The 113,518-nt window shown below is 72.1% G+C and carries 97 protein-coding genes (2 of these 97 only partly in view); 57 read left to right on the top strand and 40 right to left on the bottom strand.

The features are described 5' to 3' along the window. The 3 genes in view from aroB to ACQPZZ_RS27260 are tightly spaced (at most 14 nt apart) and all read left to right on the top strand, a layout consistent with a single transcriptional unit that may run on beyond the window. Window positions 1-539, top strand: the 3' portion of a protein-coding gene (aroB, locus tag ACQPZZ_RS27270) for a 3-dehydroquinate synthase (protein ID WP_432923688.1). The gene continues 538 nt to the left of window position 1, outside the view; only the last 539 of its 1,077 coding nucleotides appear in the window; its start codon lies off the left edge, out of view; it ends in the stop codon at window positions 537-539. Continuing rightward, entirely contained in the window at window positions 536-970 is a 435-nt protein-coding gene (aroQ, locus tag ACQPZZ_RS27265; protein ID WP_363638831.1) for a type II 3-dehydroquinate dehydratase, read from the top strand. Before aroB ends, aroQ begins: the two co-directional genes overlap by 4 nt. Window positions 971-984: 14 nt before the next feature. After that, the gene (locus tag ACQPZZ_RS27260) at window positions 985-1,782 is read left to right on the top strand and encodes an SGNH/GDSL hydrolase family protein (protein WP_432923685.1); all 798 of its coding nucleotides are present in this window, start codon (window positions 985-987) and stop codon (window positions 1,780-1,782) included. 73 nt (window positions 1,783-1,855) lie between these two features. On the opposite strand, the gene ACQPZZ_RS27255 is transcribed toward ACQPZZ_RS27260, so the two are convergent. Continuing rightward, window positions 1,856-2,347, bottom strand: a complete 492-nt coding sequence (locus ACQPZZ_RS27255) for an NUDIX hydrolase (protein ID WP_432923683.1) — start codon at window positions 2,345-2,347, stop codon at window positions 1,856-1,858. A 280-nt stretch (window positions 2,348-2,627) separates the two neighbouring features. Between ACQPZZ_RS27255 and ACQPZZ_RS27250 the strand changes: the two genes are divergently transcribed. Next, window positions 2,628-3,368, top strand: a complete 741-nt coding sequence (locus ACQPZZ_RS27250) for a hypothetical protein (RefSeq protein ID WP_432923681.1) — start codon at window positions 2,628-2,630, stop codon at window positions 3,366-3,368. A 96-nt stretch (window positions 3,369-3,464) separates the two neighbouring features. Here ACQPZZ_RS27250 and ACQPZZ_RS27245 read toward each other — a convergent pair whose 3' ends face one another. Then, window positions 3,465-5,501 carry an ATP-dependent DNA helicase gene (locus ACQPZZ_RS27245; protein ID WP_432923679.1) on the bottom strand — a complete coding sequence of 679 codons (2,037 nt, stop codon included), beginning with the start codon at window positions 5,499-5,501 and terminating at the stop codon, window positions 3,465-3,467. Window positions 5,502-5,726: 225 nt separating this feature from the next. On the opposite strand from ACQPZZ_RS27245, the gene ACQPZZ_RS27240 reads away from it, so the two are divergent. Together ACQPZZ_RS27240 and ACQPZZ_RS27235 are read left to right on the top strand one after the other, a co-directional pair. Continuing rightward, window positions 5,727-6,992, top strand: a complete 1,266-nt coding sequence (locus ACQPZZ_RS27240; RefSeq protein ID WP_432923677.1) for a hypothetical protein — start codon at window positions 5,727-5,729, stop codon at window positions 6,990-6,992. Window positions 6,993-7,037: 45 nt separating this feature from the next. Next, window positions 7,038-8,627, top strand: coding sequence for a Na+/H+ antiporter (locus ACQPZZ_RS27235; RefSeq protein WP_432923675.1), 1,590 nt, complete (start codon window positions 7,038-7,040; stop codon window positions 8,625-8,627). A 76-nt stretch (window positions 8,628-8,703) separates the two neighbouring features. On the opposite strand, the gene ACQPZZ_RS27230 is transcribed toward ACQPZZ_RS27235, so the two are convergent. After that, window positions 8,704-8,973 (bottom strand): ubiquitin carboxyl-terminal hydrolase 14, encoded by a 270-nt coding sequence (locus tag ACQPZZ_RS27230; RefSeq protein WP_363638845.1) that lies wholly within the window; start codon window positions 8,971-8,973, stop codon window positions 8,704-8,706. A gap of 131 nt (window positions 8,974-9,104) precedes the next feature. Here ACQPZZ_RS27230 and ACQPZZ_RS27225 point away from each other — a divergent pair, with 131 nt between their 5' ends. Continuing rightward, window positions 9,105-9,821 carry a ferritin-like domain-containing protein gene (locus ACQPZZ_RS27225; protein ID WP_432923673.1) on the top strand — a complete coding sequence of 239 codons (717 nt, stop codon included), beginning with the start codon at window positions 9,105-9,107 and terminating at the stop codon, window positions 9,819-9,821. A gap of 102 nt (window positions 9,822-9,923) precedes the next feature. Beyond that, window positions 9,924-10,289 carry a hypothetical protein gene (locus ACQPZZ_RS27220; protein ID WP_432923671.1) on the top strand — a complete coding sequence of 122 codons (366 nt, stop codon included), beginning with the start codon at window positions 9,924-9,926 and terminating at the stop codon, window positions 10,287-10,289. 30 nt (window positions 10,290-10,319) lie between these two features. Here ACQPZZ_RS27220 and ACQPZZ_RS27215 read toward each other — a convergent pair whose 3' ends face one another. Beyond that, window positions 10,320-11,747 (bottom strand): MFS transporter, encoded by a 1,428-nt coding sequence (locus tag ACQPZZ_RS27215; RefSeq protein ID WP_432923669.1) that lies wholly within the window; start codon window positions 11,745-11,747, stop codon window positions 10,320-10,322. A 79-nt stretch (window positions 11,748-11,826) separates the two neighbouring features. Here ACQPZZ_RS27215 and ACQPZZ_RS27210 point away from each other — a divergent pair, with 79 nt between their 5' ends. The 3 genes from ACQPZZ_RS27210 (at window position 11,827) to ACQPZZ_RS27200 (ending at window position 13,433) form a co-directional block, all read left to right on the top strand. After that, window positions 11,827-12,684, top strand: coding sequence for a helix-turn-helix domain-containing protein (locus ACQPZZ_RS27210; protein ID WP_432923667.1), 858 nt, complete (start codon window positions 11,827-11,829; stop codon window positions 12,682-12,684). 69 nt (window positions 12,685-12,753) lie between these two features. Beyond that, window positions 12,754-13,089 carry a YidH family protein gene (locus ACQPZZ_RS27205; RefSeq protein ID WP_363638855.1) on the top strand — a complete coding sequence of 112 codons (336 nt, stop codon included), beginning with the start codon at window positions 12,754-12,756 and terminating at the stop codon, window positions 13,087-13,089. Window positions 13,090-13,097: 8 nt separating this feature from the next. Continuing rightward, window positions 13,098-13,433: a DUF202 domain-containing protein gene (locus ACQPZZ_RS27200; RefSeq protein WP_432923665.1), complete on the top strand. Its 336-nt coding sequence runs from the start codon at window positions 13,098-13,100 to the stop codon at window positions 13,431-13,433. Between the two features lie 139 nt (window positions 13,434-13,572). On the opposite strand, the gene ACQPZZ_RS27195 is transcribed toward ACQPZZ_RS27200, so the two are convergent. Then, complete coding sequence (locus ACQPZZ_RS27195; RefSeq protein WP_432923663.1) at window positions 13,573-14,076, bottom strand: lytic transglycosylase domain-containing protein; 504 nt, start codon at window positions 14,074-14,076, stop codon at window positions 13,573-13,575. A 318-nt stretch (window positions 14,077-14,394) separates the two neighbouring features. Between ACQPZZ_RS27195 and ACQPZZ_RS27190 the strand changes: the two genes are divergently transcribed. Then, window positions 14,395-14,883 (top strand): glutathione peroxidase, encoded by a 489-nt coding sequence (locus ACQPZZ_RS27190; protein WP_363638865.1) that lies wholly within the window; start codon window positions 14,395-14,397, stop codon window positions 14,881-14,883. Here ACQPZZ_RS27190 and ACQPZZ_RS27185 read toward each other — a convergent pair. Continuing rightward, window positions 14,873-15,877 (bottom strand): LacI family DNA-binding transcriptional regulator, encoded by a 1,005-nt coding sequence (locus tag ACQPZZ_RS27185; RefSeq protein ID WP_432923661.1) that lies wholly within the window; start codon window positions 15,875-15,877, stop codon window positions 14,873-14,875. The two genes, ACQPZZ_RS27190 and ACQPZZ_RS27185, sit on opposite strands and share 11 nt — an antisense overlap. 124 nt (window positions 15,878-16,001) lie before the next feature. Here ACQPZZ_RS27185 and ACQPZZ_RS27180 point away from each other — a divergent pair, with 124 nt between their 5' ends. After that, the gene (locus ACQPZZ_RS27180; RefSeq protein WP_363638869.1) at window positions 16,002-17,222 is read left to right on the top strand and encodes an ABC transporter ATP-binding protein; all 1,221 of its coding nucleotides are present in this window, start codon (window positions 16,002-16,004) and stop codon (window positions 17,220-17,222) included. Window positions 17,223-17,228: 6 nt separating this feature from the next. Here ACQPZZ_RS27180 and ACQPZZ_RS27175 read toward each other — a convergent pair whose 3' ends face one another. Together ACQPZZ_RS27175 and ACQPZZ_RS27170 are read right to left on the bottom strand one after the other, a co-directional pair. Beyond that, window positions 17,229-18,410, bottom strand: coding sequence for a hypothetical protein (locus ACQPZZ_RS27175; RefSeq protein WP_432923659.1), 1,182 nt, complete (start codon window positions 18,408-18,410; stop codon window positions 17,229-17,231). After that, window positions 18,407-19,576: a glycosyltransferase gene (locus tag ACQPZZ_RS27170; protein ID WP_432923657.1), complete on the bottom strand. Its 1,170-nt coding sequence runs from the start codon at window positions 19,574-19,576 to the stop codon at window positions 18,407-18,409. Before ACQPZZ_RS27170 ends, ACQPZZ_RS27175 begins: the two co-directional genes overlap by 4 nt. A gap of 166 nt (window positions 19,577-19,742) precedes the next feature. Between ACQPZZ_RS27170 and ACQPZZ_RS27165 the strand changes: the two genes are divergently transcribed. Then, the gene (locus tag ACQPZZ_RS27165) at window positions 19,743-20,966 is read left to right on the top strand and encodes a nucleotide sugar dehydrogenase (RefSeq protein WP_432923655.1); all 1,224 of its coding nucleotides are present in this window, start codon (window positions 19,743-19,745) and stop codon (window positions 20,964-20,966) included. Between the two features lies 1 nt (window position 20,967). On the opposite strand, the gene ACQPZZ_RS27160 is transcribed toward ACQPZZ_RS27165, so the two are convergent. Together ACQPZZ_RS27160 and ACQPZZ_RS27155 are read right to left on the bottom strand one after the other, a co-directional pair. Further along, on the bottom strand, window positions 20,968-21,717 hold the full coding sequence (locus tag ACQPZZ_RS27160; protein WP_432923653.1) for an SDR family NAD(P)-dependent oxidoreductase: 750 nt from the start codon (window positions 21,715-21,717) through the stop codon (window positions 20,968-20,970). Window positions 21,718-21,845: 128 nt separating this feature from the next. Continuing rightward, window positions 21,846-22,208 (bottom strand): carboxymuconolactone decarboxylase family protein, encoded by a 363-nt coding sequence (locus tag ACQPZZ_RS27155; RefSeq protein WP_363638892.1) that lies wholly within the window; start codon window positions 22,206-22,208, stop codon window positions 21,846-21,848. Between the two features lie 415 nt (window positions 22,209-22,623). Between ACQPZZ_RS27155 and ACQPZZ_RS27150 the strand changes: the two genes are divergently transcribed. From ACQPZZ_RS27150 to ACQPZZ_RS27130, 5 genes are all read left to right on the top strand, one after another. After that, window positions 22,624-23,295 carry a hypothetical protein gene (locus tag ACQPZZ_RS27150; RefSeq protein WP_432923650.1) on the top strand — a complete coding sequence of 224 codons (672 nt, stop codon included), beginning with the start codon at window positions 22,624-22,626 and terminating at the stop codon, window positions 23,293-23,295. A gap of 13 nt (window positions 23,296-23,308) precedes the next feature. Next, on the top strand, window positions 23,309-26,278 hold the full coding sequence (locus ACQPZZ_RS27145) for an AAA family ATPase (RefSeq protein ID WP_432923648.1): 2,970 nt from the start codon (window positions 23,309-23,311) through the stop codon (window positions 26,276-26,278). Between the two features lie 109 nt (window positions 26,279-26,387). Continuing rightward, window positions 26,388-26,903, top strand: a complete 516-nt coding sequence (locus ACQPZZ_RS27140) for a MarR family winged helix-turn-helix transcriptional regulator (RefSeq protein WP_432923646.1) — start codon at window positions 26,388-26,390, stop codon at window positions 26,901-26,903. A gap of 2 nt (window positions 26,904-26,905) precedes the next feature. Continuing rightward, a complete protein-coding gene (locus ACQPZZ_RS27135; protein WP_432923644.1) occupies window positions 26,906-28,156 on the top strand; it encodes an epoxide hydrolase family protein in 1,251 nt (416 codons plus the stop codon). Window positions 28,157-28,427: 271 nt separating this feature from the next. After that, on the top strand, window positions 28,428-29,213 hold the full coding sequence (locus ACQPZZ_RS27130; RefSeq protein ID WP_363638902.1) for a ThuA domain-containing protein: 786 nt from the start codon (window positions 28,428-28,430) through the stop codon (window positions 29,211-29,213). A gap of 204 nt (window positions 29,214-29,417) precedes the next feature. Here the strand turns inward: ACQPZZ_RS27130 and ACQPZZ_RS27125 are convergent, their stop codons facing one another. From ACQPZZ_RS27125 to ACQPZZ_RS27115, 3 genes are read right to left on the bottom strand one after another with little or no spacing between them, the layout of a single operon-like run. Further along, window positions 29,418-30,923, bottom strand: a complete 1,506-nt coding sequence (locus ACQPZZ_RS27125) for an aldehyde dehydrogenase family protein (RefSeq protein ID WP_432923642.1) — start codon at window positions 30,921-30,923, stop codon at window positions 29,418-29,420. A gap of 38 nt (window positions 30,924-30,961) precedes the next feature. Further along, window positions 30,962-33,967 carry a helix-turn-helix transcriptional regulator gene (locus ACQPZZ_RS27120; protein WP_432923640.1) on the bottom strand — a complete coding sequence of 1,002 codons (3,006 nt, stop codon included), beginning with the start codon at window positions 33,965-33,967 and terminating at the stop codon, window positions 30,962-30,964. 43 nt (window positions 33,968-34,010) lie between these two features. Beyond that, window positions 34,011-34,556 carry a DinB family protein gene (locus tag ACQPZZ_RS27115; RefSeq protein ID WP_432923638.1) on the bottom strand — a complete coding sequence of 182 codons (546 nt, stop codon included), beginning with the start codon at window positions 34,554-34,556 and terminating at the stop codon, window positions 34,011-34,013. A gap of 121 nt (window positions 34,557-34,677) precedes the next feature. Here ACQPZZ_RS27115 and ACQPZZ_RS27110 point away from each other — a divergent pair, with 121 nt between their 5' ends. From ACQPZZ_RS27110 to ACQPZZ_RS27080, 7 genes are all read left to right on the top strand, one after another. Next, the gene (locus ACQPZZ_RS27110; RefSeq protein WP_432934563.1) at window positions 34,678-35,667 is read left to right on the top strand and encodes an SWIM zinc finger family protein; all 990 of its coding nucleotides are present in this window, start codon (window positions 34,678-34,680) and stop codon (window positions 35,665-35,667) included. Next, window positions 35,664-37,034: a DUF5691 domain-containing protein gene (locus ACQPZZ_RS27105; protein ID WP_432923636.1), complete on the top strand. Its 1,371-nt coding sequence runs from the start codon at window positions 35,664-35,666 to the stop codon at window positions 37,032-37,034. Before ACQPZZ_RS27110 ends, ACQPZZ_RS27105 begins: the two co-directional genes overlap by 4 nt. 8 nt (window positions 37,035-37,042) lie before the next feature. Continuing rightward, window positions 37,043-38,098 carry an ATP-binding protein gene (locus ACQPZZ_RS27100; protein ID WP_432934561.1) on the top strand — a complete coding sequence of 352 codons (1,056 nt, stop codon included), beginning with the start codon at window positions 37,043-37,045 and terminating at the stop codon, window positions 38,096-38,098. A gap of 136 nt (window positions 38,099-38,234) precedes the next feature. Beyond that, window positions 38,235-40,469 (top strand): DUF5682 family protein, encoded by a 2,235-nt coding sequence (locus ACQPZZ_RS27095; RefSeq protein ID WP_432934559.1) that lies wholly within the window; start codon window positions 38,235-38,237, stop codon window positions 40,467-40,469. Next, complete coding sequence (locus tag ACQPZZ_RS27090) at window positions 40,469-41,602, top strand: VWA domain-containing protein (protein ID WP_432923634.1); 1,134 nt, start codon at window positions 40,469-40,471, stop codon at window positions 41,600-41,602. The genes ACQPZZ_RS27095 and ACQPZZ_RS27090 overlap by 1 nt, the downstream gene beginning before the upstream one ends. Window positions 41,603-41,619: 17 nt before the next feature. After that, window positions 41,620-42,984, top strand: coding sequence for an MFS transporter (locus ACQPZZ_RS27085; RefSeq protein ID WP_432923632.1), 1,365 nt, complete (start codon window positions 41,620-41,622; stop codon window positions 42,982-42,984). A 109-nt stretch (window positions 42,985-43,093) separates the two neighbouring features. Beyond that, complete coding sequence (locus ACQPZZ_RS27080; protein ID WP_432923630.1) at window positions 43,094-44,089, top strand: enolase C-terminal domain-like protein; 996 nt, start codon at window positions 43,094-43,096, stop codon at window positions 44,087-44,089. A 136-nt stretch (window positions 44,090-44,225) separates the two neighbouring features. Here ACQPZZ_RS27080 and ACQPZZ_RS27075 read toward each other — a convergent pair whose 3' ends face one another. After that, window positions 44,226-45,101: an NAD(P)-dependent oxidoreductase gene (locus ACQPZZ_RS27075; RefSeq protein ID WP_432923628.1), complete on the bottom strand. Its 876-nt coding sequence runs from the start codon at window positions 45,099-45,101 to the stop codon at window positions 44,226-44,228. A 98-nt stretch (window positions 45,102-45,199) separates the two neighbouring features. On the opposite strand from ACQPZZ_RS27075, the gene ACQPZZ_RS27070 reads away from it, so the two are divergent. Next, entirely contained in the window at window positions 45,200-45,808 is a 609-nt protein-coding gene (locus tag ACQPZZ_RS27070; protein WP_432923626.1) for a TetR/AcrR family transcriptional regulator, read from the top strand. Window positions 45,809-45,919: 111 nt separating this feature from the next. On the opposite strand, the gene ACQPZZ_RS27065 is transcribed toward ACQPZZ_RS27070, so the two are convergent. Next, entirely contained in the window at window positions 45,920-47,452 is a 1,533-nt protein-coding gene (locus tag ACQPZZ_RS27065; protein WP_432923624.1) for an LCP family protein, read from the bottom strand. A 168-nt stretch (window positions 47,453-47,620) separates the two neighbouring features. Beyond that, a complete protein-coding gene (locus ACQPZZ_RS27060) occupies window positions 47,621-48,370 on the bottom strand; it encodes a TetR family transcriptional regulator (RefSeq protein WP_432923622.1) in 750 nt (249 codons plus the stop codon). 125 nt (window positions 48,371-48,495) lie between these two features. Here ACQPZZ_RS27060 and ACQPZZ_RS27055 point away from each other — a divergent pair, with 125 nt between their 5' ends. After that, window positions 48,496-48,921, top strand: a complete 426-nt coding sequence (locus ACQPZZ_RS27055) for a hypothetical protein (protein WP_432923620.1) — start codon at window positions 48,496-48,498, stop codon at window positions 48,919-48,921. Window positions 48,922-48,977: 56 nt separating this feature from the next. On the opposite strand, the gene ACQPZZ_RS27050 is transcribed toward ACQPZZ_RS27055, so the two are convergent. Beyond that, window positions 48,978-50,495, bottom strand: coding sequence for an alpha/beta hydrolase family protein (locus ACQPZZ_RS27050; RefSeq protein WP_432923618.1), 1,518 nt, complete (start codon window positions 50,493-50,495; stop codon window positions 48,978-48,980). A 127-nt stretch (window positions 50,496-50,622) separates the two neighbouring features. Between ACQPZZ_RS27050 and ACQPZZ_RS27045 the strand changes: the two genes are divergently transcribed. The 3 genes from ACQPZZ_RS27045 to ACQPZZ_RS27035 all read left to right on the top strand — a co-directional run bounded on the left by ACQPZZ_RS27045 (window position 50,623) and on the right by ACQPZZ_RS27035 (window position 55,910). After that, window positions 50,623-51,723, top strand: coding sequence for an exonuclease SbcCD subunit D (locus ACQPZZ_RS27045; protein WP_432923616.1), 1,101 nt, complete (start codon window positions 50,623-50,625; stop codon window positions 51,721-51,723). Window positions 51,724-51,796: 73 nt separating this feature from the next. Further along, window positions 51,797-55,183 carry an AAA family ATPase gene (locus ACQPZZ_RS27040; protein WP_432923614.1) on the top strand — a complete coding sequence of 1,129 codons (3,387 nt, stop codon included), beginning with the start codon at window positions 51,797-51,799 and terminating at the stop codon, window positions 55,181-55,183. Between the two features lie 277 nt (window positions 55,184-55,460). Further along, window positions 55,461-55,910 carry a DUF6294 family protein gene (locus ACQPZZ_RS27035; RefSeq protein WP_432923612.1) on the top strand — a complete coding sequence of 150 codons (450 nt, stop codon included), beginning with the start codon at window positions 55,461-55,463 and terminating at the stop codon, window positions 55,908-55,910. Window positions 55,911-55,973: 63 nt separating this feature from the next. Here the strand turns inward: ACQPZZ_RS27035 and ACQPZZ_RS27030 are convergent, their stop codons facing one another. Further along, window positions 55,974-57,257, bottom strand: coding sequence for a hydroxyacid-oxoacid transhydrogenase (locus tag ACQPZZ_RS27030; RefSeq protein WP_432923607.1), 1,284 nt, complete (start codon window positions 57,255-57,257; stop codon window positions 55,974-55,976). 354 nt (window positions 57,258-57,611) lie between these two features. Between ACQPZZ_RS27030 and ACQPZZ_RS27025 the strand changes: the two genes are divergently transcribed. Next, a complete protein-coding gene (locus tag ACQPZZ_RS27025) occupies window positions 57,612-58,598 on the top strand; it encodes a threonine ammonia-lyase (protein ID WP_432923605.1) in 987 nt (328 codons plus the stop codon). Window positions 58,599-58,618: 20 nt separating this feature from the next. On the opposite strand, the gene ACQPZZ_RS27020 is transcribed toward ACQPZZ_RS27025, so the two are convergent. From ACQPZZ_RS27020 to ACQPZZ_RS27010, 3 genes are read right to left on the bottom strand one after another with little or no spacing between them, the layout of a single operon-like run. Beyond that, window positions 58,619-59,164 (bottom strand): hypothetical protein, encoded by a 546-nt coding sequence (locus ACQPZZ_RS27020; protein ID WP_432923603.1) that lies wholly within the window; start codon window positions 59,162-59,164, stop codon window positions 58,619-58,621. Beyond that, entirely contained in the window at window positions 59,161-59,916 is a 756-nt protein-coding gene (locus ACQPZZ_RS27015; RefSeq protein ID WP_432923601.1) for a MerR family transcriptional regulator, read from the bottom strand. Before ACQPZZ_RS27015 ends, ACQPZZ_RS27020 begins: the two co-directional genes overlap by 4 nt. 43 nt (window positions 59,917-59,959) lie before the next feature. Beyond that, window positions 59,960-60,679, bottom strand: coding sequence for a M50 family metallopeptidase (locus ACQPZZ_RS27010; protein WP_363638946.1), 720 nt, complete (start codon window positions 60,677-60,679; stop codon window positions 59,960-59,962). A 236-nt stretch (window positions 60,680-60,915) separates the two neighbouring features. Between ACQPZZ_RS27010 and ACQPZZ_RS27005 the strand changes: the two genes are divergently transcribed. From ACQPZZ_RS27005 to ACQPZZ_RS26965, 9 genes are all read left to right on the top strand, one after another. Beyond that, window positions 60,916-62,007, top strand: coding sequence for a magnesium and cobalt transport protein CorA (locus tag ACQPZZ_RS27005; RefSeq protein WP_432923599.1), 1,092 nt, complete (start codon window positions 60,916-60,918; stop codon window positions 62,005-62,007). Window positions 62,008-62,787: 780 nt separating this feature from the next. Next, the gene (locus tag ACQPZZ_RS27000) at window positions 62,788-63,588 is read left to right on the top strand and encodes a 2OG-Fe(II) oxygenase (RefSeq protein WP_432934557.1); all 801 of its coding nucleotides are present in this window, start codon (window positions 62,788-62,790) and stop codon (window positions 63,586-63,588) included. 56 nt (window positions 63,589-63,644) lie between these two features. Further along, window positions 63,645-67,937 (top strand): amino acid adenylation domain-containing protein, encoded by a 4,293-nt coding sequence (locus ACQPZZ_RS26995; protein ID WP_432923597.1) that lies wholly within the window; start codon window positions 63,645-63,647, stop codon window positions 67,935-67,937. Continuing rightward, window positions 67,934-68,692, top strand: coding sequence for an SDR family oxidoreductase (locus ACQPZZ_RS26990; RefSeq protein WP_363638952.1), 759 nt, complete (start codon window positions 67,934-67,936; stop codon window positions 68,690-68,692). The genes ACQPZZ_RS26995 and ACQPZZ_RS26990 overlap by 4 nt, the downstream gene beginning before the upstream one ends. A 26-nt stretch (window positions 68,693-68,718) precedes the next feature. Continuing rightward, window positions 68,719-69,492, top strand: a complete 774-nt coding sequence (locus ACQPZZ_RS26985) for an SDR family NAD(P)-dependent oxidoreductase (protein WP_432923594.1) — start codon at window positions 68,719-68,721, stop codon at window positions 69,490-69,492. A 47-nt stretch (window positions 69,493-69,539) separates the two neighbouring features. Then, window positions 69,540-70,814, top strand: a complete 1,275-nt coding sequence (locus tag ACQPZZ_RS26980; RefSeq protein WP_432923592.1) for an ATP-grasp domain-containing protein — start codon at window positions 69,540-69,542, stop codon at window positions 70,812-70,814. A gap of 3 nt (window positions 70,815-70,817) precedes the next feature. Continuing rightward, window positions 70,818-72,089, top strand: a complete 1,272-nt coding sequence (locus tag ACQPZZ_RS26975) for an ATP-grasp domain-containing protein (RefSeq protein WP_432923590.1) — start codon at window positions 70,818-70,820, stop codon at window positions 72,087-72,089. Continuing rightward, window positions 72,074-73,366, top strand: a complete 1,293-nt coding sequence (locus tag ACQPZZ_RS26970; RefSeq protein ID WP_432923588.1) for an MFS transporter — start codon at window positions 72,074-72,076, stop codon at window positions 73,364-73,366. The genes ACQPZZ_RS26975 and ACQPZZ_RS26970 overlap by 16 nt, the downstream gene beginning before the upstream one ends. A gap of 24 nt (window positions 73,367-73,390) precedes the next feature. Continuing rightward, complete coding sequence (locus ACQPZZ_RS26965; RefSeq protein WP_432923586.1) at window positions 73,391-74,092, top strand: aspartyl/asparaginyl beta-hydroxylase domain-containing protein; 702 nt, start codon at window positions 73,391-73,393, stop codon at window positions 74,090-74,092. A 74-nt stretch (window positions 74,093-74,166) separates the two neighbouring features. Here the strand turns inward: ACQPZZ_RS26965 and ACQPZZ_RS26960 are convergent, their stop codons facing one another. Then, window positions 74,167-75,501 (bottom strand): hypothetical protein, encoded by a 1,335-nt coding sequence (locus ACQPZZ_RS26960; protein ID WP_432923584.1) that lies wholly within the window; start codon window positions 75,499-75,501, stop codon window positions 74,167-74,169. Window positions 75,502-75,706: 205 nt separating this feature from the next. Between ACQPZZ_RS26960 and ACQPZZ_RS26955 the strand changes: the two genes are divergently transcribed. Beyond that, window positions 75,707-77,920, top strand: a complete 2,214-nt coding sequence (locus tag ACQPZZ_RS26955) for a thiamine pyrophosphate-dependent enzyme (protein WP_432923582.1) — start codon at window positions 75,707-75,709, stop codon at window positions 77,918-77,920. A 43-nt stretch (window positions 77,921-77,963) separates the two neighbouring features. Here ACQPZZ_RS26955 and ACQPZZ_RS26950 read toward each other — a convergent pair whose 3' ends face one another. Genes ACQPZZ_RS26950 through ACQPZZ_RS26940 form a run of 3 tightly spaced genes read right to left on the bottom strand, consistent with a single transcriptional unit; the run spans window position 77,964 to window position 79,249 of the window. Further along, window positions 77,964-78,386 (bottom strand): type II toxin-antitoxin system VapC family toxin, encoded by a 423-nt coding sequence (locus tag ACQPZZ_RS26950; protein WP_432923580.1) that lies wholly within the window; start codon window positions 78,384-78,386, stop codon window positions 77,964-77,966. Next, complete coding sequence (locus tag ACQPZZ_RS26945) at window positions 78,383-78,619, bottom strand: hypothetical protein (RefSeq protein WP_432923578.1); 237 nt, start codon at window positions 78,617-78,619, stop codon at window positions 78,383-78,385. Before ACQPZZ_RS26945 ends, ACQPZZ_RS26950 begins: the two co-directional genes overlap by 4 nt. 39 nt (window positions 78,620-78,658) lie before the next feature. Continuing rightward, complete coding sequence (locus ACQPZZ_RS26940) at window positions 78,659-79,249, bottom strand: SACE_7040 family transcriptional regulator (RefSeq protein WP_432923576.1); 591 nt, start codon at window positions 79,247-79,249, stop codon at window positions 78,659-78,661. A 46-nt stretch (window positions 79,250-79,295) separates the two neighbouring features. Here ACQPZZ_RS26940 and ACQPZZ_RS26935 point away from each other — a divergent pair, with 46 nt between their 5' ends. Genes ACQPZZ_RS26935 through ACQPZZ_RS26920 form a run of 4 tightly spaced genes read left to right on the top strand, consistent with a single transcriptional unit; the run spans window position 79,296 to window position 84,875 of the window. After that, complete coding sequence (locus tag ACQPZZ_RS26935; RefSeq protein ID WP_432923574.1) at window positions 79,296-80,870, top strand: carboxyl transferase domain-containing protein; 1,575 nt, start codon at window positions 79,296-79,298, stop codon at window positions 80,868-80,870. A 13-nt stretch (window positions 80,871-80,883) separates the two neighbouring features. Continuing rightward, the gene (locus ACQPZZ_RS26930) at window positions 80,884-82,827 is read left to right on the top strand and encodes a biotin carboxylase N-terminal domain-containing protein (RefSeq protein WP_432923572.1); all 1,944 of its coding nucleotides are present in this window, start codon (window positions 80,884-80,886) and stop codon (window positions 82,825-82,827) included. Then, window positions 82,818-83,726, top strand: a complete 909-nt coding sequence (locus ACQPZZ_RS26925) for a hydroxymethylglutaryl-CoA lyase (RefSeq protein WP_432923570.1) — start codon at window positions 82,818-82,820, stop codon at window positions 83,724-83,726. Before ACQPZZ_RS26930 ends, ACQPZZ_RS26925 begins: the two co-directional genes overlap by 10 nt. Further along, window positions 83,727-84,875 (top strand): acyl-CoA dehydrogenase family protein, encoded by a 1,149-nt coding sequence (locus tag ACQPZZ_RS26920; RefSeq protein WP_432923568.1) that lies wholly within the window; start codon window positions 83,727-83,729, stop codon window positions 84,873-84,875. Window positions 84,876-85,090: 215 nt separating this feature from the next. On the opposite strand, the gene ACQPZZ_RS26915 is transcribed toward ACQPZZ_RS26920, so the two are convergent. After that, entirely contained in the window at window positions 85,091-86,152 is a 1,062-nt protein-coding gene (locus ACQPZZ_RS26915) for a hypothetical protein (protein ID WP_432923566.1), read from the bottom strand. A gap of 313 nt (window positions 86,153-86,465) precedes the next feature. On the opposite strand from ACQPZZ_RS26915, the gene ACQPZZ_RS26910 reads away from it, so the two are divergent. Both ACQPZZ_RS26910 and ACQPZZ_RS26905 read left to right on the top strand, forming a co-directional pair. Beyond that, window positions 86,466-86,621: a hypothetical protein gene (locus ACQPZZ_RS26910; protein WP_432923564.1), complete on the top strand. Its 156-nt coding sequence runs from the start codon at window positions 86,466-86,468 to the stop codon at window positions 86,619-86,621. A gap of 59 nt (window positions 86,622-86,680) precedes the next feature. Continuing rightward, window positions 86,681-87,124, top strand: coding sequence for a GNAT family N-acetyltransferase (locus tag ACQPZZ_RS26905; RefSeq protein WP_363638984.1), 444 nt, complete (start codon window positions 86,681-86,683; stop codon window positions 87,122-87,124). A gap of 167 nt (window positions 87,125-87,291) precedes the next feature. Here the strand turns inward: ACQPZZ_RS26905 and ACQPZZ_RS26900 are convergent, their stop codons facing one another. From ACQPZZ_RS26900 to ACQPZZ_RS26890, 3 genes are read right to left on the bottom strand one after another with little or no spacing between them, the layout of a single operon-like run. Beyond that, a complete protein-coding gene (locus tag ACQPZZ_RS26900) occupies window positions 87,292-89,406 on the bottom strand; it encodes a hypothetical protein (RefSeq protein ID WP_432923562.1) in 2,115 nt (704 codons plus the stop codon). Between the two features lie 37 nt (window positions 89,407-89,443). Then, window positions 89,444-90,382: a carbohydrate kinase family protein gene (locus ACQPZZ_RS26895; protein ID WP_432923560.1), complete on the bottom strand. Its 939-nt coding sequence runs from the start codon at window positions 90,380-90,382 to the stop codon at window positions 89,444-89,446. Next, entirely contained in the window at window positions 90,379-91,281 is a 903-nt protein-coding gene (locus ACQPZZ_RS26890; RefSeq protein WP_432923558.1) for a pseudouridine-5'-phosphate glycosidase, read from the bottom strand. The genes ACQPZZ_RS26895 and ACQPZZ_RS26890 overlap by 4 nt, the downstream gene beginning before the upstream one ends. A 383-nt stretch (window positions 91,282-91,664) precedes the next feature. On the opposite strand from ACQPZZ_RS26890, the gene ACQPZZ_RS26885 reads away from it, so the two are divergent. Next, window positions 91,665-93,191 carry a phytoene desaturase family protein gene (locus tag ACQPZZ_RS26885; protein ID WP_432923556.1) on the top strand — a complete coding sequence of 509 codons (1,527 nt, stop codon included), beginning with the start codon at window positions 91,665-91,667 and terminating at the stop codon, window positions 93,189-93,191. A 20-nt stretch (window positions 93,192-93,211) separates the two neighbouring features. Continuing rightward, window positions 93,212-93,727 (top strand): response regulator transcription factor, encoded by a 516-nt coding sequence (locus ACQPZZ_RS26880; protein ID WP_432923554.1) that lies wholly within the window; start codon window positions 93,212-93,214, stop codon window positions 93,725-93,727. A 652-nt stretch (window positions 93,728-94,379) separates the two neighbouring features. On the opposite strand, the gene ACQPZZ_RS26875 is transcribed toward ACQPZZ_RS26880, so the two are convergent. Together ACQPZZ_RS26875 and ACQPZZ_RS26870 are read right to left on the bottom strand one after the other, a co-directional pair. Beyond that, window positions 94,380-94,547, bottom strand: coding sequence for a sigma factor-like helix-turn-helix DNA-binding protein (locus ACQPZZ_RS26875; RefSeq protein WP_432923553.1), 168 nt, complete (start codon window positions 94,545-94,547; stop codon window positions 94,380-94,382). Continuing rightward, on the bottom strand, window positions 94,517-94,681 hold the full coding sequence (locus ACQPZZ_RS26870; RefSeq protein ID WP_432923551.1) for a hypothetical protein: 165 nt from the start codon (window positions 94,679-94,681) through the stop codon (window positions 94,517-94,519). The genes ACQPZZ_RS26875 and ACQPZZ_RS26870 overlap by 31 nt, the downstream gene beginning before the upstream one ends. Before the next feature lie 265 nt (window positions 94,682-94,946). On the opposite strand from ACQPZZ_RS26870, the gene ACQPZZ_RS26865 reads away from it, so the two are divergent. Next, complete coding sequence (locus tag ACQPZZ_RS26865; RefSeq protein WP_432923549.1) at window positions 94,947-95,831, top strand: glycosyltransferase family 2 protein; 885 nt, start codon at window positions 94,947-94,949, stop codon at window positions 95,829-95,831. A gap of 42 nt (window positions 95,832-95,873) precedes the next feature. Here ACQPZZ_RS26865 and ACQPZZ_RS26860 read toward each other — a convergent pair whose 3' ends face one another. The 6 genes from ACQPZZ_RS26860 to ACQPZZ_RS26835 form a co-directional block, all read right to left on the bottom strand. Then, the gene (locus tag ACQPZZ_RS26860; protein WP_432923547.1) at window positions 95,874-96,389 is read right to left on the bottom strand and encodes a hypothetical protein; all 516 of its coding nucleotides are present in this window, start codon (window positions 96,387-96,389) and stop codon (window positions 95,874-95,876) included. 212 nt (window positions 96,390-96,601) lie between these two features. Beyond that, window positions 96,602-98,200 (bottom strand): hypothetical protein, encoded by a 1,599-nt coding sequence (locus ACQPZZ_RS26855; protein ID WP_432923545.1) that lies wholly within the window; start codon window positions 98,198-98,200, stop codon window positions 96,602-96,604. A gap of 223 nt (window positions 98,201-98,423) precedes the next feature. Then, window positions 98,424-101,696, bottom strand: coding sequence for a type I restriction endonuclease subunit R (locus tag ACQPZZ_RS26850; protein WP_432923543.1), 3,273 nt, complete (start codon window positions 101,694-101,696; stop codon window positions 98,424-98,426). Next, on the bottom strand, window positions 101,693-102,874 hold the full coding sequence (locus ACQPZZ_RS26845) for a restriction endonuclease subunit S (RefSeq protein ID WP_432923541.1): 1,182 nt from the start codon (window positions 102,872-102,874) through the stop codon (window positions 101,693-101,695). The genes ACQPZZ_RS26850 and ACQPZZ_RS26845 overlap by 4 nt, the downstream gene beginning before the upstream one ends. Beyond that, a complete protein-coding gene (locus ACQPZZ_RS26840; protein ID WP_432923539.1) occupies window positions 102,867-104,483 on the bottom strand; it encodes a type I restriction-modification system subunit M in 1,617 nt (538 codons plus the stop codon). The genes ACQPZZ_RS26845 and ACQPZZ_RS26840 overlap by 8 nt, the downstream gene beginning before the upstream one ends. Window positions 104,484-104,500: 17 nt before the next feature. Beyond that, a complete protein-coding gene (locus ACQPZZ_RS26835) occupies window positions 104,501-106,624 on the bottom strand; it encodes a hypothetical protein (protein ID WP_432923537.1) in 2,124 nt (707 codons plus the stop codon). Window positions 106,625-107,049: 425 nt separating this feature from the next. Here ACQPZZ_RS26835 and ACQPZZ_RS26830 point away from each other — a divergent pair, with 425 nt between their 5' ends. The 3 genes from ACQPZZ_RS26830 (at window position 107,050) to rmuC (ending at window position 110,330) form a co-directional block, all read left to right on the top strand. After that, entirely contained in the window at window positions 107,050-107,484 is a 435-nt protein-coding gene (locus ACQPZZ_RS26830; protein ID WP_432923535.1) for a hypothetical protein, read from the top strand. A gap of 69 nt (window positions 107,485-107,553) precedes the next feature. Then, a complete protein-coding gene (locus tag ACQPZZ_RS26825; protein ID WP_432923533.1) occupies window positions 107,554-108,165 on the top strand; it encodes a hypothetical protein in 612 nt (203 codons plus the stop codon). Window positions 108,166-108,686: 521 nt separating this feature from the next. Continuing rightward, on the top strand, window positions 108,687-110,330 hold the full coding sequence (gene rmuC / locus ACQPZZ_RS26820; RefSeq protein WP_432923531.1) for a DNA recombination protein RmuC: 1,644 nt from the start codon (window positions 108,687-108,689) through the stop codon (window positions 110,328-110,330). A gap of 158 nt (window positions 110,331-110,488) precedes the next feature. Here rmuC and ACQPZZ_RS26815 read toward each other — a convergent pair whose 3' ends face one another. The 3 genes from ACQPZZ_RS26815 to ACQPZZ_RS26805 all read right to left on the bottom strand — a co-directional run bounded on the left by ACQPZZ_RS26815 (window position 110,489) and on the right by ACQPZZ_RS26805 (window position 111,755). After that, entirely contained in the window at window positions 110,489-110,887 is a 399-nt protein-coding gene (locus ACQPZZ_RS26815; protein WP_432923529.1) for a hypothetical protein, read from the bottom strand. After that, window positions 110,884-111,174 (bottom strand): ribbon-helix-helix domain-containing protein, encoded by a 291-nt coding sequence (locus ACQPZZ_RS26810; RefSeq protein WP_432923527.1) that lies wholly within the window; start codon window positions 111,172-111,174, stop codon window positions 110,884-110,886. Before ACQPZZ_RS26810 ends, ACQPZZ_RS26815 begins: the two co-directional genes overlap by 4 nt. 182 nt (window positions 111,175-111,356) lie before the next feature. Next, the gene (locus tag ACQPZZ_RS26805; protein ID WP_432923525.1) at window positions 111,357-111,755 is read right to left on the bottom strand and encodes a hypothetical protein; all 399 of its coding nucleotides are present in this window, start codon (window positions 111,753-111,755) and stop codon (window positions 111,357-111,359) included. Window positions 111,756-111,823: 68 nt separating this feature from the next. On the opposite strand from ACQPZZ_RS26805, the gene ACQPZZ_RS26800 reads away from it, so the two are divergent. From ACQPZZ_RS26800 to ACQPZZ_RS26790, 3 genes are all read left to right on the top strand, one after another. Then, complete coding sequence (locus ACQPZZ_RS26800; protein WP_432923523.1) at window positions 111,824-112,159, top strand: hypothetical protein; 336 nt, start codon at window positions 111,824-111,826, stop codon at window positions 112,157-112,159. Between the two features lie 67 nt (window positions 112,160-112,226). Beyond that, window positions 112,227-112,643, top strand: coding sequence for a ferritin-like domain-containing protein (locus ACQPZZ_RS26795; RefSeq protein WP_432923521.1), 417 nt, complete (start codon window positions 112,227-112,229; stop codon window positions 112,641-112,643). Window positions 112,644-112,989: 346 nt separating this feature from the next. Beyond that, window positions 112,990-113,518 carry the beginning of an esterase/lipase family protein gene (locus ACQPZZ_RS26790; RefSeq protein ID WP_432923519.1) on the top strand. The gene runs 878 nt beyond the window's last position, so 529 of the gene's 1,407 nt are visible here — the first part of the coding sequence; its start codon is at window positions 112,990-112,992; its stop codon lies off the right edge, out of view.

The following is a 113,518-nucleotide window of genomic DNA, read 5'->3' as shown; positions in this document are numbered from 1 at the left end:
GCCTCGCGGAGATCATCAAGGGCGGGTTCATCGCCGATCCCACGATCCTCATGCTCATCGAGGACGATCCCGCCGCCGCCCGTACCCCCGAGGGCGAGCACACCCGTGAGCTGGTCGAGCGCAAGATCCGGGTGAAGGCCGACGTCGTCGGGGCGGACCTGCGCGAAAGCGGCCTGCGGGAGATCCTCAACTACGGCCACACCCTCGCCCACGCGATCGAGCGGGTCGAGGACTACCGCATCAGGCACGGCGAGGCGGTGGCCATCGGGCTGGTCTACGCCGCCGAGCTGTCCCGGCTGGACGGCCGCGTCGGCCGCGAGGTCGTGGACCGCACGCGCTCAATCCTGGACTCGGTCGGGCTGCCCACCTCCTATCGCGCGGACGCCTGGCCGCGGCTGCGCGAGCACATGCGGGTGGACAAGAAGGCCAGGGGAGCGGTGCTGCGGTTCGTCGTGCTCGACGACATCGCCAAGCCTTCCCGCCTCGAGAACCCGTCAGAGGAGCTGCTCGAAGCCGCCTACCGGGAGGTCGCCCGATGAGGCAGGTGCTCGTGCTGAACGGGCCCAACCTGGGCCGCCTCGGCAGCCGGGAGCCCGACGTCTACGGGGCACAGACCTTCGACGACCTGGCGGCGATGTGCCGCGAGACCGGCCGCGAGCTGGGCCTGTCGGTGGAGGTCAGGCAGACCGACGACGAGGCCGAGCTGGTGAGCTGGATCCACGAGGCGGCCGACAGCAGGACCCCCGTGGTCCTCAACCCCGCCGCCTTCACCCACTACTCCTACGCGTTGCGCGACGCGATCGCGCAGCGTACGGCTCCGCTGGTGGAAGTGCACATCTCCAACCCGAACGCGCGGGAGGAGTTCCGCCACACCTCCGTCGTGGCGGCGGTGGCCACCGGGACGATCGCGGGATTCGGCATGCGGTCGTACGAGCTCGCGCTGCGCGCGATCGCCGACATGGGCGAGTGACGAAAGAAGGGACCATGGGGTACCGGTCGTACGTGGCGGTCGGAGACAGCTTCACCGAGGGGCTCAACGACCCCCTCCCGGACGCGCCCCCGGCGGCGCCGGGGGAGGTGGTCCGCTACCGGGGCTGGGCCGACCGGGTCGCCGAACGGCTCGCCTTACTCGAGCCGGACTTCCGCTACGCCAATTTGGCCGTGCGGGGCAAGCTGATCGACCAGATCGTCGCCGACCAGGTGCCCGTGGCCGTCGACCTGAAGCCCGACCTGATCAGCTTCTGCGCGGGCGGCAACGACCTCATCCGCCCCGGCAGCGACCCCGACCGGATGGCCAAGAAGCTGGCCGCCGCCGTACGCGACCTGCGGGCGACCGGCGCGGACGTCGTGCTGTTCACCGGCACCGACCCCCGGGACACCCCGATCATGCGGAGAGCGCGCGGCAAGTTCGCGATCTTCTACATGCACATCCGCTCGATCGCCGACCTGTACGGCTGCCACCTCGTGGACATGTGGTCGATGCAGGGGCTGCGGGACTGGCGGGCGTGGAGCGGCGACCGGCTGCACATGAACGCCGAGGGCCACCGTCTGGTCGCCGCCCGGGTCCTGCACGTGCTGGGCGTGCCCGGCGAGGACGACTGGCGCAAGACCTGGCCTCCTCGGGACAAGGCGGACCCGAGAGTCAAACGCCGCGAGGACGTGCAGTGGCTCAGGGAGCACTTCGGCCCGTGGATCGGGCGGCGCCTTCGCGGCACGTCCTCCGGCGACGGCCTCGACCCCAAGCGGCCCGAGCTCGGCCCGCTGCCCCCTGCTTCACCGTGACCCTGCTCCTTCACCGTGACCCGGCTCCCTGATGCGGGCCCCGCCCCGCGGTGCCGGCGCCTCACGCCGACGGCTACACCGGCGTGCCGGTCTGTGACGTCGCGCGGCGCAGGCTCCGTGATGTCCAGGGCGGGCAGTCCGGATCAGCTTCGGCCTCCGCGGCGGTCAGCCAGAGGAATTCCTCCACCTCCTCCGCCGAGGCGGCCACGGGCTGGGCGTGAGGCGGCATCTTCGCGCGGAAGACCACGTTGACGACGGGGTCGCCGTCGTCGGTCACGAAGAACCCGCTCTCCACGTAGGAGAGTCCGACTCCCGTGATGTCGACTCCGGCCTCCTCGGCGACCTCACGCCGCGCCGTCTCCTCGAGCACGTCGAGCCCCGCGCCGCCGGCCTCGACCTTGCCGCCCACACCGGCGAGCGTGCCGGGTGCGTGAGCCTCCTGCCTGCCGCGCCGGATGAGCAGCCACCGGCCGTCCCGCTCCAGGAAGATCTCGACGTTCACGACGAAGGCCGGTCGGCCGCCTCGGGTGAGGCACACCGACGTGACAGGGGCGTCAGCGCTCATGCCCGCACTCTACGCGCGGTTCCGCGCCTCACGCCCTGACCGAGGGCGGATGGAGCGGTCCGGCCGCCGCGCACGCGTCGGCGGTGGCGCGAGCTCGGCCGGGTCCGCATGACGTGGCCGGCCACGCCACACCAGCGGCCAGGCCGGCGCGAACGCCGTCTCGGACCGGGGGAGGGTCCTACCCCGGTCCGACGCGCGACGGGCGGACATCGCGCGAAGATCCTGCTTCAGGACCACTGGTGTCGAGGCTCTGACGCGGGATTCGAGAAAGGGAGTGACGATGGCGTGGAAGCGACGGCGCGTGCCCCGGCGCGGACGGGTGTGGCTGCTCGCCGTGCTCGTGGCCCTGCCGATCGCGGCGGGCGCCGTCGTGGCGACGGCCTTCCCTTCGGTCGCCGCCACGGCCTGCCCCGGCTGTTACGGGCTGGAGCGTCTGGCCCCGGATGTCTACGCGGAGCCGGGCCTGTCGCCCGACCGGAGGCGGCAGGTGATCTCCGCGGTGGAGGAGGCGGAGCGGCGCGTCCGCGCCTTCTACGGCGGCAGGCGCACCTCTCCCCGGATCCTCGCCTGCCTCAGCGACCGCTGTTACCGCCGTATCGGCGGCGGAGGGGAGCGGGGCGTCGCGGTGCTGAACCGCGCGGTGATGCTGTCGCCCGCGGGCGTGGATCCGGTCATCGCCTCCCACGAGATGTCGCACGTCGAACTCCACGCCCGGCTGGATTCGGGGGGTGCGGAGGTGCCGCAGTGGTTCGACGAGGGCCTGGCCGTTCTGGTCTCCGGCGACCCCCGGTATCTCGCGCCGGAGACGGCAGCCGACCGCTGCCTGGTGAGCACGGACGCCGCACTGCCGGTGACGCTGGACGCCTGGTTGCGGGCGGCCGGTGCCGACCAGCGCACCTACGCGAGGGCGGCGTGCCGGGTGAGCCGATGGGCCACCGCGAACGGCGGGCCGCACGCCGTGCTCGACCTCGTACGGCGCCTGAACGCGGGGGAGAGGTTCGGCGCGGTCACGAGGATGTGACGCAGCCGGCGCCGCCGGGCCGGCGACCCCGCGTACGGCGGGCTGCCGGTAGAGGTGGCGATCTTCGCCCGGGACGCGCCGCCCGCCCCGCTCCGCTCAGGAGCCGGCGGTGAGACGGCGAAGCGCGTCGCGGACCTTGGCGGGGTCGGTGGTGCGCCAGAAGGGCGGCAGCGAGTTGAGCAGAAACCCGCTGTAACGGGCGGTGGCGAGCCTCGGATCGAGAACGGCGACGACGCCCCGGTCGTCCATCGACCGCAGCAGCCGGCCCGCGCCCTGTGCCAGCAGCAGCGCGGCGTGGGTGGCCGCCACCGCCATGAAGCCGTTGCCCCCCGTGGCGGCGACGTGCCGCTGCCGGGCGGAGGCGAGCGGATCGTCGGGACGCGGGAACGGGATCCTGTCGATGATCACCAGGGTCAGCGAGGGGCCCGGCACGTCGACGCCCTGCCACAGGGACAGCGTGCCGAACAGACAGGTGGCGGCGTCGCCCGCGAACTGCTTGACGAGCTGCGAGGTCGAGTCGTCGCCCTGGCAGAGCAGCGGCACGTCCAGCCGCTCGCGCAGCGCCTCCGTGGCGGCCTTCGCGGCCCGCATCGAGGAGAACAGGCCGAGCGTCCGGCCGCCGGCCGCTTCGATCAGCTCGGCGATCTCGTCGACGTACGCCTCGGGCAGGCCGTCGCGGCCGGGCTGGGGGAGATGCGTGGCCACGTAGAGGATGCCGCGGCGTGGATGGTCGAACGGCGAGCCGACGTCGAGACCGGTCCACTCGCCGGTGCGCAGGCCCCACAGGCGGGCGAGGCTGTCGAACGTGCCGCCCAGCGCGAGCGTGGCGCTGGTGAGGACGACGGTCCGGTCGCCGAACAGCTTGTCGCGCAGCATGCCGCCCACCGACAGCGGCGCCACCCGCAGCGTGGGGGGAATCCTGCCGCGTCCCTCCTCCAGCCAGACCACCTCCGCCCGATGGACCTCCTCGTCCCCGGCGGCGCCCGCCGCGTCCTCGCCGGTCGCGTCTCCGGCGGCCTCGCCCGCGCCGGCCGCCGGGCCGAAGGCGTCGAGCATCCGCTGGGCGGTGTCGTGCACCTCGTCCAGCGCGGTGAAGGCGGCCTTGCGCAACCCGGCGTTCTCCGGGTCGTCCTTGTCCTTGTTGCGCGGCCCGAGGGCGGTGATGCAGGCGAACGCGGCGTCCCGCACCAGCGCGAGCGTCATCCCGAGCGACTGCGGCAGGGTGTCGACGCGCCCGGGCGGAGCGACGGCCAGCAGGGCGCGCAGGTCCTCGCCCGCCTCCTGGAGCCGATCGGCCACCCCCTGCTCGATGAGCCGGCCCGCTCGGCGCACCGCCAGGCCGACCGTGCTCTCCGACAGCTCTCCGGTGACCACCGAGGTCACCCGGTCGACCAGCTCGTGCGCCTCGTCCACCACGACCACGTCGTGCTCGGGCAGGACCGCGAAGTCCTCCATGGCGTCGATCGCCAGCAGCGCGTGGTTGGTCACCACCACGTCGGCCTCGCCCGCGCGCTCCCGGGCGAGCTCGGCGAAGCAGTCGGCCCCGCTGGGGCACCGCTGCGCCCCCAGGCACTCCCGGGCGGTCACCGAGAACTGCCGCCAGGCCTGGTCGCTCACGCCGGGCACGATCTCGTCGCGGTCGCCGGTCTCGGTCTCGTTGGCCCACTCCTGGATGCGCTGCACCATCCGGCCGGTGGCGCTGACCTCGCGCGGGTCGAAGAGCTGGTCGTCCTCGTCCTCGGGCATGCCCGCGGCCATCTTGTGGCGGCACAGATAGTTGCGGCGGCCCTTCAGGATCGCGAACTCGGGGCGGTGCGGCAGCAGGCCCTCCAGCGCGTCGGCCAGCCGGGGCAGGTCGCGGTCCACCAGCTGGCGCTGCAGCGCGATCGTGGCGGTGGACACCACCACGGCCTCGCCTTTCTCCGCCGCGTGCCTGATCGCGGGCACGAGGTAGGCCAGCGACTTGCCGGTGCCGGTGCCGGCCTGCACCGCGAGGTGCTCCTCGCTCTCGACGGCGTCGCGCACCGCCTGTGCCATCTTGACCTGCCCCGGGCGCTCGACGCCCCCCAGTGCGGTCACCGCGGCGGTGAGGAGTTCTTCGACGGGCGGAAGCTCGGGACGGTCCTTGGGCACGGAAGAACGCTACCCGGTGCCACCGACATCCTGTGCGTGTCCGCCCCACCACATCCTGGCGTTCCAGGAACTCCCTCCCGGCACGCGTGGCACACTGGGATGTCAGTGCTCTCAAGGTCAACGGCGATCTACCCAGTGAGGTCTAAAAGGGACGAAACGGAAGTTTCGCGAGGGTTCCCGAGATCGAGTGGACGGAAAAGGGCAGGTAAAGGCACTATGTCTGCCATGTCGGAAGTTGTCCCACTGCCATCGTTCGGCGAGGTGTTCTTCGACGCGCGAGGCCAGGACCGTGTGCTCCGGGTCACGTGGCACGACGGCACGCTGGTGCTGAGCCTGTGGCGGGGCGAGATGTGCACGGCCAGTTTCCGCATGCCCATGAACGACGTGGGACGGCTGATCGACACTCTCGACGATGGTTTCGCCGAGGCGGGCGGCGAGGAGCAGGACGCCGGGACGGGACCGTTCCCCCGGCAGGGGGTGGCGGGCCAGGACGGCCACACCCCCCAGGGGGCGTACCCCGGGCACACGCGGGATCAGGGACAGGACGCCTACGCGACCCAGGTCCACGATCCGTACGCCACGCAGGTCCACGACCCGTACGCGGCCGAATCCCCGGACGCGTACGCGGCGCGGGCCCAGGACGCCTACGCCGTGCCCGACGCGTACGCCGGGCAGCCGGGTGACGGATACGCGGCGCAGGACCCCTTCGGCACGCCCCACCAAGCGGCCCACCAGGCGCCCCGCCAAGCGGCGCAGGTTCCGTACGGTCAGGCCCGGGACGGGTACGCCGCCGACGAGGGCCACGTCACCGCGCCCGACGGCTACGGGCAGGCCCCGGACGGCTACGGCCGTGCCCACGACGGCTACGCGCAGGCTGAGAACGGCTACGGCGCTCGCGACCGCCGTGGGGGCCGCGACGCCGGGTTCCCCGAGCAGCCCGTCCCGTCCGACTACGAGTACCCGGACTATCCGGGCACCGGCCAGTACGCCCGTCCGCCGGTGCCGCCGCCCGCCCCGGCCCCGGAGGCCTACCCCGCGCCCGCCGCGCTCGGCCCCAACGACGTTCTCGTCGCCCGGGGCACGCCCACCCAGGACCGCCTCGTCGCGTCCTCCGCCCAGACCGGCCCGCAACCGGCCTACCCTCCGGCTCCGCAGTCCGCTGCCGCGCCGCCGGCGCCGATGCAGCAGGCAGCGCAGCAGCCCGGGGCGGTCGACCCCAGCGACCCGCTCGGTCTCGGCGCGGTGCGGCCGTACATGAACGAGCCGTACATGAACGAGCCGTACGCGAACGAGCCGCCCGTCGGCGAACCGCCGCTCTACACCACGGGCGAGCGGCTGCGGCCGGACCAGTGGCCGGCCGGCCAGGCCACGGACCCGCACGCCGAGCGCGAGCGCCGCGGGGGACGGCGCGCCGGGCAGCCCCCCGAGGACTCCCCGATCCCGTGGTCGGACGAGGGCGGGGAGAGCTGGGAGGACAGCCGAGGGTGGTGAGCCCCGGTCAGCGGGAGTTCCAGCGGTAAGTAACCTCGTCGTCTGATGGACACATCAACGGCACTGCAGTTCCTCCTGCTCCCGGCCGGCGCCCTCGGCGTCGCCGCCCTGGCCAGATGGCGCGACTGGTCGGCCCCGCTGCTCCTGGTGGTGGCCGGCCTGGCCGCCTCCTACGTGCCCGGGGTCCCCGACTACAGCCTCGACCCCCACATCGTCCTGCTGGTCTTCCTGCCGCCGATGCTCTACTCGGCGGCGCTGGACAGCTCCTACCTGCGGCTGCGCGACGCCGCCAGGCCCGTGGGCCTCCTGGCCGTCGGGCTCGTCCTGGCGACCACCCTGGTGGTCGGCTTCGTCGCGCACGCCATCGTCCCCCAGCTCCCGCTCGCGGCGGCGTTCGCCCTCGGCGCGATCGTCGCCCCTCCCGACGCGGTGTCGGCGGTCGCCATCGGGCGCAGGCTCGGCCTGCCGCGACGCGCGCTGACCATCCTCGTGGGCGAGAGCCTGTTCAACGACGCCACCGCGCTGACCGCCTATCGGGTCGCGGTCGGGGCGATGACCGGCGCCGCCGCCGGACTGCTCGACATCGGCGGGCAGTTCCTCCTGGCCGCCGGTCTCGGTGTGGCGATCGGTCTCGCCATCGCCTACCTCGCGGGGTTCGTGCTGCGGCGGCTCGACGACGCGCTGATCTCCAACGGGGTCTCGCTGCTCGTCCCGTACGCCGCCTACCTCGCGGCCGAGGCCGTGCACGCCTCCGGCGTGATCGCCGTAGTGATCGTCGGCATCTACCTGGGCCACGAGCTCAGCCGGACGACGTACGGCACGCGACTGCTGTCGGGTGCGGTCTGGAAGGTCGCCGACATGGTGCTGGAGTCGATCGTGTTCGCCCTGATCGGCCTGCAGCTGCGCCCGATCATCGCCGGGCTGGACGGCGAGCGGCCGCAGGAGCTGGCGACGTACGCGATCGTGCTGTTCCTGGTGGTCGTCCTCGTGCGGATCGCGTGGGTGCCGCCCAGCACCTACCTGCCGCGGATGCTGTCGAAGCGGGTGCGCGCCCGGGAGCCGAAGACGCCGTCCTGGCAGAACGTGATGCTGACGAGCTGGGCGGGCATGCGCGGGGTGGTGTCGCTGGCCGCGGCCTTCGCCCTGCCCGAGAACTTCCCCCAGCGCAACCTGCTGCTGTTCCTGACGTTCGCGATCGTCGTGGGCACGCTGATCGTCCACGGTCTGTCGTTCCCCTGGCTGATCAGGCGGCTGGGCGTCTCCACCGCCCGGGAGCGGTACGGCGACGACCTCGCGGAGGCGGGCGCCCAGCAGGCCGCCGCGGCCGCGGCCCTGGCGCGGCTGGAGGAGCTCACCACCGACGGCGTGCTGGACGTCCACGAAGAGGTCGTCGAGCAGTTGCGCGCCCGTGCCGAGCGCAAAGCCCTGCACGCCTGGGAGCGGCTCGGCGGCGGCATCGGCCCCGAGGGCGAGGAGACGCCCGCCTCGCTCTACCGGCGGCTGCGCCGCGAGATGCTCGCCGCCGAACGCGAGGTGTTCGTGCGGATGCGCGACGAGCGGCGCATCGACGACGAGGTCCTCCACCGGGTCATGCAGGAACTCGACTTCGAGGAGGCGACGCTCGAACGCGGCTGAGCGGGCCCAGGAGCCGGCGATTCAGGGCCCGGCGTTCAGGGCCCGGCGTTCAGGGCCCGGCGTTCCAGGGCCGGCGTCAAGACACCGCCTGGCCCAGGCGCTGGTCCACGAAGCACCAGCGCCAGTCCTCTCCCGGCTCGAACGAGCGCATCACCGGATGGCCGGTCTCCTTGTAGTGGGCGGTGGCGTGCTTGCCGGGAGAGGAGTCGCAGCAGCCGATGTGACCGCACTCCAGGCACTTGCGCAGGTGGACCCATCGCATGCCGCGCTCCAGGCACTCCTGGCAGCCTTCGGGCGTGAGCGGCGCAGGGTCGGCCGTCACGAGCAGGTGTTCGCAGTTCCCCATGCCGCCGATGCTACGGTGCGCGAGCGGGTGACCGGCGCCCTGCCGGGGGCCCGGGGCCGGGAGCCGGGTACGCCGAACCTTCACAACCTCCCCCTCGGGATCTGCACATCGCTTCCGTAGGTTCGTGGGTCATGACGACGACGGTCGACACGGGCGACTTCACCGCCTGGTTGCGCGACTTCGAGGGTGCGGCGCTGCTGCGGCGCACGTGGGGCGACCCCGACTGGAGCGCGGGAGCACGGCTGGAGCCCGCTCTCGTCCGGAGCCTGCAGCGGTTCCAGGTGGGGGAGGACGGCGACGGCGCCCGCCTCCTGGACAAGGCCCGCCGGGCCCGCGACCCCGTGTACGCGGAGGCGGTCCGCCTGTTCGTGGCCGAAGAGCGCGAGCACGCCCGCCTGCTGGGCCGGCTCCTGGAGGCGGCGGGTGCGGCGACGATCTCAGGCCACTGGACCGACGCCGCCTTCGTCCGGTTGCGGCGGCTCCTCGGACTGCGCACGGAGCTGATGGTCCTGATGCTCGCCGAGGTGGTCGCGCTCGGCTACTACCGGGCCGTGCGCGACGGCGTGCGGGACCTGCTGACGGCGGAGGTCGCGGGCCGGATCCTCGCCGACGAGCTGCGCCACGTGCCCTTCCACCGCGACCGGCTGCGGCGGTCCTTCCGGAGGTCCTCCCGGCTCTCCCGGACGATCGCCGCGGCTCTGTGGTGGTCGCTGCTGGCGGGCGTACTGGCCGTGGTCGCCCTCGATCACGGCGAGGCCCTGCGCGGGGCCGGAGTGTCCAGGACCGCCTTCGCCCGCGAGGTCGCGGGATATTTCCGCGCGGTCGTCGCGGAGGTCATGGCGCGGTGAGGGCGGAGGGGCCTCGGGAGGCGCCCCCCGGCTTCAAAGCCTCGAAGAACTCCCGAATTCGGTACCGCGGCGGGCGGGCGGGGGTTGGGTAGGGTGACCGGCATGCGACTCCTCCCGCTCGCCGCCGCCTGCGCGGCCGCCGTCCTGCTCGTCTCCGGGTGCGCGACCGCGGACAAGGCGCAGACGTGCGCCGAGGCGACGCAGGTGATCAGCCGGACCGTCAGCGAGATCGGCAAGGTCGTGGACGACCCCGCCGCCATGCGCAAGAAGCTCGAGGACGGCGCCTCCGACCTGGAGGACATGGCGAACAAGGCGGCCGACACCACGCTCAGGGAGGCGCTCCAGGACCTCGCCGACAGCCTGCAGAAGCTCGACGTGGACGACGCCGAGGCGGCGGCGGACGCGGCGCGGAAGGTCGCCACCGACGGGGCGCACTACCTGCGCGAGGTCAGCCAGGCCTGCCTCTGATCCCGGCGGCGGTACCGCCCCGGGCGGGGGTCAGCCGGCCAGACGCGCCGGCGTGTCCTGCGGTCCGTCCGGCCGGGCCGCCGCACGCGTTCGTGCCGGTGCGAGCGCCAGCGTGGCCACCACGCCGATCACGGAGATCGCGGCGGCGGCCCAGACGGCTGAGCGCAGGCCGGCGGCGGTGGCGGCGCGCAGAGCCTGCCCGGTGAGCCCGGCGGTGTCGCGGCCGGCCACCGCCACCAGGACGGCCAGGCCGGCGGCGTTGCCCGCCTGCAGGACGGTGGAGGACAGGCCGGAGACCACGCCCTGCTCGTGGGGGGCCACGCCGGTCGAGGCCAGCGTGAACATGGTGGCGAACGACAGGCCCGTGCCCAGGCCGTAACCCACGAGACCGGCCAGCAGGCCGATATAGGACCCGCCGGGCGACAGGAGCGACGCCAGTGCCGCCGTGCCGGCCACGCCCACGCCCAGACTGGCGGCCAGCGTGCCCCGCAGGCCGAGGCGCGGAATCAGCCGCTCGGCGGCCAGATTGCCCGCCGTGATCGCGAGAGTCGGCCCGAGGAAGGCCAGTCCCGACTCGACGGCGTCGTAACCGAGCACGTCCTGGAAATGAAGCGTGAGGAAGTACGGCACGCACTGCAGGGTCAGGCCGTAGACGAGGATGGCCACGGCCCCGGCGCTCGTGTGCCGGTTGGCCAGCAGCCGCGGTGGCAGCAGCGGAATGCGGGTGCGCCTCTCGACGACGAAGAACCCGGCGAGCAGCGCCGCCGCCGCGGCGGCGGAGGCCAGGACGGCGGGGGAGGTCCAGCCCCACTGGGGGCCCTGCGCGACGGCGAACACGAGTCCCGTGACGCCGGCGGTGCCGGTGAGGGCTCCCGGCAGGTCGAACCCGCCCGCCCGCCGCCCGCCGTCGGGTGTCAGGACGGCGAACGCCGCGGCGGCCGCGGCCGCGGCCGCCGGCACGTTCACGAAGAAGACCGCCTCCCAGCCGAACGCGCCGGTGAGCAGGCCGCCGAGCAGCGCCCCGAGGCTCAGCCCGGCCGCGCCGCTCACCGCCCACACGGTCATCGCCCGGGTGCGCGCGGGTCCTTCCGCGAACATGGTGACGACCAGAGAGAGGGTCGCGGGCATCAGCACCGCGCCGCCGAGCCCCTGCAGCGCCCTGGCGCCGATGAGCGGGGCCGGAGACGTGGCCAGCCCGCCCAGCAGCGAGGCGGCGCCGTACAGCAGCAGGCCGGTGACGAACATCCGCCGTCTCCCGAGCAGGTCGGACAGGCGGCCCCCGAGCAGCAGGAAGCCGCCGAAGGGCACGGCGTAGGCGCTCACCACCCACTGCAGCGCGTGCGGGGAGAAGCCCGCGTCACGGGCGATCTGCGGCAGCGCGACGTAGACGATGGTGAAGTCCAGGGCGGTGATCATGCTGCCCAGGCCGAGAAGTACGAGAGGGATCACGGATCGCATGCAGGCAGCCTGGTCGCGGCTCCGAGACCCAGCCAGCCCCGCGTTCTGACTACTCAAAAGTCGCCTAGGCTGGACGATCGTGGATCGAGGTGCCGAGCTGAGCGAGTTCCTCAAGTCCCGCAGGGCGCGGGTGCGACCGGAGGACGTCGGCCTGCCCTACAAGGGCAACGGGACGCGGCGCGTGCGCGGCCTGCGCCGCGAGGAGCTGGCGCTGGCGGCCGGCGTGAGCGTCAGCCACTACACCCGCCTGGAGCAGGGCAACAGCCGGAACGTCTCGGCCGAGGTGCTGGACGCGATCGCGGACGTGTTGCGGCTCACCGGGGACGAGCGCGCCTACCTGCACGCGCTGGCCCGCCCGGCGCATCGGCGTCACGAGGTCGCGCGGGTCCCGATCAGGCCCGGGGTGCGGCGTGTCCTGGACTCGATGGTGCTCACCCCGGCACTCGTCCTCGGACGGCACGCCGACGTGGTCGCCTGGAACACGCTGGCGGCGGCGGTCTTCGCCGACTTCGCCGCGATTCCGGAAGAGCGCAGGACGATCGCCCACCTGATCTTCCTGGACGAGGAGATCAGGCGCATGCACGGCGAGGCATGGCCGCGGCTCGCCCGGGAACACGTGGCCCAGCTCCGCGTCATGGCCGCGCGTCACCCGCAGGACGCGCGGATCATGCAGCACGTCGACACCATCTGCGGGCAGAGCCCCGAGTTCGGGAGGCTGTGGCACGAGCATCACGTGGCCGTGGCGACGCACCGTGACTACGTCCTCGATCACCCGGTCGTGGGCGAGCTGCGGCTGTCCGCCGAGCTCGTCGGTCTCCCCGGCGACCCCGAGCTGCAGGGCATGGACCTGTTCGCGGCGGAGTCCGGGTCGGAGTCGGAGGAGAAACTGCGGCACCTGGCCGCCACCACCACGCGTACGCCGTCCGGCGCCGCGTGACGGAGGTCGGCCCGACGAAATGCAACCCCGACAAATCTAGGGGAAAAGGGGCAGAAATAACGTTCTCGTATGGAAGAGAACGAACCTGACCCCCGCTTCGTCCTCGCCAACGAGCGCACGTTTCTCACCTGGATCAGCACCGCTCTCGCACTGAGCGCCGGCGGCATCGGCATCGCGGTCGTCCCCGAGGGCGTCTTCGTGCCGTGGGTGCGCACTCTGCTCGCCGTCGTGCTCGTGCTCCTGTCCGCCCTGGCGGCGGGATCGGCCTACCCACGCTGGCGGTACATCGACCGGGCGCTCAGGCAGGACCGGGCGCTCCCGCCGCCCGCTCTGGCCCCCATATTCGGGTACGGCGTGGCCGCGGTGGCCGTCCTGGCTCTGATCCTCATCCTCCTGTCGAGGTGACCGCACCCGTGAGCGACGTGCCGAAACCCGGCCTGCACAGCGAGCGGACCCGGCTCGCCTGGGTCCGTACCGCGGTGACGATGTCGGGCACCGGCATGGTGGCGGCGGGGCTCGCCGTGCGCCACGACCTGCCCGGCCTCGCCGTCCCCTTCGCGGCCGCCGCGCTGGCGGGGGCGGTCCTGCTCCTGCGCACCGGGATCCGCCATCGCCGCCTGGAGCGGGCGCTGCGGGGCGGGCACCCGCTCGATCACCGGCTGGACGGGCGCATCGCCTGGGCCGGCGCGCTGGCCGTCGCCGCGGCGGCGCTGGTCCTGGTGCTCGCGCCGGCAGTGGGGACACCCTGACGCCCGCGTGGGCAGGGGAGACCGGGATGCGCCGAGGGCGGACGTGCGGGCCGGTCGCGGGGGCGGCGTGTGGACCGGGGGTCGTATGGACCGGGGGCGGAGGGAGCCTGCGGCAGGCCGCCGGACCCCTCCGCCCGGGTCAGTACCAGTTGTGGGACCGGAAGTGGCCCCAGGCGCCGCACGGCGAGCCGTAGCGACCCTTGATGTAGCGCAGCCCCCACCTGATCTGGGTCTGCGGATTGAACCGCCAGTCGCCGGCGACGTAGCCCATCTTCCGCCCGGGCAGCGCCTGCGGGATGCCGTAGGCGCCCGAGCCCTGGTTGTAGGCCCGGTGATCCCAGTTGCTCTCCCTGGTCCACAGGCTGTCGAGGCACTGGAACTGCTCTCCCGACCAGGTGTGGCGGGTGACGAGCCGGAAGGCGTACGCCTTGCTGCGGAGCTCCGCCGGCGCCCGGCGGAAGCGGGGCGGCTGCGCCGCCGCCCGCGTGGTCCACACCCCCACGTGGGTGACGGGCCGCACATTCTGTTCGGCCCGCTCCGCAGCGGCCCACTCGTCGGCCCACGCCGCTCCGCTCCCGCCACCGGCCACGGTGGCCGCGATGACGGCGGCGACTGTGTTGCGTAGAACGCTTCTGCTGTCCAAATCGGTCCTTGTCGTCGGGTCGCGTGCGGAAGGCGGGCGCGCGTGGCGCCCGCCGTGCGGCCGCGCGCCCATGGCGTGGGCGCCGCCGTCCGCTCGGCCCGCACCGGATCACATGAGCTTCCGGCGGGCACCGCGACGGGTCCTCACGCGGATTGAAATACGGCCGCCCGCCTCGCGGGCGGCATCCGCGACACGCCGCGGGCGGTTCTTTGCCGATCGGACCCCCAACGCCGACCCTTTCCGTAGGCGCCGGTTACCGTGCGCGACGCGCCGCACCCTGCGGGGAGAACGGACGGGACGCTCGTTTAGGGTGCGGACATGAGCGTTCTCGAGATTCCGGTGACCACGATCGACGGCGAGAGCACGACCCTCGGCGGGCTGCTCGGCGGGGGAGCCGCCCTTGTGGTCAATGTGGCGTCCAGATGCGGGCTGACCCCGCAGTACGAGGGCCTGGTCGCCCTCCAGCGGGCGTACGGCGACCGCGGGTTCACCGTCGTCGGCGTGCCCTGCAACCAGTTCATGGGGCAGGAGCCCGGCACGGCGGAGGAGATCAAGGAGTTCTGTTCCACAACCTACGGCGTCGACTTCCCGCTGCTGGACAAGACCGAGGTCAACGGCCCGGGGCGGCATCCCCTCTACGCCGAGCTGACCGCGGTCCCGGACGCGGAGGGCGAGGCGGGCGACATCCAGTGGAACTTCGAGAAGTTCCTCGTCGCGGCCGACGGCCAGGTGGTCGCCCGGTTCCGCCCCCGCGTCGAACCCGAGGCCCCGGAGATCACCGAGGCCGTCGAGAAGCTCATCGCCTAGGGAGCGCGACCCTGGGCCCGCAGCTCGCCCGTACGACGAGCTTGGTGGGCAGCGTGACGGCCGGAGGCCGCCTGCCGTGCCGCAGCACCAGTTCGGCGGCGCGGTAGCCGATGTCCTGGGCCGGCTGGGCGATCACCGTCAGAGGCGGGGAGCACAGCTCGGCCCAGGGCACGTCGTCGAACATGATGAGCGACACGTCCCTGGGGATCCGCACGTCCAGCTCCCTGGCGGCCAGCACGGCGGCCTCGCCGAGCACGTTGCCGCCCGCGATGACGGCGGTCACGTCGGGCCGGTTCTGCAGCAGGCCCGCGGCGGCCGCGTAGGCGGAGTCGCGGCTCGACCTGGCGTGCACGACCAGGTCCCGGTCGGCGGGCAGTCCGAGCGAGGCGAGCGCGGCGCTGAAGGCGGCCATCCGTTGCGACTGCCCGTGCCGGCCGAGGTAGGCGATCTTCCGGTGGCCCAGCCCGGCCAGATACTCCACGGCCGTCAGCACCCCCGCCCGGTCGTCGGGCACCACGCTGGGCACGTCCGCCCGCACCCGCCGGTCGGCGAACACGACGTTCAGTCCCGCGCGCAGCGCGGGCGCCCACATGTCCCCGTCCCCGGACGGCACCGCGATCAGACGGTCCATGCTCTGCTCGATGAGCCCGCCGATCAGCTCGGCCTCCCGCTCCGGGTCGTCGCCGGTGACCCCCACGGTGACGGGCTCGCCGTACGAGCGGGCACACGACAGCACGCCGTCGGTCAGCCGCGCGTAGAAGCTGTCGGTGATGTCGGGGACCAGCAGGCCGATGCCGCCTGTCCGCTGGCGCCTCAGGTTGCGTCCCAGGGCGCTCGGCCGGTAGTCGAGCCGCGCCGCGGCGGCGAGCACCTTCTCACGGGTCTCGGCGCTCGCCGAGCCGCCCGACAGGACCCGGGACACGGTGGCCACCCCGACCCCGGCCGCCTCCGCCACTTCCTTGATGGTTATCCGCCGCTGCGTTGGACCGTTCATGGAAACGATTCCACCATGATTTCATGCCTGGTGTTACCGAAATCTTGACAATAGACGGTATTTCACGGGACAGTCTTGAAAACGTATCCACTTGCTCATGTCTCGGGAACCACGAAGGACTGGCATGGCTTCTATCGTTCTGAACAACGTCGACAAGATCTACGCGGGCGGGGTCAAGGCCGTGAACGGCCTGAACCTGGAGATCAAGGACGGCGAGTTCATGGTGCTGGTCGGCCCGTCGGGTTGTGGCAAGTCCACCGCCCTGCGGATGATCGCCGGCCTGGAGGACATCAGCGGCGGCGAGATCGTCATCGGCGACCGCGTCGTGAACCACCTTCCTCCGAAGGACCGCGACATCGCGATGGTCTTCCAGAACTACGCGCTGTACCCCCACATGACGGTCGAGGAGAACCTCGCCTTCGGCCTCAAGCTGCGCAAGATGTCGAAGCCGGAGATCCAGAAGCGGGTCGGCGAGGCCGCCCGCATGCTCGGCCTGGAGCAGTACCTCAAGCGGAAGCCCGCCGCCCTGTCGGGTGGTCAGCGCCAGCGTGTCGCGATGGGCCGCGCCATCGTCCGCGAGCCCCAGGCCTTCCTCATGGACGAGCCGCTGTCCAACCTGGACGCCAAGCTCCGCGTCTCCATGCGCGCCTCGCTCAACCAGCTCCACGAGAACCTCGGCGTCACCACGGTGTACGTCACCCACGACCAGGTCGAGGCCATGACCCTCGGCGACCGCGTCTGCGTCCTGCGCGACGGTGTGCTCCAGCAGGTCGACACCCCGCAGAACCTGTTCGACGACCCGGTCAACCTGTTCGTCGCCGGCTTCATGGGCTCCCCGGCCATGAACTTCGCCTACGCCGAGCTGATCCGCGACAACGGCGGCGCGGCCGTGTCCTTCGCCGGATACCGCCTCCCCGTCCCGGACTCGACCTTCGCCGAGAAGCCGGGCCTCGACCGCTACATCGGCCGCAAGCTCATCCTCGGCATCCGGCCCTCCGACTTCGAGGACGCCGGTTCGGCCAGTGGCAACAGTGGCGGATGGGTCCGCATCCCGGTCCGCGCCAACGTCACCGAGGAGCTGGGCTCGGAGATCAACGTCCTGTTCACGATCGACGCCCCGCCGGTCGAGCACAAGGACACCGTGGCCGCCGCCAACGACGGCGACGACGAGGAGACGACGCTTCCGCTGACCGGCAACAAGTCGCTGTGGACCGCGCGTGTCAACGCCCGCAGCCACGTCCGGCCGGGGCAGGAGGTCGAGCTGGTGGTCGACACCCACAACCTGCACTTCTTCGACGTCGACTCGGGCCTGTCCATCGGCCACGAGGCCAACATCGGCCGCTGAGCCCGGTCACCCCCGCCGTACGACGGGCGGCGGGGGACTTCCGGCGGAGCGCGGGCGCGGCACGCGCCCGCGTGGCTCGTCGCCGCTCGGCGGCGCCCCGAAGGACGTCCGCATCTCCCCGCGGCGCGTGTCCCCATCGTGACCTGGGCGCGCATGGAAAAGCTCGTGCTGGAAGCGCGGAAGGACGGCGTGCCGGAGGCGCGGATGAAGAACGACGTGCCGGAGGCACGTGTGTGAGAGGAACGCGGCGGCGGTCGCGGCGGTGACCGCGGCCGTCGTCCCGGCGGGCACCCAGCCGAGCGCGACCGCGAGCCCGGCCGTCCCGGTGACGGCTGCGACGTAACACAGGACGGGCGCCGCCCGCCGCACCGGCCCGGCCCGCCGCACCCGGCGGGAGGCGTACATGCCGGCCCCCAGGACGGCCGCCAGCGCCGGCAGCAGCAACCCGGCCGCGACCACGCCCGTGCCCCGCCCGGCCGTGAGATCGGCAGCCGTGCAGGTCAGGACGAACCCGGCGAACAACGAGCCGGAGGGACCGAGCCGCACCCTGCCCCCGGCTCCAACCCTGCCCCCGGCTTCAACCCCGCCCCCAGCTTTAACCCTGCCCCCGGCTCCAACCCTGCCCGTGCCTCTGCTCGTGCCCCCGCCCCGCCTCCTGCCGTACGGCAGGGCGCCGAGGCACGCCCCGGCCAGGGCGGCCGCGAGCACCGCGAGGGACGGGGCGCCCAGCACGAGCGCCGTCCCGGCGAGGAACGCGCCGGTGACGGCGGCGACCGAGGCCAGCGCGCCGCCGAGCCGGTCGAGCAGCCCGTAGGCGTTGGTCATCGCGACGATCCACATGACGCTGACCGGCCCGTCCAGCCAGTCGCCCGTCAGCGTCACCTGCACGCCGCACAACACGACTCCGCCCGCCGCCACCGATTCCACGATGAGCCGCGTGACGAGCGGCAGCGCGCCCACGTCGGCGATGAGCCCGAGCAGCGCCACCGCGGCGGCGGCCGTCAACACCGCGGTCACCCGCGGGTCCGCGACGCCGAGAGCCGCCACCGAGGCGCACGCCGTGGCCGCCGCGAGCGTCACCCCGGTCAGATAGGGGATCGCACGCCGCACCGGGAGCAGACCCGAGGCGGCGAGCAGGCAGGCGATCACCCCCGCGAGCACGGGCGCCGGCGCCGGAATCGGTGTCAACGGCTGCCCACCTCTGATCGCGTCGCGCCGCGCAGGGCGCGGTAGAGGGCCTCGGTGTCCGCCACCAGCCGCTCCACACAGAACGCCCGCCCCGTCCAGGCGCGGGCCGCCTCGCCCATCCGCCGCGCGAGGCCGGGGTCCACCAGCAGTCGTACGACGTGGTCGGCCATCTCGTCCGCGTCGGGCTCGGTCAGGAAACCCGTACGGCGGTCCATGACGACCTCGGGGACGCTGCCGACCCGGGTGGCCACCACCGGCAGGCCCGCCATGCCGGCCTCCACGAGCGCCAGCGGCGTGCCCTCGCTGTCGGAGGTGAGCAGCACCACGTCGGCCGCGGCGTACACGGTCTCGACGTCGCGCCGCCAGCCGAGCAGCCGGAAGGAGTCCCACATCGGCATGACGGCCCGCTCCACCTCCTCCTTCAGCTCGCCGCCGCCGCAGACGAGGAAGCGGGCGCCGGGCAGCCGGGCCAGGACCGCCCTGGCCACCTCCGCGAGCCGGTCGGGCCGTTTGGCCTTCTTCAGGCGGCCGACGTACGCCACGACCGGTGCGTCCAGCGGGACGCCCAGCGTGGCGCGGGCCCGGGCGCGCTCGGGCAGCGGGCCGAGCCCGGCCCCCGGGGGAATGACGACGTACTGCTCCGGCCGGCCGATTCCCGCCGCGAGGAGGTCGTCGCGCACCCGGGCGCCGACCGTGACCAGGCGGTCGGTCATCCTCGCCAGGCGGCGCTCGATGCGGACGTACACGCCTCGCCTCGGGCGGGAGAGCTGCCCGTCGAGGAGGTGGCCGTGGTAGCTGTGCACCCGGGCCGCCCCGACGCCCGACAACCGGGCCGCGAGGCGGCCGAGCGCGCCCGCCTTGGTGGTCCTGGTGTGCACGATGTGCGGCCGGAACTCGCGCATCGCGTTCGTCAGCCGGAAAAGGGCCCGGTAGTCGTCGGCGGGCTTTATCGCGCGGCCGAGGCCCGGCACCCGGTGGACCGGGATCATCACGTCGCGAAGCTGCAGGTGGTCGCCTTCACCGCCGTCGACGTACCCGGTGTACAGACGGTGGTCGAACTCCACCGGGCTGAGCCGCTCGCACAACCCCGTGACCTGGGTGGCGGGACCGCTCACGTTCATCCGGGCGATTATCTCCATGACACGAATCCGGTCGTCCGGTTTCATGCTGGCTCCTCCCTGATCATGTCGGAGAAGCTAGCTCGCCGTCCCACCGCCGACAGGTCGCCCGGACGCCGCCGGAAGAGACTTTTCCCTATCCGTACCCAAGCCTTACAGCCGTCCCGTCCGCCAATGCCGGGGGCGGCGGCGGGGTGGCTCCTACAGTCGTAGCGTGGCGGAGAAGCTGGTGGTCGTGGGCCAGGGCCGGGCCGGGCTGCCCCTGGCGATGCGCGCCGTGGAGGCCGGGTTCCGCGTCGTCGGCCTCGACGAGGACGAGTGGCGGGTCAAGCGGCTGAACGCGGGGGAGCCGTGCGTCGAGGGCGTCGGCGCGGGCGCGCTGGCCGCCGCGCACGCCTCCGGCCGGTACGCGGCCAGTGCCGACGCGGCCGACGCGTCGGGGTTCGACGTCTGCGTGCTCACCTCGCCCGTGCGGATGCGGAACGGCGCGCCCGACCTCGCCCCGCTCGGCTCGGCCACCGGCCGGATCGCCCCGTTCCTGCGGCCGGGGGCGACGGTCGTGCTGGAGAGCACCGCCTACCCCGGCACCACCGAGGAGTTCGTACGGCCGCTGCTCGAGCGCGGGTCGGGACTGTGCGCGGGGGGTGACTTCCACCTCGGCCACAGCCCGCACCGCGCCGAGCCCGGCAACCCGCGCTGGCGGCTCGGCAACACGCCCAAGGTCGTCTCGGGGGTCGACGCGGCCTCGCTGCGGGCGGTGACGGACTTCTACGGCAGGCTGGTGCGGGAGACCGTCCCGGTCTCCTCGCCCCGGGTGTCCGAGCTGTGCGCACTGCTGGAGACCGCCCGCGCGCACGTCGGCGCGGCGCTGGCGAACGAGCTGTCCGTCTTCGCCGCGCATCTCGGCGTCGATGTGTGGGAAGCGGTCGAGGCCTCGGCCACCACGCCCTTCACGCAGGCCGCCGTGCCGCCCTCCCCCGGGCAGGAGGAGCCCTGCCTGCCGCTCGACGTGACGTATCTGCCGTGGGGGATCCGGCGCGGCACCGGGCGGGGATTCCGGCTGGTCGAGGCGGCCAACGACGTCAACGCGCACATGCCCGCCCACGTGGTCGACCGGCTCTGCCTCGCGCTGAACCGGAGGTGCCGCTCGATCAGGGGCAGCAGGATCCTGCTGCTCGGGCTGTCGCCGGTCGAGGTCGCCAAGACCCTGTGCCGGCTCGGCGCCCGGGTGCGGGCGGCCGACCCCATGGCGGAGGACCTCGTCGCGCCGGCCGGGGTCGAGGTCGTCGAGCCGGACGCCGCGGAGCTGGCCAGGGCGGACGCGGTCGTCGTGCTCGGCGGGCAGGACTGCTACGACTACGACCTGGTCCAGCGGGCGAGCCGGTTCGTCTTCGACACCCGGGGCCGCTGCCACGGCCCGAACGTCGAACGGCTGTGAATCACCGGTAGCGCAATCTCGCCATGCGGCCGACGAGGTTGAGCGGCAGGAGCCTGGCCAGCCCGGCGACCGCCTTGTAACGCACCGACGGGACGCTCACCCAGGCGCCGCGGGCCAGGTCGCGCATCGCCTCGGCGGCGACGCGGTCGGCCGACAGCCACGCGAAAGGCGGCAGACCGGACATGTCGAGCCGGGCCCGGTCGTGGAACTCGGTCCGCACGAACCCCGGGCACAGCGCCATCACCCGCACACCGTGCCGGTTGACCATGTTGGCCGCGGAGGCGCTGTAGTTCACCACCCACGACTTCGTGGCGCTGTAGGTGCCGCCCGGCAGGAACGCCGCGACCGAGGCCACGTTGACGACCCCGCCCCGGCCCTTCGAGATCATGTACGGCAGGGCCGCGCGGGTCAGCCGCAGCACCGCCTCGCAGTGCAGCCGCAGCATCCGGACCTCGTCCTCCACCGGGGTGTCGAGGAAGCCGCCGGGGTGCCCGAAACCGGCGTTGTTGATCAGCAGGTCGATGCCCGAGTGCAGCCGCTCCTCGACCGCCGCCGTGCCCCCCTCCTCGGCCAGGTCGGCGGGCAGCGCCTCGACCGCCACGCCGTACCTCTTGTGCAGAGCCTCGGCGGAGGCGGCGAGCCGCTCCTCGTCGCGGGCCACCAGGACCAGGGAGAAGCCGTCGGCGGCCAGGCGGCGCGCGAAGGCGGCGCCGATCCCGGCGGTCGCGCCGGTGATGAGTGCGGTGGGCATGACGGCAGCGTACCCACCACGCGGGGCCCCTTGTCCGGCCCGCCCCGCGGCCGGCCCTCCCTCCCAGCCGGCGGCGCCGCGGGTCCCGTCCCCGCACGGGCGCCGGGCCTTTCCGGCGGTCGCGGTGGTCACATCTGGGCGGTGCGGCCGATCAGCTCCTCGACCTTCGCGTTGAGCCGGGCGGCGCGGGGCCACCCGGCGTACAACGTGAGGAACACGACCGTCTCCCGCAACTCGGCAGGGGTCAGCTCGCCCGAGCGCAGGGCGGTGTCCAGGTGGAGTTCGAGCATGTCGTCCATGCCCTGGCCGACGAGCAGGCCGAGCAGCAGCAATCGTCGTTCCCTGACCGTGAGGATCTGCCGGGACCACACTTCGGCGAACATACGCTCCGCCGTCATGCCGAAGAAGCCGTCCGGTCCCTCGCCGGTGCCGTCCTCCTTGTAGACCTGCTTCATGTTCGGCAGCCCTCCCACGGTGATTTCTGACGGCACGCATCAGGTTGTCGTGTTCGAGGCAGTCAGCCGTTACATGATCTTCTTATCCGGCACCGGCCGGGCCGTGGTCGTTCGATATGACGGGAGCCCGCTTCCGGCGGCCCTTGCCTGGGTATCGCCATGAGAAGTGCGTCCGCGCCGTCGGCCGGTGTCGCGGCCGTCTCCGTGCCGGACAGGCCCGGTGCTCGACAGGCCCGGTGCTCGACAGGCCCGGCGCCGGTTCCGGCCGGTGGCGCGAGGGGAATTCCGATAACAGGAGGAATCAAAATCCGGACAAGATTCGGTCTAGTTTTAAGGCGCGTCGCCGACTTACCGTGAGATGGAAAGTTAAAAAAACGGGCACTACTACCTCGTAGACCCGCAAAGCGGAGGTTGGGCCCTGGTGGAAAGACCGCGGGTAAGGACCGGGGCGGTGGGAACGGTCGTGGGGGCGGTCGTGGCCGCCTCCTTGCTGTCCGGCTGTGCCGGCCCTCAGTACACCTACGTCCGCGACGATTCGGGCGGCACCTACTTCAAGGTTCCGGCATCGTGGCGGCAGATCGACCAGAAGGCGCTCGACAAGGTATTCATCGGCGACACGGAGTCGGCCACCGCACAGCTCACCAAACAGTCGCTGTGGACGACGGCGTTCGACGCGTACGACAAGCCGTCCCTCCTCCACCTGCTGCAGGGCTCGGCGGGCGCCGACGACAAGCCGTTCGTGCTCGCGAAGGTGCAAAAGCTCAGCGAGGTCGAGCAGAACGCGGCGTCGCTCGACCTGCTGCGCGCCTCCCCTCCGATGCCGGTGCCGCTGACGGAGGAGCAGCGGAAGGCGTTCGAGGTGGCCGGCTTGTCGGGTTTCGAGCTGCTGGCCGACGAGATGCTGCCCATCACGGACGGGGTCCGCGGCGTCCGCACCGTCTACAACTACCGGGTGGAAAACGGGCCGGTGCAGACGTTCGACAGGACGGCCTACCTGTCCGCCGACGGGACGACGGCCTCCACTCTCCTGATCCGCTGCTCGCCCGCGTGCTACCGCCAGCGGGCCGCGGAGATCGACACCATCGTCAAGTCCTTCAAGGTCAAGCGCCTCATCAACCCGTGAAGGAGCCCCTCACATGAGCACGGCCCTCCCACCGAAGCACCACGAGGGGCTTCGCGAACCGGGGTCGGGTCCGGTGGACCGCGACCCTCTCACCAGGAAACGCCTGCCGCTGTGGGACCGGACCAAGTTCCTGATCCTGCTCGCCGTCGCGTTCGGCGTCCTGCTCTGGAACACCACCGTCACGTACGAGGGCATCATCTCCCCCTACGACGCCCTCGTGCTGACCGTCCGGGACGCGTCCTGGATCCTGTGGCTCTTCGGCGTCGAGGTGCTCCGGCAGATCCATTTCCTGATCAGCGAGCGCTCGGCCGGCTATCACCGGTTCTGGACGCACAAGGTCTTCGGCGGCTGGAACCGCTGGACCCACCGCAGGTTCAACGACTGGAACCGCTACCGCATCGCGCGGGCCGTCAAGTGGGTCGTCTGGATCGCGGTCATCGCGCTGGTGCTCGGCAAGCTGCAGCAGGTCTCGCCGCTGCAGGCGCTGTTCAGCGTGCCGGCCACCGTGTGGGGTTTCCTTCCCACGGTCCTGCAGTACATGCTGATCATGGTGGTCGCCGTGGGGCAGTTCGTGGCGATCTTCTGGTTCCTGTCGCGGGGCGGTGTCGACGTCTACTATCCCGACGACATCAAGACGCGGTTCTCCGATGTCTGGGGCCAGGACCACGTCGTCGAGCGGGTCAAGGAGAACATCGTCTTCCTGGAGAGGCCCGACGAGATCGAGGCCAGGGGCGGCTACGTGCCCAGCGGCATCCTGCTGTGGGGCCCGCCCGGCACCGGCAAGACGCTGATGGCCGAGGCCGTCGCCGGTTCGACCGGCAAGCCGTACGTGTTCGTCGACCCGGGCGCGTTCATCAACATGTTCTTCGGCGTCGGCGTTCTGAAGGTCAAGTCGCTGTTCCGCAAACTCCGCAAGCTGGCTCTGCGGTACGGCGGCGTCATCGTCTTCTTCGACGAGGCCGACTCGCTCGGCAACCGCGGCGCGCTCGCCCAGGGCGGGCCCGGCGGCTGGGGCAGGTCGGCGCCGGCGCCGTTCGGCCCTGCTTCCTTCCACGGGGCCGGCTGCAACGGCTTCGCCTATCTCGGTCCGCACACGCGCACCGTGCTCGGCCGGCACGCCGCCGGTCCGGCACCCGAGGCCCCGCCCGCGCGGATGCCGCGCACCGGCGCCTTCGTCAACCGCCTGATGTACGGCGGGGGCATGGGCGGCGGTGGCGGTGGCATGGGCACGCTGGAGGCGCTGCTCACCGAGATCTCCGGCCTGAAGAAGCCGCGCGGCTTCGTCAACCGCCACGTGCGCAGGCTGCTCGGCATGCGGCCCAAGCCGCCGCCGAAGTACCGCATCCTCATCATGATGGCCACCAACCTGCCCGAGGCCCTGGACGAGGCGCTGCTGCGTCCCGGCCGCATCGACCGCATCTACAAGGTCGGCTATCCCTCGAAAGCGGGCCGGATCCGCACGTACAAGGGCTACTTCGACAAGGTCAGCCACCAGCTCACCGGCGAGCAGATCGACAAGCTCGCCACGATCACGCCGTACGCCACCGGCGCGACCATCAAGGACCTGGTCAACGAGTCGCTGATCACGGCGATCCGGGACGGCCGGGAGACCATCACCTGGTCGGACGTCGTGCGGGCCAAGCGGCTGAAGCAGCTCGGGCCGCCCGAGGACGTCGAGTACATCGAGCGTGAGCGGCACGCGGTCGCGGTGCACGAGGCGTGTCACGCGGTCGTCGCCTACCGCACCCGGCACCATCTGGAGATCGACCTCGCGACCATCGAGAAGGGCGCCGACTACCTCGGCATGGTGTCCAGCATCAAGCCGGAAGACCAGTTCACCATGTGGAAGTCGGAGTACGAGGCCGAGATCATGGTGTCGCTCGCCTCGCTGGCGGGGGAGCGGATGTTCTTCGGCGAGGACAACTCCTCCGGAGTCTCCGGCGACCTGCAGAACGCGACCGCGATCACCGGCCTGATGGAGGCCCACTGGGGCATGGGCATCGGGGTGGCCTCGCTGCCGGCGCTGCAGGAGCTCGGCCTGCGTGAGGGCAGGGCGGCCCAGCCGCGGCCCGGGGGCGGCGGCATCGGCTTCACCGGCACCCCGGCGGGGCGGCGCGACGAGATGGTGCCCGACATGCTTCCCGAGCGGATCGAGTTCAACCTCAGCCGGCTGCTGGAGAAGACCGCCGAGCTGCTCAGGGAGAACCGGCGCGAGGTGCTGTCGGTCGCGCACGCCCTGGAACAGCACAAAACGCTCAACGGCGACGACGTGGTCGCGGTCATCGAGGGCAGGACAGGCCCGCTGATCGACGGCGGCGTCTACACCTCCGACGAGTTCTACGAGGACATCGAGGCGTACCACACGGCCGCGGTGGAGGCCCACCGGACCCACAGCGCGGTTCCGGTCGAGCTCCCGCTGCCCCGGGTGCGGGCGATCGAGGCGTCGGTCGTGGCGGCCTCCGGCGGCTCCGCTCCTGTGCTGGTCGCCCCGCCGCCGAACGGCCTGGCCGGCGGCAACGGGCACGTCCCGGCGGCGCAGCCGGCGCAACCCGACTTCGTGCCGTGGAGCGGCACGTCGCCACCGGTCTCCCCGGTTCCGCCGGCCGGGCCGCCGCCCGCCGAGCGGTCCCGCGGGTCGTACGGCGCGCTGTGGGCGGTCGTCGGCGTCGTCGTGGTGGTGGTGCTGTTCGTGCTGCTGGGGGCCCTTGTTCTCACCCAGGCTCAGGGCCGGGCCGGAGGCGCGGCCGCCGTCGGCGGTGTGCCCGCCGGCACGGCCGTCCTGCTGACCGTCGCGCTGGTCGCGGTGATCGGCGGCATCGCGGTCGCGGTCCTGCTGGTCCGCTCCCACCAGGCGGGGCGGCGGCGGGCCGAGGAGGCCAGGGACCGGGCGGCGGAACGGGCGCAGTTGCTGGCGGCGGCCATGGACCCCGAGGTCGCGATGCGGCTGCTCGGCTACGACGGCAGGAGAGGCCCGGAGGCCTGAGGCGCCTTCACGATCCGATCCCCGGCGGGCCCGGCCCGCCGGGGATCGGCGGTTTTCTGGCCGCCATTCGCTTTAGTGACTTAATTAAGTTTCTGATACAGTTCGGCGCGTGCCCGAGTTCGCCGAGCTGAGCATCGCCGGTCTGACCCGCGTGCTCGAAGACTTCACCCGCATGCACATCCGGCTGCCCGCGGAGCGGCGGCTGAGCTTCACGACCCTGTCCGTGCTCCACACCCTGGCGGGCGACGGCCCCAAGCGGCTCACCGAACTCGCCGGCAGCGAACAGGTCACGCAGTCGGCGATCACGCAGATGGTGACCAAGCTGGAGCGCGAGGGCCTGGTGGAGCGTCACCCCGATCCGTCGGACGGCCGGGCGGTCCTCGTCCGCGTCACGGCCGCCGGCGCCGCGATCGTGGACGGGCGGCGCGCCGAGCGCATGGCCCGGCTCGCCGAGCTCGCCGACCTGCTCACCGAGGCGGAGCGGGAGGCCATCGCGGCGGCGCTGCCCGCGCTGGCCCGCATGGTCGAACTGCATTCCAGTGCGATCGGGGGCCCGCCGATCGAACGGGGAGCCGGTGAAGACGACTCCGGCACGGACACGCCGCGCGACAGCACGAGGAGATGACGATGAGCCCCACGACCACCCCGTCCGCCGGGACCCGGCCGTTCCCGCTGGAGCCCGAGCCGATCCACGTGCCCGACGAGGTGCTCGCCGACCTGCGGCGGCGCCTGGAACTGACCCGCCTGCCCGACGACGGGGGCAACGACGACTGGCGCTACGGCGTGAGCGCCGCCTACCTGCGGGAACTCGTCGACTACTGGCGCGACGGGTACGACTGGCGGGCGGCCGAGGCCGCCATCAACGCCTACGAGCACTACCGCATCGAGATCGAGGGCGTGCCGGTCCACTTCATGCGCAGGCCCGGCGCCGGTCCCGCCCCCACGCCGCTGATCCTCACCCACGGCTGGCCCTGGACGTTCTGGCACTGGTCCAAGGTCGTCGATCCGCTGGCCGACCCCGGCGCGTACGGCGGCGACCCGGCCGAGGCGTTCGACGTGATCGTGCCCTCGTTCCCCGGCTTCGGGTTCTCCACCCCGCTGCCACACCACCACGGCATGAACTTCTGGAAGGTCGCCGACCTCTGGCACACGCTGATGACCGAGACGCTCGGCTACGAGAGGTACGGCGCGGCGGGCTGCGACGTCGGAGCCATGGTGACCGGACAGCTCGGCCACAAGTACGCCGGCGAGCTGCACGCCATCCACATCGGGTCGGGCCAGAAGCTCACGTTGTTCAACGGCGACCGGGCCTGGGACCTCAGCGGCGGCAGGCCCATTCCGGACGGCCTGCCCGCCGACGTCCACGCCCAGGTCGTCGCGTGGGAGAGGCGGTTCGCCGTCCATCTCGCGGCCCACGTGCTCGCCCCGAGCACGCTCGCCCACGGGTTGTCCGACTCACCCGCCGGGATGCTCGCCTGGATCCTGGAGCGCTGGGCGAACTGGAGCGACAACGGCGGCGACGTCGAGACCGTCTTCACCAAGGACGACCTGCTCACCCACGCCATGATCTTCTGGGCGACCAACTCGATCGGCACGTCGATACGGACCTACGCCAACAACAACCGCTACCCCTGGACCCCGTCCCACGAGCGGCGGCCGGCTGTCGAGGCCCCCACCGGCATCACCTTCGTGGGCTATGAGAACCCGCCCGGCGTGCGCACGGACCAGCGGGTGCGGCACTTCCTCGACGGCGACCGCGCCGGCTGGTACAACCTGGTGAACCTCAACGCCCACGAGCGCGGCGGCCACTTCATCCCCTGGGAGATCCCCGGCGAGTGGGTGGACGACCTGCGGCGCACCTTCCGCGGACGGCGCTGACCCGCGTTCCTCGCGGGGGGCACCCGGGCGGCGGGGGAAGCGTGTGCCGGACAGGAGCTGGCCATGACTTTGTCCTACCGCGATCGAAAGTCCTTGAAATTTTTACTTAACTTCTTCCAACTTTTGCGCAAAGCCGGTAACTTGGCGCCCACTTAAGGGCCGTGGCCGCCGTTCCGGCGCACGGCCCCCGCCTTCCGTCACCGGACCCGTGGCCCGCCGCCCCCCCGGCGGGCACGGCGTCCAGGGCGCATGAGATGGAGGACCTGTCACCATGTCACGCAAGCGACTGCTCGCTCTGGCGGCGCTGTCCGCGATCGTCGCGCCGGCGCTCGCCGCTACCGGCGCCAACGCGGCCCCCGCGGACGACTCCGAGTTCCGCGTGCTCGTCTTCGGCAAGACCACCGCATTCCGGCACGACTCGATCCCCGCCGGTGAGGCGGCGATCCAGAAGCTCGGCCAGGAGAACGGCTTCGTGGTGGACGTGACGGAGGACGCGGCCCAGTTCACCGACGCGAACCTCGCCAAGTATCAGACGGTCGTCTTCATGTCCACGACCGGCGACCCGCTCGGCCAGCCCGAGCAGAAGGCGGCGTTCGAGCGCTACATCCGCAACGGCGGAGGCTTCGTCGGCGTGCACGCCGCCGGGGACTCGGGCTACAACTGGGCCTGGTACGGCGGCCTCGTCGGCGCCTACTTCCGCAACCACCCGGCGCAGCAGAACGCCACGGTGAAGATGGTGGGCCAGGGCGCGGCGTCCAACCGCGGGCTGCCGAACCGCTGGAACCGCTGGGACGAGTGGTACAACTACCGCACCAACCCGCGCGACGCCGGGGTGCGCGTGCTCGCCGAACTCGACGAGAAGTCCTACAACCCCGGCTCCGGCGCGATGGGCGACCACCCCATCGCCTGGTGCCACAACTACGACGGCGGGCGTTCCTGGTACACGGGCATGGGCCACACCAAGGAGGCCTACAGCGACCCGCTGTTCCTGAAGCACCTGCTCGGCGGCATCAAGATGACCGCCGGAGCGGCGAGCTTCCCCTGCGACCCCAACTGAGCACGCGGGGGGAGCATTACACCTCGTGATGACCCGTGGTGCCGGGGCCGATCCCCCGAGGCGCCCTGGGAAGGCATGTGATGGGCACGCCGCCCGGTGCGATCACCGGGTCGGCGTGCCCGTGCGTGTCAGGACCGCGGGTCGCCGGGCGGGGTGCCCGTGCGTGTCAGGACCGCGGGTCGCCGCGGCGGCGGTCCTTGCGAGTCAGAGCCGGAAGCCCAGGTCGGGCGTGATCTCCGACACGTCCATCTGCGCCTTCTGCAGGCGGCCCGAGTAGTCCCAGTTCATCGCCTGCCAGCGGGTGAACTGGTCGAGCACCCACATGCCGCTCTGCCGGCTGCCGTTGCCCGACTTGCCGTTCCCGCCGAACGGCAGGTGGGCCTCCGCGCCGGAGGTGGAGTTGTTGACGCTGACCATCCCGGCCGACACGCCCTCGCGGAAGCGGAACACCGCCGTGGGGTCGGAGGTGTAGATGGACGACGACAGGCCGTACCCCGGCCGGTTGGCCAGGTCGATCGCCTCATCGAGGGTGGAGAACGTCGTGACGCCCACGATCGGGCCGAACGTCTCCTCCAGGAACAGCCGGTCGTCCGGACGGACGCCGTCCACGACCACGGGGTGGTAGTAGAGGCCCTCGCCGTCCATGCGGCCGACCGGGCCGGGCAGCACGGTGTGGTGCGGCTGGACCCAGCTCAGATACTCCTCGTAGCGCTCGGCGAACTTGTGGTCGAGGAGCGGGCCGTACAGCACGTCGCCGTTCGGATCGCCGATCTTCGCGTCGCGCACGGCGGAGGTGAACCGGCGCAGGAACTCGTCGTGGACGTCCTCGTGGACGATGACCGTGCCGAGAGAGGTGCACCGCTGACCGGCGGTGCCGAAGCCGGAGAACAGGGCGCCCTCGACCGCCAGGTCGAGATCGGCGTCCGGCATGACGACCATCGGGTTCTTGCCGCCGAGCTCAAGGCAGGGCGACTGCAGGTGCCGGCCGCACAGCTCGCCGACGACCCGGCCGACCGCGCTGGATCCGGTGAAGCCGACCTTCTGCACGGTGCCCTCGCCGAGCGCGCGGTCGAGGCCCGCGTACGTCTGGTCGCCGTCGGCGAAGACGAGGTTGAGCACGCCGTCGGGGAGCCCGGCGGCCGCGAACAGCCGGTAGAGCGCGTGCGCGGACGCCGCGGCGTACTCGGCGGGTTTCCACACCACCGCGTTGCCGCACAGCAGCGCGGGAACGAGATACCACGAGGGCACGGCCACCGGGAAGTTGCCGGCCGTCACGACCGCCGCCACGCCGACCGGGACCCGGAAGGTGAACAGGCTCTTGTCGGGCATCTCCGACGGCACGGTCTGCCCGTAGAGGCGGCGGCCCTCGCCCAGGAAGAAGTCGCAGGTGTCCACGATCTCGCGGACCTCGCCCAGCGCCTCGGCGTACGGCTTGCCGATCTCCTCGGTGACCAGCCGGGCCAGTGCCTCGGTGTTGGCCTCCACCAGGCGGCCGATCGAGGCGATCACCCGTCCGCGCACCGGAGCGGGAACCCGCGCCCACTCCCGCTGCGCCGCCGCCGCGGCGCGGCAGGCGCCGGCGAAGCCGTCCGCGTCGGCGAGCAGGACGGTCGCCACCGTCTCCGCGGGCCGTGCCGGATTGACGGACTCGTACGGCGTGCCCGAAGAGAGCTCCTCACCCGCGACGACGGAAACGATCTGCCGAGTCACCGCTGACCTCCGGAATTGTTGCTGGTGCCGAGCCTCGATTACACAGTATTTCCGTCCGGAGCGCCCGGCGACAGCCCCTCCTGAAGGGCGACCGCGGCGGCCTGGGTGCGGCTGGTCACGCCGAGCTTGGCCAGGATGTTGGAGACGTGCACGCTGACCGTCTTCTGCGAGATGAACAGCCGCTCGCCGATCTCCCGGTTGCCCAGGCCGTCGGCGACGTGGGCCAGCACCTCCCGCTCGCGTGCGGTGAGCGCGGCGAGCCGGCCCGGGTCCCGCGCGGCTTCCCGGCCCGTGGTCCCGCCCGGCGCGTGTGCCCCGTTCCGCGCGGCGGGGACGCCCGGCGCGGGAGCGGTCCCCGCGGCGGCCGTCGCGCCGGTGGCCGTGGCGGTTGTCGTCGCCGTCGGGTCCGGGAAGCCGGCTCGCACGCCGACCGACCTGAGCGTCTCCAAGAAGGGCCCGGCGCCCAGCGCGCCGGCGACGCGCACGGCGCGCTCCCACTCGGCGCGGGCCTCCGCACGGTCGCCCGTCCGCAGCAGGCTCTCGGCCAGCCGCCACCGCGACCGCGCCTCCTCATAGACGAAGCCGAAGCCGAAGGCCTCGGTGGCGCGCCGCCAGACCTCCGGATCGGCCGTGCCGTGGGCGCGGTGCCACTCGGCCTCCGCGCGGGCCAGCCAGGCGAGCCCTTCCGGCCCCAGCCGGGCACGCGGGCCGTTCGGCCCGTTCTCCGCCGCCCGCCGTGCCCGCCGCAGCAGGTCGTCGCAGGGCTCGCCGGTCCGCCCGAGGTCGGCCAGCGCCCACAGGCCGGTGGCCGCGATGCGGATCAGGCTGGGGTCGAACGGCTCGAGCGCCCCGACGACCGCGGTGACGTGGTCGAGCGCGCCCTGCGGGTCGCCGCGCCACAGCGCCTGCTCGGCCGCCATGCCGCGTGCCATGTAGCTGACCAGGTCGTCCGACCAGAACCGGGTCAGCCACCGCAGCCTCTCGTCGGCGCCGGGGCGGCCCCGGCCCACCTCCACGAAGAGGGCGAACGACGACAGCCGGGCCTCCGCCAGGGTGCCGACCCGCACGCCGAACCCTCCGGCCAGCCGTTCGGCGGTGTCCCAGTCGCCGTCCGCGTAATGCACCAGGTATTGCAGGAAGTGAAGGTCCGTGCCGTAGGTGCTCCAGGTGAGCCCGGTCTCCCCGGCCAGCCGTACGCCGTCCTCGGTGATGCGGGCGGCCACCGCGAGGGCGCCGTTCTCGTAGTGGATGCGGGCGAGGTTGAAGTGCGCCCGCAGGTCGATGGACAGATCGCCCGAAGGCCGGCGGGTCGCGCGCGTGAGCAGGTCGACAGCCTGCTCGACGTCGCTCGCCGACTCCTCCTCGAACAGGGCGAGCGTGACGAGGGCACTGGCCTCCGCGTCGCGTGCGCCGGTCGCCTCTGCCGCCTCCAGCGCCCTGGCCGCGGTCGCGGCCCCCTCGTCGTAGCGGTAGTCGCGGAACAGGGCACGGGCGTAGGTGGCCAGGGCCCTGGCCAGCAGCGGGCTGTGCGGCGCGAGGTCCACGGCCTCCCGGGCCACGGTGATCGCCTCGGCCTCGTCGCCGCCCGCGTCCGCCAGGTAGTAGGACAGCCGCTCGCCGGTCTCGGCGATCAGGACCGGGTCGCCCGTCTCGCGCCGCAGCCGCCGCAACTGCTCGGCCGCCCGATGGTAGTCGCCGCCCGCCGCCGCCGCCGCGGCGCTGGCCAGCGCGATCCTCGCCCGGCTCTCCCCGGCCAGCCGTTCGGCCTCCGGCACCTGGTCCCAGACTTCAAGCGCCCGTTCGAAGTGCCGGTGCGCCTCCGCCGGCGCGCCCAGCCCGGCGGCCATCCGGCCTGCCTCCACCGACGCCCGCAGCGCGCCCGGCAGGTCGTGCCCGGCGAGATGGTGATGGGCCAGCTCGGCGGGGGCGCCGCCGCGTTCGGCGAGCAGCGCGGCGAACGTGGTGTGCAGCCGGGTCCGTTCGCCCGGCAGCAGGTCGTCGTAGACGGCCTCCTGAAGGAGCGCGTGCCGGAACGCGTAGCCGTCGTCGCCGGCTGTGAGCAGCCGCCGCGAGACGATCTCACGCAGCGCGTCCTCCAGCGGCAGGTCGCCGAGCCCGCTCGCGTCACGCAGCAGGTCGTGGCCGACCCGGCGCCCGGCCACCGCGGCGACCCGCAGCACCTGGCGGGCGGTGTCCGACAGGGTCTCCACCCGGGCGAGCAGCAGGTCGGCGAGCGTCCCGGGCAGCCGCGTCCGGTCGGCGCTGGCCGCCAGCAGTTCCTCGGCGAAGAACGGGTTGCCTCCGGCGCGCTCGATCACGGTCGCCAGGCCGCGTCCCGCCACCGGTCCCGCCGGTCCCTCGCCGTCGAGGGTGTGGAGATACTCCGCCATGTCGTCGTCGCCGAGCGGCGGCAGCTCGACCGGGGTGACCAGCGGCAGCCGCCGCAGCTCGGCCAGGACGGGGCGCAACGGGTGGCGGCGGTGGAGGTCGTCGGTGCGGTAGGTGCCGACGAGGCAGACCCGCTCGCGCTGCAGCATGCGGGTGAGGAAGACCAGCAGGTCGCGGGTCGAACGGTCGGCCCAGTGGAGGTCCTCGAACACGAACAGGACCGGGCGCTGCCCGGCCACCTCGGACAGCATGTCGAGCACCGACCCGAACAGGCGCTGCTGGGCGAGCCCGCCGTTGGTCGCCTCCGCCGGGCCCGCCTCGTCGCCGGGCAGCAGCCGCCGCAGCGCGGGACGGGCCGCGACGGCCGCGCCCACAGGCCCTGCGGGATCGGCGGCGCCGCCGCGCAGGGCGTCCGCGAGCGGCAGGTAGGGCAGGGCGTCGCCGAGCTCGGCGCACTGACCGACGAGCGTCACAAACCCCCGCCGCTGCGCGATGTCGCACAGCTCGGTGACCATCCGCGTCTTGCCGATCCCCGCGTCGCCGCCCACCAGGGCGACCCCCGCGAGCCCGGCCGCCGCGGCGTCGAGCACACCCACAAGCCGATCGAGCTCGGCCGAACGCCCGATCAGTGCCTTTTGCGGCGTACGCGCAACCACGCACGTGAGTATGGCACGGGGCCCCGACAGAACCGCGGCGGCGTCAATGGCCGGTGGCGCCGTCGATCCGCTCGCGGAGCAGGTCGGCGTGCCCGTTGTGGCGGGCGTACTCCGCGATCATGTTCACCAGGATGCGGCGCAACGAGACCGGCTGCCCGGTGGCGCGGTGGACACCGGTCTCGTCCAGAGAGCGGGCGGCGGCGACGATCTCGCGGGAGCGTTCGCACTCGGCCCGCCACACGGCGAACGCCTCGTCGGCGTCCCCGTCCAGATCCCCGAAGTCCTGGTCGGGGTCGTCGTCGGAGTAATAGAGGAGCGGCACGTCCTCACCGGCGAACTGGATGCGGAACCACCACCGCTCCACGCTCGCGAGGTGCCGGAGGATGCCGTGGAGGCTGAGCCCGGACGGCGGCACCCCCTTGTCCGACAGACGCTCCCGCGGGATGCCGGAGCACTTGAGCACGAACGTCTCGCGGTGCCAGTCGAGGAAGGCCGTGAGGATCTCCCGCTCGTCGCCGACGAGGGGAGGAGTGGCCCTGGGATCGTCGTCCCACTTCTTCGAGTAGTTCGTCTCGGGGATGTCGCTCATGGGGGCGATCCTGCCAGTCGGCACCGACGGTTTCGCCCGCCGTGCCCGTCGCCGCACCGCTGGAACCCCCTGCGGCCGGGCCCGGTTTTTGTCAGGGGCCGTGGCTAGTGTGCGGCGGGTGATGGAACGCTTGGGCCCGGCTGCCGCCCGCAGTGCGGGCGACGCAGGGACCGGCGCCGGCGCGTCCGGCCGGGCGGCGGCGAGGCGCGCCCAGGCCGAGCAACGGGAGGACAGGGTCGCCGCGGGACTGTCGGAGCTGGAGCGGTGGCTGGCCGACCGGATCGCGCAGGGGATCGCGCGCGACCGCCAGACGGGCCTCGCGGACTGGGACGACCTTGCCAGAAGGCTGATCGACGCGCAGGCCCCCGGAGTGGCGGGGACGGTCGCCCGGCTCTCGCGGGTGCTCGGCGCGGAGGACTGGCCGGGCCTTCTCCTCGGGGAGTACGCACTGCTGCACCTGCTCGCGGTCGCCCACCGCCGCGCCGCCGCGCTGCCCGAGCCGCTGCGGCAGACCGTGCGGGCGCGGGTCGGCTTCCCCGTCACCAGGGAGTCCGTCCTGGCGACCCCCGCCGTACGGGACCACTGGGACGTCCTCGGAGAGCGGGACGAGGAGCAGGAGCGGCTGGTCGCGCGGCGCGTGTGGCTGGCGGGCCGCACGACGGGCCGGGTGGCGATGGTGCTGTCGTTCGCGCCGGTCGGGCAGCCGCTCGAGTCGTTTCCGCCGCCGGGCACGACGTTCGACGGCGACCTGGCCTTCTATCCGGGGGCCTCGCCGCTGCGGGCTCTGGTGACCGAACGACGGGGCCCCGTCGGCGCAGGACCGCCGCCGGGGACGAAGGTCTCGCAGGTGCCCGCGCTGATCGCGGAGGTGCTCGCGGCGGATCCGTGGACCGACTCGTGGCCGCTGGTGCTCGCCGGTGTCATCCCCTGCCTCGACGGCCTCGCCGGCGAGGAGGGCGACGCGCTGCCGTTGCACCCGTCCGCCGGCGTCCCCTGGCGGCTGCTGGCCGTCTCCGGCGGACGGCCCGTCACGGTCGCCGCCGAGTGGACGCCGCGCGGGGTGATCCCGCTCACCGCATGGGACGAGGAGGGGAAAGTGGTGCGCTCATGACCTCGCGCCGCCTGACGACCGTTTCATGGGAGGAGTTGGTGTCCACCGCGCTGGTGGGCGCCCACCGCCGCGCCGTCCCTCCGGAGAGCCTGCTGGAGCAGGCGGCCGAGCAGGTGATCCGGACACGCGCGGGGCGGCGGCCGGGCCGGGGCGGGCCACCCGCCCCGGCGGCCGCGGAGGCGCTGCCGCTCGTGTCCGACGCCGCCGCGGACCGGCTGGCCCGGATGCTCGCGGGCGAGCAGAGCAGGCTGCTGACCGAGTGGCTGGAGACGGCCGCCGCCCGGCGGGTGCGGGTGCCGGCCGGCGCGATCCCCGGGCTGCTCGACCTCGGGGCCCGTGACCGGTCGATCCGCGCCTGCCTGGGGGCCGTCACCGGAGCCCGGGGCCGCTGGCTCGCCGGCCTCAACTCCGCCTGGGCGTACCTGCTGGCCGAGCCCACGCACGTGCCGCACGACGACGTGTGGGAGCTCGGCACGAGCGGCGACAGGCGTGCCTTTCTGGCCGCGTTGCGGCGCCGCGACCCCGCGGCCGCGCGCGAACTGCTGGAGCGCGGCTGGAGCGCGGAGACACCGGAGGACCGGGCCGTCTTCGTGACGATCCTCGCGGACGGCTTGGGCATGGCCGACGAACCGTTCCTGGAGACGGTGCTCGACGACCGGCGCCGCGAGGTACGGCAGGCCGCCGCCGACCTCCTCACCCGGCTGCCGCGGTCGCGGCTGGCCCGCCGCATGACCGCGCGGGCGCGCCGGCTCGTCACCGGGAGCGGCGCCGGGCTCCGGGCGGAGCCGCCGGCGGCGTGCGACGGCGCGATGGAGCGTGACGGCGTCCGTGCACGGCCGCCCGCCGGGATGGAGACGCGCGGCTGGTGGCTGCAGCAGGTGGTGGCGCACACGCCGCTGTCGTTCTGGCCGGAGCACCTCGGCATGCCGCCGGACGAGATCGCCGGAGCCCGCATCGGCGACTGGGAGCGGGAGGTCCGGATGGGCTGGACCCGGGCCGCCATCCTGCAACGGGACCCGGCATGGGCGCGTGCCCTGTTCGAGGCCGAGCCGCTGACCGACCTGCTGGCCGTGCTCCCGCCCGAGGAGCAGTCCCTCCGGGCGGCCGAGCTGGTGGCGGGCCATCCGGTGGACGGCCAGATGGTCATGATGCTGGGCGGCGTGCCGCGACCGTGGGGCGACCGGCTGGCCAGAGCCGTGCTCAAGAAGATCGTCGAGACCACGCGGACCCAGCCGTGGAACGCCGGCGAGCTGATCCGGCTGGCAGGCGAGCGGTTCGACCCGGCGGCGCACGAGCACGCCGGTGAGGTCCCCGAACTCGCCGCGATTCTGCGCTTCCGCTTCGACATGCTGAAGGAGCTCGCTTGACGACCGTTATGCGCCCGCACGCGGAGGACCAGTTCGCCGACGAGCTGGCGATCCTCGCCAAGACCGACGACCGGCCGCGCCCGCCCGGCTGGCGGCTGTCGCCCTGGGCGGTGACGACCTACGTGCTGGGGGACGGCGGCCCGATCACTCCCAAGTACATCGGTCCCCGCAGGATCGTCGAGGTCGCGGTGGCGACGCTCGCCACCGACAGGGCGCTGCTGCTGCTCGGCGTGCCCGGCACGGCCAAGACCTGGCTGTCCGAGCACCTCGCCGCGGCGATCAGCGGCGACTCGACCCTGCTCGTGCAGGGCACGGCCGGCACGGCGGAGGAGGCCGTCCGCTACGGCTGGAACTACGCGCGGCTGCTGTCGGAGGGGCCCTCCCGCCGGGCGCTGACGCCGAGCCCGGTCATGCGCGCGATGGCGGAGGGGCGGCTGGCCAGGGTCGAGGAGCTCACTCGCATGCCGTCCGACGTGCAGGACGCTCTGATCACCGTGTTGTCGGAGAAGACGCTGCCGATTCCGGAGCTGGGGGAGGAGGTGCAGGCGGCCAAGGGCTTCAACCTCATCGCCACCGCGAACGACCGCGACCGCGGGGTCAACGACCTGTCGAGCGCGCTGCGCAGGCGGTTCAACACCGTCGTGCTGCCGGTCCCGGCAACCGTGGAGGAGGAGGTGGACATCGTGGCCAGGCGCGTGGCGCAGCTCGGCCGCTCCCTGGAGCTGCCGGAGACCGTGACCGGGCTGGAGGAGATCCGCCGGGTGGTGACGGTCTTCCGGGAACTGCGCGCGGGGGTGACCGCCGACGGGCGGACCAAGGTGAAGTCGCCCAGCGGCACGCTCAGCACGGCGGAGGCGATCTCGGTCGTCACCAACGGGATCGTGCTCGCCGCCCACTTCGGCGACGGCGTGCTGCGCCCGGCCGACGTCGCGGGCGGCATCGTCGGGACGGTGGTCCAGGAGCCGGTGTCCGACCGGGTGGTGTGGCAGGAGTACCTGGAGACCGTCGTCCGCGACCGCGACGACTGGCGTGACTTCTACCGGGCCTGCCGCGATGCCGGCTGAGATCGCCGCAGGCGCCTCGCCCGGTCCACACGCGATCCCGAGCGAGACGCCCGGCACGGGCAGACGCGGGGGAGACCGGGACGGCGAAACTCGCCGAGGCCGTGCGGGCGCCAGCGAGGACCGGGGCGGCCCGGAGGTGTCGGTGCTGGGCGTGCGGCACCACGGGCCGGGATCGGCCAGGGCGGTGCGTGACGCGTTGCGCAGGATCCGGCCCGACCTGGTGCTCGTCGAGGGCCCGCCCGAGGCCGACGGCCTGGTGCCGCTCGCCGCCGACCCCGGCATGCGCCCGCCCGTGGCGCTCCTGGCGTACGTGCCTGGGGAGCCGTCGCGGGCCGCCTTCTGGCCGTTCGCGCGGTTCTCGCCCGAGTGGCAGGCGATCTCCTACGCCGTCGGGGCGGGTGCCGAGGTGCGGTTCTGCGACCTGCCCGCCGCCCACAGCCTGGCGCTGGACGCCGATCCGGTACGCCGCGACCCCGTCGGCGAACTGGCCCGCGCGGCGGGGTACGACGACCCGGAACGGTGGTGGGAGGACCTGATCGAGCATCGGGGCGAGGCCGGGACGCTCGACGTGATCGCCGAGGCGATGAGGGCCGTGCGCGACGGGCACGTCGCGGAGGGCGTCGAGGCCCGGCGCGAGGCGTACATGCGCAGGACGCTGCGGAAGGCGGTGCGGGAGGGCTTCGCCCGGATCGCGGTGGTCTGCGGGGCATGGCACCTGCCCGCGCTGACCTTGCCCGAGTGCACTCCGCCTGCCACGGTCCCGCCTGCCGCGGTCCCGTATGTGCCCATCCCGTCCGTGGCCGTTCCGCCCGTGCCGATCCCGTCCGCGGGCGAGGACGAGCGGCTGCTGCGCGGCCTGCCCAAGGTCAGGGCCGAGGTGACGTGGGTGCCGTGGACCCACGGCCGGCTGGCGGCGGGCGCGGGCTACGGCGCGGGCGTCGCCGCGCCCGGGTGGTATGAACACCTGTTCTCGGCGCCCGACCGTCCGGTGGAGCGCTGGCTCGCCCGCGCCGCCGCGATCCTGCGGGAGGAGGACCTGCCCGTCTCCTCCGCGCACGTCATCGAGGCCGTACGGCTGGCCGGGGGACTGGCGGCGCTGCGCGGCAGGCCGCTCGCCGGGCTGTCGGAGGTCACCGAGGCGGTCAGGGCGGTGCTGTGCGGCGGCGACGAGCTGCCGGTGGAGCTGGTCCAGCGGCGCATGGTCGTGGGGGAGCGGCTCGGGCGGGTGCCGGACTCCACGCCGATGGTGCCGCTGCGGCGGGATCTGCGCGACGAGCAGCGGCGTCTGCGCATGAAGCCGGAGGCCACGGCCGCTGAGCACGACCTCGACCTGCGCAGGCCGCTCGACCTCGGCCGCAGCCGGCTGCTGCACCGGCTCGCCCTGCTGGACGTGCCCTGGGGGACGCCCCGGCCGGCCCGGGGCAAGGGGACGTTCAAGGAGTGCTGGACGCTGGAGTGGCGCCCGGAGCTCGACGTCGCCCTCATCGAGGCCGCTGTGTGGGGGATCACGGTCGAGGCGGCGGCGACGGCCCGCGTCCGCGACCTCGCGGGCGGCGCGGGCCTGCCCGAGCTGGCCGCGCTGGTCGAGCGCTGCCTGCTCGCCCACCTGCCGGACGCGCTGCCGTACGTGCTGGCGCGGATCGAGGACCGGGCGGCCCTCGACGGCGAGGTGCGCCACCTCATGGGGGCGCTGCCCGCCCTCGTGCGGGCCCGCCGGTACGGGGACGTGCGCGGCACCGAGGGCCTCGCGGGCGTCACCGAGTCGATGCTCGCGCGGATCTGCGCCGGGTTGTCCCCCGCCCTGACGGGTCTGGACGAGGACGCGGCCCGCGAGATGGCGGCGCTGCTGGAGGGCGTCCACACCGCGGCCGGGCTGATGAAGGGTGAGCGGTGGCTCACGACCCTGGCCGGGATCGCCCGGCGGGACGACCTGCCGGGGCTGCTCGACGGCCGGATCGCGCGGATCCTGTTCGACGCCGAGGCCCTGGAGGACGACGTGTCCGCCCGCATGGCGCGGTCGATGTCGCCCGGCAACCCCCCGGCCCGGTCGGCGGCCTGGATCGAGGGTTTCCTGTCCGGGGGAGGCCTGCTGCTCGTCCACGACCCGCGCCTGCTCGCCACCGTGGACACCTGGCTCACCGGCCTGTCCTCCCAGGAGTTCGTGGACGTGCTGCCGCTGCTGCGGCGCACGTTCGGGGTGTTCCCGGAACCGGAGCGGCGGATGATCGGCCGCAGGGTCCGCTCCGGTGCCGCGCTCCGCTCCGGCTCCCCGCACGGCGACGAGGCGGCGGACTACGACGACGCCCTGGCGGCGGGAGCCGTACGGACCGTGCGCGAGATTCTGGGACGCGGAACGGGCGGGAGGCCCTGATGGACGGCGAGGACGAGCGGCTGCGCCGCTGGCGGCTGGTGCTGGGCGGCGCGGCCGAGGGGACGCTGGAAGGAGCCGACGCCCGGATGGACGCCGCTCTCACGGCCCTCTACGACGAGCAGGAGCGGCGTGGCGGCGGCCTCGGCGCGTCCGCGCCGCGGGTGGCCCGCTGGCTGGGGGACATCAGGGAGCATTTCCCCTCCGGCGTCGTGAAGGTCATGCAGAAGGACGCCATCGAGCGGCTCGACCTCACCCGGCTGCTGCTCGAGCCCGAGATGCTGGAGGCCGTCGAGCCCGACGTGCACCTGGTGGGTACGCTGCTGTCGCTGAACCGGCTGATGCCCGAGCGGGCCCGCGAGTCGGCCCGCGCCGTCGTCCGCACGGTGGTGCGGGAGCTGGAGGCGCGGCTGACGCGGCGCACCCTCGCGGCCGTCACCGGCGCCCTCGACCGCTCGGCCAGGAACCATCGGCCCAGGAGGGCGGCCGAGGTCGACTGGAATCGCACGATCCGGGCGAATCTGCGCAACTACCTGCCCGAGCGGCGGACTGTCGTGCCGTCACGGCTGGTCGGGTACGCCCGCGGACAGCGGACCGTCCAGCGGGAGGTCGTGCTGGCCGTCGATCAGAGCGGCTCGATGGCCGCCTCGGTGGTGTACGCCGGCGTGTTCGCCGCGGTGCTCGCCTCGATGCGTTCGCTGAAGACCTCGCTCGTGGCCTTCGACACGGCCGTGGCGGATCTGACCGACCGGCTGCGCGACCCCGTCGAGGTGCTGTTCGGCACCCAGCTCGGCGGTGGCACCGACATCGACCGGGCCGTGGCCTACTGCCAGAAGCTGATCACCCGGCCGGCCGACACGATCTTCCTGCTGATCAGCGACCTGTACGAGGGCGGGCCCCGGGAGGAGATGCTGCGCCGGATCGCCGCCATGACCGCCGCGGGGGTGCAGGTGATCGTGCTGCTCGCGCTGTCGGACGAGGGGGCGCCGCAGTACGACGGCGACAACGCGGCGGCGCTGGCCGCGATGGGAGTCCCGGCCTTCGCCTGCACGCCCGACGCCTTCCCCGGCCTCATGGCGGCCGCGATCGAACGCCGGTCCTACGACCAAGGTCGCATTTCCATGCCGGGACGGTGATTTGTAATGTCCGTATCATGTCTTCGGTAATGACCGCCCCCGCCGTCTTCAGCCAGCGATACCGCGCTCTGAGCGTCGGGGTCGTGGCCCTGGTGATGCTCGTGGCGTTCGAGTATCTGGCGGTGGCCACCGCGATGCCCTTGATCGGCCGGGAGCTGAACGGCTACCACCTGTACGGGCTGGCGTTCAGCGGCGGCATGGCGGCCAACGTCATCGCCACGGTGGCCGGTGGGCGCTGGAGCGACGCGCGGGGGCCGTACCCCGCTTTGTGGACGGGCGTGGCGGGGTTCGTCGCCGGGCTGGCGGTCTCCGGGTTCGCGCCCGCCATGGAGGTCTTCCTCGTGGGCCGGTTCCTGCAGGGGCTCGGCGGCGGCCTGTTCAACGTGGCGTTGTACGTCCTGGTCGCCCAGGCGTACCCCTCCGCCATGCATCCGCGGGTGTTCTCCACGCTGGCCGCGGCGTGGGTGCTGCCGTCCGTGGTCGGCCCGGCCGTCACCGGCGTCGTGGCGGAGACCTGGAGCTGGCGCTGGATCTTCCTGGGTGTGGCGGTCCTGTCGGTCCCCGCGGCGCTGATCATGTGGCGGGGCCTGCCCGCGGTGAGCGGGCAGCCGAGAGAGGCGATGGGCCGGGCCTTCCTGCCCAGGTTCGCCTGGGGCGTGTGCGCCGCGATCGGCGCGGCCCTGCTGCAGTACGGCAGCGGCGCGGCCGGTGCGGGCGTCCCCCTCGTCGTGACCGGGCTGGTGGTGCTCGTGCTGACGCTGCCGAGGCTGCTGCCCAAGGGGACGCTGCGCGCCGCCCGGGGCCTGCCGACCGTGATCGCGCTGCGCGGCCTGGCCGCCGGGTCGTTCTTCGCCGCCGAGGTGTTCGTCCCGCTGATGCTGGTGCAGGAGCGGCACCTGAACACGGCCGAGGCCGGGCTCGCGCTCACCGGAGGCGCCCTCGCCTGGTCGCTCGGCTCGTGGATCCAGGGACGCAGGCCCCACGCGCGGGCGCTGACGATCCGCCTCGGCGCGACGCTGATCGCCGCCGGCATCTGCGTCACCGCTCTGATCGTCATCCCCGCCACGCCGGCCGTCGTGGTCTTCGCCGGCTGGGTGGTGGCCGGGCTGGGCATCGGCATGGTCTTCCCGACGCTGTCGGTGCTGGTGCTCGAGCTGTCGGCGCCGGGGGAGGAGGGCCGCAACAGCGCGTCGCTGAGCGTCGGCGAGTCGGTCTTCTCGGTCGTCGCCGTCGCGATCACCGGGGCTCTGCTCGCGGCGTACGGCGGGCAGCCGTGGGTCTACCTGTCGTGCCTGGGCCTGCTCGTCGTCATGGCGGGCACGGCCACGGTCGTCGGCGGCCGTTTCGAGCACCGCCGCGAAGCGGGCACCATGGAGGTCTAGGCAATCCCGGAGATCCCGCCGTGGAGCAGGCCGGCCGGACGCGGTGCCCCGAGGTGCCGCCGGGACGGCCGCCCTCGGGGATCCGGGGAAGAAGTGAGGGGATCCAGACGTGCCGCGTGTCCGGGAGCTGGAGGTCTTCAGGATGACCCTGCCGTACGGCAGGCGTCCGGAGACCGTCCTGGTAAAGATCACGGACTATGGCGGCATGGTCGGCTGGGGGGAGGCCGTCGATCCCGGGAAGGCCGGGGCGCTGGAGCGGATCCTGCCCGAGCTCGTCGGCCGCGACTGGGAGCACCCGTCGGAGCTGGGGGAGACCCCCGGCGGGGCGGCCGGCGACATGGCCTGCTGGGACCTGTGGGGCCGCATGAACGGGGTCCCGCTCGCCCACGCTCTCGGCGGCAGCCGTACGTCGCTGATCGCGACCGTGCGGCTGGCGGCGGACCGCTCGCTGGAGAGCATGGTCGCCCGGGTGAACCGGCACGTCTGCGCGGGCTACGGGCACGTGACGCTGGACGTCCACCCCGGCTGGGACGTGGAGCCGCTGCGCGCCGTGCGCGCGGCCTACCCCGGCCTGGCCATCGCGGTGGACGGGCGTGGCGCCTACACCGAGATCGCCCAGTTGGAGGCGCTGGACGCCTACGGGGTGGTGGCCATCGAGCGTCCCTTCAAGGACCTGCTGACCAGCGCCGACCTGCAGGACCGGGTGTCGGCCGCGGTCGCGGTCGAGGTGGCGTCCGTGGCCGAGCTCGACGAGGCGGTGGGCCTCAAGGCGGGCCGGGCGCTGCTGCTGCGGCCCGCGAAGTTCGGCTCGCTCGGCGCCGTACGGCTCGCGCACGACCACGCGATGGAGGCCGGGTGGGACATCGTCTGCGCCGGCGGCCTCGGCGCCGGGCTCGCCCGGGCCGCGACGGTCGCCGTCGCCAGCCTGCCCGGCTGCTCCCTGCCCAGCGACGTGGCCGAGCCGCCGCGCAGCGCCCAGGTGGTGCTCCCGCCGGTGGACGCCTCCGGCGGGGTCGTCGCCGTGCCGCTCACCCAGCCCGGTCTTGGGCACACCGTGGACGAGGATCGCGTACGCCGCATGGCCCGCGAGTCGTTCCGCGTCTGACAGGGACGACGCAGGTGAGCCACCCGGCGCAGGCCGGCCGGGCGTCCGGCCGGCCCCGGCCCTCGGCGGGCTCGGCCGGGAGACGCTCACCCGCGCTCATCGGACGGGTGACCTCGCGGGCACCCGCCTTCATCGGTCACGCCGCCGGCTTCTTCATCAGCTCCACCAGGCTGGAGAAGCTGCCGGCCGCGTGGCCGGCGTCCATTCCGCGCCGGAACAGCTCGACGACGGCGGCCGGAAGGGTCGTGTCGACGCCCGCGTCGGCGTTGGTGTGCAGAACGTGTTCGACGCTGGCGGTGCCCATGGCCAGGCGGTCGACGTCGCCGTCGTGCCTGCCGGCGTCGATGCGCGCCGCGTAGAAGGCCAGGAAGCCCCGCAGCGACGCCATGGTGTCGGTGGCGTGCGGCAGGATGTCCGCGGCGGTGAGGCCGTTGGCGTCGGCGAGCGCGATCGCCTGCCAGTAGCTGAGCATGGACGTCCAGAACATGACCATGCCGATCTGGTAGAACAGCGCGGCCAGTCCGGGGTCCTCACCCCGGAAGTCCGTACGGGTCAGGACTTCGAGGGTGGGGCGGGCGGCCTCGAAGGGCTCCCGGGGGCCGCTGTAGAAGGTGGACGACTCCGGCTTGCCGATGCCCGACGGCGGCACGGTGACCCCACCGGTGATGTGGACCCCGCCGTGCCCGGTGACCCAGCGGGCCCCCGCCCGGGTCTTCTCGGGGGTGTCGGAGCTGAGGTTGACCAGCACACGGCCGTTCAGCGCGTGCGCGGCCGGCTCGAGAACGGCGTACATCGCGTCGTAGTCGGTGAGGCTCAGGATCACCAGGTCGCCCGTGATCAGCGCCTCCTCCACGGTGCCGGCGAGTACGGCGCCCTGCCGGACCAGGTCGTCGGCGCGGGAGGCCGTGCGGTTCCAGACGGTGACCGGGTGGCCCTCGGCGAGGAGGGCGCGGACCATCGCCTGCCCCATGGGACCGAGTCCGATGACGGTTACGTGTTGCTTGCTGCTCACTAAGGACCTCCACAGGTACTAAAACGAACGCTCTATCTAGAGTACGACGAAATCTAGCACAGCCCTAAAACGAACGCTCTAACCAGTAGGCTGCGGATATGGCCGAGATCAGCACCCGAGACCGGATCGTCATCGCCGCCTCGCGCCTCCTGCAGCGCCAGGGCTACGTGGGCACGGGTATCAAGCAGATCGCCCAGGAGGCGCGGGCCACCCTCGGCTCGGTCTACCACTTCTTCCCCGAGGGCAAGGAGGCCGTCGCGGTCGCCGCCATCGAGCACGGCGAGCAGGAGTTCGCGGCGATCCTCCGCGCGGCGCTGGACGGTGAGGAGGACCCGGCCGCGGCCGTCGAGGCCTGCGCCCGGCGGCTCTCCACCGCGCTACGCGAATCCGGCTGGGTCGACGGCTGCCCCGTCACGGCGGCGGCGCTGGAGACGCTGGGCACGGACTCCGGGATCCAGCGGGTGTGCGCCTCGGCGCTGCGCGGCTGGGAGCGGCTGGTGTACGACAAGCTGCTGCGCGCGGGCTTCCGCGAGGAGGACGCGCGGGACCTGGCGACCACGGTCATCAGCACGCTGGAAGGCGCAGAGGTGACCGCCCAGGTGCACCGCAGCGAGGAGCCCCTGCGCGCGGCGGGCCGTCAGCTGGCCCGCCTGGTCGGGTCGTACGAGACGGGCGCCGCGGAACGCCGGGACGAAGGGCGGGGCTGAGCCCTGTCCTGTGCGCCCGGTCCTGTGTGCCCGGTCCTGTGCGCCCGATCCTGTGTGCGCGGCGCGTGACGTGTCCTCGCCCGCCGACGGGTTGGAGGAGACGCGATGGGCTCAGCGGGCCGTCGCCGGGGGCGGCGGGGCGCAGCCGTCGCCGATCGGGCTCGGCGTCCCCGGCGGTGTGAGCGTGGGCGCGGGAGAGGGCGAAGGGGAGCGGCGGTGCCGGTGCGGCGCCGGAGCCGACGAGGGAGCGGGCGGGGATCCGTACGGCGTGGCGGAAGGGCCGGCCGGGGTGTGGACCGAGGCGCGGATCGCCTTGGCGGTGAGCTGCCGGATCCGGTCCCAGTCGGGGTAGGCGGTGTTGACCAGGGGCGGCACGAACTGCAGGCTGGTGATCGCGGCGTGTTTGGCCTTCCAGGCCAGCGGCACCAGATGCTCCAGCATGGGCCGGGGCACGTCGGTGCGGACGATCCTGCGCGTGGCCGCCGCGATCTCGGTGAACCGCGACAGCACGGTGGCCGGGTCGGCCTGGGAGAGCAGGGCCCCGAGGACGCATCGCTGCCGATGCATCCGGTCGAAGTCGTCGCTGTAGGTGCGGGAGCGCGCGTACCACAGCGCCTCGGTGCCGTTCAGCCGCCGGGTGCCCGCCCTGACGACGCCCTCGTCGTACAGGCCGTACACGATGTCGCGGTCCACCGTCATCACGAGCCCGCCGAGTGCGTCGACCATCTTCGCGAAGCCCCAGATGTTGACCAGCGCGTACCAGTCGATCCGCAGGCCCAGGATGTGGCCGATCGTCTCCTTGAGGACCTCGGCGCCCATGTGCCGCCGCCCGCCGAACAGCTCGGGATGGTCGTCGGCGTACTGCCACACCGAGAACAGCAGGTCCTCGCGCCAGCCGGGGCGATACTCCGGCAGCTGGAAACCGAAGGGGAACCGGACGGCCATGGGGCTGCCCGGGGGGAAGCGGACGTGCTCCAGATTGCGGGGCAGGCCGAGCAGCACGGTGTTGCCGGTCCGCACGTCCACGCTGGCGACGTTGATGCTGTCGGTGCGCATCCCGATCCGGTTGTCGCCCCAGTCGCCGCCGAGCAGGAGCACGTTGACCCGGTCACGGCCCGCCCACGGGTCGTCCCGCTGCGGGGCGACGCCCGCCTGGCCGGTCGCGGCCGGCGCGGCGAACATCGCGTCGAGGGTCTGCTCGGACACGCGGACATACCGGGCGGCGACCGCGAACGGGACCGCGACGACGACCGCGAGCACGCCCGCGACCAGCCCGGTGAGGATCTGCCAGGAACGGGGCAGCCGCCCGGGACGCAGGACGACGTACGAGCGGATGACCAGCCAGAACCAGGCGAGGGAACAGGCCAGGAACACCATGGAGATCTGGCCCAGCCACCCCAGCGCGCGTCCGGCGAGGCCCGCGTCGGCGCCGACCGCCACGCACACGACGGAGACGACCACGGTCAGATGGCCACCGAGCAGGAGCAGCCCGGCGCGCAACCGGCCCGCTCGCAGGTGCGCCGCGCCGGGCAGCACCGCCGACAGCGCCACCCAGCCGATGAGCGCGGCGGCTCCGCGCGCCGCCCCGCTGCGACGCGTCACCGGCGCGGCGCTCTCCCGAGGTGCCAGATCAGGGGTGATCACGCCTCACATTGAAGCGACCCACGCCGTGGAAAACCGGTGGCAGCCACGAGGAGGGGAAGTCCGTACCCGAACTTGACCAGGGCTCGCCCCTGTCCTGGGAACCGGCCCGCGATCGGAGACCGGACAGCCGGTGGCGGGCTGTGCGGCCGGCCGGACCCGGGTCGCGGGTCATGACGCGCGCGGGGAGAGGTTCAGAGCGTCGGGGATGGCCGCGAAGGCGTTGCGCAGCCGGTCGGTGAGGGCCCGGCGGCCGCCGGCGCCGTCGTCGCGGACCCAGTCGCGGGCGGCGACGCTCCAGGCGGTGGTCGCGAGTTCGGCCAGGATACGCAGCCGCAGGTCATCGGAGTCGAGGCCGAGCCTTTCCGCCAGACAGGCGACAACCTGCTTTTCCACCCCGGTGCGCTGGTACTCGACTTGGCCCAGGAGGGCGGGAGTGGTGAGGATCAGGCGCCGGGTGAGGATGTAGCGGTGGTCCCAGTCGGGCGGCAGGACGCCGGCGGCGCGGGCGAGGGTGTCACACAGTTCGGCGAGCACCGTGTCACCGGGCGCCGTGTCACCGGGCGCCGTGTCACCGGGCGCCGTGTCACCGGGCGCCGTGTCACCGGGCGCCATGTCACCGGGCGCCATATCACTGAGCGCCGTGTCACCGGGCGTCATACCGGGCGGCCGGTGGTCCGCGAGCTCTCCCAGGTAGGCCGCCCACAGTTCGTTTTCGGCCTCCACGGCCGCCGCTTCTTTCGTCGCGAACGCGCGGAAGAACGTGCTGCGTGACACCTCCGCCTCGTCGACCAGTTCCTCCACCGTGGTGGCGTCGAAGCCCCTCTCGGTGAACAGGCGCAGCGCGATGTCGGCGATGGTGCGCCGGGTGCGCAGCCGCTTGCGTTCACGCAGCGGCAGCGAGCGGTCGTCGGCGGTCATGCCCGGAATCCTACTCAAACCGATCCTCGATGTCTCAAGAGCTTCAGTCGCTAATGATACTTGCGCATTATTGAAACTGAGTGTCAGAATCGAGCCGTTCGAGACCGCCGAGCAAGGAGATCGACATGACCGTCACTTTGAACCCCGCGATCGTCGGCCAGGCCGAGAAGCACCACACGGCGATCCTGAGTCGTGCACTGTCCGGCACGACCGTCGACGAGAAGCAATGGATCACTGTGAACCAGGCCCTGGCCGCCGGCGGCACGGTCGAACGGGCCGCGCACGTCGCGCACGTCGCCCGGCTGACCCGTTGGCGGCCCGCCGACGTCGACGCCGCGCTGGCGGCCCTCGTCGGCACCGGTCTGGTGCGGGAAGCGCCCGGTGACCACATCGAGGTCACCGACGCCGGTCGCGCGCTGGTGGCGAAGGTGCGTGCCGAAACCGGCGAGATCCTCGGTCGTGCCTACGGTTCGGTTCCGGCCGCGGACCTGGCTGTCGCGGCACGTGTACTGACCACCATCACGGCCCGGATGGCCGAGGAACTGGCCTGATCGCCCATGCCTGGACCGGACGTCCGCGCCGGGCCGCCGCCTGAACCCCGGACCGGCTACCAGGGGAACGCGAACAGGCCGTAGTAGGCGGCGGTCAGCAGCAGCAGCGCGGTCCCGCCGAGCACGCCGCCGAGCACGATCTTCTGCCAGGGCGTCGGCTCCCAGCCGTCCTGCAGGCCGGCGATCACCGCCGCGAACGTCGTGACCGTCTGCACGAGCATCACGATGGCGAGCAGGCGTACGACCAGCCATCCGGCCTGCACGGCGGGCCAGGCGCCGGCCTGGTTGACCGAGAACAGCACGATGAGCGTGATGAACGCCAGGACGGCGGCGAGCTCCCCGAGGCCGGTCCAGGCCATCCGGCGCAGCCGCGGCCGGATGGTGGGCCACAACTGCACGCTGTCCTCGACCCTGGCCCCCACCCCGGCGTGCAGCCCCAGGTCGCGCCCGCGCAGCCGGACGACCATCTCGGTGACCGGCGCCGCGACGTACCCGACCGCGGCCAGGCACAGCGTGAGCCACAGGATCGTGCTGTCCCCCCACCACGGCGCGGCGGGCACGTCGGCCGCCTCGAAGCGCTGCACCGGCGTCGCCCCCGCGATCGGCACCGGGGGCCTTGCCGTACGCGGCAGGTCTTTGATCCAGTTCGCCAGCGTCGGCAGGTAGTCCGCCGCGAACGGCCCGCCGCGGATCCGCATGGCGTGGTCGGCGCCCGCGAGAAAACGGATCGTGTAGTCGCTGTTGCCGCCCCGCGCGAGCGCGCCGGTCAGGGTCCGCGTGCTCTCCACGAACGGGATGGACGGATCGTCGGTGCCGTACAGCGCCAGGACGGGCTGGCTGATCCCGCGCAGGGCGGGCACCCCGTCGTAACGCAGGAAGTCGAAGCCGACCCCGCCCATCGCCCGGGTGAGCAGGTCGCGCACGCCGGTCGGGGCGTGCAGGCGCAGCAGTTGCTCGTTGAGCGCCCAGGCGACCTGGCGCAGGGGGGAGACGTTGGGGGAGGAGACCAGCACGACGAACGCGGCCTTGGGATCGCGCGACGCGGCGATCGGCACGACCCAGCCGCCCTCGCTGACGCCCCACAGGCCGGCTCGCGCCGGGTCGACGTCGGGCCGCCCGCGCAGCACTCGCAGCATGCGCAGGGCGTCGTCGGCGAGCAGCCCGAAGTCGCGGCTGCGGAAGGAGTAGCCCACCGTCCGCTTGTCGTAGGCGAGCGTCACGACGCCCGCCCGGGCCAGCCACTCGGCCTGCTGGGTGAACTCCCCGCCGTCGCCCGATCCCGAGCCCTGCACGAACACCATCGCCGGGTGGCGCCCGGGGGACAGCGGCGCTCTGATCGTCGCCGTCAGCGTCTCGTTCTTCGCCGGCACGAGCAGCGTCTCGGTACGGAACCGGTCGGTGCGGGCGACCGGCCGCACTTCGGCGGCGGGCTGGGGAGGTAAGTCATGAAACTGGGGCGAAGCGGACAGGGGTGGGGGATCGAAGGCCGGCGGGGAGAGCACGTGGCCGACGATGGCGAGTGCCACCATCAACACACCGGCGATCACTCCGAGAGTGCCCCGGCCGACGTTCATGAGGCCGCTCCCTCATGCTTGCCCGTAGTACCGAACTCAGGCTAAGTCATTACCCGCCATTTACCACGCGCACCGAAGGGGCGGTTGGTGCGGCGTTTGTCGGCGGGACCTGTTAGCTTCCTGCGACATGCGTGTCCTGCACAGCTCCGACTGGCACCTCGGCCGGTCGTTCCACCGCGAAAGCCTGCTCGCCGCCCAGGCCGCGTTCGTCGACCATCTGGTCGAGACCGTGCGGACCGAGCGCGTGGACGTCGTGGTGGTCTCCGGTGACGTCTACGACCGGGCGCTGCCTCCCGTCGACGCGGTCGCGCTGTGCAACGAGGCGCTGGCCAGGCTCAAGGCCGTCGGCGCGCACATCGTGCTGATCAGCGGCAACCACGACTCCGCCGTACGGCTGGGTTTCGGCGCCGACCTCATGGAGCGGGTGCATCTGCGCACCGACCCCGGCCGGGCCTGGGAGCCGGTCACGATCGGCGACGTGGCGTTCTTCGGCATCCCCTATCTGGAGCCCGAGCTGGTCCGGGGGCCGTGGGAGCTGGCCGAGCGCAGCCACACCGCCGCCGTCACGTACGCGATGGACCGCGTGCGTGAGCACCCGGCGGCGCGCAAGGTGGTGCTCGCGCACGCCTTCGTCACCGGGGGAGAGGCGAGCGACAGCGAAAGGGACATCAGCGTCGGCGGGGTTTCACACGTGCCGTTGAGCGCGTTCTCCGAGATCGACTACGTGGCGCTCGGGCATCTGCACGGACGCCAGGTGATGAGCGAGACGGTCCGCTACAGCGGCTCGCCGATCGCCTACTCCTTCTCGGAAGCCGGCCACACCAAGGGCTCCTGGCTGGCCGATCTCGGCACGGGCCGGACCGAGTTCGTCCCCGCCCCCGTGCCCCGGCCGGTGAGCACGGTGCGGGGCCGCATCGACGACCTGCTGACCGACGCCCGTTTCGACCGGTACGAGGACCACTGGCTGCAGGTGACGCTGACCGATCCGGAGCGGCCGCGCGAGGCGATGGAGCGCCTGCGCCGGCGCTTCCCCCACACGCTGGCGCTCGCCTTCGAGCCGGACGGCGTGACGGAGCGACCGGCGGCCCGGGCGAGGATCGCGGGCCGGGCCGAAATCGAGGTGGCGCTCGACTTCGTCCGCGAGGTGCGCGGCGAGCCCGCGGACGACGACGAACGGCGCCTGCTGGAAGAGGCGGTCGAGGCCTGCCGCATCAAGGAGAGCACATGATCGCGTGTGCGGAGGCCGGGCGGGCGGCGGTGCGGGAGCGCGGGCCCGGCCCGCGGAGAGGCGAGGAGGTCCGGTGAGGCTGCATCGGCTGCGCATGGTCGCGTTCGGGTCGTTCCCCGGGACCGAGGAGGTCGACTTCGACGCGCTCGGCGAGGCGGGCCTGTTCCTGATCCACGGCCCGACCGGCGCCGGCAAGACGACCGTGCTCGACGCCGTCTGCTACGCCCTTTACGGCAGGGTGCCCGGTCAGCGGGAGAACGCCAGGAGCCTGCGCTGCGACCACGCGCCGCCCGGCCGGGGGCCGTCGGTGACGCTGGAGGTGACGATCCGGGGCAGGCGCCTGCGCGTCACCCGCTCGCCCGCCTGGATGCGGCCGAAGCTGAGAGGCTCGGGCCTGGTGGAGGAGAAGGCCAAGGCCCTGGTCGAGGAGCTCGTCGGAGAGCCGGCCGAGTCCGGCGGGCAGTGGATCGCGCGTACCACCCGCAGCGACGAGGCCGGCGACTTCGTGAACACGCTGACGGGCATGACGGCGGCCCAGTTCTGCCAGGTCGCGCTGCTGCCTCAGGGCGAGTTCGCGAAGTTCCTGCGGGCGGGCGGCGAGGAACGGCGGGAACTGCTGGAGCGGCTGTTCTCCGTGCGCGTGTTCAGTGAGGTGGAGCGGTGGCTGGCCGACCACCGCACGCGCACCTGGCGGGAGGCCCAGGAGCTGGGGCAGCGGGTCGAGTCGGTGCTCGACCGCATGCGCGGCGCGGCGGGCGACGACCTGCCGCTGCCCGAGGACGCCGGCGAGCCGGCCGCCTGGTCGCTGGAGGTGCTCGACCTCGCACGCGGCGCACTCGCGGACGCGGTCGCGGCCCGCGCGGCGAGTCAGGATGCGCTGCTGTCCGCCCGCGCCCGCCTGGACGAGGGCCGCGCCCTGGCCGACCGGCAGCGCAGGCACGCCGCCGCCCTCGCCCGGCGGCAGGAGCTCGACGCGGCGGCGGACGAGCGGTCGGACCTGGAGGCGATGCTCGACGAGGCCGCGCGGGCCGGCCGGGCGGCGCCGCTGATCCGGCAGGCCGATCAGCGGGCGGAGGCCGCCGCCAAGGCGCGGCGGGTGGCCGCCGACGCCGTGTTCCGCGCGCTGCCCGGCCTGGACCCGCCGGATCCGGAGCGGCTGGCCGTGCTGGAGAGGGAACGGCGCGACGAGATCGCCCGGGTGCGTCAGGTCCTTCCCGAGGAGGCGCGGTTGCGCCGGGTGCGGGACGAGCGCGCGGGCGCCGAGCGGACGCTGGAGACGCTGGCGGAGGACGAGGCCCGGCTGGAGGAGCGGCTAACCGAGCTGCCCGCCGAGCGGCTCGACGCCGAGGAGCGGCTCGCGCGGGCGAGGCTGGCGGCGGCGAGCCTTCCGGGACTGACCGGCGCCAGGGACGCCGCGCTGCGGCTGCGCGAGGTGAACGAGGAGGCCGCGCTGCTGGAGGGCGAGCTGGCCCGGCTCGCCGGCGAGGAGGAACAGGCGCGGACGGATCAGCGGGAGCTGCCCGCCGCGCTGACCGGCGCGCAGGAGCGGCTGGGCGACCTGCGTGACATGACCGCGCGCATCCCCGCGCTGGAGGCCGCCGCCCAGATGGCGGAGGAGCGGCTGCGGGCGGCGCGGCTGCGCGACGCGCTGACCGCCGAGCTGGAGGAGGCCGAGCAGAACCGCCGCGAGGCGGTCGATCTGGCGCAGGAGCGCCGCGACCGGCTGCAGAAGGTCCGGCAGGACCGCATCGACGGCATGGCCGCCGAGCTGGCGGCCGGGCTCGTGGACGGGCTGCCCTGTGTCGTCTGCGGCGCCACCGAGCACCCGCGTCCGGCCGAGGCCGCCGGACGCCCCGCCACCGCCGAGGACGAGCAGGCCGCGCAGGACGAGTTCGACGCCGCGCAGCGGGCCCGTGAGGAGGCCGAGGCGAACGTCGCCCGGCTCTCCTCCCACCTCGCCGACGCCGCCTCCCGTGCCGCGGACCTGTCCCAGGAGGCGGCCTCGGCCGCTTTCGCGGACGCGCGTGAGGAGCTGTCGCGGCTGCGTTCGGCGGCGCGGGCCGTCGGCGCGGCCGAGGAGGAGGCCGCACGGCTGGCGGCCGCCCTCGACGCCGCCCGTGGCCGGGCCGGGGAACTGGCCGGGCTGGTGACCGAGAACAGGACCAGGCGGGAGGCCCTGCTGGCGGAGGGCGAGCGTCTCGCCGCCGGTCTGGCGGGCGACCTCGCGACGGCTGAGGCGGACCTGCAACGCGCCCGGTCCCTGGCGGCGGCGGAGGAGGAGCTGTCCGCCCACGCGGCGCGGCTCGCGGCCGAGGCGGAGGACCTGGGCCTGCGCGTCGCGCGGACCGGCGCCGAGCTGGCCGAGATCCGCGCCCATCGCGACCGGCTGGAGGCCGACGAGCGCAGGCTGGCCGAGGTGATCGACGCCCTGCGCGGCGATGACTCGTCTCTCGCCGCTCGCCTCGACCGGCTGGCCGAGGAGGCGGATCTGCTGCGTGAGGCGGCCGAGGCGGCGGCCGAGGCGGCCGCGGCAGGCCGCGAGAGCGAGACGGCGCTGGCCGAGGCCGCCCGGGCCGCCGCCGAGGAGGGGTTCGCGAGCGTGGAGCACGCGGCGGCCGCCGTGCGCACACCGGAGGACCGGGAGGCGATGTCCGAGCGGCTGGCACACCTGGACGCCGAGCGGGCCACGGTCGAGGGCCTGCTCGCCGATCCCGAGCTGGTCGCGGCGGCGGCCGAGCCCGCCGCGGATCTGCCGGAGCTGGAGGCCGGCCACGAGCGGGCCGAGCGGGAGCACGCCGCCCGCACCTCCGCCCGTGACCGGGCGCAGGGGAGGCTCGACCAGCTCACCGGGCTCGCCGGTGAGCTGGACGCCGCGCTGCGCGCCTTCCGGCCGGCCGAGGAGCGGCACCGCCTGGCACGCCGGCTCGCCGAGCTGGCCACCGGCACGTCCGGCGACAATCGGTGGCACATGAGGCTGTCGGCGTACGTGCTGGGCGAGCGCCTGCGCCAGGTCGTCGACGCGGCGAACGAGCGCCTCGACCGCATGTCGGGCGGGCGTTACCTGCTGCGGCACGACCTGAACCGGTCGGCGGGCGACCGTGGCCGGTCGGGCGGCGGGCTGGGTCTGCGGGTGCTCGACGCCTGGACCGGCGTGGAACGCGACCCCGCCACCCTTTCCGGCGGCGAGAGCTTCATCACCTCGCTCGCCCTGGCGCTGGGCCTGGCCGACGTGGTGACGGACGAGGCGGGCGGCGCCGAGATCGGCAGCCTCTTCGTGGACGAGGGCTTCGGCACCCTCGACGAGGAGACGCTCGACGACGTGCTCGACATCCTCGACGGCCTGCGAGAGGGCGGCCGGGCCGTCGGCGTGGTCAGCCACGTCGCCGAACTGCGGGTGCGCATCCCCGCCCAGCTCCGCGTGATCAAGGGCCGCTCCGGCTCGACCCTGTCGCAGCGCTGACCCCTGCTTGTCCCACCGGCTCCGGCGGTTTCGCCTGTCGTGGGTCGTGAGGCGCCCGGCGGCACGACCCACGGCGTAAGGACCGCCGCCCGCCGGCGGTGGCCTCTCCGCCCGCGATGCCCGTGGTCGCTCACGGACCGGAGCGGTCCGTGTAAGAGGAGGTCAAGCGCTCTGCAACCGTGCGGCCCTATCAACGACATGCAGGCCCACGGAGTCCACCGCGCGGCCGCCCCCGACCGGCCGAGCTGCACAGCCGCCGATGAGAGGTGAGTGCGTCATGAGGAGTATCCGCAGGAGCACGGTCTTGGTCGTCACCGCGGGCGCCCTCGCGCTCGGTCTGGCGCTCCCCACGGGAACGGCCTACGCGTCCGCCGGCTACAAGACGTTCACCTGGAAGCACGGTTCCACCGCGGGTGACTGCACGATGTACAGCGGCGGCGCCGGCTGGACGGCCCCGACATGGACGCTCTACCCGGACGGCACGGCCTGGTTCGACGCCACGCTCACCAGCATGTCGGGTGACGACGCCTGGCTGATGTGGGCACATCTCAAGGACGAGAACGGCGCGCTGCTCGCCGACATACGTATACCCGGCAGCACCAGCACCAAATTCGTCAAGAACCTGCCCCTCGGCTGGCCGCGGAAGTATCGATGGCTGGCCGAAGGCAGGTTCGACCCCAGCCTGTACCCCCTGATCAAGGGGATGTCGCTGAGCAAGCACTGCTGAGCGTCGGCCACCGCCGGGGACCCGCCGGAGCGACGGCGGAGACGAGGGCCGGACGGGCCAAACTCACCAGAGGGCGAGCGAACGGGTCAGGATGCCGACGAGGTCCTCCTCTCGCACGGGCCTGGGGGAGGTGGTGAGCAGTCGCTGCTGCTTCATCGCCCCCTCCACCAGCGCCGGCACGTCGCTCTCCGCGTATCCCACGCCGCCGATGCCGTTCGGGATGCCGACGTCGCGCATGAGCGCGGTGAGCACGCCGGGCAGGAACTCCGCAGGCTCGTCCGGCACGGCGGCCGAGGGATCGAGCAGCCCGGCCGCGCGCACGTGCCGCGCCGGGTCCGCCTCGAAGGTGAACCGGAACGCCTCCGGCGCGGTCAGCGCCACCGCCATGCCGTGCGGCACCATGGGTTCGCCGCCGGGATACCCGTGCGGGTGGAAGTCCTTCACCCGCCCGGCGATGGGATAGGCGTTGGCGTGCGGGATGTGCACGCCCGCGTTGCCGAACCCCAGCCCCGCGAAGGTCGCCGCCAGCGCCATCGCGCCCCTCGCCCCGGCGTCGTCGCCGTCCCGTACCGCCGTGCGGAACGAGCCGGACAGCAGCCGGAGCGCCTGCTCCGACCACATGTCCGCCACCGGATTCGACCCGCAGTACGGCACGCGCTCCTCCGGCCGCCTGCGCTCATAGGAGGTGTACGGCCGGGCAGTGTAGCTCTCCAGGGCGTGACAGAGGATGTCCATCCCCGCGGCGGCGGTCACCCCGGGCGGCTGCGTCATCGTCAGGTCCGGGTCCACGACGGCCAGCACGGGGCGGAGCCGGGCGTGGCTGATCCCCGTCTTGACCTTGAGCCCGAGCACGTCGAGCACGCAGATCGTGGTGCTCTCCGAACCGGTTCCCGTGGTCGTGGGCACCGCGACCAGCGGCTTGAGCGGCTCGGATGGGGCGCGGCCGGCACCGATGGGCGCGTTGACGTAGTCCATCAGCTCGCCCGGATTGGTCGTCAGCAGGTTCACGGCCTTGGCGGTGTCGATGCTCGACCCGCCGCCGACGGCGACGAAGGCGTCCCAGGGGCCGCTCGCCCGGGCGTGCCCGATCGCCACGAGCAGGCTCTCGTCGGTGGGCTCGACGTGCACGCCGTCGTACACCTCGGCGTGCATGCCGAAGCCGGCGATCTGCCCGGCGATCCGCGCCGGGGCGCCGGTCGCCGCCACACCGGCGTCGGTCAGCACCAGCACGCGGCGCACGCCGTACTGCCCGAGGTCGAAGCCGATCTCGGCGGACGCGCCGGGGCCGAACTTCAGCGCGGGCGCGCCGTAGGTGAAGACGGACTCGGGGGTGCTCGGAACGATCACGATGGGCGGACCTTTCACTCGCGGGGGTCATAGGGCACATGCCCGGGGGCCTGCTCGGCGTGCGGGGTTCGCGACGGTGCATCTGACATTTGACGCGATCCCCGGCCTGAAGGGAAAGCCGGAGCGCTGCGGGCGAATCAGACGGCATGCCGCGGAGCACGAGCCCATCCCGCCGCCGTCCCGGATGCCGCCCCCGCGGAGATGCGCGGCCACGTGGCGCACATCGTCGAGCCTCTCGTGCCCCGGGCCTTCTCCGGGTCGCCGCAGGACGCCCGGCGGCCGACATCAATGAATCTACGTTGTAAAGGACAAAGCGGGCTGCGGCATCGGGCGAACCGCGTCCATGATCGGAACATGGGCGAGAACCGATCGATGCGAGACGTGGTCGTCCCCCGGCGCGACGACCTGGAGAACGCCATGCAGGTGGTGCGGGCCCATCTGCGCCCCACCCCGGTGGACCTGGGCGCGGGCACGCCCGGCGATCCCACGCTGAAGCTGGAGAGCCTGCAGCCCACGGGGTCGTTCAAGGTTCGCGGTGCGTTCAGCGCCATAGCCGCCGCACCCGGACCCGGTGTGGTGACGGCGTCGGCCGGCAACCACGGGCTGGGCGTCGCCTTCGCCGCGAACGCGCTCGGCGGCAAGGCCACGGTGGTCGTCCCGCGCACCGCCTCGGCCGCGAAGACAGCCCGCCTGCGCCGCCTGAACGCCGACCTGGTGTGCACCGGTGAGAGCTTCGACGAGGCGGAGGAATACGCGCTCACGCTCGCCGGAGCGTCGGGGCGCCACTACCTATCGGCCTACAACGATCCGCACGTCATCGCGGGTCAGGGCACGATCGGGCACGAGCTGGACGAACAGCTCGACGGGCCGCTGACCGTGGTGTGCCCGGTCGGCGGCGGAGGGCTCGTCTCCGGCCTGGGGCTGTGGGCGGCGGGCCGCGCGGACGTACGCGTCGTCGGCGTGGAGGCCGCCGCCTCCACCGCCGTGTCCGCGGCGGTCGCCGCGGGCCGTCGCGTGCCCGTCGAGGTCCGCCCGACCCTCGCCGACGGGCTCGCCGGGAACATCGAGCCCGGGTCGGTCACCGTCGGCCTCGTCGCGCGGCATGTGCACCACCTGGTCACGGTGTCCGAGGACGAGATCCGCGCCGCGCTGCGCTACCTGGCCCACGAGCGTGGATACGTGGCCGAGGGCGCGGGAGCGGTGCCGGTCGCCGCCCTGCTCGCCGGCAAGGTCGACGCGTACGGACGGGTCGTGGCGGTGGTCTCGGGCCGCAACATCACCGCCGCGGCGCTGGCGTCGGCCCTCGCGGCCGGTGAGACGCGACCGGCCGCGGCGTCGTGATCCGCGCGGGACCCGGCAGGTCAGGGAGCGCGCTCCTCGCTGGTCTTCGGGGTGAGCGCGGCGACCGCGCGCAGCGCCGCGGCCGGGTCGTCGGCGAAGAACCGCAGCCGCCGGACGGCGGCCGCCGGGCGTGCAGCCGTCCACGGACGGCGCGGAGGGGGCACCTCGATCGGTTCGCGCAGCTCGACCACGAGGTTCGTCTGCGACGAGACCGCGAGCGCGAGTTCGCCGTCCGAGAGGCCCACGAGTTTCCTCTGGTCGTAGCGGCGGTCGATCCGCACCGAGGTGACGAGCTCCAGCGGGACGTCCAGCCCGAACAGGCGGCCATATCGCAGGCGCAGCGCCTCCGGCGACACGGTGTGCGGCCGCCGGGCGCAGCTGACCATGACGCCGAGGACGGCGAGGGCCGACGCCGCGTCGAGGACCAGGATCCCCAGTCGGGGCACGTCGGGCAGCCCGAACCCGCGCAGCAGCAGGTCCACGGCCGCCGTCTCCAGCACCAGCACGAACAGCATCACCGCCATCATCGGCGTCTGCTCCCGGTTGTAGCCGATGACGTGCCTCACGACGGCCGGTCCGCGAGCAGGGCCAGGACCCGCCGTACGACCTCGGCCTGGGCGGGGGACAGGTCGGCGAGGAAGGCCTGGGCGAACGGATCGCCGGCCGAGGGCACCGTGGTGGCGAGACCGGCGGCGAGGTCCCGCGGAAGGTGGGCGGCGAAGTCGGCGGCGAGGGCGCCGACGCGGGGATCGGCGGGGTCGGCCTCGTCCAGCTCCGCCAGCCTCCGGTACAACTCCTCGGCCCGGGCCAGCGCCTCCGGCGTCGTCAGGGGCCGCATCAGCTCCAGCAGCCGGTCCCGGTCCTCCGGCTCGGCCGCCGTGTCGAGGAGGGCGAGCAGCTCGGCGTCGGCCGCCGCGAACGGGGAGTGACGCACGGGTTCGAGGCACCGCAGGAACTCGGCCATCCGCGGCGAGACGGCGCCGTCCGGCGACGGCGACTCCTCGCTCAGCAGCGCGGCGAGCCGCTCGCGCCTGGCCCTGATGGCCTCCTCCTGCCGCGCGAGGTCGGCGTCCAGCTCCAGCAGGATCTCCCGCAGCTCCCGCGTGGAGTCGCCGGCCAGCACGTCGCGCACCTCGTCCAGCGACAGGCCCAGCTCGGTCAGCCTGCGGGCCCGGGCGAGGCGGAGCGCGTCGCGCAGGCCGTACTCCCGGTAGCCGTTGACCCGCCTCGCCGGTTCGGGCAGCACGCCCTGATGGTGGTAATGCCGCACGGTACGGGTGGACACCCCGGCCAGTGCGGCGAGTTCTCCGATCCGCATGCCCTCATTGAAGACGTTGACGTCGCGTCAAGGTCAACCAGATCTACAGCGGCAGCCAGCGGGCGGTGAGGAGATAGCCGCCGTAGACGAGCGCGGCGGCGGAGACGAGCAGGAACACCAGCACCCAGAACGTGCCGGGGACGCGGGTCAGGCGGGCGAGCTGGTCGGCGTCGGAGTCCGGGGCACGGCCCAGACGCCGCTTGGTCTGCAGCTCCAGGATCGGCCGCACACCGCCGAGCAGCAGGAACCACGCGGCGGCGTACGCGCAGGCCGACTGGATGTCGGGCGTCGCGAACCACGACAGCGCGAAGACCGCGCCGCCGACGGCGAGCAGCGACACGGCGCCGAAGAAGTTCCTGATCATCAGCAGCATGCACGTCAGCAGCGCGAGCACGGCCCACAGCAGCATCGTGATCCGCCCGCCGGAGACCAGCCAGGCCGCTCCGAGCCCGATCAGGGAGGGCGCGACGTACCCCGCCGCGGCTGTGACGATCATGCCGGGGCCCGTGGGCCTGCCCCGGGTGAGCGTCACGCCCGAGGTGTCCGAGTGCAGGCGGATGCCCCGCAGTTTGCGCCGGGTCAGCACCGCGACCAGCGCGTGGCCCCCCTCGTGCGCGATCGTGATCAGGCCGCGGGAGATGTGCCACGACGCCGGGTAGGCGACGACGGCCAGGGCGGCGAACCCGGACAGGACGACCAGCCAGAGCGGGGGCGCGATCTGGGTGGCGGTCAGCTGGTTCCACAGGGCCTTCAGGGGGTTCACCTTCGGAATCGTACGGCCCGGCGGCCCGGCCCGCGCTCCCCGTGCTCCCCGTGCTCCCCGTGCTCCGGGCTCCCGTTCCCCGTGCGTCCGGCCCGGCTCCCCGTGCTCCCGGCCCCGTTCCCCGTGCCGCGGGCTCTCGCTTCGTACGGCGCCTGCTGAGTAAGCGCGGCGATGGTGGTTACCTTCTACGTGTGGCTGAGCGGCGTATGCGTGGGTTGCGCGGATTGAGTGGGCTGATGAGAGCGAAACCGGAGCAGGCTCCCGAGCACTCCATGGACCCCCGTGCGGGCGAGGAGGAGACGTTCAGGCAGAGCGTGATCGACAACGCCGTGTACGTGGACGGCGAGCGCGTGGACTCGCCGCTGTCGCTGGGCGACGCGATCGCCTCGCTGCGCGCGCGGCCGAGGGCGATGGCGTGGATCGGCCTGTACCGGCCCGAGGAGGCCGAGCTGATCAAGGCGGCCGAGGAGTTCGGCCTGCACGAGCTCGCCATCGAGGACGCCATCGTCGCCCACCAGCGGCCCAAGGCCGACCGGTACGGCGACACGCTGTTCGTGGTGCTGCGGGCGGCGCAGTACCTCGACAAGCCCGAGAAGGTGGCCTTCGGCGAACTGCACGTCTTCGTCGGCCCCGACTTCGTGCTGACCGTACGGCACAGCGAGGCGCCCGACCTGTCCAAGGTGCGCCGCCGGATGGAGTCGGACCCCGACCTGCTCCGCCAGGGACCGCAGGCCGTGCTGTACGCGATCCTCGACGCGGTGGTGGACGGCTACGCGCCGGTGGTCGCCGGGCTGCAGAACGACATCGACGAGATCGAGGTGCAGGTCTTCGGCGGCGACCCGGCCGCGCCCCGGCGCATCTACAGCCTGTCGCGGGAGGTCATCGAGTTCCAGCGGGCGGCCAGCCCCCTGGTCCCGATGCTCGACGGCTTCATCGCCGGCTCGCCCAAATATGGTGTGAACGAGGAGCTGCAGCGCTACCTTCGCGACGTGTCCGACCACGCGATCACGGTCACCGAGCGTGTGGCGGGCTTCCGGCAGATGCTGCAGGACATCCTCGTCGTCAACTCCACGCTCGTCAGCCAGCAGCAGAACGAGGAGATGACCAAGCTCACGGCCGCGAGCATCGCCCAGGGCGACGAGGTCAAGAAGATCTCGGCGTGGGCGGCCATCCTGTTCGCCCCGACGCTGGTCGGCACGATCTACGGGATGAACTTCGATCACATGCCCGAGCTGCACTGGGTGCTCGGCTACCCCGTCGCGATCATGCTCATGGGCGTCGTCTGCCTCACGCTCTATCTGGTCTTCAAACGCCGCGACTGGCTCTGAGCCGCCCGCGCGGCCGTGCTGCCTTTTTCTCCCGCGCGCCGCCTTTCGCGTCACCGTGCGTGAGCGTTTTCGGAATTCCGGATAACGAGGCGATTTCGCGGCCGTAATCGCCGGAATTTCCCGACTAATAAAGTCGGTATAGGGCGTATTTGTGTGTCGCCGTGGCGCCGTGTGGGGCGAGCTCACCCTTTCCGTCGACCTCGAAACGGCGCTTGACTCGGCTTTGACACCTCCTGTATAACCACTTGTGGCGCAAATTGCCGGATAAACGAGCATATAGGGGGCGGCGGCGGTTCGTTGTGACACCGTGCCGTCGCCGTATCCACTCTCAAAAAGGTGCCTCGTGAATTCTCGGACATCTGTGAGCGCATATCCCGAACCCGATTGCGGCCTTCGGCTCGCCGACCTGCCCGTGGTGACGTAGACAGATCGATCCGGACAGCGACGCCGCGGCCATGACGGCGCGCATCGGCGCGGCGCACCGCATCGCCGGCCGATGAACGGCCGGTGCGGAAGCGCGGCGGCGAATTGCCCGGAGATAACGGCACTTTCAGATCCTCATACGCCTGGCATCGTACGGGGGCCGTGCATGCGTAGCGGAGAACGGCTCAGGCCGCCGCGCATCCGGTTCCTCGAGCGCCAGGCGGCCCCGCCGCCACCGTACGGCGGGGCGTGGCCCGGCCGCCTCCCCGCCGGCCGCCGTCGCGTACCCGGACGCCCGCGCGTCCGCGAGACCGGTTCGACCAGTCCCCGACCATCGAGGAGCAACTCGTGACCGTCATGTCGAACGTCGTCCGATGCGCCACCAACGAGATCGCCACCGAACTCACCACGGAGACGCTGCTCCAGCTGGCCGATCGGCGGATCGGCGCGATTCACGTCCGGGGGTACTACCCTGCCGACATCGCGGAACAGGTCGCGCAGAAGGCGATCGACCATCCGGCGCTCGGTCACTACCACAAGCTGCACACGAGCAGCGTCGGCCGCGTGTACATGCCCCACATCGACACGAAGTGGGACCCCGAGCTCACGAAGCAGTACCACGACGCCGCCCTGCCGTCGATCAGGGACGTCCGCTCGATGTTCCACCCGTACCTGGCCCCGGTGGACAAGGTGCGCCTGGAACTGCAGGAGCTGTGGCCGGCCGGGGCCAACCTGCTGCGGCTGCGCGGACGGGCCTGCTTCGTCGGCGCGTTCCGGGTCTTCCAGCCCACGACCTCGGAGTTCTACCCGCACAACGACGCCATCGACCAGGAGACCGACGCCCCCGAGATCCAGGGCGTGCTCAACCAGCTCGTGGCCAACATCTACCTCCAGGTGCCGGACGAGGGCGGCGACCTGCAGCTGTGGCTGCGCGAGCCCACCCGGGAGGAGACCGACATCATCCTCGACGTCGAGGGCCTGGACCCCAAGACCGTCGAGCCTCCGGTCCATCAGATCCACCCCGCCGCGGGCGACCTCATCATCTTCAGCCCGCGGATGCTCCACGCGGTGACGCCCGGCCACGGCAAGCACCGTGTCGGCGCCGCCGCGTTCATCGCCACGAAGGGCCCGCAGGAGCCTCTCGTCTTCTGGAGCTGACGGGCGCACCGGCGGCCCCCACGACCGACAGCCGAGACCGGAGGATTGACCACCGCATGATCGCGGCGCTCGTTCGCAGACACGCAAGGACGCGTCCCGACCGGATGGCCGTCGCCGTGGGCCGGGACCGGCTGACCTACGCCGAGCTCGACGGCCGGGTGTCCGGCCTGGTCCACCGCCTGCGGGCCCGGGGCATCGGCCGGGGCTCTCTCGTGGGCGTCCACCTCGACCGCACACCGGACGCGGTGGCGGCCCTGCTGGCCGTGCTCGGCGCGGGCGCCGCGTACACGGTCGTCGAGCCGGCCGGGCGGACGGATGAATGCGCGGGCCGGCTCGCCGCGGCCGGCCCCGACCTCGTCGTCACCTCCTCCCCCTATGGGGAGGAGCTGCTCCGGCACGGCCTGCCCGTGCTGGACGTGAACGAGGACGGCGACGACCGCCTCCCGCGGGCCCGCCTCGACGAGCCCGAGGCGGGCGACACCGCCTACGTCCTGTACACGTCGGGCTCGACCGGGGTGCCGAAGGGCGTCATGGTCTCCCACGCCAACGTCCGGCACTACACCGAGTCGCTGCTCGCCCGGCTCGGCGTCGCGGAACCGCTCGCGTACGCGCACGTGACGACGCTGGCCGCCGACCTGGGCAACACCTGCCTGTTCCTCGCCCTGTGGACCGGCGGGTCGCTGCACCTCGTGGACGACGCCACCCGCCGTGACCCCGAGGGGCTGCTCCGCTACCTGCGGGCGGAGCGGATCGACGTCCTGAAGACGACGCCTTCGCACTGGAACGCCGTCTTCCGCGCCTTCGGCGGCGACCCGGCGACCCGGCCGGACCTGCGTTTCCTGCTGCTCGGCGGTGAGCTCCTGGCGCCGCCGCTCGCCCGCCGGACCCTCGCCTCGGGGATCACCCGCGCGCTCGTCAACCACTACGGCCCCACCGAGACGACCGTCGGCGTCGCGGCGCACGTGCTCACCGGCACGGCGGACGTGGACGCCCTCGGCGACGCCGCCTCCGTGCCGATCGGCACCGCGCTGGGCGCGACCCGGCTGCTCGTACGGACGGAGGACGGGAGTTACCACGAGCGGGACGCGGCCGGCGAGCTGTACGTGGCGGGGCCGTCGGTCGCGCTCGGCTACCGCGGTGACGCCGCCGCCACCGCGGCTGCCTTCACCGAGGACCCGGCCCTTCCCGGCCTGGGGCGCGTCTACCGTACGGGCGACAAGGTGCGCGCCGACGCGCGGGGCGTGCTGGAGTTCCTCGGCCGGGGAGACAGACAGGTCAAGATCGGTGGCTACCGGGTCGAGCTCGGCCATGTGGAGGCGGCGCTGCGCCGGCTGCCCGCGGTGGCCGACGTGGTCGTGGTCCACCGGCCGGGGGAGCGGCCCGCGCTCGTCGCCGCGGTGCTGACCGCGCCCGGCGCGCCTGCGGCCGATCTACGGCAGGAGGCGCTCGGCGTTCTCCCGCCGTACATGGTCCCGGACCATGTCGAGATCTTCGACGCCTTCCCCGGGAACGGCAACGGCAAGACCGACCAGGCCGCGATCGCCGGCATGGTCGAGGAGCGGCTGGCCGGGCGGGCCGGGCGCGTGCGGGACGCCGGCGACCCGATCCTCGCCGAGGTGTGCGCCGTGTGGCGCAGGCACCTCGGCCACGGGGACTTCGGCGTCGACGACGACTTCACCCGGATCGGCGGCAGCTCCATCGACGCCATCCAGGTCATCGCCGACCTCCAGGTCAGGGGCTACCGGATCTCGGCAGCGGCCTTCCTGGCCGAGCCGACGCCCGCGGCGCTGGCCGCCAGGATCGCGGCCGGCGCGCAGGCCCGTGAGTCGGACGGCGAGCGCGACGGTGAACCGGACGGTCCCGGGGCCGTCCCGCTCCCGGACGACGACGCCGTCCTGTCCCCGGCGCAGGAGTGGTTCTTCCGGCAGGACTTCGCCCAGCCGGACCAGTGGAACCAGGCCCTGCTCCTGGACGTCGACGGGGCGGTGCGGCCGGCGGAGCTCGCCGCCGCCGTCGGCGACGTGGTCCGGTCGCACCCCCTGCTGCGCACCGCCTTCAGGACGGGCGCGGCGGGCCGCCTGCGCGAGGTCGTCGAGCCCGGGCAGGTCTTCAGCGTGTCGGAGCTGCCGCATGGCGAGGGCCGGGCCGCCGGGCACATCCGGGAGGTCGCGGCGGCCCGCCAGGCCGAGATCAGCGTGGCGGACGGCGCCGTCTTCCGGGCGCATCTGTTCCGCGGCGCCGGCCGGGCCCACCTGCTGCTCATCTGTCATCACCTGGCCGTCGACGCCGTCTCCTGGCGCATCATCGTGAACGACCTCAGCCGCTGCTACAGCGCACGCCTGCACGGCGACCGGCCGGTCACGGCCCCGGGCACCACCGGTTTCGGCGCGTGGGCCACGCACCTGCGCGACCAGGCAGGCGCACTGCGCGCGGACCTCGCCTACTGGATCGACCTCGACCGCCTCCCCGCCCCGCCGCCCGCAGGAGACGGCGACGACAACCGCGAGCGGGACGCGTGGTCGGTGTGGTTCCGGCTGTCCCGCGCGGAGAGCGAGGCGCTGGCCCAGGGGTCGGCCTCCGGGGGGACGCCGCCCCACGCCGCGCTCCTCGGCGCCTTCGCCCAGGCGCTGGCCGAGCTGCGCGGCACCGACGATGTGGTGGTGGACGTCGAGAGTCACGGCCGCGCCTCCCTCGGGGACGCGCTGGACGTCTCCCGCGCCGTGGGCTGGTTCACCTCGACCTTCCCCGTCCTGATCGGCGTCGTCGCCGGCGACGTCGCCGCCACCTGCAAGTCCGTGGCCACCGCCCTGCACGGCGTGCCCCGCCTCGGCGTCGCGTACGGCCTGCACGGGCGGCCGCGGCGCTCGGACGTGTGCTTCAACTACCTCGGCTCCTTCCCCTTGCCGTACGGCGACGACCTGCGCCCGGCGCTGTCGCGGCACGCGGTGGGGCCGGTGCGAGGGGCGGGCAACGACCGCGTCTACGACCTCAAACTCACCGCCCGGGTCATCGACGGACAGCTCGTCGCGGACCTGTCCTACAGCTCACGCCGGCACGACACCGAGCGGATGCTGCGCCTGGCCCGCGCCACCCGCGCACACCTGGTGCAGGCCGCGGGCGTCCCGTACACCGAGGGCCGGCTCGTCGTGGAGCGCGGGTCGAGTTCCGGGCTGTTCGCCCAGGTGCCGCGGGCCCTGCTCGGCGAACCTCCGGAGCCGCCGTCCCGCGACTACGGCACCGTCCTGCTCACCGGTGCGACCGGCTTCATCGGCGTGCACCTGCTGCACCTCCTCCTGACCCGCACCGACGGCGAGATCCGCTGCCTGGTGCGCCCGGCGGAGGGGCGGCCTGCCGCCGACCGGCTGCGGGAGGCGTACGCGTGGTATCTGCCGGGCGAGGACCTCGGCCGGTACGGCGACCGCGTCACCGTGCTCGCCGGAGACCTGTCGGAGCCCCGCTTCGGGCTCGGCGAGGAGGACTACACGGCGCTGAGCCGGGAGGTGGAGGCCATCTACCACCTCGCCGGCGACACGCGGTTGTTCGCCGGGCGGGAGTCCTTCGAACGGCACAACGTCGAGCCGGTGCGGGCGCTGATCCGTCTCGCGGCGACCGGGCGTCCCAAGGACCTGCACCACGTCTCCACGCTGGCGGTCTGCGGCCGCGGCCCGGAGGGCGAGCCCGCCGTGTTCTCCGAGGACACCCTGAACATCGGCCAGCGGTTCCTGAACGAGTACGAGCGCAGCAAGTACGCCGCCGAGCGCCTGGTCCACGAGTTCGTCGCGCAGGGCGGCACCGGGTTCGTCTACCGCACCGGAAACGTCACGGGACACTCGGTGTCGGGCCGATTCCAGCGCAACGGCGGCGACAACCGGCTGGTCCAGCTGCTGCGCGCCGCCGTCCGTCTGGGGCGGGTGCCGGCCGTGGGCGCCGAGACCCTCGCGCTGAGCCCCGTGGACGTCGTGGCCGCCGGCATCTTCGCGATTTCCCGCAGCACCCGGGTGCACGGAGGCACCTTCCACGTCGACACGCACCACCGGATCTCCTATGGGGAGATCTTCGCGGCGCTGCGCGAGCTGGGATGCGCGGTGGAGGACGACGAGGCCGCCGACTTCGCCGGTCTGTTCCGCCGCCACCTCGGCGGAGACGACGAGCAGGTCGCGCTCGCGCACCTGTGGGCGAGCAGGCCCGAACGCAACGTCCGGTACGACCACACCCGCACCCGGCGCCTGCTCGCCGAACTCGGCGTGGAGTTCCCGCCGCCCAGCCGCGCGTGGCTGCGGGAGTACTTCACGGGTCTGATCCAGCAGGGCGAGATCTCCCTCGCCCCCGGCAGGTCGGAGGGGACATGACTGAGGGGCGCATCGCGATCGTCACGGGGGCCTCGTCGGGCATCGGGCGGGCGATCACGGCCTGCTTCGCCCGGCGGGGCATGCGGGTGGTCGCCGCGGGCCGCAGGGAGGACCGGCTGGCCGAACTGGTCCGTGAGCTCGCCGGGCACCCGGGCGCCGTCGTGCCGTTCGCGGGAGACATGACCAGGCCCGGCCACACGGAGGAGCTGCTGGCCGCGGCCGAACGCGAGTTCGGCGCGGCGAGCGTCTTCGTCGCGTCCGCCGGCCGCGGCCTGCCCGGCACCGTCCTTCGGTCCGACCCCGGCAGGTGGCGGGAGCTCGTCGAGGCCAACTACCTCGCCGTGCTCCACCAGCTCCGCGCGTCCGCCGCCGAGTTCAAGAAGCAGGCGGAGGCGGACGGCGGACGGCGCGTGCGCGACGTGGTGGTGATCGGCTCGACGGTCGGGCGGCAGGTCTCGGCCGCCAACCCCGTCTACGGCTCGACGAAGTTCGCCGTGCACGCGCTGGTCGAGGCGCTGCGTCAGGAGGTCTGCGTCCACGGCATCAGAGTCACCCTGATCGAACCCGGTTTCGTCCGCTCCGGCTTCCAGGAGACGGCAGGCTATGACCCCGAGTGGTTCGAAGCCGTCGCCGAGCAGAACGGACCCCTGCTGGTGCCGGAGGATGTCGCCGAGGTCGTCGGGTTCGCCGTCGACCGGCCGCCCCACGTGCATCTCGACGACATCCGCCTTCGCCCCACTCGGCAGAAGATCTGACGTCGTCATCGCGCGAAGGAGCACCCATGGACGCATTCCTCACCGAGTTGTTCTCGCTGCACGGCCGCAAAGCCGCGATCACGGGCGGCAGTTCGGGCATCGGGAGGGCGATGGCGATGGCCTTGTGCCGTGCCGGAGCCGAGGTGGTGCTGATTTCGCGCCGGGCAGAGGCGCTGGAGGACGCCGCGGACGAGATGCGCGCGGCCGGCGGAGCCGCCTCCTGGATCAGCGGGGACCTCGGTGAGCGCCAGGCGGTGCACAAGGTGGCCGACGAGCTGCTGGAACGGCACGGGACGCCGGACATCCTGATCAACGCCGCCGGAGTGAACCTCCGGCCGCCGATGGACGACCTCGCCGAGGACGACTGGGACCTGACGATGCGCCTCAACCTCGACGCGCCGTTCGTGCTCGGCCAGCGTCTGGGCCCGGGCATGGCGGGCAGGGGCTGGGGCCGGATCATCAACATCGCGTCCCAGCAGTCGATCCGCGCCTTCGGCAACAGCGGCGCCTACGGAGTCTCGAAGGCGGGGATCGCGGCGCTGACCCGGTCCCAGGCCGAGGCGTGGTCGGCCCGCGGCGTGTGCGTCAACGCCGTGGCGCCGGGCTTCGTGCGCACCCCGCTGACCCAGGCCGTTTTCAGCGACCCGGACCGCAGCGAGGCGATGGCGCGCCGCACCATGATCGGCCGGAACGGCGAGCTGGACGACTTCATCGGAATCGCCGTCTTCCTGGCCGGCGACGCCTCGGCCTACGTGACCGGGCAGACGATCTTCGTTGACGGGGGGTTCTCGTCCACCTGACGCTCGCCCGGCGAGCGCAGTCCTGACCTCGATCAGAAGGAGTGCCGTTGCCGCCGTCATCGGACAGACCCGTCGTGGTGCTCGTCGACGCGTACACGTCGGCGAAATACCTGCCGCCGGAGTTCGGCGCCCTGGGCGCGGACCTGGTCCACGTCCAGAGCACGCCCGAGCTCATGCCGTCGATGCCCGCTCCCGACCTGAGCGTGTACCGCGCGACCATCGTGCACGAGGACGTCGAAGGCACCCTGGCGCGGCTGAGGCCGTACGCGCCGGTGTGCGTCGCCGCCGGGCAGGAGCCGGGCGTGCCACTGGCCGACGTCCTGTCGGAACGCCTGGGCCTGACGACGAACGGCACCGCGCTGTCGCAGGCCCGGCGCGACAAGTACCGGATGATCGAGGTGCTGCGCGAGGCCGGGCTGCACTGCGCCGACCAGTTCAAGGCCGGGGACGTCGAGGCGCTCGTCGCCTGGGCGGAGCGCGCCGCGGACTACCCGGTGGTGGTCAAGCCGCTCAGGTCGGCCGCCGGTGACGGCGTGTTCGTCTGCCGCGACGCGGAGGAGGTCCGCGACGCGGCCAAGGCCGTGCTGGCCTCCGAGACGATCTACTGCGAGGCCAACCGGGAGGCGCTGGTCCAGTCGTACCTGCGCGGCGTCGAGTACGTCGTCGACACGGTGTCGTACGCGGGGCGGCGCTACGTGTGCGGCGTGTGGGAGTACCAGAAGCGGCTGCTCCCGTCCGGCCGCAACATCTACGACCGCGAGCGGCTCCTGGCGGCCGACGAGCACCCGGCGCCGGAACTGATCGACTACGTGGACCGGGCGCTGGCCGCGCTGGGCGTCGACTTCGGTCCGGCGCACGCGGAGGTGATGTGGACGCCCGGCGGAGCGGCCCTGGTGGAGGTCGGCGCCCGCATCGGCGGGAACATGCATCCGGGATTCCACGACCGCTGCGCCGGCGCGAACCAGGCGACGGTCACGGCGCTCGCCTACCTCGACCCCGGCCGGTTCATGCGGGGGTACGCGGGGCGGCGGTACGCGAAGCGGCTGGAGGCGGTCTGCTGCACCACCTCCACGACGCTCTCGGGCGTCGTCGAGGCCGTCGACCACGCGGTGGCCGACGAGATCGCCGCCCTGGAGACCGTGTTCGGCCTCGACCTGAAGATCGCGCCGGGCGAACGCATCCGCCCGACCGTCGACCTCTATTCGAGCACGCTCCGGATCTTCATGTGCGGGCGCGACATGGACGCGGTGAACCGCGACTACGCGCGCATCGAGGAACTCAAGGACCGGGTGTACCGGATCCGCGACGACGAGTGCAGGTGAGACATGGGCACGGTGATAGCCGCTGTAGTCCCGAACGCGGCCGCGGGACCCGCCGACATCGCGCGGGCCGCGGCGGCCCGCGGGCACGAGCCGGTCTTCGTGGCCGTCGCCGGGGCGATGGACGAGCAGGCCAAGGCCGTCCACACGGCGTTCGGGCCGCTCGTCGAGTGCGACCCGGGCGATCCCGGCGACGCGATCGCGCGACTGCGGCGCCACCGGCCGTGCGGGGTCACGACGTTCAGCGAGGGCATGCTCCCTCTGACCACCGACCTCGCCGCCGGGCTGGGGCTGCCGTTCCACGATCACGACACGACGACGGTGCTCGTCAACAAGTGGGCGCAGCGGCGGCGGCTGGCCGGCACCGGGGTGGACGCCGTCGCGTCCGTGGTCGTGACCAGCCGCGACGAGGCCCTGGCGGTGCTCGGGAGCCGGCGGGACCCGGTGGTGGTCAAGCCGCTGCGCAGCCAGAGCAGCCAGGACACCTACCTCGTGGAGGACCCCACCGGCCTGCCCGCGGGGGTGGCGCCGAGCGCCGAGCGTCCCTTCGTGCTGGAGGAGTACCTGGAGGGCCGCGACCAGGGGGACTTCGGCGACTACGTGTCGGTGGAGTCGCTCTTCGCCGGCGGCCGGGCGTTCACGCTCGGGGTCACCGGCAAGTTCCCCCTGCTCGACCCGTTCCGCGAGCAGGGCCAGTTCCTGCCCACGCACCTGCCCCCGGCCGCGCGCGACGAGGTCGTACGCCTGGCGTCGCGGGCCGCGGAGGCGCTCGGCGTCCGGCAGGGCCTGGTGCACACGGAGATCAAGCTCACGCCGCGGGGGCCAAGGATCATCGAGGTCAACGGCAGGCTCGGCGGCTTCCACAGCGAGTTGTACCGCCGGGGGGCCGGGTTGGACCTGCTGGAGCTGGGGATCGCCGTGGCCTGCGGCGAACCGGTGGACCCGGTTCCCGCGAACCCCGCGGGGTCGGTCGAGTTCCACTGCTGGAACAGCCCGCCGGCCGGGGGCGGGGTGCTGCGCGGGGCCGACGGCGCGGACGCGGTCCGGCGGGAGCCGGGAGTGATCGACTACGTCCAGCGGGTGCCCCTCGGCAGGGAGCTGCCGCCGAGCGTCATGACCTTCCAGCTGGACTTCCTGCGCGGCAGCGCGCCCGATCACGACACGATGGTCAAGACCGTGGACCAGTGCCTGGCGCATCTGCGCTTCACCTTCGAGGAGCCGGACGGCGCCGTGCGGACGTGGCGCGCCTCCCGGGGCGGGCTGTGCGCGCTCGGCTAGCCGCTCTCGCCCGGTCGGGCCCCCCGCGGCGGGCCCGTACGCTGCTGGCCGCGACCCTGGTGCTGTCGGTGGGCAAGGGGACGTTCCTCGCCACCGTGATGGTGTACTTGCTCCAGGTGGCCGGGCTGAGCCCGCTGGCCGCGACCACGGGGCTGACCATGTGGGGCACGGCGTCCGCGGCCGTCGCGGTCCCCGCCGGGATGCTCATCGACCGCGGCCGTGGCCGGGAGCTCGGCGCGATCACCGCGGTCTGCACGGCGGTCCTGGTGCCGATCGCGGCGCAGACGCGCTCGCCGTGGATCCTCATGATCGTCCTGTTGGCCGCCGGGGGGTTCGACAGCGCCGGGAACGTGGTCAGGCGGGCGATGCTCGCGGGCGTGGGCGACGACGCGGTCACGACGCTCGCCTGGGGGCGCACGGTGTCGAACGTCGGGTTCGCACTGGGCGGGCTGCTGTCCGTGTGGCTGCTGTCGGACAACTCGGCGGCCGGATACGCGCTCGCCTATCTGCTCATCGGCGGCGTCTACGTCCTGATGGCCGTGTGCTTCGCCACGACACCGCTGGGGCCCCGGAGCCGTACGCGGGCCACGGCTCGGGCGGACGAGGCGACGGCGGACGACGCCCGGGCGGACGCCGCGACGGCGGGGGCGGTGCGACGGCGGCCGCGCGACCTGCGCACCGGGGCCGCGCTCGCCGTGGCGACGACCATCCTCACGGTCCACGCGACGCTGCTCACCACCGCGCTGCCGTTGTGGATCACAAGGCACACGTCGGTGCAGGTGTCCGTGCTGGGGTGGCTGGTCATGCTCAACGCGGTGATCACCATCGCGGGTCAGATCCCGGTGAGCAGGCTCGCCGCGACGACGGAGCGCGCGCTGCGGTGTTTCAGGGGCTCGGCCGTGTGGACCGCGGCGTGCTGCGTGCTGCTCGGCCTGGTGAGCTTCGCGCCGCCGGCGCTCCAGACGGTCGTGCTCGTCGCCGCGACGATCGCGCTCACCGCGGGAGAGATGTTCGAGGCGGCGGGCGAGTGGGGCCTGTCCGCGACGCTCGCCGGCGACGGCGAGCACGGCTTCTACCAGAGCGCCTGCGTCCTGGGCGAGGCCACCCAGAGCGCCGCCGGACCGTTGCTCGTCGGCGGCATGGTGACCGCGATGCCCGTGCTGGGCTGGCCCGCACTGATCGGAATCATCGGCGTGGGCCGGCTCATCGCGGGCTACATCTCCCCGTCTGCCCGGATCCGTGACACGCGGTTCGCGGCCACCCCCCGGGCTGACTGACACCGACCGAGTCAGGAGCAGGTCATGAAGGGATCGCCCAGCGTCAACAATCCGCGGCTCCGCGCCTTTGCGAACTGGGTCTTTCTGCGCAAAGGCGGACCGCACCGGCCGAGGCTTCTCTCGCCGCACGTGGTGTTCCCCGCGGCCAGGAAGCTGGAGGAGCAGTTCGCGACCATCCAGGCCGAGGTGGACGCCCTCGTCGCCCGCCGGACCATTCCGAGGTACGGCAACTTCGACCCGGTGCGGGCGGCCCAGGTCTCCGAGGACTGGCGCCTCTACTACGCCTACATGTTCGGGCAGCCGAACGAGCTGGCCAGGGAGGACCTGCCCGCTCTGCTCGCCTTCGCGGAGTCGACCCCGAACGTCGTCAACGCGATGGTCTCCATCCTGGAGCCGGGCGTCCCGCTGCCGTCGCACAGGGATCCGTACGCCGGCATCATGCGCTATCACCTCGGCGTGCGGGTCCCGAAGAGCAACCCGCCCCGCATCAGGCTCGACCGCGACTACTACACCTGGAAGGAGGGCGAGGGCGTCGTCCTGGACGTCTCCTTCGAACACGAGGTCATCAACGAGAGCGACGAGTCGCGCATCGTCGTGATCGTCGACTTCCGGCGGCCCCTGGGCCCGTTCGCCGACCTTCTCAACCGCGCGCTCCTGCGGCAGAAGCGCAAGTGGGCCCCGCAGTTCGTCGAGGCGTCCCGCTACGACGTCATGCACGACGCCTAGCCCGGAAGATCACCGTCGCGAGGCGTGAACCGGCCCGGGGCGTGCGGCACGCCCCGGGCCGGCTCAGTGATCGCCTAGCGCTTCACGCGCACCCAGTCGCTCCGGCTGGTGGAGCGACCGGCCTCGCCGTTCCCGGCGAAGACGACCCTCCAGTAGCCGGACGCCGACGCCTTGGTCTTGCCCCAGAACTTGCCGGTGCTGTTCGTCCGCAGCGTCTTGACGTAGTGCCAGGAGCCGCCGGCCTTCTTGAACCACACGCTCACCTTCTGGTGGCCGTAGCCCTCCCAGCCGTCGTCCCAGGCCTGGAGCGCGCCCCGGAAGGTGAGGTACCGGTGATACCTGACCGGCTCCGGCGCGGCGTTGAACTGGACGACCCGGGTGTCGGCCTTGGGCGTGGGCGGAGGCGTCGGCCGGGGCACGCGGACCGTCACGTAGTCGGTCGCGCTCGCCGAGTAGCCCGCCCCGCCGGCGCCCTCGAACTCGGCCCGCCACCAGCCGGAGGTCCTGGCCGTGACGTCCGCGGAGAAGCGGCCGTAGGAGTCGGTCCAGTCGGAGGTGACGTACTGCCAGCGGTAACCGCCGGCCGGCTTGAACGAGATCTTCACCTGCCGGCCCGGGTAGCCGCTCCAGCCGGCGAAGCCGGAGATCTCCAGTCGGCCGCGAAGGCGAAGCGCGTCACCGGCGTCGACGGGCTCGGGGGAGGCGTCGAATCCGGTGATCCGGGTGCGGCTGGCCTGGGCCCTGACGTCGACCCGGTCGCTGTCGCTCGTCGCGGGCTCGGCGACGGAGGAGCCCTCGAACTCGGCGCGCCACCAGCCGCTCCCGGGCGCCGGCACGTTGATCGAGAACCGGCCGTGCCGGTCCGTCGTCACCAAGCCGACCCGGGTGTAGGAGCCGCCGACGGGCTTGAAGGCGAGGTGGACGTTCTGCCCGTCGTACGCCTGCCGCCCGGCGCCGTCCCGGTAGGTCAGCGCGCCGGTCAGCCTGATGCGGTCGCCCCGGTCGACGACGTCCGGCGCCGCGTCGAAGTCGAGGTCGGTGGTCCAGTGGACCTGGAACTCCTTGCTCGCCGTGCCGCCGCCGGCCCGCACCTCCAGCTTCCAGGCGCCCGGCTCGTCCCTGAAGGTGAAGCCGTACCTGGCCGTGTAGGCGCCGGAGCCCGAGGGGCCGGGATCGAGCATCACGGTGCGGCCGTCGCGGTCGACCAGCCTCGCCGCGCCCTCCTCGGACGCCTTGTAGGTGAAGGTCGCCGTCGTGCCCGCGCCGGTGCCGACGACCACAGGGCTGGGGGAGACGGTCAGGTCGCCGGGACCTGCTGCCGTCGCCGCGCCGGCGGTGGCCGGGAGCGCGACGAGGGCCGCCCCTCCCAGAGCCACTGCCGCGATCGCGGCTTGAATGCGTTTCAACATCCGGTGAACCATCCTTCCCGGTGGTTGAACGCGGCCTGAGGGTGCCACGTCATTCACTACGAGTAGACGGGCGAATGCCGGCGAAGGTTGAGCGCTATGACTTATCGTCATCGATTCGTGTCAAAACGCATGATCCATATTCCACTGGCGTACGGAGTTGTCGCTGTGCGGGACGGAGCGTGCATCGTGCGACATAATCGGCCGTGTGGTGCGGGACGCTTTGGAGACGCATTTCGCCGAGGCCGTCGGGGCCCTGACCCCCGGACCCTCCCGGGATCCGGACCTGCCGGTGCGGCCGGGCACGGGCCTGACGGGCACGCGGTGCCGTGAACTGTTCGCCGTGCAGCTCGGCAGCCGGCTCCTCGACGTCGCCGCACGCCTCATGCGTGAGCGCGACGAGGGCTTCTACACGATCGGGTCGTCGGGGCACGAGGGCAACGCCGCCGTCGCCGCCGCGCTCCGTGTGGACGACCCCGCGCTTCTGCACTACCGCTCCGGCGCCTTCTATCTGACCCGCTCGGCCCAGGCCGGCCGGCTGGCCGAGGAAGGGCTGCGCGACGTCCTGCTGGGAATCTCGGCGTCGGCCGAGGAACCGATCGCGGGCGGCCGGCACAAGGTGTTCGGCCACCCGAGCCTCGCCGTCATCCCGCAGACCTCAACGATCGCCAGCCACCTGCCGCGCGCCGTCGGCGTCGGCTTCGCGATCGAGCGGGCGCGCACGCTCGGCCTGCCCTCGCCCTGGCCGGCGGACGCCATCGCCGTCTGCAGCTTCGGGGACGCGTCGGCGAACCACGCCTCCGCGCTGACCGGCCTGAACACCGCCGCGTACGGCCGCTTCCGCGGCCTGCAGATCCCGGTGCTTTTCGTGTGTGAGGACAACGGCCTCGGGATCAGCGTGAAGACGCCGCCGGAGTGGATCGAGAGGGCCAGGCACCCCCTGCTGGAGTACGTCCAGGCCGACGGCTGCGATCTGGCCGAGACCTACGACGCGGCGCTGCGTGCCGTGGAGCACGTGCGGCTCAACCGCGCCCCGGCGTTCCTGCACCTGCGCACCGTGCGCCTGCTGGGGCACGCCGGCTCCGACGTGGAGATCGGCTACCGCACCCGCCGGGAGATCGCCGCCGACCTGGATCGCGACCCCCTGGTCCTTACGGCGAGGCTGCTCGTGGAGGCGGGCCTGGCCGAGCCCGACGAGCTGCTGGCGCGCTACGAGGCCGAGCGGGACCACGTCCTGAAGCTCGCGATGGAGTGCGCGCGGCGGCCCCGGCTCGTCACGGCGGCGGAGGTGACGGCGCCGCTGGCGCCGCGCCGTCCGGAGGCGGTGGCCGCCGAGGCCGTGCGGTCCGCGCCCGCCGAGGTGCGCGAGCGGGCGTTCGCCACGCTGCCGGAGCAGGAGGGCAGGCTGACCGTCGCCCAGGCGGTCAATCGCACGCTGGCCGACGCGATGGCGCTGGACCCCGGGGTCCTGGTGTTCGGCGAGGACGTGGCCCGCAAGGGCGGGGTGTACGGCGTGACCCGCGGGCTGCTGCGCAGGTTCGGGGCCGAGCGGGTCTTCGACATGCTGCTGGACGAGCAGGCGATCCTCGGCCTGGCGCTCGGGAGCGGGGTGTCGGGGCTGCTGCCGGTGCCGGAGATCCAGTATCTCGCCTACCTGCACAACGCCCTCGACCAGATTCGCGGCGAGGCGTCGACCATGCAGTTCTTCTCGCAGGGTGCGTATCGCAATCCTCTGGTCGTACGAGTCGCCTCATATGCCTATCAAAAGGGCTTTGGGGGGCATTTCCATAATGACAACTCAATTGCCGCATTGCGCGATATTCCCGGCGTGATCGTCGCCTCTCCGGCGCGGCCCGACGACGCGGCGGCGATGCTGCGCACCTGCCTGGCCGCCGCCCGCGCGGACGGCAGTGTCTGCGTGTTCCTCGAACCCATCGCGCTGTACCACACGCGCGACCTCTTCGAGGAGGGCGACGACGGCTGGCTCGCGCCGTACGCGCCGCCGGCGCGCTGGGCCGAGACGCACGTCCCGGTCGGCCGCGCCCGCTCCTACGGCGACGGCCGTGACCTCACCATCGTCACCTATGGCAACGGCCTGCGCATGAGCCTGCGGGCGGCGGTGCGGCTCACGGCGGACGACATGGGCTGCCGGGTGCTCGACCTGCGGTGGCTTTCGCCGCTGCCGGTCGACGACCTCATGCGCGCGGCCGAACTGACCGGCCGGGTGCTGATCGCCGACGAGACCCGCCGCAGCGGCGGCGTCTCCGAGAGTGTGATCGCGGCGCTCGTCGACAACGGCTTCCGCGGCCCGATCGCCCGGGTGACCTCGCAGGACAGCTTCGTGCCGCTCGGCCCGGCCGCCGACACCGTCCTGCTGTCGGAGTCCGACATCGAACGCGCCGCCCGCGAACTGCTCGCCTGACCGGCCGGACGGTCGAAGCCGCGATGCGGCGTACGGCCCGGACCTACGCCGGAAGCAGGGTGAATGCGGGCGTGTGGATGGGACGGACCACCGAGAAGTCCCGTACGTCGACGGTCATCACCTCCGCGATCCGCGTCCGCTCCGCCACGGCCACCACCGAGGCGTCGGCGGCGCCCAGGGGAAGATCGTGGTATCGCTCGACGAGGACCGCGATTCTCGCGAGGTCGGACTCGGTCAGATCGACGAGGCGGAACCAGCCGGACTCGAGGAGCCGGACGAACGCCGCCTCGGCCTTCGGCCCGCCCAGTCTGCCGAGCATGTAGCAGCTCTCGGCGGCGACGAAGCTGGGAACCAGCAGCGGACGGTTCGCCTCTTTAAGCCGCACGAACTCCTGTACGCAACGCTCGTGGTTCTTGTCGTCCAGAAAGGTGGCGGCCACGATCGGACCGGTGTCGACAACGATCACGCTTCGTGACCGTAGCCCTCCGCAAGGATTTCTTCCACCTGTTCGGAAGCGTCGCTCCGATTGGCGCGGAACGCACCGAAAAGCGTAGGAAGACCGTCAGTGCCGAGCTCCGGCTCCTCCTTACGGGAATGGACCAACTGGAGGAGCCGCGCACGCTCCTCACGCACCTGGTCTGGCCGGAGCTGGTCGACCAGCCGATGAAGATCCTCATACTCTTCCCGCGGCGCCGTCATGCCTTCGAGTCTATGACGCGAGCCCGGCGGCGGGGGGGTTCAGAGCCGCGCCAACGCGGCGCGGGCCATGGTGCGCAGCAGGTCGGCCATGGCCTCGGGGGCGAGCTCGCCTGCGCTGCGCGGGGTGGAGTTGAGCAGGCCGAAGACCGCGTGGGTGGCGGCGCGCAGCCGCGCGGGCGGGCACGCGGGGTGCAGTTCGGACAGCACCGTCACCCACTCCTCGACGTACAGCCGCTGCAGCCGCCTGATGGCCCGGCGGGCCTGGTCCGGCACGTTGTCCAGCTCGCGCTCGTGCACGCGGATGAGCGCGGGGTGATTCAGCGCGAACTCGATGTGCCCGGACAGCAGCGCATCGAGCGCGGCCTCCGCCGTGTCCGGGGCGGAGGTGGTGGCCAGCCGCGCCCCCTGCTCGCGCAGCCGCTCACTGATGTCGAGCAGCATCTCGGTGAGCAGGGCCTCCTTGCCGCTGAAGTGCCGATACAGCGCCGGTCCCGAGACGCCCACGGCCGCGCCGATGTCCTCGATGGACACGCCGTGGAAGCCGCGCGCCGCGAAGAGGTCCGCGGCCGCGTCGAGGATCTCGGCCCGCCGATTGCGGGTAGGGGACTTCGCGGTCCTCTCGGTCTTCACGGCACCATGGTAGACGGAGTCTGTTAGCGATGATTAACATCCGAGCATGAGCACGAGTGACTGGCCGGTGCTGGAGAGCCGGTGCGACCCGGGCGGCGAGCCGTACAAGCGCAACGCGGAAGCCAACGAGCATCTCTCCGCTGACCTGAGGGAACGGCTCGCGGTGGCGGCGCGCGGCGGCCCCGAGCGGGCCCGGGCCAGGCACGTCCAGCGCGGCAAGCTGCTGCCGAGGGACCGTGTCGACACGCTCCTCGACCCCGGCGGGCGCTTCCTGGAGCTGTCCCCGCTCGCGGCCACCGGCATGTACGACGACCAGGCCCCCGCCGCCGGGATCATCACCGGTGTGGGACGGGTCGCCGGGCGCGAGGTCGTGATCGTGGCCAACGACGCCACCGTCAAGGGCGGCACCTACTACCCGATCACGGTCAAGAAGCACCTGCGCGCTCAGGAGGTCGCCCTCCACAACACCCTGCCGTGCGTGTACCTGGTCGACTCGGGCGGCGCCTTCCTGCCGAAGCAGGACGAGGTCTTCCCCGACCGGGAGCACTTCGGCCGCATCTTCTACAACCAGGCCACGATGTCGGCGCGGGGCATCCCGCAGATCGCGGCCGTGCTCGGCTCCTGCACCGCGGGCGGCGCGTACGTCCCGGCGATGAGCGACGAGGCGGTGATCGTGCGCAACCAGGGCACGATCTTCCTGGGCGGGCCGCCGCTGGTGAAGGCGGCGACCGGCGAGAGCGTCACCGCCGAGGAGCTGGGCGGCGGCGACGTCCACGCCCGCGTCAGCGGCGTCACCGACCACCTCGCCGAGGACGACGCGCACGCCCTGAAGATCGTGCGGGACATCGTGTCGACGCTCGCCCCGAGGAGCCCCCGCCCCTGGGACGTCGCGCCGGCCGAGCCGCCGCTGTGGGACCCGCGTGACCTGTACGGCATCGTCCCCCAGGACACCCGCCAGCCGTACGACGTGCGCGAGGTGATCGCCCGGGTGGTCGACGGCAGCCGGTTCCTCGAGTTCAAGGCGGAATACGGCCCGACCCTGGTCACCGGCTTCGCCCGGATCCACGGGCACCCCGTGGGGATCGTGGCCAACAACGGCATCCTGTTCGGCGAGTCGGCGCTCAAGGGCGCCCACTTCGTCGAACTGTGCGACCGGCGGTCGATCCCGCTGGTGTTCCTGCAGAACATCAGCGGCTTCATGGTCGGCAAGGCGTACGAGGCCGGGGGCATCGCCAAGCACGGCGCGAAGATGGTGACGGCGGTCGCCTGCGCCCGGGTGCCGAAGTTCACGGTGATCATCGGCGGCTCGTTCGGCGCGGGCAACTACGCGATGGCCGGCCGCGCCTACTCCCCGCGTTTCCTGTGGATGTGGCCGAACGCCCGCATCTCCGTCATGGGCGGCGAACAGGCGGCCACCGTGCTCACCATGGTCGGCGACGCCGACGCCGAGGAGATCCGGGCCCAGTACGAGCACCAGGGCAATCCCTACTATTCGACCGCACGCCTGTGGGACGACGGGGTGATCGACCCGGTGGACACCAGGACCGTCCTCGGCCTGGCGCTCGGCGCCGCCGCCAACGCCCCCCTCGAACCCGTCGGCTACGGCGTCTTCCGGATGTGAGGTCGGCCTTGTGATGTTCTCCAGCGTCCTGATCGCCAACCGGGGCGAGATCGCCGTCCGGATCATCCGCACGCTGCGCGCGATGGGGATCCGCGCGGTCGCCGTGCACAGCGACGCCGACCGCGACGCCCGTCACGTGCGCGAGGCCGACCTCGCCGTACGGCTTCCGCGCGGCTACCTCGACGTCGACGGCGTCATCGAGGCCGCCCGCGTGAGCGGCGCCGAGGCCGTTCACCCCGGGTACGGTTTCCTCTCCGAGAACGCCGCGTTCGCCCGGCGCTGCGCGGCCGAGGGCCTGGTGTTCGTCGGCCCGCCGGCCGCGGCCATCGAGGCCATGGGCGACAAGATCCGGGCCAAGGAGACGGTCGCCCGCGCGGGCGTGCCGGTCGTGCCCGGCGGCGCGGAGCCGCACGACGACCTGGCCGAGGCCGCCGAGCGCATCGGCTTCCCCGTGTTGATCAAGCCGTCCGCAGGCGGGGGCGGCAAGGGCATGCTGCGGGTCGAGTCCGCCGACGGCCTGGCCGCGGCCGTCGAGTCGGCCCGCCGTACGGCGACGGCGGCCTTCGGGGACGGCACCCTGCTGATCGAGCGGTTCGTCGACCGGCCCCGGCACATCGAGATCCAGGTCATGGCCGACGGCCACGGCGACGTCGTCCACCTCGCTGAGCGCGAGTGCAGCCTCCAGCGGCGCCACCAGAAGATCGTCGAGGAGGCGCCCTCGCCGCTGCTCGACGACGAGACGCGGGCCCGCATGGGCGCGGCGGCGGTGGAGGCCGCCCGGTCGGTCGGGTACGTCGGCGCCGGCACGGTCGAGTTCATCGTCCCCGGCGACCGGCCGGGCGAGTTCTTCTTCATGGAGATGAACACCCGGCTCCAGGTCGAGCATCCGGTCACCGAGATGGTCACCGGGCTCGATCTGGTCGAGCTGCAGTTGCGGATCGCCGCGGGTGAGCCGCTGCCGTTCCGGCAGGACGAGGTGCGCCTTCGCGGCCACGCCGCCGAGGCGCGCGTCTACGCCGAGGACCCTGCCCGCGGCTTCCTGCCGACCGGCGGCCGGATCCTGGCCCTGCGCGAGCCCGCGGGCGAGGGCGTGCGGTTCGATTCCGGGCTGACCGGCGGGATGGTCGTGGGCAGCGACTACGACCCCATGCTGGCCAAGGCGGTGGCCTGGGCCCCCGACCGGGCGGGCGCGCTCGCGGCCCTCGATCGGGCGCTGGCCTCGACCGTGATCCTCGGGGTCACGACCAACATCGGGTTCCTGCGCGCGCTGCTGGCCGACCCGGACGTCGCGGCCGGCCGGCTCGACACCGGGCTGGTCGAGCGGCGGCTCGGCGACCTGGTGAGCGGCGAGGTGCCCGACGAGGTGCTGGCCGCCGCCGCGCTCGTCTTCCACTCCGGCTCCGGCCGCTCCGCCTCGGGCGATCCGTGGGACGTGGCGGACGGCTGGCGCGTCGGGGAGCCCGCCTGGACCGTGCACCGGCTCGGCGTGCCCGTACGCGTGCGGGGCGCGGCCGGCGACGCGGAAATCGAAGTTAACGATCGTTCACTCGGCCGGGCGCTGATGCAGTGGACCGGCACCGATGAGGCGGCGGTCACCCTCGGCGGCGTCACCCGCAAGTACGCGGTGGCCCGGAACCGCGACACGGTGTGGCTCGCCGAGGGCGGCCGCGCCTGGCCCGTCACCCGGCACGAGCCCGGAGATCCGGAGGATCGGCCGGGAGGGGCGCTCGCCGGCGACGGCGTCGTCCGCAGCCCGATGCCGGGGACGGTGCTCCTGGTGAAGGCGGCCGAGGGCGACCGGGTCAGCGCCGGGCAGCCGCTGGTCGTCGTGGAGGCGATGAAGATGGAACACACCCTGACGGCGCCGGCCGACGGCGTGCTCGCCGAGCTGCGGGCCCGGCCGGGGCAGACGGTGGAGCTGGACGCGGTCCTGGCGCGGGTGACGCCGTGCGAGTGACGATCTACGAGGTGGGCCCGCGCGACGGCCTGCAGAACGAGTCGGCCGTCGTGCCCGTCGAGGTCAAGCGCGAGTTCATCGGACGGCTGGCCGAGGCAGGGCTGACGACCATCGAGGCGACGAGTTTCGTCCACCCCAAGTGGGTGCCCCAGCTCGCGGACGCGAGCGAGCTGCTGGAGAGCCTGCCCCGGGTGCCCGGGGTCCGCTACCCGGTGCTCGTCCCGAACGAGCGGGGCCTCGACCGCGCGCTGCACTGTGCTCGCAACCACGGGGGTGTCACCGACATCGCGATCTTCGGCAGCGCCACCGACTCGTTCGCGCGGCGCAACCTGAACCGCACCGTCGAGTCGCAGTTCGAGATGTTCGCCCCGGTCGTCGAGCGGGCCCTGGCCCACGGCATGCGGGTCAGGGCGTACGTGTCGATGTGCTTCGCCGACCCCTGGGAGGGACCGGTCGCGCCCGAGCAGGTCGCCCGCGTCGGGCGCAGGCTGCTCGGCCTCGGGTGCTACGAGCTGTCGCTCGGCGACACGATCGGCGTCGGCACGCCCCGGCACGTCGAGGCGCTGCTCGACGCCTTCGCCGAGGCCGGCGTCGGGCCCGACCGGCTGGCCGTCCACTTCCACGACACCTACGGCCAGGCCCTCGCCAACACGCTCACCGCGATCAAGCGGGGGATCACGGTCGTGGACTCCTCCACCGGCGGCATCGGCGGCTGCCCGTACGCCAAGAGCGCCACCGGCAACCTCGCGACCGAGGACCTGGTCTGGATGCTCGACGGTCTCGGCGTCGAGACCGGGGTGGACGTCAGGTCGCTGGCCGCCACCAGCCTCTGGCTCGCCGGCATCCTCGGCCGGCCGAGCCCGTCCCGCGTCGTCCAGGCTCTCGCCAAGGAGATCTAGATGCTCAACGACGAGCACGTCGAACTGCGCAAGTCGGTCGAGGAGTTCGCCCGCGAGGTGGTGGCCCCCGTCATCGGGGACTACTACGAGCGGTGCGAGTTCCCGTACGACATCGTCCGCAAGATGGGGGCGATGGGGCTGTTCGGGCTGCCGATCCCGGAGGAGTACGGCGGCATGGGCGGCGACTACTTCGCGCTGTGCCTGGCGCTGGAGGAGCTGGCCAGGGTCGACTCCTCGGTGGCGATCACCCTGGAGGCGGCGGTCTCACTGGGCGAGATGCCCATCCTGCGGTTCGGCACGGACGCGCAGAAGCAGCGGTGGCTGCCGAGGATGGCGGCGGGGGAGACGCTCGGGGCGTTCGGCCTGACCGAGCCCGGTGGCGGGTCCGACGTGCCGGGCGGCATGCGCACCACGGCCGTCCTCGACGGCGGCGAATGGGTGATCAACGGCTCGAAGGCGTTCATCACCAACTCGGGCACCGACATCACCGGCGTCGTCGCGGCGGCGGCGATCACCGGCCACCGTGAGGACGGCAGGCCGGAGATCTCCACGATCCTCGTGCCGTCGGGGACGCCCGGCTTCACGGCGTCGCGGAAGTACTCCAAGGTCGGCTGGTCGGCCTCCGACACCCGGGAGCTGGCGTTCGCGGACTGCCGGGTGCCGGAGGAGAACCTGCTGGGCGAGCGCGGCCGGGGCTACGCGCAGTTCCTCCAGACGCTCGACGAGGGCCGGGTCGCCATCGCCGCGCTGTCGGTGGGCCTCGCCCAGGGCTGCGTGGACGAGTCGCTGCGGTACGTGCGGGAGCGCCGGGCCTTCGGCCAGGAGATCGGCCACTACCAGGCCATCCAGTTCAAGATCGCCGACATGGAAACCAGGGTGCACACGGCCCGGCTGGCCTACTATCACGCCGCCGAGCGCATGCTGGCCGGCCTGCCGTTCAAGAAGGAGGCCGCGATCGCCAAGCTCGTGTCGTCCGACGCCGCGATGGACAACGCCCGCGACGCCACGCAGATCTTCGGCGGCTACGGCTTCATGAACGAGTTTCCCGTCGGCCGCTTCTACCGGGACGCGAAGATCCTGGAGATCGGCGAGGGCACCAGCGAGGTGCAGCGCATGCTCATCGCCCGCGAACTCGGACTGCCCGCCTGAGGGTTCAGCGGACGGCGAGGTTCCGGACCTCGTATCGAGGCGTCGAGCACTGTGAGAACCTTGTGGTCCACCGGCCTGGAGCCGGGACGGGACGGCGGCGGATACCGCGTGAGCGCCACCTCGTCCCCGGATGGCGGCGGCCGCTGCCGACCATGACTCTCGGGTGCCTGCCGGCCCGGGTCAGCCCTGGCTGGGCTTGTCCCTCGCGGGTCGTGTCATCTGACGTCGACGTACTTGTATCCGGAAGTTGAGCCCTCGATCTTGCCGGTGCCGGAAACGGTGACGTACCAGTGGCCGTCGTACTTCGGCCTGACGACTTCGGCGTACCGTCCGCTGGACGTCGTCCTGGCGATGTCCACGAGCGTCCACCGGTGTGTCCCCTTCTTCCTGAAGAAGATTTCGACGACCTTGCCGGCCCACGGGATGTCTCCCCGGTAGACCGTGCCGGTCAGCATCATGAGTCTGCCCCTGGCGACTCTGGAGGGCGCGTGAAGTACGACTTTCGATGTCTGCTTCGCGGCCCTGGACACCGCGAAGCCGCGGGCGAAGGTGTAGCTGTTTCCGCCCCGCTGGACGATGATCGTCAGCCGCCACGCGCCGGTCGCCGAGGCGTCGTCGAAGCCGACCTCGTCACGGAGGTATCCGTCCTCCCCGACCGCCGTGCTGAGGCGGTGGACGTCACCGTGTCTCACGCTCTCCACCCGGGCGTCGGTCACGCTGCCGACTTGCTCGATCTTGGCGACGACGTTCGCCGGGACTTTCACGTGCCTTCGAAGCACCACGTTCTGAGGGTCGACCGTCATGGTGACGCTCGGTCCCTCCCCGATTTTCAACGCCCCCGTTTTGACATCGAGCGTGGATCCGCCCCGCATCAGCGTAATCCGATATGGCCACTCGCCCACGGGGTCGGTGGAAGAAATGGGGAATGTCCCCCTGACATTCGCCTGGCTCGGCAGCTCCGCTCCAGCAGGCAGGGGCTGGACCTGCCCCGTGGCGGGGATCGTCATCTCTCTCCACCCGGCGGTTTCGCTCTCCCCGGCCTTGCGGTACTCGATTTTCACGGCCGGGAGCGACTCCTCCGCGTAAGGATTCGACACCACCACCTCGAGCCCATGCGTTTCGGTACCCCAGGGCGGCACGTAGGTGTCATCGCCCGCGATGACGACCACCCTGGTAACGGCCCCCGCAGCGGCAGCCGCCGCATGCGGAATGACCGTGCCGAACAACGCGAGCCCCAACGCGAGGATTATCCGTCTCCCCGGGAAAGTTCTCGTCATCCCGCCTACTGTCCCTAAGTTTGATTGCGAGTCCCCGAGACACGAGAAAGTAGCGAGACGGGCGGGTGGGCCGGGCATGAGCTGAACGCGATACCGGCACGATTTGATCTCGTTTCAGGTCCGTGGTGCTCGTCGGCCACCCGACCGGGGCCCCAGGGCCAGGGTCGCTGAAGGCTCGATTGGCGGGGCCAGGTCGGTGGGGAGTTCGGGGTCGCGACGACCTCAGCGGGCGGGCGGTACGAACTCGGGCTGGTCGAGCACCCGCAGCCGACTGCCGTCGGGCTGACGTCGTATCGCCGTCCTCAGCGAGTCGATGGCCGCGGCTCACCGCGACCGCCGCACCGCGCTCGCCATCGAGGACTTTGAGACCCCCGCCCTGCTCGCCCTGGTGTGGCGCGGCGGGCAGGGGCCCGCCGTACGCGAGCTCGTGCGGCACGCCCGGCGGGCCTTTGCCGCCGCATCAGCGTGAGAACCGCGGGCGCCCCCCGGATTGGACGTATGTGCCCAGGTACTCCTAGAGTCCCTTTCATGACGTCTGGTGATCTCCAGCTCCGCAGGGCCGAGAAGACCGACGCGGACGAGATCTTCGCGCTCGCCCGCGAGTTCGCGGTGACGTTCCGGCCCGAGCGCGCGCCGTTCGACGCGGCGCTGCCGCAACTGCTGGAGAACGAGGACGCCTTCCTCATCGTCGCCACCGTCGACGGGACCGTGCGCGGCTACCTGCTGGGCTTCACCCACCTCACGCTGTTCGCCAACGGCAGGGTCGCGTGGGTGGAGGAGGCGATGATCGAAAGCGCCTACCGCCGCCACGGCATCGGGCGCAGGCTGCTCGAGGAGTTCGAGACGTGGGCGCGCTCACGGCAGGCCGGCTACGTCGCGCTGGCGACCCGGCGGGCCGCCGAGTTCTACGGCGCCCTCGGCTACGAGGTGTCGGCCACCTACTACCGCAAGATGCTCAGACCGAAGATGTGAGCGCGGTGGCCGCGCTCACGAGGCCCGGCCGCCGTACGTCGATCGCCCACCGGTCCTCCGGAGACTCGCACGCGTGAATCACGCTCGTCGTCGCGTGGACCGGGCAGTGGACGTGACCCGGCCCCGCCGGGGAATGCCGCGCGTCGCCGTACGCCACGCGCGGACGGTCAGACGGCCGAGGTGAGCTGGGCGTCCAGGCGGTACCCGTCCACGGTCACGTAGACCGAGTCGCCGGGCCGCGCGTTCAGCCGCATAAGGACCGGCTGGAGCGAGTCGAACACCGGCTGCCGGTCACGCCACACCAGGACGACCGCGTTGTCCCCGGGGCCGGTGACCGACAGCAGCGTCCCCGGTCGCATGCCGAGCTGTGCGGCGTACCCCTCGGGGACCGCCACCGGCTCGCCGCGCAGATGACCGCTGGTGACGTCGATCCGCTGCCACCGTCGCGGGTCGGAGGCCGGGCTGGACGTCGTGCGGGGGTTGGGCACCAGATGGGGCCGGGGCACGCCGCCCGCCAGGTTTCCGTTTCCGTTTCCGTGCCCGTTTCCGTTCAGGTTGCCGCCCAGGTTGCCGTTCGTCAGCGCGTTGAGCGCGGCGAGCGCGGTGGCGGCGTCGGGCCCGTTGTTGGCCTGCACGGGGACCGGGATCCCGCCGCGGCCGTGATGGTGCCCGTTGGCGCCCGGCGTACGGCGGGGCAGCGGTGTGGGCTTGGCGGCCTGCTCGGGCCCGTTGCGGGTGGGCAGGGGGCCGGGCTCGGACGGGGCGCTCGCCTTCGGCATCGAGTCCAGCCACGCCTTGGCGGAGTGGGCGCGGATGCCGAGCTGGCCGAGGAGCTCCACGACGTCGGCGTCCGCGGGCTTGTTCGCCAGCAGCTGCCGCGTCTTGTCTCGCAGCCCCGCCAGGTCGCCCACCACGAGCCAGCCGTCCTGAAGACGGCGGTCGGGCATCAGCGTGACCAGCACGCGCCACAGCGGCGTGCCGAGCGCCGGGACCTCGACGGGGTGGGAGGGGTCGGCGGCGATGAGCTGCTCCTGAGTGGCGGCGGCGCCCAGCCACTCGGTGAGCCCGAACAGGTGGCCGGTGAGCGGCGCGGAGTCGGGGGAGCGCAGCCACAGCAGCACCCGCTCCTCGGCCGTGCGCTGGGCCTGGGAGAGGAGTTCACGGTCAACGTTGAGGTTGTGGGCCAGCGTGCGCAGGCTCACCGGTTCGGCGGCGAACAGCCGCTCGGCCGCGACGGCCCTGGCGAGCGGGTCCCAGTCGCGGAACAGGCCTTCGATGACCACGACCATCGGGTGCGCGCTGAGGTCGGCCGGCTGCCGCTCCTGCGCCGCCTCGGCCGCCGGCTGGGCGGGCGAGGCCGCGGACTGCGGGAGCGGGGCCCCGGACTGCCGGGCGAAGGGCTGGGTGGCGGGCTTGACCGGCTCCGCGAGAGGCGCCGGGGCGGCGGGCGCCGGTGCGCCCTGCTGGGCCGGCGTCTGGGCGTCCTGTCCAGGCGCGGGCATGGGGGCGGCGGGCCGGGCGAGCGGCTGCGCCGGGGTCCCGGGGGCGGCCTGGGGGAAGGGCTGGGAGGGGGTCCCGGCCTGCGGGGCCGGCTGTGCCGGGGTCCCGGGGGCGGTCTGCGGGAACGGCTGGGAGACCGGTCCCGGGGGAATCCGGGGGAAGGGCTGGGAGGGGGTCCCGGCCGGCTGTGCCGGGGTCCCGGGGGCGGCCTGCGGGAACGGCCCGGAGGCGGGACCGGCAGGCACCTGCGGCTGTGCCTGGGGCTGCGGCTGTGGCTGTACGGGCGCCTGGGGCTGTGCCTGGGCGGTGGCCGGGCCCTTCGCGAGCGCCTGCGCGGGCTGCCCGGACGCCAGCTCGCTCTGCAGGCGTCCGAACACCTCCCTGAACACCGTGGTCAAAAGCACCTCGGGCGAGGCGGGAGCGGCCGGGGCCTGGAGGTCGCACGGGGTCAGGCGGCGCAGCCGGTACCACCCGCCGAGGTGGTTGACCACACTGCGGACCGGGTCGGGCCAGCCGGGCATGGCGGGATCCACGGTGTGCACCTGGAGCGCCGGAAGCAGGTCGGTGAGGGGCAGGTGGTCCCAGCGGCCGACGGCCAACCGGGCGAGCCGCTCGCAGAGCCAGTCAACACCGGTCGCCCGCATCGCGCGCCCGATCCCGACGGATGCCCACCAGCCGCCGGGCAGGCGCGGGTCGGCCAGCATCTCGGCCACCTGCTGAGGACGGCTCCAGCGCAGGGCCGGGACCAGGTCGCTCAGGCAGATCGTTGACTCGGCGTCCATCGGTATGACCGCACCCTCCCGAGAGTGACGCATGTTGCTAATGGTGCAGCTTACGCCGCAAACCAGCAATTGGTGTCAATAGGGTAAAGTTCCCAGGATCCGGCCGGCCGCCGACCTGGGCGACCGCCGCCGCCCCCGCCTCACAGCCCTTGCGCAGAGCTTCCTCGGGGGCGATCCCGGCCATCGTCGCGACCAGGAATCCTGCGGCGAACGCGTCTCCCGCGCCCGTCGAGTCGACCACCTCCGCCGGGCGCGCGGCCGCTCTGGCGACTATACGGCCCCCGCGGGCCAGCACGGCACCACCGGCTCCCCGCTTGACCACCGCCGTGCCGTAGTGGGCGCTGAGTGTGCGGGCCGCCGCCTCGGCATCCGGGGCGCCGGTGAGCAGCAGCGCCTCCTCCAGGTTGGGAATCACGACGCGCGCCGGGGCTGTCTCACGAAGGAACCTCTCGGGGCCGAACGCGCGCAGAGGCCCGCACGAGGCCGGGTCGACGCTGACGGGAATCCCTCGGCCGGCGGCCTCCCGCATCGCCAGCCGCACGAGCTCCAGGCCCGGCTCGGCGAACATCGTGTACGCCGACAGGTGCAGGTGCCCGACCCCGTCGAGGAGCTCGGGCGCCCAGTCGCCGACCCCGATGTGGCCGCTCGCCCCGCGGTTGGTGAGCATCGACCGCTCCCCGGTGGCGTCGACCATCGCGATGACGACGGCCGAGGGCCGGTCCGGGTCGATCCGCAGGTGCGGCTCGACCCCGGCCTTGGCCAGCTCGGCCGCGTGCCACTCGCCGGTGTCGTACCCGGCCCTCGCCAGCAGGCGGGTGCCGGCGCCGAGCCGGGCGGCCCAGGAGGCGGTGTTCGCCCCCGAGCCGCCCGGCCGCACCACGATGTCGGCGGGCGTGTCGGTGCCGGTGGCCGTGGGGCCGTCGTGCAGAGCGACGACGTCGGTGACCACGTCGCCGATCACCAGCAGAGCGCTCACCCGGCCGCCCACGCGGCCGCTATCTCCCCGGCCAGGCGCGTGTTGCCGCGTACGGCCGCGAGGTTGGCCTCCAAAGACGCGCCGCCCGTGCCCTCGACGAGATACTCCAGCAGGAACGGGGTGATGGCCTGCCCGGTCACCCCGCGCTCCTCGGCGGTGCGCAGGCCCTCGGCGAGGACCCGGTCGTGCAGGCCGGGATCGAGCTGGAGGTCGGCGGGGACCGGGTTGGCCACGATCAGCGCGGTCTCCAGCCCCGCCAGCGCGTCCTGGGCCCGCATGATGCCGGCGGCCTCCTGCGGCGTCTCGATGCGCCAGTCGACCGGCTCGCCCGAGCTGTGCAGGTAGAAGCCGGGGAACTCGTCGGTCCGGTAGCCCACGACGGTGACCTGCTTGGTCTCCAGCCGCTGGAGCGTCGCGGGCACGTCGAGGATCGACTTCACCCCGGCGCAGACGACCGTGATCCTGGTGCGACTGAGCGTGTCGATGTCGGCCGACTCGTCCTGCACCGAGGTCCAGCCGCGGTGGACGCCGCCGAGACCCCCGGTGGCGAACACCCGCACACCCGCCCGGGCGGCCAGGAACGAGGTGCCCGACACGGTGGTGGCGCCGCTCAGCCCGAGCGCGGCGGCCGGGGCGAGGTCGCGGAAGCCGAGCTTGCGCAGGCCCGGCTCGGTCGCGATCCGCTCCAGCCCGTCCTTGTCCAGGCCCACGCGGGGGATCCCGTCCAGCACCGCCACCGTCGCCGGCACGGCCCCCGCCTGCCGGACGATGTCCTCCAGTTCGAGGGCGACCTGAAGGTTGCGGGGCTGGGGAAGCCCGTGGGAGATGATGGTGGACTCCAGGGCGACGACCGGACGGCCGGTGGCCAGCGCCTCGGCGGCCTCATCGGAAACGCGCATGTCTCTCCTGTTTCACGCTCACCATCGGGGCCTCACATCCGCCTGGCCGTGCCGGAGGCGCGCGATGAACGCCTCCCTCGTCGCGCGTGGTCGCTTCGCTCCCATGCGCTCCCCAGCCCAGACCGGCGGCCCGCCCCTCCGGATCGCTCGTTTTACTTCTCGCGCCAGCGGAAGATTGTCCGCTTCGGCATATTCTGCCCGGGTATCGCGGGGGGTTTTGCGATAAGTTGCGGGCGTCCGCTCAGGCTCGCCCGATGTCGCCTCCTCCCGCTCCCTCCTCCGAGACCCTCCCATGCCCGCCGTCGCGACGCGCATCCGGCCCGCGTTCGACCGGGCGGCCAACCGCGCGGCACCGAGCTACGTACGACCCGGGAGAACGCTTCATGCCACGCTCGCACTACGACGTCGTCATCGCCGGCGCCGGGCACAACGGCCTCGTCGCCGCGGCGTACCTCGCCCGGGCCGGACGCGGCGTGCTGGTCCTGGAACGCCTCGGCCACGTGGGCGGCCTCGCGGTGTCGGCCCGCGCGTTCCCCGGCGTGGACGCGCGGCTGTCGCGCTACTCCTACCTGGTCAGCCTGCTGCCCACGAAGATCGTGAAGGATCTCGGGCTGCGCCTCGACCTGCGCCGCCGCCGCTTCGCCTCCTACACCCCGGCCGGCGACACCGGCCTGCTCGTGGACAACGAGGACGCCGCGCGCACGGCCGCATCCTTCGAGGCGGTGACCGGGGGACGGCACGACCTGGCGGCCTGGGAGCGGTTCTACGGGATGACGGCCCACGTGGCCCGGCGGGTCGCGCCGACGCTGCTCGAACCGCTGCGCGGCCGTACGGCCCTGCGGGAGGTCGTGGGGGACGACGAGGCGTGGCGCGACCTGTTCGAACGGCCCATCGGCGCGGTAGTGGACGAGCGGTTCGCCGACGACACGGTGCGCGGGGTCGTCCTCACCGACGCCCTGATCGGCACCTTCGCCGATCCGGCCACCGACCTGCTGGCCAACCGGTGCTTCCTCTATCACGTGATCGGCGACGGCACGGGCGACTGGAACGTGCCGGTCGGCGGCATGGGCGCGGTGACCGCCGAGCTCGCCGAGGTCGCACGGCGGAACGGGGCCGAGATCCGCACGGGTGCCGAGGTGCTGGCGATCGATCCGGACACGGGAGAGGTCACGTTCGACGACGGCGAACAGCACGCGGTGACCGCCGGCAAGGTGCTGGCCAACCTGCCGCCCGCCGTGCTCGCCCGGCTGCTCGGGGAGACGCCCGAGGCGCCGGAGGGCGCCCAGCTCAAGATCAACATGGTGCTGTCGCGGCTGCCCCGGCTGAGGGATCCCGCCGTCGACCCCGCCGAGGCGTTCAGCGGCACCTTCCACATCAACGAGAGCCGCGACCAGCTGGCGACGGCGTACGCACAGGCGGCCGCGGGGCAGGTGCCGGATCTGCCGCCCGCCGAGGTCTACTGCCACTCGCTCACCGACCCCTCGATCCTCGGCCCCCGGTTGCGGGAGGCGGGGGCGCACACGATGACGTTGTTCGGGCTGCACATGCCTGCGCGCCTGTTCGCCGACCCGGTGGCCAAGCGGGAGGCGCTGGCCCGCACGCTCGCCTCGATCGACGCGGTGCTCGCCGAGCCCATCGAGGGCTGCCTGCTGCGCGCGCCTTCCGGCGAGCCCTGCCTGGAGGTCAAGACCCCCCTCGACCTGGAGCGGGACGCGGGCCTGCCCGGCGGCCACATCTTCCACCACGACCTGTCCTGGCCGTACGGCGAGGAGGGCGACCACGGGCAGTGGGGCGTCGAGACGGCGCATTCGCGGGTGCTGCTGTGCGGCGCGGGCGCGAAGCGCGGCGGCGGCGTCAGTGGCATCCCCGGCCACAACGCCGCGATGGCGGTGTTAAGGCGGCTCTCATGACCCTCGGGTAGCTTGTGCCGGTGCGTGAGGAATCGGCGAAACTGCTGGTAGCGGACGACGAGCCGGCTCTCAGGGAGGCGTTGCGCAGCAGTCTGGAGTTCGAGGGTTACGGGGTGGAGACCGCCGCCGACGGGCTCACCGCGCTCGACCTCCTCGATCGGGCCGCGCAGAACGGCGGGCCGTACGACGCGATGCTCCTCGACGTCATGATGCCCCGGCTCGACGGGCTGACGGCCTGCCGCAGATTGCGCGCGTCCGGCAACCGGGTCCCGGTGCTCATGCTGACCGCGCGCGACGCCGTCGGCGACCGCGTCTCCGGCCTGGACGCCGGAGCGGACGACTACCTGGTCAAACCGTTCGAGCTCGACGAGCTGCTCGCCCGGGTGCGGGCGCTGCTGCGGCGCGGCGGACGGTACGCGCGGAACGAGAGCGACGGCGACGTCCTCGCCTTCGGCGACCCGAGCTTGATCGAGCCCTCGCACAGGAGCGTGCGCAGATCCGCGGGATCGGTGGGCCATTCCTGGAGCTCCGGGTAGGTGAGGTGGCCGACGCCGCCGACGTCGAACGTGCCGCCGCTCGTGTCGGCCGGATCGTCCGCCTGCCAGGGACCCGGCGTCGTCCCGACGGTCCTGCTCACCCCCGACGAGCGCCCGGTCCGGCTGCGAACGGTCCAGCTCCAGGGGGAACCCGCCGCCCGCCAGGCGTCGGCGTCGGCGCCGGTCTGGGGCCCGCCCGCGAAGTCACGACCATAGAAGGACTTGCCGTCGCCGGGTTCGCGTCCCGTCCACGCGAAGGTCTCGTCGCGCTCCTCCACGACGTACCCGCCGGTCCCGCCGAGCGCGAGCGCCGCGAAGGCGGTGCGCTGGTGGGTGTACCAGTAGCGGCCCTGCCGCTGCAGCTCCGCCTGGGAGGCGGCGGCCAGCATCATGCCGCGAGGCGACAGGGCGCCGGGGGCGGCCTGCACACCTGTCCGCGGTCGCGCGGGTTCGTCGGTGGCGAGGGTCATGCCCGCCGCCACGGCCGCGGCCGTGGCGGCGGCCACCAGGCCGAGCGGCACGCGCCACGTGCGGCGACGGCGCTGCCGAGCGGTGTCGTCCTGGCTAAGCATGCGGTCACGGGCGGCCGCCGCGGTTTGCTCGGAGGGCGGGGGCGGGTCGTCGTACACCGCGCGCACGAGATGCAGTTCGTTCATCGATGTGTCTCTTCCTCGTCGAGCAGCGGATTCGTTCCGTTCAGCGCCCTGCGCAGCTTCTTGCGCGCCCGGTTGAGCCGCGAGGACACCGTGCCGAAGGGGACGTCCAGAGCCTGCGCCACCTCGTCGTAGCTCAGCCCTGCGAGCGCCACCAGCAGCAACACGTCGCGCTGGTGTGCGGGTAAGGCGGCCCGGCGCCGAAACGCTCGGGCTCGTCCCAGGACCGCTCGATCACGGCAGCGTCGTCCTGCGACGGTGGTGCGACGCCGGGGGAAGCGGCCAGGTATGGCTCATTCATTCGAAGACCTTGTGGTCGGCGGTCATCGGTCACCTGTTGTTGTCCGGAGACCGCCGTCGCCTTCCCCTGAATTCCGGCGGTGCCCCGCCAGGAGTCCCGGTGCGGCCGGGCGGACGGCCCCCGCCGACACGCGCGGCGGTGTGCCGTGGGAGTTTCGAACGGCAGTGCTGCACTAGTGTGGGCGGGTTAACGCGGCGGGAACGACGGATGACGGGATCTCGCTCGCTTCACACACGTGCCGAGACCGTCCGGGAGACGCGCCAGGATGACCAGCCCGAAGGCCACCGTCGACGTGGTGGTGCTCACCATGAACGACCGGCTGGAGCCGTTCCGGCGGGCGATGGAGTCCCTCCTCGCGCAACAGGACGTCGACCTGCGTGTGGTCATCGTCGGCAACGGCGTCGAACCCGACCACGTGCCGGATGGGGTCCGCACGGTGGTCCTGCCCGTCAACGAGGGCATCCCCGCCGGGCGGAACGCCGGCGCCGACGCTCTCGCCGGGCCGGCCGCCGGAGAGTTCGTGTTCTTCCTCGACAACGACGCGGTCCTTCCCGGCCCCGACACCCTCGCCCGGCTCATCGCCGTAGCCCGCCGGCACCCCGAGGCGGCGTACATACAGCCGCGCATCGCCGACCCCGGCACCGGTGTGACGCTGCGCCGCTGGGTGCCGCGTTTGCGCGCAGGCACGGCCACACGGGCGGGCATCGTGACGGTCATGGCCGAAGGCGTCGTCCTCATCCGCCGTGCCGACTACGAGCAGGCCGGGGGATGGCCGGGTCACTTCTTCCTCTTCCACGAGGGCATCGACCTGAGCTGGCGGCTGTGGGACCTCGGACGCATCGGTTACTACGCGCCGGACATCGTCATCCACCATCCCGCGACCGACCCCGCGAGGCACGCCCCCTTCTATCGGCTCGTCGCCCGCAACAGGGTGTGGCTCGCCTACCGCCGGCTGCCCGCCCCGCTCGTCCCCCTCTACCTGGCCGTCTGGACGGTCATCAGCGTCGCCAGGATCCGCTCCCGGGCGAACCTCGCCGTCTGGTTCCGGGGCCTGCGGGAGGGCCTGAAGGGCGGGCACGGGCAGCGTCGTCCCATGTCCTGGACCACCGTGGCGCGCCTCGCCCGCGCGGGCCGCCCCCCGATCGTCTGACCCCCGTTCGGGGCCCTCACACGACTCCCCGGGCCTGAATGATCACTCCTGCCGCGAGGTCAGCCCAGCCCTGACGGGCACGAGCCGCGCAGGCATGTCCCGCGGGGGCTCCGCGTAGAAGGCGTGCGTCCGCTCCACCTCGCGCCGCCACACGAGGTGGAGGGCTCGATCAGTCCGGGGGACCTCGTAACCGAGGCCCGCGAGGACCGCGCGGAACTCGGGGCACGCGTTTCCGTCCGGCGAGGTCATGAGGGCGGATAGCAGGGGCCCCGCGCTCCCGGCCGCCTCATCCGCCTCGACGAGCGCGATGATGCACAACCAGTCGTCCGCACCGGTCTCTTTCGCGAGGTCGCGCAGGCTGATGGTGGCCTGGTCGCGAGCGACGTCCCTCAGGACGGCGCTCAGGCGGTCGCCGGCCTGTGCGGCGAGGGCCCGAAGATCGCTGGTGGTCTGATCGAGAGCGGTCGTCTCCGGCGCGGCGGCGGTGCTTGCCAACTCCTGCGCGGCAGAAGCGGTGATCTCCTCCGATGCCCCGGCCGGGTTCTCGCCCTTGCCCACCGGTACGGCGCCCAGCCACCGGGCGGTCAGGGCGAGCTGGCGCTTCTCGTCGGGAGTCGCGTGCGTGCCCAGCTTCTTGAGCAGGGCACGTCCGTCGTTGTGAAGCCTGCGCTTCTCGTCCGTTTGCCCCGCGATCTCCGCTTTCAGCAGTCCATCCAGCGCGTCCCGAAGCCGGTCGTGCTGCTTCGCACGGACCTCTTGGGCCGAGCCCCTCAGATGGGGGTGCCTGACGCTTGATCTCGTTCTGACAGGGCTCGTTCGAGCCAGGCCTCACGCTCGCGCAGCTTCCTCAACTCCGCGCCGAACTCCGGGGTGCCTCTCGGGACGTCCGCCAGCGTCCTCCGGAGCGCTTCTATCGCCCGCTGGACATCCTCAAGCGTGCCCTTGGCCTTCGCGTGATCGATACGCCCGATGAGTGCGGCGCTGTGCCGACGAACCTCTTGCTCGATCCGAGTATGACTCTCCTGCCTCGCGGTTGCCCATCGGCGCAGCTCTTCTACCGTCTGCCGTTCCTTCCGGTATTGCGGCTGGGTGAGCACCTTGAACGATTCAGCGTTGTCCGCCAGCAATCGCAGGAGGAGGTGATAGTCCCCTTCTCTCCTCGCATGCCGCATGTCCTGAATGCGCGAGGTCAACGTGTGCCGGGTCAGTTCCTTGGGTTGTTTGGGAGCGCGGGTTTTCTTCTCCGCAGGCGGCGTGGGCGCCTGGACGGGCGACGCGGGCGCAGCCTTCGGAGCCGGCGTACGCGGGAGTGACATGCTCGGCCGCCCGGCGGGGCGGATGGCGCTCAGACCTGCGCTGAAGACGGTCCAGACGGGCGTCGCGTGCGTGGACCCCTTCATCGCGTTCACGGACGCCGGCTTGACGAGGGCGTACGGCTCGTCGACCAGGAGATCGATACGATCCGGCACCATGATCCTGGCAGGTATCGGCTCGTCCTCGCCGATCCGGACGTCGACGGCGGCGACGTGTGAGCCTTCGGGGATACCCGGACCCGCTATCGGCCGGGTCGCAGCCTCCTGCGGATAGATCACGATGTCCTCGACATCCAACGGGAAGCCCGGGAACCTGGTGGCCGATGCTGCCCGGTGCGGCGCGGTGGGCGCGGTGGGCCGGTGCTTGCGGAGCAGCGGTGTGATGATCCCTCGCTCGCTGATCTCGCAGTCTTTCAGCTCCGCCCATTCGAGATCGCCGTCATGGGTCTCCGTGCCGATCTTGACGACGCGGGCACTGCCTTGCTGCTCGCAGCGTACGCGCAACGCGTAGCCGTCCCGGTCGAGCAGATCCTTCGCGTTCCCGAGCGCGTGAGGCCCCAGCAGCCAGTCGACCCGGCCGAGCCGTGCCTGAAGCTCCTCGTCCTCCTTCGTCCAGACGTCGGGCGGCAGAGTCACGAACTGGACCTTGATGGCCGAGCGGTTGCGGCCCGGGTTCACCAGCAGGTCCGTGCATCGGCCCTTCACCAGGGTGCCCTGAAATCGCTGCGCCTCGCCGGCCCTGCCCAGGCCCGTGGTCAGTCCCCGGTGGATGTAGAGGTGGTCGGCGCTGTCCGGGCCGGAGTACCGGCGCTCGCATTCGGGAGCCAACCCCCTGGGATCCGGGTGGTGAGCGAAGTGGCAGACGCGGTCGCCGTAGAGCTTGGGCATGAGCTCCCACCCGCAGCCGTCGAGGTGCCTGCCACAGAAAAAGCGCTTCCCCTTGTAACGCGACAGGTAGTGCACCGCCTCCTTGCGGTCTGTGGGAAGGGAGAGTGGGTGGTCGGAGTTGGGGCTGCCGAGAACCGCGGTCTGAACGCGGCGCGTGTCTTGAGCCATGGCATCTCACGAGATTCGCGAGGTCGCAGGCCGGAGCAGTTCAGCCCGCGACGTTGGGGGGCAGTTGTCTGGAGATCGATGATTTCGACTTCGGGGGCATTCTCGGACACGCTGCGGGTCGTTCGTCTGCGCGGGCGGATTCCGTGGGCCGGGGCCCGGCAGACGGTTGGCATGCAGCACGAGCCGGGGAGAGACGGTTCGCTACAAAGCCGGACGGGTTCTGTCAGTCGATCGTGCCGTTCTTGGACCACACGTCGGCGAAGTGCTCCATCTGCTGGAGGACCAGCTCGATGGCCTTGACCTCCTGATCCGGCGGGTAGTTGTAGCGGGCCAGGAGGCGCTTGATGGTGGCGCGGAGCCGGGCGCGCACCGGCTCGCGCGAGATCCAGTCCTTCTTGAGGTTCTTCCGCACCTGCACGACCAGGTCGCGGGCGATGCCGGCGAGGACCTCGTCTCCCATCACCTCGCGGGCCGTGCCGTGGTCGGCGACCGCGTCGTAGAACGCGAGCTCCTGCCAGTCCAGGGGCGGTGTGAACTGCTCGCCTCGCTTGGGGTCGTTCGCGATCTCCTTGGCCAGCTCGACCAGCTTGGCGATGATCTCGGCGCTGGTGAGCTGCTCGCGCATGTACCTGACCATGAGGTCCTGGAGCCGCTCCGAGAACGTCGTCCGCCGCACGACGTTGTGCCGGGTGACCTCGCGCATCTTGCGCTCGATGAGCCGGCGCAGCGCCTCGGCGGCCAGGTGGGGCGTTTCGCTGTTGGTCAGCTTGGCGATGAGCGCGTCGTTGAGGTGGGTCAGGTCGGCGGTCTCCAGACCCGCTTCGGCGAACAGGTCGGTGACCCCGCTCGTCTCCACGACCGTGGACGTCAGCTGCGCGAGATAAAGCTCGATCTCGCGGGTGGTGCCGGGCAGGCCCCTCGCCTCACGGTCCATGGCGTCCAGCTTCGCCATGTATGCGCGAACCTCGGCGAAGAGCTGGATGTCGCGCCGCCATGTCTCCGGGTGGTCGGGGAATCGCTCGCCGATGGTGGCCGACGTTGCGGTGAGCGCGTAGAAACGCTCCAGCCGGTGCGCGTGGTCGCGGAAACGGCGGCCGAGGGTCTGGCTGGGGTCGTCGAGTTTCTCCGGATTGTTGCCGGGGGTCCTGGTGTCCCGCAGATAGTTCGCGGTGCGCAACGCGGTGTCGATGAAGCGATTACGGATGGGACGGGCCAGCAGGCCACGCCAGTCGAAGCCGCGCAGGATCCCCTCGATGATGTCGAACTCGTTGCGCAGCTCGTCCAGGGCGCGGTCGACGTCCTGGCCCAGCGTCCGGTCCTGGCGGTCGGCCGCGGAGTACTCGGCGATGGCCTTCTGCAGATTCTCGGTGAGCGGGGCGTAGCCGACCAGCAGGCCGTCTTCCTTGCCACGGAAACGGCGGTTGACGCGGGCAAGGGCCTGCATGAGGTTGGCACCCCGGAGCGGCCGGTCGAGGTACATCGTGTGGATCGGCGGCGCGTCGAAGCCGGTCAGCAGCATGTTGTTGACGATGAGCAGCTCCAGCTCGTCGTCGGGGTCCTTGGCCCGGTTGATGACGGCCTTGCGCTGGGAATCGCTCAGCGCGTGGGCGCGCAGACGTTCGGGATCCTTCCGCGAGTTCGATGAAAACACGATCTTCATCGCGCCCTTCGTGGGGTCGTCACTGTGCCACTCCGGGCGCAGTTCGCGCAGCGCGTCGTAGACGCGGACGCAGATCTCGCGGGTCGCGCACACGATCATCGCCTTACCGGCCGCGCCGCCCTTCTCCGAGACGCCGACGAACGGCTGCATCCGCTCGCGCCGCTCCTCCCAGTGCTTGACCAGGTCCTTGGTGAGGTCGCGGATGCGAGCCGGTGCGCCGTACATCGCGTTCATGGTGGCGACGGCCTGCTCGATGCGGCGGCGTTCGGTGTCATCGAGCCCTTCGGTGATCCGGTCCGCCTCTTCGTCGATCTCTGTGGCGTCGACGTCCTGGTCGAGGACGAGCTCGACGACGCGGCTCTCGTGGTAGACCTTCACCGTCGCGCCGTCGTCGGCGGCACGCTTGAGGTCGTAGACGTCGATGTAGCCCCCGTAGGCGCCCTTGTCACCGAAGACCGCCCGGGTGTTGCGGTCCGCTTCGGAGATCGGGGTGCCGGTGAAGGCCAGCAGCGTGGCGTGCGGCAGAGCGTCGCGCAGGTGCCGGGCGTAGCCGTCGAGGGTGTCGTAGTGGCTGCGGTGCGCCTCGTCGACCACCACGACGATGTTGCGCCGGTCGGACAGGAGAGGGTGGTCGGTGCCTGACTCCTTTTCCTCCTTGGTCCGGCCGAACTTCTGCAGCGTCGTGAACAGGATGCCGCCAGTCCGCTTGGCGCCCAGCTCCTCGCGCAACTCGGTACGCGTAAGGATCTGCCGGGGCTTCTCGGGCAGGACCTCGCTCTCCAAAAAGGTGGAGTAAAGCTGGTCGTCGAGATCGTTTCGGTCGGTGATGACGATGATCGTCGGATTGAGCAGCGCCGGGTCACGCATGACCAGATTGCTGGTCAGCACCATCTCCTCGGACTTGCCCGAGCCCTGCGTGTGCCAGACCACGCCGGCCCTGCCGTCGGTCGCCGCGGCTTCCCGCACGGCTTCCGCCGCCCGGTTGACCGCGAAGAACTGGTGCGGCTTGGCGATGCGCTTCGTCTTCTTCGACGGCACGAAGTTGATGAACGAGCTGATCAGCCTGAGGAAGCGGCCATGCGTGAACAGGCCGTGCAGGGCGAGGTTCTGCGCCGACTCCGACAGGCCCGCGCCGTCCAGGGACTCGACCGGCTCCCCGGCCTCGTCCACGTTCCACGGCGCGAAGTGCTCGAACGGGGTGAACGGCGTGCCGTACTTCGCGGTGACGCCGTCGGAGAGCAGGACGACGGCGTTGTAGCGGAAGGCGGTGGGGAACTCCGCGACGTACCATCCGATTTGGGCGTGCGCGTCCCCCAGCGTCGCGTTCTCATCCCCGGCGCGCTTGATCTCCAGTATGGCCAGGGGCAGGCCGTTGACGTAGAGGACGATGTCGAAGCGGCGGTTCTTCTCACCCTGGATGACGGTGACCTGCCGGGCCGCGCGGTAGACGTTCGCGGTCGGGTCGGCCAGGTCGATCAGCCCGACCGTCGGGTTGTGCTCGGCGCCGAACTCGTCCGTGTAGGTCACGGAGCGGATGCCGCCGGTCAGGTAGCCATGTGCGGCCCGGTTCTCCTCATAGGCGTCGCTCGAACTCGCCCGCGCCGCCTCCTCCACCGCCCTGCGTACGGCGTCGGGCGGCAGCTCGGGGTTGAGCCGCTCGATCGCCTCGGTCAGGTCTGAGTAGAGGATGAGGTCGTCCCAGGACCTGCGGTGCCCGGAATGGGGCGCCAACTCGTTGCCGTTGGCGGGTAGCCAGTCCAGGTCGGCGAGCTCCTCGAGAGCGAGAAGCTCCCAGTCGATCTCTAGGGGACGGAATCGATCAGGGGGAGGGGTCATGTGGCGTCCTCGATGATCTTCTCCGCGTCCCTGACACGGAGCCGGCCGGACATGAGTTGGGGGAGAAGGGTGTCACGGAGAGTGGCGAGAGTCCGGGATTCCCGGCGCATCGCAGCTACAGAGCGGGCCAAATCCTGGATGGCTAACCTCACATCGCCGAACTCGCGCGGGTCCACTACCTGTGAGGCAAGTACCTCATCAGGACGAACTCGCTGGTGACTCTTCGATGTCCCTGTCACCTTCGATGCGAGAGTGTCGAGGAATTCTTGCTCTGCGGTGACCGCCCACAGTTCATGGGGGGAGAGGCCTGTGCGCGGCACGAGGACCAAGAATTCCGTCGAGGCCAATGCTGGCACTCCGGGGTGAGGCTCGACGTTCCAGACCCGCGGGATGTTCGGGTTTAGCTTTGAGAGCAACACAGAAGGACTGCTGATTAAAAACTTATTGCTCTTGATGGATTCCGGGGGTACGCGCTCCGAAGATTTCCCCGCATCGAATGCGGGAAGGCTGTAATGGTCCACCTGTGTATTCGTCATCCCTGCTGGCGAGACCTGAGTCTTGCTAAGGATGCAGATTTCGTCGAGGCGGACGCGGGACGTCCAGCGCTTTCCGGATGCCACGGCCAGAATCAGCTCTTCGGCGGTAGCTGCGATGCGCTCGTTGACGGCAATCTTGTCGTCCAACGCCTTGAGCGGCGCGATTGTTGCCTTCTGTTCATCTAGCGACCTAGGTAAAATGATGGCCAGCTTCTCGATGCGCTCCGTCTGAAGGCGCCCCGTGCCGTGTCCGGCCTCATCTACCATCCCGAGGACTTCCTCGGTTCTGGCCTTGAGTGCATAGGCTAGGAACAGTGGTAGGATATCCTGTGATGGAATTATTGCCTTGCAGTCCTGTCCGAATGCCACCGTTTTTTGCGTAATGCCCATGCGGAATTCGGACTTTAGGCTCATTCCGCGCACAATAAAGAGCAGCGTCCCTGGCGGTACTAGTCGCGTCCCGTTCGCAGCGCCCAGTTTGGTCACATTCCTGTCGGAAGATTCGATATAGAAGTCCTTCAGGCTGGCCGCCGAAATCCACGGGATCTCACCACCCCAGAAGTTCTCCTCCGAGGTCTTCGGCGTTCCTCCCGAGAGCCACGTGCCCGCCTGCGCCAGCGAGATTTCATCCCACTCAGCCATTAATCCTGCCCATCTGCTCGCGGACTGTCTTGGCTAGCTCGTCTGACTTGTCGAAGAGTGCGAGCAGCTCATCCGTAAGCGTCGCGATCTTCTCTGCGACTGCCTGGGCGTCCTCCTCCTCGGTTTCGATTGCGCCGACGTATCGACCAGGCGTGAGGACGTATCCGTGCGAGCGAACTGTCTCCAAATTCGCCGAGAAGCAGAATCCGGGCTCGTCGGCGTACATGAGCCCAGCCTCGCGTGCTGAAGCTGTGCCCCGCCAGGCGTGATACGCACTAGCGATCTTCGTGATGTCGGCCTCGGTCAGGGTGCGCTCGGTGCGGTCAACCATTTGACCCATACCGCGGGCGTCGATGAAGAGGATTTCGCCTCGTCGGTCTGTCAGCCGCTTGCCGCCCTGCGGCGTCTTGTCCTTGACGAGGAACCACAGACAGGCGGGGATCTGTGTGGTGCGGAAGAGCTGCGACGGCAGCGCGACCATGCACGCGACGAGGTCCGCCTCCACCAGCGCCTGCCGGATCTCGCCCTCACCGCTCTGCTGGGAGCTCATCGAACCGTTGGCCAGGACGACACCCGCCGTACCGCGCTCGCCCAGCTTGCTGACGATGTGCTGGAGCCAGGCGTAGTTGGCGTTGTTCTTCGGCGGCACGCCGTACTTCCACCGGGGGTCGCTCTCGTTGCGCTCCCAGCTCTTGACGTTGAACGGCGGGTTGGCGAGAACGAAGTCGGCCTTGAGGTCGGGGTGCTTGTCGTCGGCAAAGGTGTCGCCCCAACGGCCGGCGAGGTTGCCGTCGACGCCGTGGATGGCGAGGTTCATCTTGGCCAGCCGCCAGGTCCGCTCGTTGAGCTCCTGACCGAAGACCGAGATGTCCGCCTTAGTGCCCGCGTGGGCCTCGATGAACTTGCCGGCCTGGACAAACATGCCACCCGAGCCGCAGCAGGGGTCGTACACCCGCCCCTCATACGGCTCCAGGATCTCCACCAGCAAGCGGACGACGCTGCTCGGCGTGTAGAACTCGCCGCCCTTCTTGCCTTCGGCACGGGCGAAGTTACCGAGGAAGTACTCGTATGTCTCCCCAAGTACGTCCTGCGCGGGCCGGTCGCCCCGCCCCGAGAAGCGGGCGTCGCTGACCAGATCGATCAGCCCGGTGAGGACCTTCTGGTCGACGCTGGAGCTGTTGTAGATCAGTGGGAGGACGTTGGCCAGTGCGACGTTCTCCTCCATGATCTTCTTCATCGCGTTGTTCAGCAGTTCGCCCGGGCCCCGGCTCTTGGCGTGCGCTGAGATCCACGACCAGCGCGCCTCCTCGGGGACCCAGAAGACGTTGTGGCCGGCGTATTCGTCCCTGTCCTCCAGGAACTCCTCCAGCCGCTCCTCCGCGATGCCCTCCTCGGCCAGCTCCTTGGCCAGCTCGGTGCGGCGCTCCTCGAAGGCGTCGGAGACGTACTTGAGGAAGATCAGGCCGAGGACGAACTCCTTGTACTGGGCCGCGTCCAGCGAGCCGCGGAGCCTGTCGGCCGTCTTCCAGAGGATGTCGCGGATCTCCTTGGTGCTGGAGGCGTTGAACAGCTCCGCCTGGGCGCCGGCAGATTTCTTCGCAGGGGGCATCGGGGTGGCCTTCTCCTTCAAACGGTGTGGGGCAGGAGCGTGAGAGTGCCGTCGGCGAGACCGGCGGCGGTGAAGCGGGTCAACTTCTCCAGTGCGGCGATCTGTGCTCGGAGGAGCGCGTCGCGCCGGTCGATCTCGGCGAGAAGAGCGTCGTATCGTTCCGCCTCGTCCGGAGCGAGATCAGGGATGAGCAGGTCTTCCACGCGCCGGGAGGCCCGCACGGCTCCATTGACGCGGCCGTGCTCGGCGGCCGCGGCGCGCAGCAGCGCCGCCAGCACCCGGGGACGCACCGGACGTTCGGTATCGGGCCGAGCCCGCAGGATGCGCGCCGGGTAGGCGACCACGCAGACTCCTTCCTCGTCGACGTACACCCCGAAGTCGGGGCTGGTTGTGACGATGACGTCTCCGGGCCGGGTGAGGTTTGCATGCTTGCACACGGCGGTGAGCACCAGGGGGTCGATGCGCCGACCGCCAACGGGGTCGGTGCCGATGACCTCGGCGGAGCCAAGGACAGGGTAGCCGCCGTCGGAGATGAGGTGCTCGTTCCCGATGCGGTGACCGGGCAGGCGGCGAAGACGGCGTTCTTTCAGCATGCGCCCGACCGTCGTGCGTCGTACAGGTCGATCCTCCGGGCGCAAAACAGCGTGGGCGCGCAGCTCGGCGCGGCCGTCGAGACCGTAGAGCTCCTGGCGGGCCTGCTCGGCCAGCTTGCTCAGGCGGATCTCCAGCTGGGAGATGCGTTCGGGGCGCTCCGTGACAGAACGGGTGTAGCGGCTCTCGTGCGGCCGGTGCTGTGGCGTGAAGGCGGTGCCGGGCCGATCGTCGAGCACCTTCGCCGGCAGGATGACCGCGTGCCGCGGGGTGTGCCGGCGGTCCTCCTGCCAGCCCGCCGACCGGAAGATGTGCACGTCTTCCACGAGCGCGTCGAGAACCTGCTCGGTGAGTGACTGGGCGGACAAATCCGCGAGCAGGACCAGGCCGTGCCGCTCCTTCTCCGGCGTGCGGGCGAGCACCCATACGGCGGTGCGGTAGCCGGGACGGTAGGGGATCGCCCCGTCGGGAAGGCTGACCGCCGCCTTGAGCAGGCCGTCCGCGAGGAACGACCGGCGAAGCCGGTCGGCGTCGCTCTGCGGCGTGAGCGGGCGGACCAGAGCGTCGGCCGGGCCGAGAACGACCGCGGTGCGGCCGACGTCGAGCAGATCGGTGAGCGCCTGGACCCGCTCGAGCACGGTGAGCGCGTCACGGGTCTCGGCGGGCTCGTACGGCAGTGCACAGAGCACGACATCCGGGTCGCCCCAGCCGTCGAGGGCGAGTTCCGGGCTCACGGTCACGTCCAGCTGGAACTCGTAGACCTCGCGTACGAGCATCCGGCGACGTACCAGGCGGACGAGGTCCGGATCGGGGTCGGCGGCGAGATAGGTGTGCCCGGCGTCGGGAGCGGCCTGCGCATGCATGGCGGCCAGCAGATCACCGCTGCGGGCGTATGGCGTGGCAAGGATCACGCCGTCTTCCATCTCGGCGATTCCGCAGAGCCGGGCGAGCGCGCGGGTGAGCACGGGCGTGGGCTCGTCGGCGACCAACTCGTTGGCACCCAGGCGGCGCCGCGCGTCCAGCACCCAGTCGAAGGCTTCGGCCGACGTGTAGGCGGCCTCGATCAGCTCGTCGGCGAGGGCCGCCAGAGCCGGACCGACGCCTTCCGCATCGGGCGCTGAGCCGGGTGAGGCGAGTGCGCGCAGTTCGGCGAGGAGGTAGGTGTCTTCGGCGTCGAGGCGGGCGGCCTGCCGCAGAAGGGACGCCCAATCGCAGCCGGCGAGCGGCGCGTCCTGCTGCTGCCGCAGGCAGATGAGCGCGGTGAGTCCGCTCACCAGGACGCGGGCCGGCAGACGGCCGCGCCAGCCCGCCAGTGTGTGCAGCGCCAGTTCCGCGCGGAGCTTCCGGGAATCCGCGTTGCCGAGTCCGGTGGCCAGCAGCCAGGTGACGACCTCCCGTCCGTCGAAAAGCGGGCGCGCGGTCTCCTGCGCGATCGGCTCAGGGAAGGTGGCGCGGTGCCGGCGAGCCCAGGTGGTGGGCACAGGCCGTTGCACTTCCGCCAGTGCCGCGATCTCGGCGTAGGAGATCGGCCATCGGACGTCCTCGCGCATCGTCGCCACCTCCTTCCTCCACGCGGTCTGCATCAGTGCGGCCGATCGCCGATCGACGTGATCAGCACCCTAGTGGCGAAGCTGGCTTGACTACCACAGAGAACTGATAACGGGGGTTATCAACAGATCTTTGCTGCCTCTCGCAGACGCTCTGACACAGTCCTCCAGTAGCGGCCCATCAAGCTCAGCCAGCCCCGGGAGCCTCCGGACCGCGGACTTCCCCGAGTGTGAGAGGACGCGACAGCCATGTCCCACCCCAACCCGACCCCGCCCTTCGGCCCGCCGCCCGGTCAGCCGTATCAGCCACACCCCCCTCTGTATCCGGGCCGGCAAACACCAGGCGGCCAGGGCCCGGGTGGATGGCCCCCGCGCCGGCGCACGCTCCCCAGCCTCCACGAGGCGGAAGACGCTGGCTGTCGTACGGCGTGACGGCGTTGGTCGCTTTGGTCTTCGGCGTTGTCATCGGCGCGAGTGGCGGTGGCGCGGAGACGAGGAGCGTCGCCGGGCCGCGGCCTGCCGTCACCGTGACAGAAGAGGCCGAGCCCGCACCCACCGTCACTGTCACGGAGACGGTCACCTCGGAAGCCGAGCAGCCGCAGGAGACGGAGGAGAGCGGCCCCGCGACGACCATGGCAGGCGACGGTCAGTACCTCGTCGGCGAGGACATCAAGCCCGGCACGTACAAGACGGCGGGCACGGACGGCGGCTTCGCCTGCTACTGGGCCCGGCTGAGGAACGCGACGGGCGAGTTCAGCGCGATCATCGCCAACGACAACATCACCGGTCCAGCGCGCGTGACTCTCAAGAAGGGCGAGTACTTCGAGACCAAGCGTTGTCAGCCCTGGAAGCGGACCGGCTGAGCACCTGACCGCGCTCGCGCGGGCTCGCCGGTCGGCAACGCCATGATGATCTCTGACGGAGACGCAACGATGACCGACTTACCTCCCTCACCCGTCCGCCCGATTCCGGCCCCGCCGATTCGCCCGTGCACCCGATACCGGCGGGACGGCAGCAAGTGCCCCGAGACCACCACGTATGCCGACGGATGGTGCCGAGCCGAGGGCTGCGACGGCTTCAGCCGCCCGGACCCAGCGATCGCCCAGCCGGTTGAGCGGCCGGCCGAGGCGCCGCAGAAGATACTCCGTCTCAAGCGGATCGTGCCGCTGTCAGCCGTCCCGTTCGACCCCGACGACGCCTACACGGTTCAGGTATCCCGCGCCGCCGTCCGTTCGTTCATCGCCGCGCACGGCGGTCGCCCCGCCGAGGCTGAAGCACAGATCCGATCGCTGCTGGAGGACCTGCTGCTCGGCACTCCCCAGACCACGGCATCCCGCGGCACCAACGGGTCATGGGTGCTGGTGACGGGCAAGCCCTTCGGGTACGGCATCATCCTGGCCGAGGATGACAACGTCGTCGTGCACTACTCCACCCTGCACCGGGAACGGACCTACGCGCAGGCGCGCGCCGGCGTCACCTCACGCGTCAGGGGCCGAACCCCCGACGGCAAGAGGAAGTACAGTCCGGGCGTCGGGCGAGGCTGAAGGGCTACCGATACGCCGTTCGCTGGGCCCGCCAGGTCGACGCGCGCGGGGTCCTCGAGGCGGAGCTGGCTGCCGAGGAGGACCCTCGCGTACGAGTCGCGTTCGACCGCTACCGGCCGCAGATCGAGGCCAAGCACGGCGCCGACGAAGGTAGTTGATCAGAAGCGTCTCGTTCCCGTCCCCAAGCACGCGGACCCGGGGTCCGAGGACCTGATCGCACCGATTCTCGGGGAGGCGGGGTCAGCTCGAACTCCCCATTACGGTCCGCGTCCTGCGGCCAACGCACTGGCCATCCCCGGTGCTGTCATCCGTCAGACCATTGATCACGGCTATCACGTTCGATTTGATTGAACCGCTGATAACCCTGGTTATCACCTTTGTCGACGCATCTGTATCTCCTGGAGCCCTACGGTTTGATTCGCCGGAGACCGCCGATCTTGTGACGGTCGCTCTCCGGTGACCGCGACTTCCCCCTGCGGGTCCTGAGCGGACCCGGGCGGCACACCACAAGGAGCTTCCCCATGTTGTTGTCGATTCTGCTCGCCCTCGCCTGCGCCGCGATCGCCTACCTCGTCGCGCGCAGCCGTACCGCTGCCGAACGCGCCGACCTGAAGGTCGCCCAGGAGCAGCATCGCCAGGCTCAGATGCAGGTGAACGATCTCCGCTCGGAGCGCGACAAGGCGCAGGAGCGTGCCGCCGACCTCGAGCGGGAGCGCATCGCCGCGCTCACTGGCCTCAAGACGCTCGGCGAGCAGATCGCCGGCCTGGAGACCACTCTGGAGGCGACGAACGCGGATCTTCGGCGCTGCCAGGCCGAGAGCGAGGGGCTGAAGGTGTCTCTCGATGCCGAGCGGAAGCAGCTCGGCGAGACCGACCGCCAGTTCCGCGAAGCCCAAATGACGGTCGCGGGGCTGAAGGCCAAGGAGACCGAGCTTCGCGACGAGATCCAGCAGCTCAGGGAGCAGCTCAGCGAGCTGACCGCGCAGAAGCAGAGCCTTGAGGAGCAGGCCGTACGGCTGGACGCGGTGCGCAAGGAGCTCGACGAGACCCGGGAGCAGAACAACCGGCTGCTGGAGGAGACGCTCCGCGCCACCGCCGCCGACATGCTCAAGCAGTCCCAGAACGAGCTGGTGGTACGAGCGGAGGCGACGCTCGGCGCGGTCAGCAAGCCGGTCAAGGAGCAGCTGGCCCAGATGGACCAGCAGCTCAAGGACTTCAGCACCAGCCGCGCGGCCGCTGACGCCAAGCTCGACCAGCAGCTGGTGAATCTGACCGAGGAAGGGATCCGGACGCGTCAGGAGACCCGCAAGCTGGTCGAGGCGCTGAAGAAGCCGCAGGTCCGGGGGCAGTGGGGCGAGATGCACCTCAAGCGTGCCGCCGAGCTGGCCGGCCTCGTCGAACACTGCGACTTCGATCTCCAGGTCCACCTCGTCGACGAGGACACCGCGCTGCGGCCGGACATGCGGGTCAATCTCTCCGGCGGCAAGCACGTCATCGTGGACGCCAAGGTGCCGATGGACGCGTTCCTGAAGGCGATCGAGGCGGCCGACGAGGCCGAGGCGAGCAGCCACTGGGCGGACCACGCGCGGCAGCTGCGCAAGCACGTGGACGCCCTCGGTAGCAAGGAGTACTTCCGCAAGGTCGCCGGCTCCCCGGAGTTCGTCGTGCTGTTCGTGCCGAGCGACGCCTTCCTCCAGCCGGCGCTCGACCAGGACCCGGCCCTGCTGGAGTACGCCGTCAACAAGCAGGTCCTGATCGTGACGCCGACCTCGTTGATCGCCATGCTGCGTACGGTCGCCTTCGCCTGGACCCAGGCAGTGCTTCAGGACAACATGAAGCAGGTCTACGAGCTCGGCCGCGAACTCTACGAGCGGCTGGCGGTCATGGGTGGCCACCTTGAGAAGCTCGGTAAGGCGCTCGACCGGTCCGTCAAGGCGTACAACGAGACGGTGGGTTCGATCGAGGGCCGGGTGATGGTCACCGCCCGCAAGTTCCACACGCTCAAGCTCGTCGAGACCCAGCTGCTCGAACTGCACGCCGTCGAGCAGACGACCCGGCATCTCGGCAGCCCCGAACTCACCGAGTCCGCGGCCGCCGAGCGTTCCGTCCGCGCGCTCCCCGCGCCCACGACCGACGGCGATCTTGATGTGGACACTGCTGTCTGACCGATCCCCGGCCGAAGCCGGTCGACACAGTCGCCGCTCTTCTTCCCCTGCGCCTGCGGTGAGCCGCCGTCCGCGCCGTTCTGAGTCAGACGGGCGGCGTCCTCCCCGGGTGCAGGGAGAGCAGATGACCGAAACCACCTGAGCGATGACGGAATCGATCAGACCTGGACAAGCTCCAGGTGGTCGTATCCCTTCCAACTGCCCACGTCCGCAGTGAGGATCGGCCAGCCGCGCATCAGAGCCAGGTACGCGGTGTGGGTGTGGTGCACCGATGCCTCGTCCGGCCGTGGGGCGAACCGCGCCTGCGCCATGACTCTGAACGCGTCCTGCTCGCTCAGGGCGCTCACTTGAGTGGCACGGAAACCGTACAGCCACATGAGTTGCTCAGGGTGCGGGTCGGCGATGATGCCGGCCTGGATGAGTGCGGTGATCGGCAGAAGGAGCGTATGGCCGTCGTCGGCAACCGTCTCCAGCGCTGCGCGAATGCGGCCGTCCTCCTGGTCGTCGGCGAGGATGCGGAGGATGGCCGTCAGGTCCGCTACATAGCCGGCGATCATGCGGCGCCGCTGCTGCGAAACTCCGCGGCCTTCTGCGCCGCCGCCACCTGTGCGGCGTGCATCCGCTCTCGGAGGCTGTTGCGCATTGCGTCGTAGCCCTTGGGGTCGGCGGCGCGGTCCTTCTCGATCAGTTCCCTCAACCGCTGCCGGGAGCGACGGTCGGCGTCGAGGCGCTGCTGGGCGAGGTCGGCGAAGAAACCGGAGACGGTGCCGCCGGTCTGGTCGGCCCACGCCTTCACTTCGTCGTGAAGCTCTTCGGGAATGCTGATCGAAATCTTGACGGCCATACTTGATGCTACTCGGTATGCCATCCGCTCATCCAGCGAACGGTGCTGTTGGGGCACGGGTGTCAGGTCCTACTCGCGTTGCACGCCGCCGGGCGGGGCAGGCGTGCTAGGCACCGCCTGGCAGACCGGCGGCCGCCCCTTCGGGGCGAATGCGCGCAATTCATGCGGCCTTAATGAACGCCTCAGGGCCGTCCCATCCCGGGCCGCGAGCGTGGGCGCATGAGCGAGCGAAGCGACAGGTACGGCGCGATCGGCGTTACCGGGGCCTGGTCGTTCGTCGTGCTGCGCCGTACGCCGGAGTTCGTGCCGTGGCTCGCCTGGGCCGTCGCGGGCGGCACGGCGGTCGCGGTGCTCGCCCTGGCGGTCGCGGCGCTCGTCTCCACGGCACGCGCCTCCACGGCATGGGGTGCGGGACGCATCGGCCCGGCCGGGCGTGGGGGCCGGACGGCCGCGCGGATCACGGCGGTGGCGCTGGCCGCCGCGATCGCGGCCGGGCTGGCCGGTCCGGCGGCGTACGCGGTGACGCCGCTGGGCGCGGCGGTGAACGGCACCAACCCCACGGCGGGGCCCTCCCAGGGCATGGGAGGACCGTTCGGCCGCGGCGGACCGGGCGGAATGCGCCGGGCCCGGCGGACGGGTGGACGCCGCGATGGCGGCGTACCTGAAGCGGAACATGGGGAGCGCCACCTGGCTGGTGGCCGTGGACAGCGCGCAGAGCGCGTCGTCGCTCATCCTGTCCACGGGCGAGCCGGTCATCGCGATGGGCGGGTTCACCGGCTCCGACCCCGCGATGACGGTCGAGAAGCTGCAGAGCCACGTGGCCGAGGGGAAGCTCAAGTACATCCTGATCGGCGACGGCGGATTCGGGCCCTCCCGGGGCACGAGCGCGGACGTCACCGCATGGGTGAAGGCGCACGGCACGCAGGTCGAGGCCGCGGAGTACGGCGGCACGGATGGCGGCTCGGTGCTCTACAAGCTCGGCTGACGGCGTTCGGCCGCCTCCTGAGCGGGTACGTGATGGGCCTTCCGAGCCGACCCACGAAAGGACTCCCATGGACACCGAGGGCTTCATCGCCCTGCTCAATGAGGACCTGGAGAGCGAGTACCGCTCGATCGTGCAATATGTGCAGCACGCGGCCACCATCAAGGGCGCGCAGTATCTGTCGATCATCGAGGAGCTCAAGCAGCACCTCGGCCAGGAACTCAACCACGCGAGCACACTGGCCGAGCAGATCGATTTCCTCGGCGGTGTCCCGAGCGTCCGCGTTCCCGAGGTGCCGGTGGCGACGGACAGCGCCGACGCCCTCCGGCTGGACCTGGAGTTGGAGCAGGAGCAGTTGCGCCGCTACCGCGAGCGTGTGGAACAGGCCCAGGAGCTCGGCCTGAGCGACGTGGCCGAGGCGCTGCGCCCACTGCTCCAGCAGACGCAGGACCACGTCATGGACCTGCAGACCGTCCTGGGTACGTGAGAAGCCGCTGCAGGCGGATCGAGCCGCACGACGGTCCGGCTCGATCCGCTCGCGGGTGCTGATCCGTCTCCAGCCAGGCGGAACTCAGGCACGCCAAGATCCACGATCGCCGCGCCCGCGAGCCCGCCGTCCATACCCGGAGACCGCATGGTGACGAGGCGGCCCGAGATTCGGCCGATGACAGTCGCGGTCTCCCGCTGAAACGATCAGGAGTGCTCTGCCGAACTCCCGAAGAGGAGGGCAGAGCAGTGGATGCCGACAGCGGGAAGGGCGTCAAGCGGCGGCGGCACCGTACGCCGCGGCGCCGTTCGGGCCGGGGACGAAGCGCTGACGTTCCGGCTGGGGCATGCGAAGCCGGGCGCGCCCGGAACGCGTGCTTGCGGTCGAGGGCACGATGACGGGCCATCCGGATGTCGTGGTCTTCGTGCCCGGCATCGCGGGAAGCGCTCTCGCCGATCGGCACCGCGAGATCTGGAGCGGAAATCCCTTCACAATGCTGCGCGGTCTGCCGGCCCTGGCGGCGCCGCAGGCCGGCGACGGGGTCGTCGCCACGCGTGTCATCAGGGGAATCGGCGTTCTCCCCGGGTTCTTGTCCGTCGACTTCTATGGCAAACTCGGCGGCCTGCTGCGCCGTGGCCTGGGCCTGCTGCCCGGGCGGAACTATCACGAATTTCCCTACGACTGGCGCAGGGACAATCGAATCAGCGCCGCCGAATTGGTGGAGAAGGCACAGCGATGGCTGCACACGTGGCGGGCTGACTCGGGCAATGAGCAAGCCCGGCTCGTTTTCGTGGCCCATTCCATGGGCGGCCTCGTCGCCAGATACGCGGTCGAGAAGCTCGGCCTGTGGACCTCGACGAGAGCCGTGATCACGA

The organism is Microbispora sp. CA-135349 (assembly GCF_050947365.1).
Classification (GTDB): domain Bacteria; phylum Actinomycetota; class Actinomycetes; order Streptosporangiales; family Streptosporangiaceae; genus Microbispora.
The sequence above is the reverse complement of the archived record's forward strand: the minus strand, read 5'-3'. Positions and strand labels throughout refer to the sequence as shown.

Bases quoted from the DNA above. Each gene is read 5' to 3' on its own strand.
- ACQPZZ_RS26890 (WP_432923558.1), bottom strand. From the start codon at position 91,281: ATGCGCGTTTCCGATGAGGCCGCCGAGGCGCTGGCCACCGGCCGTCCG.
- ACQPZZ_RS26915 (WP_432923566.1), bottom strand. From the start codon at position 86,152: ATGACGAGAACTTTCCCGGGGAGACGGATAATCCTCGCGTTGGGGCTC.
- ACQPZZ_RS27230 (WP_363638845.1), bottom strand. From the start codon at position 8,973: ATGGGGAACTGCGAACACCTGCTCGTGACGGCCGACCCTGCGCCGCTC.
- ACQPZZ_RS26990 (WP_363638952.1), top strand. From the start codon at position 67,934: ATGACTGAGGGGCGCATCGCGATCGTCACGGGGGCCTCGTCGGGCATC.
- ACQPZZ_RS27115 (WP_432923638.1), bottom strand. From the start codon at position 34,556: ATGAGCGACATCCCCGAGACGAACTACTCGAAGAAGTGGGACGACGAT.
- ACQPZZ_RS27255 (WP_432923683.1), bottom strand. From the start codon at position 2,347: ATGAGCGCTGACGCCCCTGTCACGTCGGTGTGCCTCACCCGAGGCGGC.
- ACQPZZ_RS26995 (WP_432923597.1), top strand. From the start codon at position 63,645: ATGATCGCGGCGCTCGTTCGCAGACACGCAAGGACGCGTCCCGACCGG.
- aroQ (WP_363638831.1), top strand. From the start codon at position 536: ATGAGGCAGGTGCTCGTGCTGAACGGGCCCAACCTGGGCCGCCTCGGC.
- ACQPZZ_RS26930 (WP_432923572.1), top strand. From the start codon at position 80,884: ATGTTCTCCAGCGTCCTGATCGCCAACCGGGGCGAGATCGCCGTCCGG.
- ACQPZZ_RS27205 (WP_363638855.1), top strand. From the start codon at position 12,754: ATGGAAGAGAACGAACCTGACCCCCGCTTCGTCCTCGCCAACGAGCGC.
- ACQPZZ_RS27035 (WP_432923612.1), top strand. From the start codon at position 55,461: ATGAGGAGTATCCGCAGGAGCACGGTCTTGGTCGTCACCGCGGGCGCC.
- ACQPZZ_RS27005 (WP_432923599.1), top strand. From the start codon at position 60,916: ATGAGAGCGAAACCGGAGCAGGCTCCCGAGCACTCCATGGACCCCCGT.
- ACQPZZ_RS27110 (WP_432934563.1), top strand. From the start codon at position 34,678: ATGGAACGCTTGGGCCCGGCTGCCGCCCGCAGTGCGGGCGACGCAGGG.
- ACQPZZ_RS26865 (WP_432923549.1), top strand. From the start codon at position 94,947: ATGACCAGCCCGAAGGCCACCGTCGACGTGGTGGTGCTCACCATGAAC.
- ACQPZZ_RS27060 (WP_432923622.1), bottom strand. From the start codon at position 48,370: ATGACCGCCGACGACCGCTCGCTGCCGCTGCGTGAACGCAAGCGGCTG.
- ACQPZZ_RS26795 (WP_432923521.1), top strand. From the start codon at position 112,227: ATGGACACCGAGGGCTTCATCGCCCTGCTCAATGAGGACCTGGAGAGC.
- ACQPZZ_RS26975 (WP_432923590.1), top strand. From the start codon at position 70,818: ATGGGCACGGTGATAGCCGCTGTAGTCCCGAACGCGGCCGCGGGACCC.
- ACQPZZ_RS26985 (WP_432923594.1), top strand. From the start codon at position 68,719: ATGGACGCATTCCTCACCGAGTTGTTCTCGCTGCACGGCCGCAAAGCC.
- ACQPZZ_RS26945 (WP_432923578.1), bottom strand. From the start codon at position 78,619: ATGACGGCGCCGCGGGAAGAGTATGAGGATCTTCATCGGCTGGTCGAC.
- ACQPZZ_RS27090 (WP_432923634.1), top strand. From the start codon at position 40,469: ATGGACGGCGAGGACGAGCGGCTGCGCCGCTGGCGGCTGGTGCTGGGC.
- ACQPZZ_RS27170 (WP_432923657.1), bottom strand. From the start codon at position 19,576: ATGAAACCGGACGACCGGATTCGTGTCATGGAGATAATCGCCCGGATG.
- ACQPZZ_RS26900 (WP_432923562.1), bottom strand. From the start codon at position 89,406: ATGGACGCCGAGTCAACGATCTGCCTGAGCGACCTGGTCCCGGCCCTG.
- ACQPZZ_RS27190 (WP_363638865.1), top strand. From the start codon at position 14,395: ATGAGCGTTCTCGAGATTCCGGTGACCACGATCGACGGCGAGAGCACG.
- ACQPZZ_RS27105 (WP_432923636.1), top strand. From the start codon at position 35,664: ATGACCTCGCGCCGCCTGACGACCGTTTCATGGGAGGAGTTGGTGTCC.
- ACQPZZ_RS26800 (WP_432923523.1), top strand. From the start codon at position 111,824: ATGGCGGCGTACCTGAAGCGGAACATGGGGAGCGCCACCTGGCTGGTG.
- ACQPZZ_RS27045 (WP_432923616.1), top strand. From the start codon at position 50,623: ATGCGTGTCCTGCACAGCTCCGACTGGCACCTCGGCCGGTCGTTCCAC.
- ACQPZZ_RS27000 (WP_432934557.1), top strand. From the start codon at position 62,788: ATGTCGAACGTCGTCCGATGCGCCACCAACGAGATCGCCACCGAACTC.
- ACQPZZ_RS26825 (WP_432923533.1), top strand. From the start codon at position 107,554: ATGACCGACTTACCTCCCTCACCCGTCCGCCCGATTCCGGCCCCGCCG.
- ACQPZZ_RS27225 (WP_432923673.1), top strand. From the start codon at position 9,105: ATGACGACGACGGTCGACACGGGCGACTTCACCGCCTGGTTGCGCGAC.
- ACQPZZ_RS27130 (WP_363638902.1), top strand. From the start codon at position 28,428: ATGTCACGCAAGCGACTGCTCGCTCTGGCGGCGCTGTCCGCGATCGTC.
- ACQPZZ_RS26905 (WP_363638984.1), top strand. From the start codon at position 86,681: ATGACGTCTGGTGATCTCCAGCTCCGCAGGGCCGAGAAGACCGACGCG.
- ACQPZZ_RS27220 (WP_432923671.1), top strand. From the start codon at position 9,924: ATGCGACTCCTCCCGCTCGCCGCCGCCTGCGCGGCCGCCGTCCTGCTC.
- ACQPZZ_RS27235 (WP_432923675.1), top strand. From the start codon at position 7,038: ATGGACACATCAACGGCACTGCAGTTCCTCCTGCTCCCGGCCGGCGCC.
- ACQPZZ_RS27055 (WP_432923620.1), top strand. From the start codon at position 48,496: ATGACCGTCACTTTGAACCCCGCGATCGTCGGCCAGGCCGAGAAGCAC.
- ACQPZZ_RS27250 (WP_432923681.1), top strand. From the start codon at position 2,628: ATGGCGTGGAAGCGACGGCGCGTGCCCCGGCGCGGACGGGTGTGGCTG.
- ACQPZZ_RS26885 (WP_432923556.1), top strand. From the start codon at position 91,665: ATGCCACGCTCGCACTACGACGTCGTCATCGCCGGCGCCGGGCACAAC.
- ACQPZZ_RS27135 (WP_432923644.1), top strand. From the start codon at position 26,906: ATGAGCCCCACGACCACCCCGTCCGCCGGGACCCGGCCGTTCCCGCTG.
- ACQPZZ_RS27015 (WP_432923601.1), bottom strand. From the start codon at position 59,916: ATGCGGATCGGAGAACTCGCCGCACTGGCCGGGGTGTCCACCCGTACC.
- ACQPZZ_RS27160 (WP_432923653.1), bottom strand. From the start codon at position 21,717: ATGCCCACCGCACTCATCACCGGCGCGACCGCCGGGATCGGCGCCGCC.
- ACQPZZ_RS27185 (WP_432923661.1), bottom strand. From the start codon at position 15,877: ATGAACGGTCCAACGCAGCGGCGGATAACCATCAAGGAAGTGGCGGAG.
- ACQPZZ_RS26920 (WP_432923568.1), top strand. From the start codon at position 83,727: ATGCTCAACGACGAGCACGTCGAACTGCGCAAGTCGGTCGAGGAGTTC.
- ACQPZZ_RS26910 (WP_432923564.1), top strand. From the start codon at position 86,466: ATGGCCGCGGCTCACCGCGACCGCCGCACCGCGCTCGCCATCGAGGAC.
- ACQPZZ_RS26870 (WP_432923551.1), bottom strand. From the start codon at position 94,681: ATGAATGAGCCATACCTGGCCGCTTCCCCCGGCGTCGCACCACCGTCG.
- ACQPZZ_RS26960 (WP_432923584.1), bottom strand. From the start codon at position 75,501: ATGTTGAAACGCATTCAAGCCGCGATCGCGGCAGTGGCTCTGGGAGGG.
- ACQPZZ_RS26810 (WP_432923527.1), bottom strand. From the start codon at position 111,174: ATGGCCGTCAAGATTTCGATCAGCATTCCCGAAGAGCTTCACGACGAA.
- ACQPZZ_RS26855 (WP_432923545.1), bottom strand. From the start codon at position 98,200: ATGGCTCAAGACACGCGCCGCGTTCAGACCGCGGTTCTCGGCAGCCCC.
- ACQPZZ_RS26805 (WP_432923525.1), bottom strand. From the start codon at position 111,755: ATGCCCTGGGAGGGCCCCGCCGTGGGGTTGGTGCCGTTCACCGCCGCG.
- ACQPZZ_RS26845 (WP_432923541.1), bottom strand. From the start codon at position 102,874: ATGGCTGAGTGGGATGAAATCTCGCTGGCGCAGGCGGGCACGTGGCTC.
- ACQPZZ_RS26840 (WP_432923539.1), bottom strand. From the start codon at position 104,483: ATGCCCCCTGCGAAGAAATCTGCCGGCGCCCAGGCGGAGCTGTTCAAC.
- ACQPZZ_RS27240 (WP_432923677.1), top strand. From the start codon at position 5,727: ATGTCGGAAGTTGTCCCACTGCCATCGTTCGGCGAGGTGTTCTTCGAC.
- ACQPZZ_RS27180 (WP_363638869.1), top strand. From the start codon at position 16,002: ATGGCTTCTATCGTTCTGAACAACGTCGACAAGATCTACGCGGGCGGG.
- ACQPZZ_RS26935 (WP_432923574.1), top strand. From the start codon at position 79,296: ATGAGCACGAGTGACTGGCCGGTGCTGGAGAGCCGGTGCGACCCGGGC.
- ACQPZZ_RS27260 (WP_432923685.1), top strand. From the start codon at position 985: ATGGGGTACCGGTCGTACGTGGCGGTCGGAGACAGCTTCACCGAGGGG.
- ACQPZZ_RS27145 (WP_432923648.1), top strand. From the start codon at position 23,309: ATGAGCACGGCCCTCCCACCGAAGCACCACGAGGGGCTTCGCGAACCG.
- ACQPZZ_RS26965 (WP_432923586.1), top strand. From the start codon at position 73,391: ATGAAGGGATCGCCCAGCGTCAACAATCCGCGGCTCCGCGCCTTTGCG.
- ACQPZZ_RS27050 (WP_432923618.1), bottom strand. From the start codon at position 50,495: ATGAACGTCGGCCGGGGCACTCTCGGAGTGATCGCCGGTGTGTTGATG.
- ACQPZZ_RS27070 (WP_432923626.1), top strand. From the start codon at position 45,200: ATGGCCGAGATCAGCACCCGAGACCGGATCGTCATCGCCGCCTCGCGC.
- ACQPZZ_RS26835 (WP_432923537.1), bottom strand. From the start codon at position 106,624: ATGCGCGAGGACGTCCGATGGCCGATCTCCTACGCCGAGATCGCGGCA.
- ACQPZZ_RS27025 (WP_432923605.1), top strand. From the start codon at position 57,612: ATGGGCGAGAACCGATCGATGCGAGACGTGGTCGTCCCCCGGCGCGAC.
- ACQPZZ_RS26815 (WP_432923529.1), bottom strand. From the start codon at position 110,887: ATGATCGCCGGCTATGTAGCGGACCTGACGGCCATCCTCCGCATCCTC.
- ACQPZZ_RS27100 (WP_432934561.1), top strand. From the start codon at position 37,043: ATGCGCCCGCACGCGGAGGACCAGTTCGCCGACGAGCTGGCGATCCTC.
- ACQPZZ_RS27215 (WP_432923669.1), bottom strand. From the start codon at position 11,747: ATGCGATCCGTGATCCCTCTCGTACTTCTCGGCCTGGGCAGCATGATC.
- ACQPZZ_RS26850 (WP_432923543.1), bottom strand. From the start codon at position 101,696: ATGACCCCTCCCCCTGATCGATTCCGTCCCCTAGAGATCGACTGGGAG.
- rmuC (WP_432923531.1), top strand. From the start codon at position 108,687: ATGTTGTTGTCGATTCTGCTCGCCCTCGCCTGCGCCGCGATCGCCTAC.
- ACQPZZ_RS27085 (WP_432923632.1), top strand. From the start codon at position 41,620: ATGTCTTCGGTAATGACCGCCCCCGCCGTCTTCAGCCAGCGATACCGC.